General features: G+C 61.6%; 91 protein-coding genes and 1 pseudogene (2 of these 92 running past the window's edge). 41 read left to right on the top strand and 51 right to left on the bottom strand.

Features of this window, described 5'->3' with window-relative positions:
- The 3 genes from HF684_RS03240 to HF684_RS03230 form a co-directional block, all read right to left on the bottom strand.
- Positions 1-1,179 carry the 5' portion of an MFS transporter gene (locus tag HF684_RS03240; RefSeq protein ID WP_169251328.1) on the bottom strand. Its footprint begins 201 nt before the window's first position, so only the first 1,179 of its 1,380 coding nucleotides appear in the window; it begins with the start codon at positions 1,177-1,179; its stop codon lies beyond the left edge, outside the window.
- 144 nt (positions 1,180-1,323) lie between these two features.
- A complete protein-coding gene (locus HF684_RS03235) occupies positions 1,324-2,172 on the bottom strand; it encodes a CoA-transferase (protein WP_169251327.1) in 849 nt (282 codons plus the stop codon).
- Positions 2,169-3,083, bottom strand: coding sequence for a CoA transferase subunit A (locus HF684_RS03230; protein WP_169251326.1), 915 nt, complete (start codon positions 3,081-3,083; stop codon positions 2,169-2,171). Before HF684_RS03230 ends, HF684_RS03235 begins: the two co-directional genes overlap by 4 nt.
- A gap of 165 nt (positions 3,084-3,248) precedes the next feature.
- On the opposite strand from HF684_RS03230, the gene HF684_RS03225 reads away from it, so the two are divergent.
- Together HF684_RS03225 and HF684_RS03220 are read left to right on the top strand one after the other, a co-directional pair.
- On the top strand, positions 3,249-4,148 hold the full coding sequence (locus HF684_RS03225; RefSeq protein WP_169251325.1) for a LysR substrate-binding domain-containing protein: 900 nt from the start codon (positions 3,249-3,251) through the stop codon (positions 4,146-4,148).
- A 63-nt stretch (positions 4,149-4,211) separates the two neighbouring features.
- Entirely contained in the window at positions 4,212-4,865 is a 654-nt protein-coding gene (locus tag HF684_RS03220) for a histidine phosphatase family protein (protein ID WP_169251324.1), read from the top strand.
- Positions 4,866-4,977: 112 nt separating this feature from the next.
- Here HF684_RS03220 and HF684_RS03215 read toward each other — a convergent pair whose 3' ends face one another.
- From HF684_RS03215 to arsB, 3 genes are read right to left on the bottom strand one after another with little or no spacing between them, the layout of a single operon-like run.
- Entirely contained in the window at positions 4,978-6,405 is a 1,428-nt protein-coding gene (locus HF684_RS03215) for an NAD(P)-binding domain-containing protein (RefSeq protein WP_169251323.1), read from the bottom strand.
- Entirely contained in the window at positions 6,398-6,880 is a 483-nt protein-coding gene (locus HF684_RS03210; RefSeq protein WP_169251322.1) for an arsenate reductase ArsC, read from the bottom strand. The genes HF684_RS03215 and HF684_RS03210 overlap by 8 nt, the downstream gene beginning before the upstream one ends.
- On the bottom strand, positions 6,877-7,974 hold the full coding sequence (gene arsB, locus HF684_RS03205) for an ACR3 family arsenite efflux transporter (RefSeq protein WP_169251321.1): 1,098 nt from the start codon (positions 7,972-7,974) through the stop codon (positions 6,877-6,879). Before arsB ends, HF684_RS03210 begins: the two co-directional genes overlap by 4 nt.
- A 120-nt stretch (positions 7,975-8,094) precedes the next feature.
- On the opposite strand from arsB, the gene HF684_RS03200 reads away from it, so the two are divergent.
- On the top strand, positions 8,095-8,460 hold the full coding sequence (locus HF684_RS03200; protein WP_248279092.1) for a metalloregulator ArsR/SmtB family transcription factor: 366 nt from the start codon (positions 8,095-8,097) through the stop codon (positions 8,458-8,460).
- Positions 8,461-8,486: 26 nt separating this feature from the next.
- Here HF684_RS03200 and HF684_RS03195 read toward each other — a convergent pair whose 3' ends face one another.
- From HF684_RS03195 to HF684_RS03175, 5 genes are all read right to left on the bottom strand, one after another.
- Positions 8,487-10,772, bottom strand: coding sequence for a LuxR C-terminal-related transcriptional regulator (locus HF684_RS03195; protein ID WP_169251320.1), 2,286 nt, complete (start codon positions 10,770-10,772; stop codon positions 8,487-8,489).
- 171 nt (positions 10,773-10,943) lie between these two features.
- Positions 10,944-11,645 (bottom strand): response regulator, encoded by a 702-nt coding sequence (locus HF684_RS03190; protein WP_169250771.1) that lies wholly within the window; start codon positions 11,643-11,645, stop codon positions 10,944-10,946.
- Positions 11,635-13,362, bottom strand: a complete 1,728-nt coding sequence (locus HF684_RS03185; RefSeq protein ID WP_169251319.1) for a sensor histidine kinase — start codon at positions 13,360-13,362, stop codon at positions 11,635-11,637. Before HF684_RS03185 ends, HF684_RS03190 begins: the two co-directional genes overlap by 11 nt.
- Complete coding sequence (locus tag HF684_RS03180; protein ID WP_169251318.1) at positions 13,362-13,790, bottom strand: hypothetical protein; 429 nt, start codon at positions 13,788-13,790, stop codon at positions 13,362-13,364. Before HF684_RS03180 ends, HF684_RS03185 begins: the two co-directional genes overlap by 1 nt.
- A 101-nt stretch (positions 13,791-13,891) precedes the next feature.
- On the bottom strand, positions 13,892-14,548 hold the full coding sequence (locus tag HF684_RS03175; protein ID WP_025780048.1) for a TetR/AcrR family transcriptional regulator C-terminal domain-containing protein: 657 nt from the start codon (positions 14,546-14,548) through the stop codon (positions 13,892-13,894).
- Positions 14,549-14,821: 273 nt separating this feature from the next.
- Here HF684_RS03175 and HF684_RS03170 point away from each other — a divergent pair, with 273 nt between their 5' ends.
- The 10 genes from HF684_RS03170 (at position 14,822) to HF684_RS03125 (ending at position 32,490) form a co-directional block, all read left to right on the top strand.
- Complete coding sequence (locus tag HF684_RS03170) at positions 14,822-15,037, top strand: CsbD family protein (protein ID WP_152349260.1); 216 nt, start codon at positions 14,822-14,824, stop codon at positions 15,035-15,037.
- A gap of 125 nt (positions 15,038-15,162) precedes the next feature.
- Positions 15,163-16,551 carry a trehalose-6-phosphate synthase gene (locus HF684_RS03165; protein WP_169251317.1) on the top strand — a complete coding sequence of 463 codons (1,389 nt, stop codon included), beginning with the start codon at positions 15,163-15,165 and terminating at the stop codon, positions 16,549-16,551.
- 39 nt (positions 16,552-16,590) lie between these two features.
- A complete protein-coding gene (locus HF684_RS03160) occupies positions 16,591-16,896 on the top strand; it encodes a hypothetical protein (protein WP_169251316.1) in 306 nt (101 codons plus the stop codon).
- A 361-nt stretch (positions 16,897-17,257) separates the two neighbouring features.
- Positions 17,258-18,538 (top strand): cation:dicarboxylase symporter family transporter, encoded by a 1,281-nt coding sequence (locus HF684_RS03155; protein ID WP_248279192.1) that lies wholly within the window; start codon positions 17,258-17,260, stop codon positions 18,536-18,538.
- 245 nt (positions 18,539-18,783) lie between these two features.
- On the top strand, positions 18,784-18,999 hold the full coding sequence (locus HF684_RS03150; RefSeq protein WP_169251315.1) for a hypothetical protein: 216 nt from the start codon (positions 18,784-18,786) through the stop codon (positions 18,997-18,999).
- A gap of 117 nt (positions 19,000-19,116) precedes the next feature.
- Positions 19,117-29,766 (top strand): non-ribosomal peptide synthetase, encoded by a 10,650-nt coding sequence (locus tag HF684_RS03145; RefSeq protein ID WP_169251314.1) that lies wholly within the window; start codon positions 19,117-19,119, stop codon positions 29,764-29,766.
- Between the two features lie 6 nt (positions 29,767-29,772).
- Positions 29,773-29,979 (top strand): MbtH family protein, encoded by a 207-nt coding sequence (locus HF684_RS03140; RefSeq protein ID WP_135810413.1) that lies wholly within the window; start codon positions 29,773-29,775, stop codon positions 29,977-29,979.
- On the top strand, positions 29,979-30,962 hold the full coding sequence (locus HF684_RS03135) for an ATP-binding cassette domain-containing protein (RefSeq protein ID WP_169250770.1): 984 nt from the start codon (positions 29,979-29,981) through the stop codon (positions 30,960-30,962). The genes HF684_RS03140 and HF684_RS03135 overlap by 1 nt, the downstream gene beginning before the upstream one ends.
- Positions 30,959-31,759 (top strand): ABC transporter permease, encoded by an 801-nt coding sequence (locus HF684_RS03130; protein ID WP_169251313.1) that lies wholly within the window; start codon positions 30,959-30,961, stop codon positions 31,757-31,759. Before HF684_RS03135 ends, HF684_RS03130 begins: the two co-directional genes overlap by 4 nt.
- The gene (locus tag HF684_RS03125; RefSeq protein ID WP_169251312.1) at positions 31,756-32,490 is read left to right on the top strand and encodes a 4'-phosphopantetheinyl transferase superfamily protein; all 735 of its coding nucleotides are present in this window, start codon (positions 31,756-31,758) and stop codon (positions 32,488-32,490) included. The genes HF684_RS03130 and HF684_RS03125 overlap by 4 nt, the downstream gene beginning before the upstream one ends.
- A 31-nt stretch (positions 32,491-32,521) precedes the next feature.
- Here HF684_RS03125 and HF684_RS03120 read toward each other — a convergent pair whose 3' ends face one another.
- From HF684_RS03120 to HF684_RS03110, 3 genes are all read right to left on the bottom strand, one after another.
- The gene (locus tag HF684_RS03120; RefSeq protein ID WP_169251311.1) at positions 32,522-34,240 is read right to left on the bottom strand and encodes an FAD-binding oxidoreductase; all 1,719 of its coding nucleotides are present in this window, start codon (positions 34,238-34,240) and stop codon (positions 32,522-32,524) included.
- Positions 34,237-34,971 (bottom strand): lysophospholipid acyltransferase family protein, encoded by a 735-nt coding sequence (locus HF684_RS03115; protein WP_169251310.1) that lies wholly within the window; start codon positions 34,969-34,971, stop codon positions 34,237-34,239. The genes HF684_RS03120 and HF684_RS03115 overlap by 4 nt, the downstream gene beginning before the upstream one ends.
- Positions 34,972-35,116: 145 nt before the next feature.
- The gene (locus HF684_RS03110; RefSeq protein WP_169251309.1) at positions 35,117-35,899 is read right to left on the bottom strand and encodes an SDR family NAD(P)-dependent oxidoreductase; all 783 of its coding nucleotides are present in this window, start codon (positions 35,897-35,899) and stop codon (positions 35,117-35,119) included.
- Between the two features lie 104 nt (positions 35,900-36,003).
- Between HF684_RS03110 and HF684_RS03105 the strand changes: the two genes are divergently transcribed.
- The 8 genes from HF684_RS03105 (at position 36,004) to HF684_RS03070 (ending at position 43,839) form a co-directional block, all read left to right on the top strand.
- Positions 36,004-38,250 (top strand): HAD-IB family hydrolase, encoded by a 2,247-nt coding sequence (locus HF684_RS03105; protein WP_169251308.1) that lies wholly within the window; start codon positions 36,004-36,006, stop codon positions 38,248-38,250.
- Positions 38,244-39,161, top strand: coding sequence for a hypothetical protein (locus HF684_RS03100; RefSeq protein WP_169251307.1), 918 nt, complete (start codon positions 38,244-38,246; stop codon positions 39,159-39,161). Before HF684_RS03105 ends, HF684_RS03100 begins: the two co-directional genes overlap by 7 nt.
- Positions 39,151-39,936, top strand: a complete 786-nt coding sequence (locus HF684_RS03095) for a ferritin-like domain-containing protein (protein WP_169251306.1) — start codon at positions 39,151-39,153, stop codon at positions 39,934-39,936. The genes HF684_RS03100 and HF684_RS03095 overlap by 11 nt, the downstream gene beginning before the upstream one ends.
- Before the next feature lie 152 nt (positions 39,937-40,088).
- The gene (locus tag HF684_RS03090) at positions 40,089-40,781 is read left to right on the top strand and encodes a fasciclin domain-containing protein (RefSeq protein WP_169251305.1); all 693 of its coding nucleotides are present in this window, start codon (positions 40,089-40,091) and stop codon (positions 40,779-40,781) included.
- 125 nt (positions 40,782-40,906) lie between these two features.
- Entirely contained in the window at positions 40,907-41,548 is a 642-nt protein-coding gene (locus HF684_RS03085; protein ID WP_169251304.1) for a sigma-70 family RNA polymerase sigma factor, read from the top strand.
- Complete coding sequence (locus tag HF684_RS03080) at positions 41,545-42,351, top strand: anti-sigma factor (RefSeq protein ID WP_169251303.1); 807 nt, start codon at positions 41,545-41,547, stop codon at positions 42,349-42,351. Before HF684_RS03085 ends, HF684_RS03080 begins: the two co-directional genes overlap by 4 nt.
- A gap of 145 nt (positions 42,352-42,496) precedes the next feature.
- Positions 42,497-43,108, top strand: a complete 612-nt coding sequence (locus HF684_RS03075; protein WP_169251302.1) for a hypothetical protein — start codon at positions 42,497-42,499, stop codon at positions 43,106-43,108.
- 53 nt (positions 43,109-43,161) lie between these two features.
- Complete coding sequence (locus HF684_RS03070; RefSeq protein ID WP_169251301.1) at positions 43,162-43,839, top strand: RES family NAD+ phosphorylase; 678 nt, start codon at positions 43,162-43,164, stop codon at positions 43,837-43,839.
- Positions 43,840-44,101: 262 nt separating this feature from the next.
- On the opposite strand, the gene HF684_RS03065 is transcribed toward HF684_RS03070, so the two are convergent.
- The 3 genes from HF684_RS03065 to HF684_RS03055 form a co-directional block, all read right to left on the bottom strand.
- The gene (locus HF684_RS03065; RefSeq protein WP_169251300.1) at positions 44,102-44,746 is read right to left on the bottom strand and encodes an RES family NAD+ phosphorylase; all 645 of its coding nucleotides are present in this window, start codon (positions 44,744-44,746) and stop codon (positions 44,102-44,104) included.
- Positions 44,743-45,336, bottom strand: a complete 594-nt coding sequence (locus HF684_RS03060; protein WP_169251299.1) for a hypothetical protein — start codon at positions 45,334-45,336, stop codon at positions 44,743-44,745. Before HF684_RS03060 ends, HF684_RS03065 begins: the two co-directional genes overlap by 4 nt.
- Before the next feature lie 119 nt (positions 45,337-45,455).
- On the bottom strand, positions 45,456-46,244 hold the full coding sequence (locus HF684_RS03055) for a hypothetical protein (RefSeq protein WP_211168057.1): 789 nt from the start codon (positions 46,242-46,244) through the stop codon (positions 45,456-45,458).
- Between the two features lie 5 nt (positions 46,245-46,249).
- Here HF684_RS03055 and HF684_RS03050 point away from each other — a divergent pair.
- Positions 46,250-46,507, top strand: a pseudogene (locus HF684_RS03050) (C4-dicarboxylate transporter DctA); the annotation flags it as partial.
- A gap of 88 nt (positions 46,508-46,595) precedes the next feature.
- Here HF684_RS03050 and HF684_RS03045 read toward each other — a convergent pair.
- Both HF684_RS03045 and HF684_RS03040 read right to left on the bottom strand, forming a co-directional pair.
- Positions 46,596-47,804: an amidohydrolase family protein gene (locus HF684_RS03045; protein ID WP_169251298.1), complete on the bottom strand. Its 1,209-nt coding sequence runs from the start codon at positions 47,802-47,804 to the stop codon at positions 46,596-46,598.
- A gap of 66 nt (positions 47,805-47,870) precedes the next feature.
- The gene (locus tag HF684_RS03040; protein ID WP_169251297.1) at positions 47,871-49,268 is read right to left on the bottom strand and encodes a DUF3100 domain-containing protein; all 1,398 of its coding nucleotides are present in this window, start codon (positions 49,266-49,268) and stop codon (positions 47,871-47,873) included.
- A 160-nt stretch (positions 49,269-49,428) separates the two neighbouring features.
- Between HF684_RS03040 and HF684_RS03035 the strand changes: the two genes are divergently transcribed.
- From HF684_RS03035 to HF684_RS03025, 3 genes are read left to right on the top strand one after another with little or no spacing between them, the layout of a single operon-like run.
- On the top strand, positions 49,429-50,919 hold the full coding sequence (locus HF684_RS03035) for a chlorohydrolase family protein (protein WP_169251296.1): 1,491 nt from the start codon (positions 49,429-49,431) through the stop codon (positions 50,917-50,919).
- Positions 50,913-51,902, top strand: a complete 990-nt coding sequence (locus HF684_RS03030; RefSeq protein ID WP_169251295.1) for an ornithine cyclodeaminase family protein — start codon at positions 50,913-50,915, stop codon at positions 51,900-51,902. The genes HF684_RS03035 and HF684_RS03030 overlap by 7 nt, the downstream gene beginning before the upstream one ends.
- Entirely contained in the window at positions 51,895-52,548 is a 654-nt protein-coding gene (locus HF684_RS03025) for a GntR family transcriptional regulator (RefSeq protein WP_169251294.1), read from the top strand. The genes HF684_RS03030 and HF684_RS03025 overlap by 8 nt, the downstream gene beginning before the upstream one ends.
- 25 nt (positions 52,549-52,573) lie before the next feature.
- Here HF684_RS03025 and HF684_RS03020 read toward each other — a convergent pair whose 3' ends face one another.
- Positions 52,574-54,196, bottom strand: a complete 1,623-nt coding sequence (locus HF684_RS03020; protein ID WP_248279091.1) for a hypothetical protein — start codon at positions 54,194-54,196, stop codon at positions 52,574-52,576.
- 192 nt (positions 54,197-54,388) lie between these two features.
- Here HF684_RS03020 and HF684_RS03015 point away from each other — a divergent pair, with 192 nt between their 5' ends.
- On the top strand, positions 54,389-55,597 hold the full coding sequence (locus HF684_RS03015; protein WP_169251293.1) for a YbfB/YjiJ family MFS transporter: 1,209 nt from the start codon (positions 54,389-54,391) through the stop codon (positions 55,595-55,597).
- Between the two features lie 73 nt (positions 55,598-55,670).
- Here HF684_RS03015 and HF684_RS03010 read toward each other — a convergent pair whose 3' ends face one another.
- A complete protein-coding gene (locus HF684_RS03010; protein ID WP_169251292.1) occupies positions 55,671-56,408 on the bottom strand; it encodes an MBL fold metallo-hydrolase in 738 nt (245 codons plus the stop codon).
- A 341-nt stretch (positions 56,409-56,749) separates the two neighbouring features.
- On the opposite strand from HF684_RS03010, the gene HF684_RS03005 reads away from it, so the two are divergent.
- On the top strand, positions 56,750-56,893 hold the full coding sequence (locus tag HF684_RS03005; RefSeq protein WP_162835624.1) for a GPGG-motif small membrane protein: 144 nt from the start codon (positions 56,750-56,752) through the stop codon (positions 56,891-56,893).
- Positions 56,894-57,024: 131 nt separating this feature from the next.
- Here the strand turns inward: HF684_RS03005 and HF684_RS03000 are convergent, their stop codons facing one another.
- The 5 genes from HF684_RS03000 to HF684_RS02980 are packed head-to-tail and all read right to left on the bottom strand — an operon-like array spanning position 57,025 to position 62,023.
- Complete coding sequence (locus tag HF684_RS03000; RefSeq protein WP_039209172.1) at positions 57,025-57,735, bottom strand: glycosyltransferase; 711 nt, start codon at positions 57,733-57,735, stop codon at positions 57,025-57,027.
- Positions 57,732-59,144: a PIG-L family deacetylase gene (locus HF684_RS02995; RefSeq protein WP_169251291.1), complete on the bottom strand. Its 1,413-nt coding sequence runs from the start codon at positions 59,142-59,144 to the stop codon at positions 57,732-57,734. Before HF684_RS02995 ends, HF684_RS03000 begins: the two co-directional genes overlap by 4 nt.
- Entirely contained in the window at positions 59,134-60,189 is a 1,056-nt protein-coding gene (locus tag HF684_RS02990) for a hypothetical protein (protein WP_169251290.1), read from the bottom strand. Before HF684_RS02990 ends, HF684_RS02995 begins: the two co-directional genes overlap by 11 nt.
- 42 nt (positions 60,190-60,231) lie before the next feature.
- Complete coding sequence (locus tag HF684_RS02985) at positions 60,232-61,320, bottom strand: hypothetical protein (protein WP_166827719.1); 1,089 nt, start codon at positions 61,318-61,320, stop codon at positions 60,232-60,234.
- A 40-nt stretch (positions 61,321-61,360) separates the two neighbouring features.
- Positions 61,361-62,023 (bottom strand): TetR family transcriptional regulator, encoded by a 663-nt coding sequence (locus HF684_RS02980; protein WP_166827721.1) that lies wholly within the window; start codon positions 62,021-62,023, stop codon positions 61,361-61,363.
- A gap of 242 nt (positions 62,024-62,265) precedes the next feature.
- On the opposite strand from HF684_RS02980, the gene HF684_RS02975 reads away from it, so the two are divergent.
- The 5 genes from HF684_RS02975 (at position 62,266) to HF684_RS02955 (ending at position 65,315) form a co-directional block, all read left to right on the top strand.
- Positions 62,266-62,577 carry a general stress protein gene (locus HF684_RS02975; RefSeq protein WP_039209161.1) on the top strand — a complete coding sequence of 104 codons (312 nt, stop codon included), beginning with the start codon at positions 62,266-62,268 and terminating at the stop codon, positions 62,575-62,577.
- A 96-nt stretch (positions 62,578-62,673) separates the two neighbouring features.
- A complete protein-coding gene (locus HF684_RS02970) occupies positions 62,674-62,871 on the top strand; it encodes a CsbD family protein (protein WP_039209159.1) in 198 nt (65 codons plus the stop codon).
- Between the two features lie 84 nt (positions 62,872-62,955).
- Positions 62,956-64,416: a trehalose-6-phosphate synthase gene (locus HF684_RS02965; RefSeq protein WP_169251289.1), complete on the top strand. Its 1,461-nt coding sequence runs from the start codon at positions 62,956-62,958 to the stop codon at positions 64,414-64,416.
- Positions 64,379-64,813 (top strand): hypothetical protein, encoded by a 435-nt coding sequence (locus tag HF684_RS02960; RefSeq protein WP_169251288.1) that lies wholly within the window; start codon positions 64,379-64,381, stop codon positions 64,811-64,813. The genes HF684_RS02965 and HF684_RS02960 overlap by 38 nt, the downstream gene beginning before the upstream one ends.
- 10 nt (positions 64,814-64,823) lie before the next feature.
- The gene (locus HF684_RS02955; RefSeq protein ID WP_169251287.1) at positions 64,824-65,315 is read left to right on the top strand and encodes a CinA family protein; all 492 of its coding nucleotides are present in this window, start codon (positions 64,824-64,826) and stop codon (positions 65,313-65,315) included.
- Between the two features lie 98 nt (positions 65,316-65,413).
- On the opposite strand, the gene HF684_RS02950 is transcribed toward HF684_RS02955, so the two are convergent.
- Together HF684_RS02950 and HF684_RS02945 are read right to left on the bottom strand one after the other, a co-directional pair.
- The gene (locus HF684_RS02950; protein ID WP_039209154.1) at positions 65,414-65,746 is read right to left on the bottom strand and encodes a hypothetical protein; all 333 of its coding nucleotides are present in this window, start codon (positions 65,744-65,746) and stop codon (positions 65,414-65,416) included.
- A gap of 213 nt (positions 65,747-65,959) precedes the next feature.
- Positions 65,960-67,264, bottom strand: coding sequence for an NAD(P)/FAD-dependent oxidoreductase (locus HF684_RS02945; protein WP_169251286.1), 1,305 nt, complete (start codon positions 67,262-67,264; stop codon positions 65,960-65,962).
- A 389-nt stretch (positions 67,265-67,653) separates the two neighbouring features.
- Between HF684_RS02945 and HF684_RS02940 the strand changes: the two genes are divergently transcribed.
- From HF684_RS02940 to HF684_RS02915, 5 genes are all read left to right on the top strand, one after another.
- On the top strand, positions 67,654-68,346 hold the full coding sequence (locus tag HF684_RS02940; RefSeq protein WP_166827730.1) for a mismatch-specific DNA-glycosylase: 693 nt from the start codon (positions 67,654-67,656) through the stop codon (positions 68,344-68,346).
- Positions 68,347-68,964: 618 nt separating this feature from the next.
- Positions 68,965-70,287 carry an NAD(P)/FAD-dependent oxidoreductase gene (locus HF684_RS02930; protein ID WP_348981426.1) on the top strand — a complete coding sequence of 441 codons (1,323 nt, stop codon included), beginning with the start codon at positions 68,965-68,967 and terminating at the stop codon, positions 70,285-70,287.
- 82 nt (positions 70,288-70,369) lie between these two features.
- Positions 70,370-71,128, top strand: a complete 759-nt coding sequence (locus HF684_RS02925; RefSeq protein ID WP_169251284.1) for a BPL-N domain-containing protein — start codon at positions 70,370-70,372, stop codon at positions 71,126-71,128.
- Between the two features lie 241 nt (positions 71,129-71,369).
- Positions 71,370-72,134 (top strand): YceI family protein, encoded by a 765-nt coding sequence (locus HF684_RS02920; protein WP_211168055.1) that lies wholly within the window; start codon positions 71,370-71,372, stop codon positions 72,132-72,134.
- A 137-nt stretch (positions 72,135-72,271) separates the two neighbouring features.
- A complete protein-coding gene (locus HF684_RS02915; RefSeq protein WP_169251283.1) occupies positions 72,272-73,195 on the top strand; it encodes an LCP family protein in 924 nt (307 codons plus the stop codon).
- Between the two features lie 910 nt (positions 73,196-74,105).
- Here HF684_RS02915 and HF684_RS02910 read toward each other — a convergent pair.
- From HF684_RS02910 to HF684_RS02845, 14 genes are all read right to left on the bottom strand, one after another.
- Complete coding sequence (locus HF684_RS02910) at positions 74,106-75,074, bottom strand: hypothetical protein (protein ID WP_169251282.1); 969 nt, start codon at positions 75,072-75,074, stop codon at positions 74,106-74,108.
- A 320-nt stretch (positions 75,075-75,394) separates the two neighbouring features.
- On the bottom strand, positions 75,395-76,549 hold the full coding sequence (locus HF684_RS02905) for a polysaccharide pyruvyl transferase family protein (protein WP_169251281.1): 1,155 nt from the start codon (positions 76,547-76,549) through the stop codon (positions 75,395-75,397).
- A 171-nt stretch (positions 76,550-76,720) separates the two neighbouring features.
- Positions 76,721-77,344 carry a hypothetical protein gene (locus HF684_RS02900; protein WP_169251280.1) on the bottom strand — a complete coding sequence of 208 codons (624 nt, stop codon included), beginning with the start codon at positions 77,342-77,344 and terminating at the stop codon, positions 76,721-76,723.
- Positions 77,341-79,377 (bottom strand): glycosyltransferase, encoded by a 2,037-nt coding sequence (locus HF684_RS02895; protein WP_169251279.1) that lies wholly within the window; start codon positions 79,375-79,377, stop codon positions 77,341-77,343. The genes HF684_RS02900 and HF684_RS02895 overlap by 4 nt, the downstream gene beginning before the upstream one ends.
- A complete protein-coding gene (locus tag HF684_RS02890) occupies positions 79,364-79,828 on the bottom strand; it encodes a hypothetical protein (RefSeq protein WP_169251278.1) in 465 nt (154 codons plus the stop codon). The genes HF684_RS02895 and HF684_RS02890 overlap by 14 nt, the downstream gene beginning before the upstream one ends.
- 729 nt (positions 79,829-80,557) lie before the next feature.
- A complete protein-coding gene (locus tag HF684_RS02885; RefSeq protein WP_169251277.1) occupies positions 80,558-81,865 on the bottom strand; it encodes a UDP-glucose/GDP-mannose dehydrogenase family protein in 1,308 nt (435 codons plus the stop codon).
- 1,066 nt (positions 81,866-82,931) lie between these two features.
- Complete coding sequence (locus HF684_RS02880) at positions 82,932-87,494, bottom strand: glycosyltransferase (RefSeq protein ID WP_169251276.1); 4,563 nt, start codon at positions 87,492-87,494, stop codon at positions 82,932-82,934.
- 261 nt (positions 87,495-87,755) lie between these two features.
- Positions 87,756-88,631, bottom strand: a complete 876-nt coding sequence (locus HF684_RS02875) for a DUF6270 domain-containing protein (RefSeq protein WP_248279090.1) — start codon at positions 88,629-88,631, stop codon at positions 87,756-87,758.
- The gene (locus tag HF684_RS02870; RefSeq protein ID WP_169251274.1) at positions 88,628-90,007 is read right to left on the bottom strand and encodes an ABC transporter ATP-binding protein; all 1,380 of its coding nucleotides are present in this window, start codon (positions 90,005-90,007) and stop codon (positions 88,628-88,630) included. The genes HF684_RS02875 and HF684_RS02870 overlap by 4 nt, the downstream gene beginning before the upstream one ends.
- The gene (locus HF684_RS02865) at positions 89,988-90,722 is read right to left on the bottom strand and encodes an ABC transporter permease (protein ID WP_169251273.1); all 735 of its coding nucleotides are present in this window, start codon (positions 90,720-90,722) and stop codon (positions 89,988-89,990) included. Before HF684_RS02865 ends, HF684_RS02870 begins: the two co-directional genes overlap by 20 nt.
- A 146-nt stretch (positions 90,723-90,868) precedes the next feature.
- Positions 90,869-92,608 carry a glycosyltransferase family 4 protein gene (locus HF684_RS02860; protein WP_169251272.1) on the bottom strand — a complete coding sequence of 580 codons (1,740 nt, stop codon included), beginning with the start codon at positions 92,606-92,608 and terminating at the stop codon, positions 90,869-90,871.
- On the bottom strand, positions 92,605-93,864 hold the full coding sequence (locus tag HF684_RS02855) for a glycosyltransferase family 4 protein (RefSeq protein ID WP_169251271.1): 1,260 nt from the start codon (positions 93,862-93,864) through the stop codon (positions 92,605-92,607). The genes HF684_RS02860 and HF684_RS02855 overlap by 4 nt, the downstream gene beginning before the upstream one ends.
- Positions 93,861-94,898: a glycosyltransferase family 4 protein gene (locus HF684_RS02850; protein ID WP_169251270.1), complete on the bottom strand. Its 1,038-nt coding sequence runs from the start codon at positions 94,896-94,898 to the stop codon at positions 93,861-93,863. Before HF684_RS02850 ends, HF684_RS02855 begins: the two co-directional genes overlap by 4 nt.
- Entirely contained in the window at positions 94,898-96,835 is a 1,938-nt protein-coding gene (locus HF684_RS02845; RefSeq protein ID WP_169251269.1) for a nucleoside-diphosphate sugar epimerase/dehydratase, read from the bottom strand. Before HF684_RS02845 ends, HF684_RS02850 begins: the two co-directional genes overlap by 1 nt.
- Positions 96,836-97,159: 324 nt before the next feature.
- Here HF684_RS02845 and HF684_RS02840 point away from each other — a divergent pair, with 324 nt between their 5' ends.
- On the top strand, positions 97,160-99,043 hold the full coding sequence (locus tag HF684_RS02840; RefSeq protein ID WP_169251268.1) for a glycosyltransferase: 1,884 nt from the start codon (positions 97,160-97,162) through the stop codon (positions 99,041-99,043).
- 8 nt (positions 99,044-99,051) lie between these two features.
- Here the strand turns inward: HF684_RS02840 and wecB are convergent, their stop codons facing one another.
- The gene (gene wecB, locus HF684_RS02835) at positions 99,052-100,194 is read right to left on the bottom strand and encodes a UDP-N-acetylglucosamine 2-epimerase (non-hydrolyzing) (RefSeq protein WP_348981425.1); all 1,143 of its coding nucleotides are present in this window, start codon (positions 100,192-100,194) and stop codon (positions 99,052-99,054) included.
- Positions 100,195-100,543: 349 nt separating this feature from the next.
- On the opposite strand from wecB, the gene wecC reads away from it, so the two are divergent.
- From wecC to HF684_RS02820, 3 genes are all read left to right on the top strand, one after another.
- A complete protein-coding gene (gene wecC, locus HF684_RS02830) occupies positions 100,544-101,803 on the top strand; it encodes a UDP-N-acetyl-D-mannosamine dehydrogenase (protein ID WP_169251267.1) in 1,260 nt (419 codons plus the stop codon).
- 194 nt (positions 101,804-101,997) lie between these two features.
- Positions 101,998-103,983, top strand: coding sequence for an acetoacetate--CoA ligase (locus HF684_RS02825; protein ID WP_169251266.1), 1,986 nt, complete (start codon positions 101,998-102,000; stop codon positions 103,981-103,983).
- A gap of 184 nt (positions 103,984-104,167) precedes the next feature.
- Positions 104,168-106,291: an AAA family ATPase gene (locus HF684_RS02820; protein ID WP_169251265.1), complete on the top strand. Its 2,124-nt coding sequence runs from the start codon at positions 104,168-104,170 to the stop codon at positions 106,289-106,291.
- A gap of 210 nt (positions 106,292-106,501) precedes the next feature.
- Here the strand turns inward: HF684_RS02820 and HF684_RS02815 are convergent, their stop codons facing one another.
- From HF684_RS02815 to HF684_RS02780, 8 genes are all read right to left on the bottom strand, one after another.
- Positions 106,502-108,172, bottom strand: a complete 1,671-nt coding sequence (locus HF684_RS02815) for an APC family permease (protein ID WP_169251264.1) — start codon at positions 108,170-108,172, stop codon at positions 106,502-106,504.
- A 208-nt stretch (positions 108,173-108,380) separates the two neighbouring features.
- Positions 108,381-109,790 (bottom strand): FAD-dependent oxidoreductase, encoded by a 1,410-nt coding sequence (locus HF684_RS02810; RefSeq protein ID WP_211168054.1) that lies wholly within the window; start codon positions 109,788-109,790, stop codon positions 108,381-108,383.
- 82 nt (positions 109,791-109,872) lie between these two features.
- A complete protein-coding gene (gene fdxA, locus HF684_RS02805) occupies positions 109,873-110,199 on the bottom strand; it encodes a ferredoxin (RefSeq protein ID WP_025776713.1) in 327 nt (108 codons plus the stop codon).
- A complete protein-coding gene (gene cobA, locus HF684_RS02800; protein ID WP_169251263.1) occupies positions 110,196-111,005 on the bottom strand; it encodes a uroporphyrinogen-III C-methyltransferase in 810 nt (269 codons plus the stop codon). The genes fdxA and cobA overlap by 4 nt, the downstream gene beginning before the upstream one ends.
- Entirely contained in the window at positions 111,002-112,399 is a 1,398-nt protein-coding gene (locus HF684_RS02795; RefSeq protein ID WP_169251262.1) for a GTP-binding protein, read from the bottom strand. Before HF684_RS02795 ends, cobA begins: the two co-directional genes overlap by 4 nt.
- A complete protein-coding gene (cysD, locus tag HF684_RS02790) occupies positions 112,399-113,364 on the bottom strand; it encodes a sulfate adenylyltransferase subunit CysD (RefSeq protein WP_169251261.1) in 966 nt (321 codons plus the stop codon). Before cysD ends, HF684_RS02795 begins: the two co-directional genes overlap by 1 nt.
- A complete protein-coding gene (locus tag HF684_RS02785; protein ID WP_169251260.1) occupies positions 113,361-114,146 on the bottom strand; it encodes a phosphoadenylyl-sulfate reductase in 786 nt (261 codons plus the stop codon). Before HF684_RS02785 ends, cysD begins: the two co-directional genes overlap by 4 nt.
- Positions 114,143-115,343 carry the 3' portion of a nitrite/sulfite reductase gene (locus tag HF684_RS02780; RefSeq protein WP_169251259.1) on the bottom strand. Its footprint extends 527 nt past the window's final position, so the window shows 1,201 of its 1,728 coding nt (coding positions 528-1,728); the start codon falls outside the window, past its right edge; it ends in the stop codon at positions 114,143-114,145. Before HF684_RS02780 ends, HF684_RS02785 begins: the two co-directional genes overlap by 4 nt.

Genomic DNA, 115,343 nt, shown 5'->3' with positions numbered 1-115,343 from the left:
ACCGACTTCCTTGATCGTGGTCATGAACGTATACCGGTGCTTCGATCCGAACAGTTCGACCAACCAGCTCGACTCAACTCCGTACAGGTTCGGCAGGGGGCCGCCTACAAAGACCGCGAAGACAGCGGCGATGACAATCGGATTGCCGGTCTCGATGAGCAGCATGGCCGGAATCGCGAAGAGGATCTGGAAGAGTGTGAATCCCAGGAACACCGGCCGACGGCCCACCTTGTCGCTGAGCTTGCCGAAGTAAGGCACGGTCGCGAAGCCGATGACGGTTCCGATCATGATCCCGGTCGTGACCACTGCGGAATCAAGGCCGGTCGTAGTCACGACCCATCCGACCATGAAGCCTTTGACCAGGTAGACCGCAGAATTCTCGCCCATTCGGATGCCCAAGGCGAGCAGGAACGACTTCGTCGACCGGCGCGCCTCGACGAGGATGCTCGGCTGCTCCACCTTGTGCGCTGCGACCTCCGCACGGCGTTCCTTGGCTTCCTCGAATACCGGGGATTCCCTGACCTTCGTGCGAATCACCAGTGCCACGAATGTGGTGACGATGCTGAGCAGGAAGGGCACCCTCCAACCCCAGCTCAGGAAGGCATCGTCCGGCAGCAGAGTGAGCAGGGTCCACAGAACTGTGGCCAGGAAGATTCCGCTGTTGGTCCCCATCGCCACGATCGCCCCGAAGAGCCCACGGCGACGCACAGGCGACGATTCGACCAAGAGCACCGACGCTCCGGCCAATTCGGCTCCGGCCCCGAACCCCTGCACGAGTCGGAGAACGACCAGCAGAGCCGGTGCCCAGATGCCGATCTGCGCATAAGTCGGCAGAAGCCCGATGCCCATAGTCGCGATGCCCATCATGGAAAGGGTCACGATGAGGACGATCCGACGTCCGTGCTTGTCACCGACTCGGCCGAAGACGTACCCGCCGATCGGCCGGACGACGAACCCGGATCCATAGACACCGAGACTCGAGATCAACGCGACCGCAGGAGTCTCATTGGGAAAGAAGAGCGGCCCGAAAACCAAGGCTGAGGCGAGTGTGTAGAGGGTGAAGTCCATGTACTCGAGCGAACTGCCAAGCCAGGATGACCATGCGGCACGGCGCAGCTCGGGACGAGTCACGTTCGGATCAGGAGGGGAGGTGACCTGGGCTCTTGTCTTCATTGACATGATTTCAACTTTCTTCGATTCGAATTCTCGCGTGTTCGGCAGGGGACCTCAGTGGGTGGGGAGCCGCAGTGGGCAGGGGGCCTCAGTGGGTGGCTGTCGCCGATAATTGCCCGTGGACATGGGTCGGCTGGCGAGGCTTCCGGTTCAGCGCAGGTAGATGCGGGTGGGATCGAGCGTCTCTCGCAGCAGCGCCAGCTCACCCAGAGTCGGCGGCAGCGTCGTCTCCAGGTCGGGCGAGACCTGTAAGCTCCACCCGGTCTGGCGCACCACTTCGGCGGGGTCGACACCGGGGTGAACGGCCGTGAGTGTGAGTTCTTCGTCCTGGGCGAAGCGCGTCATGATTCCCATGTCAGTGATCACATGGGTCACGCCAGCGCCCGCCGGCATTGACCCGACCGCAGCCTCGGCGGCCTTCTTCGGCCCCGGGGAGGTGACGAAGTCCAAGGACTCGACGAAGGTACGCGGGGTATGTCGGCGCATGACGAGGAAGATCTCGGACGCGCCCGCCATGGCCTCGATGGCTCCGCCTGAGCCCGGAAGTCGGCTGTCGGGGTGCTCCCAGTCCTCACCGATGAGAGTGGAGTTGAGGTTCCCGTACTTGTCGACCTGGGCTGCGCCGAGGAATCCGACGTCGATGCGCTGACCTTGCAGTACGTAATTGAACAGATGAGTCATCGGCATCACCGAGGCGGCTCCCGGGACGAGAATCGAGTCCGAAATGCTGCGCGGCATGGCCGGCGGCCTGGCTCCGGTGACCCCCGACTCGTAGACGATCTCGACGTCCGGCGCCACAGTGTGCTGGGCCAGGGACACGGCCAGCGTGGGGAGACCGTGTCCGGCGAAGACTACATTGCGTCCGGCCAGCGCGCGGGCCGAATGGACCGTGAGAAGTTCGCTGCTGGTGACCTCGTCGCCAGCAACCTCGCTGGTTGTGGTCTCCCTGACTTCGTCGCGGGTCTGAATCTCAGTGATGCCGTGAGCGCTCAGCGTCATGCTCGGCCTCCGTAGTTCACAGGTGTCGAATAGGCGTCGTGGATGGCCATCTGCTCGAAGTGGTCCGATCCGAGAGCCGCAAGGAACTCGTCGTGATCGTTCGTGCCGCGAATGCTGGTCTCGAGCCAGCTCTGAACCGCCGCCGCGTCGCGGGCGAGCACCGACCACTGTCTCGAGAACTCGTCGTCGCGATCGTAATAGCCCTGGACCGAGTGAGGATGCGAGCCTCGGGGGACGGCGACGACAGCGTCGACGACGTGCGCGGGAACGATCGTGCGGTTCGGATCGGAGCGGATGACAGCCTCGTCGACGATCTCCTCGACGGTGACGATGAGTCGGCGGCCGGCGAACGCGGCCTCGGTTTGGATCCCGAGCATCCCCCAGGCCTGCACGTTTCCGTGCACGTCCGCGCGTTGGGCGTGGATGATCGTGAGGTCGGGATTGAGTGCGGGGACGACGTGGATGTCCGGTCCGCCGTAGGGGTCTGGCACGGATCTGATCCGCGGATTCTTCGCAGCCAGGTCGCTGCCCCGGTAGGAGGCGATGGGCTGGAACGGAAGCTTCGCGGCACCGGCCTGATAGCGAGCGACCATTCCGCCGTGACTGTATTCGTCGAACCACAGCGGCTCCGGGTCCGACTTCTCAATGCGCCGCCGCAATTCATGGAGAGAACCTGCCGAACTGTTGGCGATGAACGAGGAGATGAGACCGTTCAGGCAATTCGCTCCGAGCAGCTGGTCGACGATGACATCGCAGGACATACGGGCGAGGATCAGATCTGTGAAGCCCTGCCGGATGATCTCGTGCGCGGCGGCGACCGGCACGATGTGACCGAATCCCTCGAGCGCGACGGTGTCCCCATCGTTCAGATAGGTGCTGATCGCCTGGGACAAACTCATCGTCTTATCCATCGCGTTCCTCCTCGAACCTCGAATGGCTGTGACCTGAGTCATCCTTTCAAAATCATTGATACCCGTCCAATACTTATACTGAGGACTATTGATGCATAGTCTGCACGAATAACAACTGACCCCTCACGCCCAGGGCCGCGCCGAACTCATGAACGAGGCACAGATATGGACACCAAGCACATCCGCGCGTTTCTCGTCCTCGCCGAGGAGCTTCATTTCGGCCGCGCTGCGGAACGACTTCACATGACCCAGCCGCCCCTCAGCCGCCTCATCCGAACTCTGGAGTCCGATATGTCAGCTCAACTGTTCGAACGCAGCACCCGGTCGGTGCGCGTGACTCCCGCCGGGCGAGCGCTTATCGAACCTGCGCGCGACATCCTCATGAGCCACCGGCTGGCCGACTCGGCGGTGCAGGCCGCAGGGAAGGGAGAGGTCGGGCACTTGCGTGTAGCTTTCACCGGCATCGCAACCCACAAACTCATGGGAAGTCTGCTCAAGCTCGTCCGCGGCACCCACCCCGGGATCCACCTCAGCCTGCAGAGTGCCTCCTTTGCCCTGCCTGCCATCGACAGCGTCGCCGACGGTTCTGTGGATCTCGCCTTCGGGTACTGGCCGTTCATCCCCCACGCAGTCGACACGCGAGTCGTTGCGCAGGAGTCACTCGTCGTCGCCATGCACCGTGATCATCCCCTGGCAGACCGAACTTCGGTGTCGATGAGTCAACTCGAGGGAGAGGAATTCATCACGCTGCCGCCGAACCCGGGGTCGACGACGATCGAGCGACTCTATGGACTGTCGCAGGCGGCCGGGTTCAATCCCACCGTCATCCAGACGGCTCCGGACACGTGGACGATACTCTCACTTGTCGGCGCTGAGATCGGCTGTTCGGTCACCGTGTCGTCGGTGCCGCAGAATGCCTCGTTCCCCAACATCGCCTTCGTCCCCCTCGAGGACCCGCAGGGAACTTTTCCGCTGCTCATGGCATGGCGCAGAGACGGCGTCAGCCCCGCCCTCGCCGAGGTTCTTCGACTGGCCCAGCAGCTGTTCCCCACCGCTGTCCCGTAGACTGCATCAGAAAACGATCGCTCGAAAAGCAGCGTGGACTTCACGACGAGGATGTAGTGATTCATGAGTGTGCTCTATCTGGTCCGGCACGGACAGGCTTCGTTCGGCACCGATGACTATGATCGACTGTCCGACCTCGGCAAGGAGCAGAGCCGCATCACCGGTCGCTTCCTCGCCTCACAAGGATTCGAACCCGATCGAATCATCCACGGTGAGATGCTGCGACAGCGCCAGACCGCCGAAGGCCTCCTCACAGGACTCGGCCGCGATATGGACGCCCACGTCGACGCTGGCTGGAACGAATATGCCGCATGGGAACTCACCGGCGTGCTCGAAGATCTCGACCCCCGCGCTCAGCACGATTCGAAGATCTTCCAGGGCGAACTCGAACGCGGTGCCGCCCGGTGGGCCTCGGGTGAGCACGACGCGGACTACACAGAGACCTACAGCCAGTTCACGTCACGCGTTGATCGGGCCCTCGATGATGCGGTCGCAGCCATGGAGTCGGGACAGTCGACGATCGTCGTCTCAAGCGCCGGCGCCATCGCGTGGACCGCTGCCCGTCTGATCGGCGGCGGCTTCGATCAGTGGATGGCCTTCAACCGAGTGACCATCAACACCGGCATCACGAAGATCATCACCGGCCGAGGCGGAACCAGCCTCATCTCGTTCAACGACCACGGCCACCAGGACCCGAAGAACGCCACCTACCGCTGAGGCGGCGAAAGCCGACCTCGCGAGTCACCCCGCCGAAGCGGCAAAGGGCCGAGCTCGCGAGTCAGCCCGCCGAGGCGGCGAAAGCCGAGGCGGCGCAGGCCGGGCCCGCGAGTCAGTCGTTCCTGCTCTCTCCGGATCGCCCGTGTTCTGTCCCCGTGGGGATCCCGATCACTAGCGGCTCCGCAGGTCCGCAGCATCCGCCTGCGTCCGGTGCGCCTGCCGCGGGCAAGTCGACAGAACCAGGCTTGCCGGTCGGCGCGTCACACGAAGATCCGATGTCAGTCGAACACACGCCGGTCTCCGGCAGGACGAGCTCGACTCGATCCGCTGCTTCGTGGTCCCCTGCAATTGCTGCAACGACGGAGCGGACCTGCTCGTAACCGGTGTACATGAGGAACGTCGGGGCTCGCCCGTAGGACTTCATGCCCACGATGTAGAAATTCGGCTCCGGATGCCCCAACACCCGGGCGCCATGCGGAGGGACCGTTCCGCAGCTGTGATACTCGGGATCGATGAGCGGCCCCAACTGCTGCGGAGCTTCGACAACCGGGTCGAGGTTCAGCCGGATCTCGCGCAGGAATCCCAAGTCGGGACGGAAGCCGGTGGCCGGGACGACCCGATCGGCGTGGAGCGTCACCGGCTCACCGCCGGTCTCGGCCGCCACGGTGCCACCACCGTCGGCGGCGAACCCGGTGATCGTCGTAGAGGAATGCACATCGATGGCTCCATCTTCGACAAGGCGGCGGAGCCGGGCGCCCAGGGCTCCGCGAGCCGGCAGACCGTCCTGGTCCTCCCCGCCGTAGACGGATGCGGGGTCTGCGCGCCTGAGCACCCAGCCGATTCGCGTGCCCGGCACTTCCGCACGCAGCTCTGCCAGAGCCAAGAGCGTGTTCGCCGCCGAATGCCCTCCACCGACGACAAGAGTCCGCCGTCCGGCGAACTTCTCACGGTCACGGCCGGTCACATCGGGCAGAGGCGAGGTGACGAACCCGCTGCGACGTGCCTCGACTTCGCCGGGCGCTGCGAGCCCGGACTGCCCGATCGGGTTCGGGCTCTCCCATGTCCCCGAAGCGTCGATGACCGCCCTGACCTGGAAGTCCGCCGTTGCTCCATCGGAGTTCTGCGTGCGAACAAGGAAAGGAGTCGATTCACGCTGCGCGGTGCCCGTCCGGTCCATTCCGACTCGGCTCACTGCCACAACCCGGGTATCGGTGAGGATGGCGTCCCGGAGTTCATCTGTCTCGGCCAGCGGAATGAGATAGTCCCGGATGAGTTCGTCCCCTGTGGGCAGGTGCTCGCCGTCGGGTTCCTGCCAACCGGTGGGTGCCAGCAGGCTGCGGGCCGCGACGTCGATGTTGTACTTCCACGGAGAGAACAACCCGATATGACCCCACTCGGCCGCTGCCGCCGCGACGGAGGATCCCACTTCGAGGACGAGCGGTCGGGTCCCACGTCGGACCAGCTGGGCCGCGGCCGCGAGGCCGACGGGACCGGAACCGATCACGGCGACCGGCAGATCTGCGAGCGCGATATCAGTCATCGGGAGCCGCCTCGGCGATGGGGTCCGACGTGGTCGTCGGCTCTGTGGATTTCGTCCCTGCGTCGGGGGCGAGATCGACGATGAGGGCTTCGACTCGGGTCCGGATCTCATCACGGATTCGGCGCACCGATTCCAGGCCTTGACCTGCGGGATCGTCCAGAACCCAGTCTTCGTATCGTTTGCCGGGGAAGATCGGGCACGCATCGCCGCAGCCCATCGTGATCACGACGTCGGAGGTGCGCACGGTATCTGCGTCGAGCAGAGTGGGGCTGTTGCGGGTGATGTCGATGCCGAGCTCCCGCATGGCATCGATGGCGACGGGGTTGATCGTCTCGGCCGGTGCGCTGCCCGCGGACCGCACTTCGACTGATCCCCCGCCCAGTTCCCGAAGGAATCCGGCCGCCATCTGGGACCTGCCGGCGTTGTGCACACAGACGAAGAGGACACTCGGCTTTGGCGTTGGCGTGAGACTCATGCTCGATTCGCTCCTTGAACAGAGTTTGAGGGGAAGAAACGGGGTCGTGCCCAGAGCGCGACGTAGACGAGGGCGACGAGGATGGGCACCTCGATGAGCGGGCCGACGACTCCGGCGAGCGCCTGCCCCGAGGCGACGCCGTACGTCCCGATCGCCACTGCGATGGCGAGTTCGAAGTTGTTGCCGGCAGCGGTGAATGCCAGGGTCGTCGTCTTCTCATAGCCCAGGTTCAGGGCTTTGCCGATGACCATCCCGACAGCGAAGACGACGACGAAGTAGACGAGCAGAGGCAGGGCGATGCGGGCGACGTTGCCCGGGTGAGAGGTGATCTCGTCGCCCTGGAAGGCGAAGAGCACGACGATGGTGAACAGCAGTCCGTACAGCGCCCACGGCCCGACCTTCGGGAGGAAGCGATCTTCGTACCACTGACGCCCCTTCGCCTTCTCACCCACGGTACGTGTGAGGAAGCCGGCGAGAAGCGGGATTCCGAGGAAGACGAGGACGCTCGCGGTGATCGCCCAGAAGGAGAACTCGCTGCTCGTCGTCGGCAGCCCCAGCAGATTCGGCAGCCACTGCAGATAGAACCACCCGAGGAGACCGAACGCGAGAACCTGGAACACGGAGTTGATGGCCACGAGCACGACGGCGGCCTCACGGTCGCCACACGCCAGGTCGTTCCAGATGAGGACCATGGCGATGCACCTGGCCAGCCCGACGATGATCAGTCCGGTGCGGTATTCGGGCAGGTCGGGAAGGAAGAGCCAGGCGAGCGCGAACATGAACGCCGGAGCCGCCAACCAGTTGATGACCAAGGAGGTGACCATGAGCTTCTTGTCGGCCAGCACGTGCCCGGTCTCGTTGTACCGGACCTTGGCGAGCACCGGAAACATCATCACCAGGAGGCCGATGGCGATCGGCAGGGAGACGTCGGCGACCTTGACCGAGTCCAGAGCCTCGGCGAGACCGGGCACGAGCCTGCCCAACACCAGGCCCAGGGCCATGGCACCGATGATCCACAGCGGCAGGAATCGGTCCAGCGTCGACATCTTCGCCGCCACCGGCGATTCAGCGTTGGCAGTCGCCGTGGAATGCATGGTCCCCCTCGAGGTGCGAATCGTGCCGGCACCATCGTCATGTGCCGGCACATTGAAGTTCATCGATACGATAGGACCATGAGACATCGACAAATGTCAATGTATGGGCATAATGGAACAGTGACCACACAATCCGCGCCTTCTCCGACGGAGACGGACGTCTGCTGCCCGTCGCTGACCGTCTCGCCGCTGAGTCTCGATGATGCCCAGGATTTCGCGCGCATCCTCAAAGCAGTGGCCGACCCGACCCGGCTGCGCCTCGTCTCCCTCGTCGCCGCGCACGAGCAGCAGGAAGCGTGCGTCTGCGATCTCACCGAACCCGTCGGTCTCGGCCAGCCGACCGTCTCCCACCATCTGAAGATCCTCGTCGATGCCGGGGTCCTGCACCGTGAGAAGCGCGGAGTCTGGTCGTACTATTCGCTCGAGGCCACCACCTTGAACCGTCTCTCCGAATTCCTCTCCCCCGCCGAGGCGGCGCACGGGTAGGAGTCTTTCGCCGAGGCGACCTGGCCCTACCGCTGCCGGTGGACGTGCGCCACGGCTTCGGCGCGACTGCGCACACCGAGCTTGCGGTAGAGCGCGGACAACCGGTTCTTCAGCGTCCCGGACACCACTCCGAACTCGCGGGCGATCTGCGCGATCGACTTCGACGAGTCGATCGCGAACAGCAGCGACTGCTCGGCCGGGGTGAGATCGGTCTGGAAGTCCGGGGCCACAGGCGAGGTCTCCGGCAGCTCGAGCAGACGCCTGCGCAGCTCGGCCGCCGTCACCTCGCCCGGGCCGAACGACCTGGCCACCGCCTCCCACATCGGATGCTCAGCCGACTCGTGCACGAGCGCATGCCTCGCCTCTCGGGTAAGCTGTGTGATCGCCAGCACGGACGACGTGATCGAACAGTAGTCGAGCACATGGACGAACGTCTCGAGCGCTTCGTCTGCCCGGCCCTCATGGTGGAGGATGTCAGCGCGCAGCGCCATGGCCGAACTCTTCAGCCTGGGCCCCTGGTCACCGGACAGCGCCTGCCCAGTCGCGCTCCACAGTTCATCGTGCTGGCCGAACACCAGAGCCTGCCGTGCCTTGACGATGGAATATCCAGGGTTCTGCGGGTTCATGCGGTCACCCAGATTCTGCAGCGCCTTCGTCTCCCCCGCGGCAACCAACACGGAGCTGGCGATGTTGAGGATGCCCGAGAACCGCGTACTCTGTGCGTCGGCCATCGGCAGGAAACCTACTTGTGTGCTCTCCGTCAGCAGCTTCGCCGCTATCGACGCGCGCCCCTGGAAGACATAGTGCAGGCTGCGCACGACGTCGGGAATCGGCCCGAGGTGTTCGGTCGGCCGTGCTGTGTCGAGCGCGGAGACGATCTGTTCGGCGGCAGCGAGGTCGAGACGGTCGAGGCTGCGCACCAGCTCAATGCACAGGGCAGTATGCTCGCCCGGCAGCGCCTCCATCCCAAACCGGGACGCGGCCCCTCGCGCCCGATCCAGGCTGCGGTCCATCTCCGATCCGTGCCCATGGCCCATCCCGGCCAAGGCGGCCTCAACCAGTCCGGACAGCAGCGGGTGGGGAGAGTTCGGGGTGTAGATCTCGGCGAACTGGACGGTCCGCTGCAGCATCGACATCGCCTCGGGAAAGCGACCGGCCACGATGAGGTTGCGCCCGTGTTCGAGATTGAGTTCGGACTGCAGCATGAGCGTAGGCCCGGGGTGACCTTCGCCGAGGTGGCGCAGTCGATCACGTCCCGCTTTGAGGATGTCCAGCGCAAGTCGGTTCTCCCGGTTCAACCGGTGCGTCCGCGCTTCCAGCGTGGTGAGCACAGCCACCTCGTCGGCTGAGAGCGGCAATGCAGGCTCCGCCCGGAGCAGACCGTGGAGTTCGGGCACGACGATGCTGTCGAAGTCGGTGGCGGCCAGCAGCGTCGGTCCATCGTCTGTGCGAAGCCGCAACCGGGTCGAGTCGATTCGGCGGGCCGCGCTGCGGGCCAGGGTGAGGATCGGGTTCGTCGCGAGGACATCCTCGGGGACGCTGAGATAGGCCTCGACGGCGGTGGAAGCGTCGAGAAAGACGTTGACCGAGCGGCGGGCCCAGGCTCGTTCGAGGACATGCCAGTTCCGGGTCTCGACGGCGACGTCGACGACTTCAACAAGCCCGGATCGCTCATCTGCACGCATCCGACCGAAGGTGTCGGCGGCGGCCGCACCGAGCGCTTCGCGCGGGTTCTTGCCGGCGAGTCTCGGGTCGATCGCGGTGGTGCGGCGGACGAGCATCCGGATGAGGGCGGGGACAGCGAAGACCTCGTCGGGGCCGGTCGAGATCGTCAACAGGCCCTCATCGATGAGGAAGGAAGTGAGGTCCTCGGCAGTCGCGTTGGCCGTGTCGGTCACGTCGGCGGCGACGTATGCGGCGTGGACGAGATCGACCGCCGCCGAGGTGATTCGGGAAGTCCACGCGAAGAGAGTCAGCAGGAAGAGTGCCGCGGATTCCCGGGAGACACCGTCGACGACGGGTGTGAGTGCGGGCGCGAGCTGTGCATCGATACGGTCGGGGTCGGTGTCGGCAACCGGCACACCTGCGTTCAGGCGTGCCCGCAGGAGGATGTCGGCGATGCGGGTGCGACCACCGGCGCAGGTGAAGAACTGGGTGAGTTCGGACTCGGAGAGGACATCGCTGCGTTCGATCGCTGCGGCGAATTCAGCCTCCGAGTAGGCTCGTGGCCCCCATTGTGCGTCGAATGTCGAGGGCGGTGGGGTCGCCGTCTCGTGTGGGTTTACGGCTCGGTTCGTATGGTCGTCTGTCACTGTCGGGATCTTCTCTGTCGTCTCGGCGCGCGCCGAGGTGGCAGCCGGGGAGCTGCGCAGGTGGGCTGGGGATGTGCGTAACTGAGTATGACAGATCTGGTCGGGCCGACCGCGTCGTCGAACCTGACTGTTTCCTTACAGCCGCCACCTCAGCCGGACTGACTCGGCCCCTCACACCCACCGATACTCGTACTCGGGCCTCCCCGGGGTACCGTGCCGGGGCTGCTTGATCGCCTGTTTCGTCGAGACGAGATGTTCCAAATACCGGCGGACGGTCACGCGAGACAGATCAAGCCGACGCCCCACCTCGGTGGCGGAGACCGGAACCGCAGAGTCCCGGACGAACGCGGACACGGCGTCCAAGGTCTCGGCGATGAGCCCCTTGGGCAGGGTCGTTGCCGACACGGACCGCAGAGCTGAGAGCGCATTGTCCACCGAGGCCTGAGTCGCCAAGGACCCCGAGCCGGTGAGTCCGCGCCGGAACTCCCGCTGGTTCTCCAGCTTCTCCCGGAAGGCCGCGAAGGTGAAGGGTTTGATGAGGTATTGGGTGATGCCCGATGAGATCGCCGACCGGATCACTTGGAGGTGCCGCACCGCGGTGATCGCGATGATGTCGACGTCCTGACCACGCGAATTCAGGCGCCCTGCAACTTCGAGACCGTGAGAATCCGTGAGGTTCATGTCTAGGAGGACGATGTCGACCGGGGTGCCGGCCGCGGTGAGTTCGTCGAAGCGCTCGATCGCCTCGTGTCCGCCCAGACACGTTGCGACGACGTCGAAACCGGGCACCCGCGCCACGAAATCCGCGTGCGCCTGCGCCGTCATCGGATCGTCTTCGACGATGAGGACCCGCAGCGCGGCATCATCGCTCACGTGAGTCTCCTTCCGCCCGCTCCCGGCTCGAACCCTCACCGTCCGTGGTGGGTTCCCTGGCAGAATCGTAGTCGCCCGCCCCGTCCCCCAGCGGGAGCGTGATCGTGAAGATCGCGCCGCCATCGGAGTCGACATCGATATGCCCGCCGAGGCGGCTCACCGCCTGCCGGACCAAGACGAGTCCGAATCCGTGCCGTCCCACGCCTGCGACCTCGGGTTTCGCCGAAGCGCCGAGGTGGAAGAGCGCCTCGATGTCGTCGCCCGCAATCCCGGGACCGGAGTCCGCGATGGTGATGATCAGCTCCCCGTCGGCGGCGACGAAATCTGCCCACACATGCTTCTCATCCGCGTTCGCGACGGCATCGAAGGCATTGTCGAGAAGGTTGCCGGCGACGGTGACGAGGTCGCGGGCATCGAGTCGCTCGGGCGGGAGTTCCCCGGTGGCGGTGACCGTGAGTTCGATGCCGCGCTCGTGGGCCTGCGCGGCCTTGCCGATCATGAGCGCGGTGATGAATGGCTCGTCGAGGGAGGCGACGAAGGAATCCGTCAGCCGCTGCGACTCCTGCTCATCCTTGACCGCGAAGTCGAGGGCCTCCTGCACCCGGCCGAGCTCGATGAGCGTGGAGACCGTGTGCAGCCGGTTGGCATGTTCGTGCGTCTGGGCGCGCAGGGCCTCGGACAGCGTCGTCATCGTCGCGAGTTCTCCGGTGAGCTCCTGGATGTCCGTGCGATCGCGCAGGGTCGCGACGGTTCCGCCTTCATCCCTCCCGCCGCGCGGCTGCCGGGCCTGCTTCTGACTGATGACGAGGACACGATCCTCGGTGAAGTGGATTTCGTCGACCGCGACCCGACCGGTCGCAAGAAGGTCACGGACGGATTCGGGCAGGGCCACCTCGGCGAGGGAGATCGGTGTCGATTCCTCCACGGTGGGCAGGCCGAGCAGGGACGCGGCCACGTCGTTGTAGAGGACGAGTCGACCGGTTTCGTCGGCGAGGATAAGGCCCTCGCGCAGAGAATGCAGGGCCGAATCGTAGAACGCGAACAGCCGGCGCAGCTCCTCGGGACCGTAGCCGAGGGTGACTCGGCGCAGGTAGCGGGCGAGCAGCCAGGAGCCGAGCCCACCGAGGGCGAGAGCGGCGAGGCCGACGAGGATGATCTGCGGCAGGGAGGCCGCCTGCGCCACAGACAGGGTCTCCAGGGTCACGCCCACGGCGACCATCGCGGTGACCTCGCCGTCGGCGTCGGTGATCGGCACGATCGCGCGCACGGACGGGCCGAGCGTGCCCACATACTCCTCGGTCTCGGCCTGCCCCGCGCGGGCTTTCGCGGTGGACCCGAGGTACGTCTTGCCCAGCTGATCGGGATCCGGGTGGGTGTAGCGGGTGCCGTCACGGTCCATGATCGTCACGAAATCCACCTCGGCGGTGTCGATGACGGTCAGCGCGAAGGGCTGCAACCGGGCAGAGGGATCACCCTCGGTCACAGCCTCGGTGACGAAGGGGTCGTGGGCGAGGGTCTCGGCGATGGACAGCACCCGTTCTCCGGCAGCGTGCCGAATGTTGTTCAGCGTCGTCACGTAGCTCGTCACCGACAGAGCGGTGCAGACGATGACGATGAGGACGAGCTGGACGAGGAAGAGTCGCCTCGCCAGGGTCCCGCCTCGGCGAGCCCGGAATCGATCCCAGCCCCGCCGTGGTGGGGCCGGGACGGAGGTCATTACTTCGTGTCGCTCTTCTTTTTCTTCTTGCTGCCGCCGGTCAGCAGGAGGGCCAGGCCGATCGCGGCCAGCCAGGTGTCCTTGGCCACGGCGATGCCGTCCTCGGACGGGCGGATTCCGTCGTCCTTGGTCATCGAATCGATGGAGAAGTAGTTCGCGACGAGGCCTGCGGCAAACGTCGTCAGTGCGGCGCCGGCGATGCGGGTGGGCACGAACGGCAGCAGCAGTGCGGAGCCGACGGCGATCTCACCGTAGGAGAGGAACTTCCCGAACTGGGCGGGGGTCATGTTTTCGACCATGGGCACACCGTTGGCGGCCATCTGCTGGAGTCCCGCGGCGGAATCCTCGTCGAGGCCGAGCTTGCCGATGCCCGAGTTGAGGATGAACGCGCCGGGGGCTGCGCGCAGAAGTGCGGTGCTGAGTTTCATATCCTGCTCCTTCGTAATGGGATCGTCACTGAGCCAAGACTATCCGCGAGAGCGCAGGTGCGCCACAGCACAAGGACTGTCGACCCCAGCTGCCGAGACTCTCAGCCCTGCGTGCTGGTGCGGATCCGCTCGATGAGATCGTCGAGGGCGTCGTCGAACTCGCGCTGGGCGTGGTCTTCCATGAGCAGGCCCTGCAATCGGGCCACCGTGGGATACTCGCCGAGGTCGTCGCCGGCGGAGGACTCCTCCTCATCTCCGAGGACCTCCGGGGTCAGGGAGGCCGCTTGGAGCAGAAGCGCGCCGACGAGGAAGCTCGTGAAGGCCTTGTATGCCGCCACTGCCTCGGCGTCGGCAAATCCGAAGCGCTGCAGCGAGGACAGGAAGTCCTCGACCCAGCGCACGCTTCGCAGCGGCGGACGGAGCCAGGGCGCCTGAGGTGGCTGGGTGGCGATGAGAGGGAAGATCCGCGGATGCTTGAGGGCCAGATTCCGCGTGGCATTGGCGACACGCTGCAGATACTCCTCCCACGAATGGGAGTCCTCTGTCATGAGATCGTCGTCGAAGAGGCCGTCGATGAGCTCGTCGACCATGGCCTCGAGGAGGTCCCCCCGCCCCGAAACGTGCCGATACAGTGCCATCGCCTCTACGTCCAAGGCCGTTCCGAGGCGACGCATCGTGAGCTCGCTGAGACCGCAGGCATCGACGAAGGCGATCGCCGACTCGACGACCTGTGCACGATCAAGTCGCTGCTGAACCACGCGCGCCTCCCTTTCCTCGTCGGAGATGTCGCAGACCGGGCGGATTTCACCGTCAGTCTACTCGCTTGATCCGACGCGTCGAGAGATCCCCTGATAACGCGATTACACTGTAAACTCCTCATGGATGACTAAGCTATCACCCTCCATCGACCACCCGACTCGCCGGATCTATTGCGCAGCGAAAACTCGGTCTGCTAAGTTGATTACACCGTAAACATGAATATTGCTCGGCAGAGCAGGACGTCCAGACCGATCCATGCGAAAGGACGAATCATGAATTCCCACGACAAGGCCGACAAGACCTCAGACAAAGCAGAGGAGCTCAAGGGCAAGGCGAAGGCCGCTGCCGGCAAGGCCACCGATGACAAGAGCCTCGAGGCCGAGGGTAAGACCGACGCCGCCAAGGGCAAGATCAAGCAGGTCGGCGACGATGCCAAAGATTCGCTGAAGGGCGTCAGAGACTCGCTCAAGGACTCACCGGAGAACTGAGGGACGCGGCTGGAGGGCGGAGGCACTGTCCGCCTCCGCCCTTCGGCCATGCTTTCAGATCCCATGCCCCAGAAGTCGACGTGCCGGCACGATCCGGCCCGGCGGCACGAGAAGAGGAGACGATGATGGGAACTGACCGCCATGCTTTCGTCGTGGTGGCCAATCGCCTCCCCGTCGACCGCATCGACGGGACGTGGGAGGCCTCGCCCGGCGGGCTGGTCTCAGCCGTGGCTCCCGTGGTGCGTGAGCACGCCGGAGCCTGGGTCGGCTGGGCGGGCACGCACGACGACAGCTTGGAGCCCTTCGATGTCGATGGGATGAGCCTTGTCCCCGTGCCTCTCAGCCTCGACGAACATCAGCAGTACTATGAGGGATTCTGCAACGCCACCCTGTGGCCGCTGCACCACGACCTCATCGTCGCGCCGCAGTACCACCGCTCGTGGTGGCGGGCCTATCGGGCAGTCAACGCCCGATTCGCACAGGCCGCGATCGCGACAGCCGAGATCGGGGCGACGATCTGGGTACATGACTACCACCTCCAGCTCGTGCCGGCGATGCTCCGAGCCCAACGACCGGACGTCAGGATCGGATACTTCTGCCACATCCCGTTCCCTCCCGTCGAGCAGATGGCCCAGCTGCCCTGGCGCGACGAGATCCTGCGCGGCCTGCTCGGAGCCGATGTCATCGGTCTCCAGCGAGAGGCCGATGCCGCGAAAGTCCGCCAGGCCATGCAGAAGCTGTTGGGCATGGACCCCGAGGAACTTCGCGACCGCGTCTGCTCGTACCCGATCTCGATCGACGTCGAGGAGATCCGAGCCGCGGCCGAATCCCCGGCCGTACAGGAGAAGGCCCGCTGCTTCCGCCGTGATCTGGGCGATCCCGCCACCCTCATGATCGGGGTCGATCGCCTCGACTATTCGAAGGGGATCCTGCACCGGCTGTGGTCCTTCGAGGAGCTGATCGATGACGGACTGCTCGATGCGCGGGGAACCTGTCTCGCACAGATCGCAGTCCCGTCCCGCGAAGGCGTGCGCGCCTACCAAGACCTGCGCGACGAGGTCGAACATACGGTCGGGCGCATCAACGGGAGGTTCTCCACTCTCGGTCGCGATGTCATCCACTACTCCCACCACTCGTATTCGACAGAGGAAGCCGTCGCCCTGTACCTGGCCGCCGACATCCTGCTCGTCACCTCTTTGCGGGACGGGATGAACCTCGTGGCCAAGGAATTCGCCACTGCCCGCCGAGGCAGGGGCGGGGCACTCGTCCTCTCCGAGTTCGCCGGGGCCGCCGAAGAACTCGACCAAGCCATCGTCGTCAATCCCCACGACCGGGCCGCCCTGAAGGTGGCCATCCATCATGCGACCACGCTCAGCGAAGACGAGGCCCGGAGGCGCATGGATGCGATGGCCGACACCGTCGCCGCCTTCGACGTCCGCCACTGGGCGCAAGCTTTCCTCCATGGCCTGCGAGACCCAGCATCTGCGGCGGCCCTGTCGCCCAGCGACTGGTGACACCGACCATTCTGACCCACCCACCCCAAGGAGACCACTGTGTACACGATGCTCAACAACCAGGAATCCTCGAAGTACGACCTCTACCTTCCCGGCAAGCTCGTCGCCGCGCTGCATTACAAACTCGAGCCCGACGCCAATGAGGTCATGTTCATCTACTGTGAGGCGATCGAGCCCACACAGGCCGACCGCCACCGGTGGGAGCTCATGCGACGGGCCGTCGAAGACGCGAAGGGCCGACGCCTCAAGCTCACCATCACCTGTCCCATCGGCCGCAAGGCCCTCGAACGGCAGGAACCGCCTGTCGATGTCGGTCCCCGGCAGGCAGAGGGCCCACGGGCCTGACCCCGCCCGGCCGATCCTCCCGGGCCTGCTCCTCCCGGGCCTGGTCCTCCCAGGCCGACCCTCCCCGGCCGAGCCCCCGCCTCGGCGGGCGCCCAATTCCTCCTGTGAACACTATGAACGCAACCGAGACACCCGTCACACTTCGCTGGCACAGTTGTCGGGTACATCACCACCGCGGCCAATCGTCGCGTGCGATCCCACCCACCGACGGGTGAGGTCGCGAACATCATCTGGAGGAAACATGGCAACGTCGCCACAACAGCAAGGCGGATCCTTCGACAAGGAGATCGCCGCCGCAGCAAACGCTCCCGAACCGGGTGCCCCGCAGCGGAAGAAGGATCGCACGCACTGGCTCTACATCATGGTCATCGTGGCCGTGGTCGCCGGTGCCGCTCTCGGGCTCATCGCCCCGGCTGCCGGAATCGCACTCGAACCCCTCGGCAAGGCGTTCGTCGCGCTCATCAAGATGATCATCGCCCCGGTCATCTTCTGCACCATCGTCCTCGGCGTCGGCTCCGTGGCGAAGGCCGCCACCGTCGGCAAGGTCGGCGGACTCGCCCTCATCTACTTCCTCATCATGGCGACCTTCGCCCTGGTCATCGGTCTCGTCGTCGGCAACTTCATCCACCCCGGCGACGGCCTGCACCTCCAGCCGTACGAGGCGGCCGCCGGTGGTGAGGAAGGCGGAATGGTCGCCTTCCTCATGAGCCTCATCCCCGGTGACATCCCGGTGCTTCCCACCCTCGTGCTCGCCCTCCTCGTCGGCTTCGCCCTGCAGTCGATGGGCAAGGCCGGCGAGCCCGTGCTCACCGGCATCAAGCACATCCAGGCCGTCGTCTTCAAGCTCATGATGATGATCATGTGGGCCGCCCCGGTCGGCGCCTTCGGTGCGATCGCCGCAGTCGTCGGCAAGACCGGCTGGGCCGCGATCGGTGCGATGGCGACCCTCATGGGCGCCTTCTACCTCACCTGCGCCCTGTTCATCGTCGTCGTCCTCGGCGGTCTGCTCAAGATCGTCACCGGGCTCAACATCTTCCTGCTGCTGAAGTACCTGGCCCGTGAGTTCCTGCTCATCTTCTCCACCTCGTCGTCCGAGTCGGCCCTGCCGCGCCTGATCGCGAAGATGGAGCACGCCGGAGTCTCGAAGCCGGTCGTCGGCATCACCGTGCCCACCGGTTATTCGTTCAACCTCGACGGCACCGCCATCTACCTGACCATGGCGTCGCTGTTCGTGTCCTCGGCCATGGGTATGCCGATGTCGATCCCCGAGCAGATCTCGCTGCTCGTGTTCATGATCATCGCGTCCAAGGGCGCCGCCGGCGTCACCGGTGCCGGCCTGGCCACCCTGGCCGCCGGTCTGCAGTCGCACCGTCCCGAGCTGCTCGACGGCATGGGCGTCATCGTCGGCATCGACAAGTTCATGTCCGAGTGCCGTGCGCTGACGAACTTCACCGGCAACGCCGTGGCCACCCTGCTCATCGGCAAGTGGACGAACGAGATCGACCTCGACGTCGCCCGTGCCACCCTGTCGGGTGAGAACCCGTTCGACGAGCTCTCGCTCGAACCGGATGCGCACGGTGCGTCGACGGATGCCCCCGAGGCGGCTCGCCCCGCTGAAGGCGAAAAGGTCACCGTGAGCTGACCCCCGGTCGCTCCCGCTCCACAACCGCCACGGGTGCCGATGTCCTCATCGTGAGGACGTCGGCACCCGTGGTGTTTCGTCTTCCCTCGCCGAGGCGGCCCTGCCATGTCGTACCGCTGTGACGAGGGTTCGAACCATCGGATCAAGAAAACGTCCCGGCCGGCCAATCCACGTGCGCGAGCCCTCCGAACGACACATGTCCGATCCAATACGGACGACCACGAAGTCAGAAGGGGACAGAGACCATGAAGAATCTCACGCTCATCAACGCCCGCACCGTCTCCGGTGCCGCCCTCGCGAGCATCGTCATTGCCGTCGGTCTCATGGCCGCGCCCGGGGGCGCCTCCGCCGCCGAGACCTCACCGACCGATTCGACCGAGGCCTCGGGGGCGCTCATCAACGGCCCGATCATCGATCTGGGCGACCTCCTCGGCGATATCAACATCGGGCAGTTCCAGTAACGACCGATCCCCTGCTTGCTCACGTGAGCCTACAGCCGGGTTGCGCTGAGCACCCGCGCGCCTCCTTGCCGACGGAAACCTCGCCCAAGGAAACCCCCACCCAATGCGAAAGACACGATGACTGACGAGAACGCTCGAATCGACCTCACCTCAGCACAGCGCGGAATCTGGTACGCCCAGAAGATCGAACCAGACAACCCGACGTTCCAGATCGGGCTCTACGTCGATATTCGCGGGCCGCTCGATGTCGACAGAATGCGCAAGGCGGTCGCCACGACCGTAGCCGAAGCCGACTCGCTCAACGTCGTCTTCGGTGAGGACGAAAAAGGTCCCTTCCAACAGCTCGGACCGGCACGCAGCCATCTCCTGGTCCGTGACCTGCGGACGGAGTCGAGTGAGGATCCCGAAGCCTCGGCCCATGCGCTGATGCAGGAGGATCTCGAAACCGTCCACGATGTCGATGAGGGTGACCTGCTCCGGTCCCAGCTGTTCCACATCGGACCCGACCACTGGATCTTCTATCAGCGGGCCCACCACCTCCTCGTCGACGGCTATTCCGCCGTCCTCGTCCTCCGCCGCGAATCCCAGGTCTACCGGGAACTCGCCGATCAGGGAACCGCATCGGACTCGCCCTTCGGCAACCTCGACGATCTGGTGGCCGAGGAGGCTCGGTACCGTTCCTCGCAGCGCTTCACCACCGACGCCGAGTTCTGGAAGCAGGTGCGCTCCGAGTCGGAGACGGCCACCGGCCTGGCCGACCGTCCGGCATCACCGGCACGACGGCTTGTCACCTGCAATGCCGACATCCCCCAGGAGCTCTCATCACGCCTGGCCGGCTCCCGGTCGGCACCGACCCTCATCCTCAGCGCCGCAGCGGCCTACCTGCACCGCATGACCGGACGAGAGTCCATCTCGGTGGGCCTTCCGGTCACTGCTCGTCGCAGCGCCCTGTCCAAATCAGTGCCGTCCATGATGTCGAAGATCCTGCCGGTACAGGTGCAGGCGGCACCGGGGATGACGTCGGCAGATCTCGTCGCCGACGCCGGCGCCACACTGCGCGAGACGCTCACCCATCAGCGCTTCCAGTATCAGGAGCTGAGCACCGACAGCGACTACATCGGGCCTTCGGTCAACATCTTCCCGCACGTCGACGACATCGACTTCGGAATGTCGACCGCCTCGCTGCACCTGCTGTCGACCGGCCCGGTCGATGACCTCTCGATCATCGTCCACGGCATCGGAGCGGATCCCAGCTCCGATGGAGGCAGCAGGCCGGCCATCGTTCGGTTCGAGGCGAACGCCGAACTCTACGATCAGCACAGCCTCGCCGAGCACCTGCGGCAGTTCCTCTCCGTCCTGCGCCAGTTCGATCCGAGCGAAGATCAGCACCTGTCGGGGCTCGCGCTCATCGATGCCGGCGAGTCCGACGAACTCATCGCGGGCGGCCAGGGACCCGCCCAGAGCCTTCCCCGCCACACCGTGGTGGAGGAATTCTCCCGTCACGCCCGCAAGTCCCCATTCGCCACCGCGGTCGTCGCCGAGGACGGGCACATCAGCTTCTGCGAACTCGACCGCCGCTCGACTGAGCTCGCGAACCGTCTTCGGGACTGCGGTGCAGGGCCCGGGACTCGCATCGCGGCACGCTTGGGCCGGTCCACCACGCTGCCCATCGCCGTGCTCGGAATCCTCAGAACAGGTGCCGCCTACGTACCCCTCGACCCTGACTATCCGGCCGACCGCCTCGAAGCGATGATCGCCGATTCCGCGCCGGTGCTCGTCATCAATTCCTCTGCAGCGTCGGGTCCCGCCGGAGAAACGAGTGTGAGCACCGACCGACCCGTCATCGACATCGACGCGGAACCACAGTCGACAGCACCGACGACCGAGTCGACCCAGACCGGGTCAGCGCAGGCCGGATCACAGCAGACCGGATCGACGCCTGCTCCCGACGACCTCGCCTACGTCATCTTCACCTCCGGGTCGACCGGTCGGCCCAAGGGCATCGGGGTCGAGCACCGGTCGCTGCTCAATCTCTTCCACAGCCACAAGAAGACCATCTTCGATCCGGCCGCCCAACGGCTTGGACGAGGACTGCGCGTGGCGCACACGGCAGGGATCTCTTTCGACGCCTCCTGGGATCCGCTGCTGTGGCTCTTCGCCGGGCACGAACTCCACCTCATCGACTCGATCACCCGCCGTGACCCCGAAACTCTCACCGACTACTTCGCCGCCCACGGCATCGACTCGATCGAGACGACTCCTTCATTCTTCAAGGCCCTTCTCGCGCACGGCACGTTCAGCGGCACCGAGCATCCCAGCGTCGTCGCCCTGGGCGGCGAAGCGGTCGAACGCGGTCTCTGGGATCAGCTCGCGGCCCTGCCCGAGGTGGACTCCTTCAACTTGTACGGCCCGGCGGAAACGACGGTCGACAGTCTCACCGCTCCGATCGTCGCCGGTGCCTCACCCGACCTCGGCGGCTCCGTGGCGAACACCAGGCACTACGTCCTCGACTCCCGGTTGGCCCCTGTTCCGGCGCAGGCGCGTGGGGAGCTCTACATTGCGGGGCTGAATCTGGCGCGCGGCTACGTGGGCCGTCCGGCCACCACCTCAGAACGGTTCATCGCCGACCCCTTCGCCGACGACGGCTCCAGAATGTATCGCACCGGCGACATCGTCCGCAGGCCTCTGGCCGGAGGCATCGAGTTCCTGGGCCGGGCCGATGAGCAGATCAAACTGCGCGGCTATCGCGTCGAACTCTCCGAGGTCGAGCTCGCTCTCCAGTCGGAGGGCCGGATCCGGTCGGCCGCGGTCATCCTGGGACAGAATCAGGCCGGCTACAGTCAGCTTCTCGGCTACATCACCGCCGATGAGCAGATCGATACTGCCGAGGTGCGTCGGCGCATGAAGACGCGCGTACCCGACTACATGGTTCCGTCATTCATCACACAGATCGAGCGGATTCCCCTCACCGTCAACGGCAAGCTCGACCGCGCCGCGCTGCCGGAACCGCAGTCGGCGCAATCGGAATCGGCAGCACCAAGGACAGTCCAGGAGCAGGCCGTGGCCGAGGCCTTCGCCCAAGTGCTGGGGGTGGAGACCGTCGGCATCGACGATGACTTCTTCGAACTCGGCGGGCACTCCCTGCTCGCCACCCAGCTGGTGGCCTCACTGCGGGAGAGGTTCGCGTCCCCACCCGCCCTGAGCGAGATCTTCCACCATCCCACCGTCCGCGAACTCAGTGCCGGACTCGACCTCGACGACACGGCACAGGAGCCGGCAGACGAACTCGTCGCCGCAGACCGTCCCGCGACCATTCCCCTGTCCTACGCGCAGAGCCGTCTGTGGTTCCTCAACCAGTTCGACCCGGCGTCCGCGGCCTACAACATTCCGCTCACCCTGCGCATCCGCGGAGACCTGGACACCCATGCTCTGCGAGCTGCCATCAACGACGTCGTCGCTCGGCACGAGAGCCTGCGCACCGTGTTCCCGTGGACCGAGGGTCAGCCCGAACAGGTGGTCCGCGCCGCCGACGATGTGCAGATCGCCCTGCCCCTTGTGGAGATCAGCGAGGACCTCGTCGATCACACCGTCGATGCGGAGGCCACACGCGGCTTCGACGTCTCGTCGCAGCTGCCGATCCGGTGCCTGCTGATCAGGCTGGGCACCGAGGATCATCTCCTGCTCCTCACGCTCCACCACATCGCCGCCGACGGCTGGTCGCTGCGGCCCCTGGCCGGTGACCTCTCCGCTGCCTATCGCGCTCGGGCTCGCGGCACCACCCCCGCCATCCCCGAGCTGCCGGTCCAATACGCCGACTACGCACTGTGGCAGCGGAGAACGCTCGGCTCCGAGGACAACCCCGACAGCGAGATCGCCGACCAGCTGGCCTATTGGAAGGACGCGCTGACCGGGGCTCCGGTCGAACTCAGACTTCCCGTCGATCGGCCCAGGAGCGCACAGAACACCGACCGTGTCTCCCGCAGGGTCCCCGTCGACATCGACGCCGAGACCCACGCCGGTCTGCGCCGGCTCTCCGGCGAGCGCAATGCCAGTCTGTTCATGGTCCTGCAAGCCGCCTTCGCTGTGCTGCTGAGCAGACTCGGTGCCGGCAACGACATTCCCATCGGCACTCCCGTCGCCGGCAGGACGGAGACGAAACTCGACGATCTCATCGGCTTCTTCGTCAACACCATCGTTCTGCGCACCGACACCTCCGGCAACCCCAGCCTCGTCGATGTCGTCGATCGGGTCCGCGCGTCCAACCTCTCCGCCTATGCCAATCAGGATGCGCCGTTCGAACGCGTCGTCGACGAACTCGCACCCCCACGTTCGGATCAGCTCCATCCGCTGTTCCAGGTCATGCTGACCCTGCAGAACACTGCCCCCGCGGCTCTGGACATGGGTGACCTCGACGTCGAACCCGCACCCGGGCCAGAGGTGTCGGAGGCGAAGTTCGACCTCCTCCTCGACCTGGCCGAACGTGAGAACGACGGCGCGTCTCGCCCGGTCGGCGAAACAATGCCCACGGTCGATGAGGCTGCCGGCATCACCGGCTCCCTCGAGTTCGACTCCGCGCTCTTCGACGAATCCACCGCCGAAGCCATCGCCGCGCGATTCGTGCGAGTGATCGACCAGTTCGCCGCCGACCCGCACACACCGCTGCGCGAACTCGAGGTGCTGCGTCCGGACGAGCTCGCAGAGATCCGCACTCAGGGTCAGGGCCGCGCCGCGGTCGCACCCGAGTCGACGGTCCTCGACGTCCTCGATTCGACGATCAGGAGGCATCCCGACCGTCGGGCGCTCATCGCCGACGACGGTGAGCTGACCTTCGCCGGCCTCGGGGCCCGCATCGACCAGATCGCTCATGTCCTGGCCTCCCGCGGAATCACAGCGGGAGACACCGTCGCCATTGCCCTTCCCCGGTCCGCCGACGCCGTCGCGGCCCCCTTGGCCGTCCTCTCGATCGGGGCAGTCGCTGTGCCCATCGACCTCAGCTACCCCGGAGAGCGGATCCGGCTGATCCTCACCGCGAGCGCCCCCGCGGCCGTCATCACCGACGAGGCTGAACTCCCGGTCCGCCCGGGCACAGCGATCGGCACCGCCGCACTCCACACCGCCGAGGTCGGTCGACGTGCCGATGACACCGCCGACCACGGTCGCCGCTGGGCCGACCGTCCGGTTCCGAGCGACCGCGCCTATGAGATGTACACCTCGGGTTCGACCGGCACTCCGAAGGGTGTGGCCGTCCCCCACAGTGCACTGCTGAATCTGCTGGCCCATCATCGGGAGACCATCTTCGCCGAGGCGGGACTCGACGTCGGACCGGTCCAGGCGGCGCACACGGCGGGGTTGGGCTTCGACGCCGCCTGGGACCCGGTGCTCTGGCTCGTGGCAGGAGCGAGCCTGCACATCGTCGGCGACGAGATCCGCCGCGATGCCGAAGCACTCGTCCGATTCTGCCGCGAGCATGAGATCCGGGCCCTCGAGACCACTCCGTCGTTCGTCAGGCAGCTCATCATCTCGGGACTGTTCGACGACGAGACCGAGGAAGACCGCGTCCCGCTGTCGCTCGCCCTCGGCGGAGAGGCCGTACCCGAGGATCTCTGGCAGGAGCTTGCTGCGAACCCCAAGGTGCGAGCCCACAACTTCTACGGTCCCACCGAATTCACCATCGATTCCGTCACCGCCGCAGTCGCGGGAGACCGACCCACCATCGGGCACCCGATCAGGAATGTTCGAACCATGGTCCTCGATCAGAATCTGCGTGAGGTCCCTCATGGAGTCGTCGGCGATCTCTATCTCGCCGGCGCCGGAATCGCCTCCGGCTACGTCAACAGGCCCAAGGAGACGGCAACGCGATTCGTCGCCGATCCTCTCGAACCGGGCGCTCGGATGTACCGGACCGGCGACCTCGTGCGCCGACACCCCGACGGCAGCCTCGACTTCGTCTCCCGCGATGACGACCAGATCAAACTGCGCGGATACAGGGTCGAGCTCGGAGACGTCGAGAACGCCCTGGCCTCGGGCAGCGGCGTCACCCAGGCGGCGGCCATCGTCGAGAATCTCACGGACCCCGAATCGGCACGGCTCATCGGCTACTACACCGGGGACGCCGACGAGGCGGCCCTCCGAGATCACCTCGCCGCCCAGCTGCCGGCACCGATGGTCCCCCACATCCTCATCGGTCTCGACTCGATCCCGCTGACCTCACACGGCAAACTCGACCGCTCCCGGCTGCCTGCCCCCACTGCTTCGGGGACCACGGACTCCAGAGCCGCGCGCAGCGCGGACGAACACACCATGTGCCGAGTCTTCTCGTCCGTGCTCGGTGCTGATGAGATCGGCCTCGACGACGACTTCTTCGAACTCGGCGGGCACTCGCTGCTGGCGGTCTCCCTCATCGGCCGCATCCGCACTGCCTTCGACACCGAGTTGCCGCTGCGCGCAATCTTCGACTCCCCCACCCCGGCTGCGCTGCTGAATCGACTCGAGTCTCGCGGCCGCACCGAGCCGGCACCCGCCGAGGAGCCCGCGAGGACGGCAGAATCGGCCGACGGTGCGCCGCACATGAGCCTCACCGCGTGGAGTCGGTCGCACGGGCAGACCCGCCCGCAGCTGATCCCTCTGTCCTATGGGCAGGCGCGGCTGCACTTCCTCAATCAGCTCGACACCGATGCCTCGGACTACACCATCTCCTTGGCTGTCCGATTCTCCGGAGATCTCGACGCGGATTCTCTCGGCCAGGCGCTGACGGACGTGATCGCCCGACACGAGATCCTGCGCACCGTCTACCCCAGCGTCGATGACGGCCCCGTCCAGCAGATCCTGCCCCCGGACGCCGGCGAGGGTCTCATGGCACGCCGCACCACAACCTCTGGCACGCAGACCGCGGAGCGAATGCGGGACGAGGCCGCCGTCGGATTCGACCTCAGCCGCGACCTTCCCATTCGTGCGAGCCTCTTCACTGAAGGCGACGAGTGGGTCCTCCACCTGGTGATGCACCATATCGCCACCGACGGGGCCTCGCTGAGACCGCTGACGCAGGACCTGTCCACCGCCTATGCCGCACTGCGCGGCTCGGCCCATCCGATGCAGCGCACCCTCGAGGTCCAATACGCCGAGTACGCGCTCTGGCAGCGCCATGTTCTCGAGGACGAGCAAGCCCCGGCAGCGGAGGCCCCGCTCCTGGAACGAAAGGTCCGGGCGTGGCACGACCGGCTCGAGGGGATTCCCACCGACATCACCCTGCCCGCCGATCGTCCCCGTCCCACGACCGCCAGACAGTCGGGTCGTCACCATCACTTCAGCCTCGACGCCCGTACCTCTGCCCGTCTGGCAGCGGTGGCCGCGGAGAACGGGGCCAGCCTGTTCATGGCGCTGCACTCCGTGCTCGCCGGCTATCTCAGCAGGCTCGGTGCCGGTGAGGACATCGTCATCGGCTCCCCCAGCGCCGGCCGGTCGGACCCGGCGTTGGAAGACATGGTCGGACTCTTCGTCAACACCATTCCGATCCGCACCGACACCTCGGCGGGTCCCGGCCTGCGCGAGCTCCTGGCTCGCACCCGCGCCGCAGTCATCGATGCTGTGGAACTCGACGACGTGCCGTTCGAGCGTCTCGTCGAATCGGTCAATCCGCCTCGCGAACTGGGACGCCATCCCCTGTTCCAGGTCATGCTGTCCCTCGAGGAGTCGGCAGCACCGAAACTCGAGCTGCCCGGGGTGACCACGAGCATCGAACCTGAGGTCGAGACCGGTGACGCGAAGTTCGACCTCTCGTTCACGTTCCGCCGCAGCGATGCCGAGGCGGGGCTCGCGGTGGTCCTCGACTTCAACTCATCGATGTTCGACGCGGAGACCATCGCCGGCATCTGCCGACGATTCTCCCGATTCGTCGATGAGGCCGTGCAGGATCCCGAACGTCCGCTTGACGACATCGCCCTGCTCGACCCGGTCGAAACGCGGACGGCGATCGATTCGCTCACCGGCCCCGAGCCTGCAGACACGCCGCCACCGGTGCTCGACGTCTTCGCCGCCACGGCAGCCCGAATGCCCGATGCCATGGCGGTCCGGTCCGACCAGACGTCACTGTCCTACCGCGAACTCGACGCGGCTTCGTCCGAGTTGGCGCACGAGCTCATCGACCAGGGAGCAGGCGCCGGCGAAACGGTCTCCGTCCGACTGAGCCGCGGCCCCGGCGTCATCGTCGCCACGCTGGCCGTGCTCAAGTCCGGTGCGGCCTTCAACCCGATCGACATCGACTATCCCCGCGGCCGCACCACGGCGATCCTCACCGACGCCGAACCGCTCATCGTCATCACACAGCCGGGCGGCGCCTCAGAGCTCGCGCCCCTCCTCGCCGATGCCGGGATCACCCCGAGCATCGTCGAGATCTCGCCGGCCGACGGTTCGGATCGCACCTCGCCTGCTCCTCGGGGGACGCCGATCCCAAGGGGAACCGCTGCCACCACGACCGCGATGCCGCCCATGCCTCATCGTGATTCGGCGGCCTATGTGACCTTCACCTCCGGCTCGACGGGCCGACCCAAGGGCGTCGAGGTCGGCCACTCGGCCTTGGCGAACCTCCTCGCCTCCCACCGCACACGGCTCCTGCCGACCCCGAGCGATGAGGCCGATCGGATTCCGGTCGCCCACACCACCGGAATCGGCTTCGACGCCGCCTGGGATCCTCTGCTGTGGATGGTGGTCGGGCATCCGCTTCACATCGCCTCGGAGACCGTCCAACGCGATCCGCAGCAGCTGGCGGCCGATCTGCGCAGACTCGACATCGGGTTCTGGGAGACGACACCGAGCTACCTTCGCCTGCTGACCACCGAACCGGAATTCGAGCGCATGATCACCGAGGCCGCGGAAGAAGACTCTCCGATCATCCTCGCCCTCGGCGGGGAAGCGATCGATCCCGATCTCTGGCAGTGGCTGCGCGACCACCCGGGCATCATCGCCCACAACCTCTACGGGCCCACGGAGACCACGGTCGACGCATTCGCCGCGCCTGTGGGCGCCTTCCCGACGCCGATCCTCGGGGCACCGCTTGAGCGCATGCGCGGATACGTCCTCGATGAACGCCTCCATCATGTGCCGTCCGGGACGGTCGGGGAACTGTATCTGGCGGGTGAGCAGTTGGCCCACGGGTATCGGGGCCGACCGGGGCTGAGCGCAGAACGCTTCGTCGCCGACCCCCACGGGGGCTCGGGCGAGCGCATGTACCGGACCGGTGATCTCGTCGTCCGGCACAAGGGCGGAGAGCTCGTATTCATCGGTCGCAGCGATGATCAGATCCAGCTGCGCGGATACCGGGTCGAACTCGGGGAGGTCGAGCGGGCCCTGCGCCAGGCACCGGGCGTCAGGGACGCCGTCGTCCGTCCGTTCGGCACGGACCCTGCCACCATGCAGCTCGTCGGCTATATCGTCGCCGGCGCCGGCGCGAGGACGGAGACCGACGCCGAGCTCGCCGAAGACGCAACCGGGACGTCGTCTCGGGACCTCCTCGCCGATGAGGTCCGCGACCATGTGCGTTCGGTCGTTCCGTCCTACATGGCGCCCTCGCACCTCGTCGTCATCGACGAGATCCCTCTCACCGCTCACGGCAAGATCGACGAGGCGGCCCTGCCCGATCCGTCGACAGCGGCCGTCGGATCGCGGCTGATGCCGCGCACGCCGCAGGAGGAGACCGTCGCCGCGATCTTCGCGCGCGTACTGTCCCTGCCGCGTGTCGGCATCGATGAGTCGTTCTTCGAACTCGGCGGGCACTCGTTCCTCGCCCGGCCCCTCATCGCGGCCGTCAACGAGGCCTTCGGTGCCGATCTGTCGGTCCAGGCCCTGTTCCGCTCATCGACCGTCGAACAGCTCGTTCGCGAGGTCGGCCGAGGCGGTGCGGACTCCATCGCCGACAGCCTCCACCGCCTGCTTCCGCTGCGCCGCGCGGGTTCGAAGCCGCCGCTGTTCGCCGTTCACCCGGCCACGGGCATCAGTTGGGGATTCGCCGCGATGCTCCACGGCCTCGATCCGGATCGTCCGCTGATCGGCCTGCAGATGCCCGGCCTCTCACCCGGGGACTCGGCGGAGATGACTGCCCGGACGCTGACCGAACTCGCCGACGACTACATCGACCATCTGCAGACGATTCAGCCGTCGGGCCCCTACCACCTGATCGGGTGGTCTCTCGGCGGCGTCCTCGCCCACCGTCTGGCCACCCGCCTTCAGGAGCAGGGCGAGTCCGTCGCGTTCCTCGGAATTCTCGACGCCTTCCCCACCGGGCAGGAGCGCAACGCCGATGTCGGCGAAGGGTCCGAGCTGTGGGCGAACTACCTCGGCGCCAATCACCCGGCGATCACGGAGACGACGGAGGGTCTTGATGACGAACGGGCCCTGGAGATCCTGCGTGCACACGGTGATCCCCTCGGCAATGTGGCGCCGACGACCATTGCGGCGATGACCCGCGGGTTCTTCACCCTGGCCAAACTGATCCGCGAGGCCCCGGTGGAGACGTTCGACGGTGAGCTGGTGCTCTTCACCGCGACCCGGGACGTTCCCAGCGGCACCCCCGGCCCCGACTCATGGCGCCGATTCGTCACCGGCGACATCCACGTCACCGAGGTCGATGCCCGGCACTCGGACATGCTGAGTGCCGAGGCGCTCGAAGAGATTCTTCCCGTCCTGTCCATCCACTTGGACGAGGCCGCCGAATCACAGATGAGTTCCATCCACTCCTGGAACCAAACCCCGCCAAGCAACACCACTAGGAGCTGAAACCCCGTGAATAATCCCTTCGATGACACAACAGGGACCTTCCGCGTGCTGGTCAATGACCTGCAGCAGCATTCGCTGTGGCCGTCGTTCGCCGATGTGCCCGCGGGATGGGTCCTCGTGTTCGGACCGGCCAGCCGCGACGACTGCCTCGAATTCGTCGAGGAGAACTGGACGGACATCACTCCGCGCCGGCTCGCCGAGATCGCCTCATAGTGATTCGCCTGGAGAATCTGAGGAAGAACTATGGGGCCTTTCGGGCTCTCGACGGCATCAGCCTGGACATCGAGGAGGGACAGATCTTCGGTCTCCTCGGCCCCAATGGGGCCGGGAAGACGACGACCGTCAAGGTCCTGTCCACACTGATCCGCCCCGACTCCGGCACCGCCGTCGTCGCGGGACACTCGGTGACCGCCGATCCCACTGCCGTCCGCCGCAGCATCGGCCTCTCCGGCCAGTACGCGGCCGTCGATGAGAAGCTCACCGGGTACGAGAACCTCGTCATGGTCGCCCGCCTCTACGGGATGAGTCGCCGGGAATCGGCGGGCCGTGCCCGCGAGCTGCTGGCCGAATTCGGTCTCAGCGACGTCGCAGGCAAACGCGCAGGCGCCTATTCGGGAGGCATGCGGCGACGACTCGACCTGGCCTCGGCCCTGGTCGTGCGTCCACCGGTGGTCATTCTCGACGAACCGACCACCGGGCTCGATCCGCGCGCACGGCTCGACACCTGGGAGGTCATCACCACCCTGGTCAGAGGCGGCACCACCGTGCTGCTGACGACCCAGTACCTGGAGGAGGCCGACCAGCTGGCCGATCGCATCGCCGTCATCGATTCCGGACAGGTCATCGCCGAGGGAACCTCCACCGACCTCAAGGGCAAGCTCGGTGCCGAACGCATCACACTGACGCTGACCCACCGCGTCTCCCTCGACAGAACCCTGCGGATCCTCGACCGCATCTTAGGCGACTCCGCCCACCCGCAGACGGACTCGTCGGGACTGCGCGTCACCGCCTCCGCACCACTGGGACAGAGGGATCTGCTGCACGTCCTCGCCGCCTTGGAAGACGAGGGGCATTCCGTCACCGAGGCGGCCCTATGCCGTCCCACGCTCGACGACGTGTTCCTCGATCTCACCGGACAGCCCACCTCGACGAGGCCCTCACGGACACCGGCAGACACCGCCGAGGTGGGAGCATGACCGCACTCGTCTCCGCCGCTCGCGACAGCTCCGTCATCGCCTGGCGCAATCTGCTCACGGTCCGTCGGACTCCGGGAGCCCTGGTCACGGGGGTCGTCCAGCCGGTGATCTTCGTCTTCCTCCTCGCATTCGTCTTCGGCGGCAGCCTCGGCGGTGGGCCGTACCGGGAGTTCCTCATCGGCGGGATCCTGGCTCAGACGCTGACCTTCAATTCCTCCTTCACCGCCGTCTATCTCGCCAAGGACCTCCAGCTCGGACTCATCGACCGTTTCCGTTCGCTGCCGATGTCACGGGTGGCCGTGATTCTGGGCAGAACATCCTCGGACCTGGTCACCAGCCTCATCTCCGTGGCCGTGACGATGGTCTGCGGTCTGCTCATCGGGTGGCGCATCACCGAGGGATTCGGCTCGGCCCTGCTGGGCATCACGCTCCTGCTGCTCTTCAGCTTCGCCATGTCGTGGATCGGTGCGGTCATCGCACTGACGGCCAGGAGCGTCGAGGTGGCACAGAGCCTCGGCCTCATCTGGCTCTTCCCCGTCACCTTCATCTCCGGAGCCTTCGTCTCGATCGACACTCTTCCGGGCCCGCTGCAGACGATCGCCGCGTGGAATCCCATCACCGCGGTCGCCACCAGTGTCCGAGAACTCTTCGGCAACGCACCGCCGGCCGGGTTCGTCACCAGCACGGGCTGGGCGGCCGACAACGCCGTCATCTATGCGATCCTCAGCTGCGTTGCGGTCATCGCCGTCTTCTCGCCCATCGCCGTCTCCCAGTACCGTCGGATCAGTCGGAGATGACGAGAGCCGCGATCGAATACCTCATCAGCGACATAGCAGCGATCGAACGGGTGCTCGCCGATCACCCGTGGCTCGACTCACTGTTGTCACCGGACGAGGTCGCTCGCGCGGACCGTTTTCGCAGACCCGCCGATCGGGCCGCGTTCCGAGGGGCGCATCTGATCTTTCGGCTCATGGCGGCTCGCCGCCTCGGCGTCGATCTCGATGAGGCCGGCGAATTGGAGCTGACACGCCGCTGTCGCACGTGCGGCGGCCCCCATGGCAAGCCGACAGTCCCCGGGGCGGAACTCAGCCTGTCTCGGTCGAACCGGGTCGTGGCGATCGCCTCGGCGCCTGGGACCTCACCGATCGGAGTCGACATCGAACAGATCCCGACCGATGTCTTCTCCGGCTTCGACGACTACGTCCTCGGCCCCGCGGAGACTCTGACCGAGGGCGGCGATGCCGTGCGTCGGCGCATCGACGTCTGGGTGTGCAAGGAAGCCGCGGTGAAGACCACCGGGCATGGGCTGTCCGTGCCGCCCAGTGATATCGAAGTCATGGACCTGCCGTCGGGAATCGGCCCGCACGGACCATGGACAGCGACGATCGCGGCCCCTGGAAATTCCGAACTCGACGCACTGAATATCTCCCGGCTCACATGCCCTCGACCGTATGTCGCGGCGTTGTGCAGTGCCGATCGACTGCCCGTCGAGGCTGTCAGTCTGCAGCAGATTCTCGCCGGACGGTGAGGATGCATGCAGCCCAGCGAGACAAGCCTCCTCAGGACGGAGCCCGATCGCCGAGGACTTTCCCCGGGTTGAGGTTCTGCCCGGGGTCGGTGGCGCGAAATACGGCATCGACCATGAATGCCCCCGGCTCGCTGATGTCGTCGACGAGCCACGGCTGGTGTTCGGTGCCGACTCCGTGGTGGTGCGACACGCCTCCGCCGGAGTCGATGAACTCCTGCTGAATGCTGTCCTTGACGCCCTGATACTCCGCCAGCGCCGTGTCCTCATCCGTGTAGGGAATCGCGAAGGTGAAGTACAGGCAGGCGCCGCCGTGATAGCTGTGGGACAGATGGCAGAACATGAACCCCGGTCCGCCCTGCTCGCTGCGGGTCTGGCGGAATCGCTCGTGCACCCGAGCATGGACGTTCTTGAGATCTCCCCACGTCACTCCCGTTTCGCAGACATCGCCGAAGACCTTGTAGTTGAGCAGGAAGTCGCGCAGATACGGGGTGTCGAACTTCTTCTGATCGTAGACGGCGCCGGGCCCGGAGCCGAGGCTGATTCCGCCTCGGCGACCGATGAGTTCCTTCACCTCGGCCTTCTCACGTGCCACGCGCTCCTTCGACCCTTCGAAGCAGACGTATGACAGGCACATGCCTTCTGTCGTGTCCCACCCTTTGGACCGCAGGTAGGCGAACAGGGCGTCCTGACCGCGAGCCGCGATCGTTGCCTTCACACCCTTCGGCTCAGAGACCATCGCGAGACTGAACCGAGTCTCGGGCCCGTCTGAGAGACGGGTGAACGCGGGCGTGACCTCGGAACGGGCGATGTCGTGCATGGCCTCGACTCCACTCGCCCAATCGGGGAAGAGGTAGGCGATGACCTGCCGCACCTTCGGCAGCCGATGCACCTGCACCGTGCATTCCGAGATCACACCGAGACGGCCTTCGCTGCCGAGGACCATCTCATGCACCGAGGGACCCGAATCGCGGCCCGGAATGGGCTTGCTCACCATGACGCCACGAGGGTGGACGACACGAAGACCACGCACGATGTCTTCGATGTCACCGTACTTGTCCGACTGCATTCCCGATGACCGGGTCGCCGCCCATCCGCCGAGGGTCGAATAGCTGAACGAGTCGGGGAAATGACCCACCGTCCATCCGCGAAGATTGAGCTGCTCCTCGAGGTCGGGTCCATATGCTCCGGCTTCGACTCGGGCGAGGCCCGAATACTCATCGATGTCGATGACTCGACGCATCCTCCCGAGATTCAGCGAGACGATGGGACGCTCCTCATCCGGACTCGGGGTCACTGAGCCGGAGATGCATGAGCCGCCGCCGTAGGGTATGAGCACGAGATCGCGCTCGAGGACGAGAGCGAGGACAGCGGCGATCTCATCCTCGCTGCCGGGGTAGACGACGGCGTCGACGAGGCGGGTGATCGGCTCGTGGCGCACCCGGTAGAGGTCCGGCAGGGAGCGGCCGAACGAATGGATCACGCGCAGTTCGTCGTCGACGCTGACATTGTCCGACTCGACCACGGCGCCGAGCTCGTCGAGAAGCGTCGATGACATTCGAGACTCAGGTATGGTCAGATCGCTGAGCACCGGGGTGGTCGGCCGCGGAGCATTCCAGAGGTCGAGACCGACTTTGTCCTTGGCGATCGCAGCGAAGTCGGGTTTGGTCTCCCACCGGAAGTCGACTCCTTCGGCTCCCCAGCCCCACCAGCGGTGCCGCTTGACGTCCTGCATTCTCATGGGTTCACTCATTTCTTCGTCCTTTCCGGCGATTCGACGTGTTCACTGCCGACACCGATGTCATCGGCTCCCGCGGCGAAGAGTTCCGCGACGAGTTGCCGCACCCGCGCGGTGAGTTCAGACAGAGATTCCTCGTCTCGGGCGGTGACCGGTTCACCGAAAGCAACATGCACAGGTGGCCTGCCCGCCGCCGGCCAGACAGCGCCTTTGGGCATCGCTTCGAAACCACCGACGACCGCTGCCGGCACGATGGGAACCGAGGCATCGACTGCCAGCCTGATCGATCCGGCCTTGAAATCAGCGATCGTGCCTGACTTCTGCCGACTTCCCTCGGGGAACAGCAGAACCGGCACACCCGAGCGCAGCAGTGCGCGGGGCAGATTCGCGCTGCCGCGTGATCCTTCGCGATAGATCGGAAACGCGTTGAACAGCCAGCGGACGAAGAGTCGCTTGTGCCACACGGTGAAGAAGTAATCGTAGGCGACTCCGGTCGCAAGGAACCGCGACTGTCTGCGCGGCAGGCTCTGCGCGATCATCGGCGCATCGAGGTGTGAGGTGTGATTGGCAATCACGAGAAAGCCTCGGTCGAGCTGGCACACTCCTGGGGCGATACTCACCGTCGGAGTGATCGCCGAACGGACGAGGCCCCGGAAGAGGACACGCTGGAGGAGGAATCGCAACGCAGAGCGCGTGCGCGACCGGTATTTCGGCGGCGCCAGCGGAGAGAAAGTGTGATCAGACATCTCCACTGGTTCGGAGCCGGCAGCGGGATCGGATGGGCGTGAGGACGAACTTTTTCCGACATGACGGCGGATGACGCGCCGAGATGGTGCTTCCGGACGATCATCGTCCCCTGGCTGGGCCGGTCCCGGATTGAGCATCATCACCCTAGCCTTCCTGCGCCCGACGAGAGCCGAGAGCAGCGGACAGGCGGTGGATCACCGGACGCGGCAGCACCCGAAGCGTCGTCGAGATGACCTTCCACCGCAGCTGCGGCACCGAGATCCTCTTCCCACGAGCCGCGTCGCGCAGACACCCCTCCACCAGCATATCCGCGTCCATCCACAGCGGGTCGGGAATCGACGTTCCGGCGATCCCGGCTCGCGAGTGGAATTCGGTGCGCACCCAGCCCGGCACCAGGGCGGTGACGCTCACCCCTGTGCCTGCGGTCTGGACCGACAGCGACTCGGAGTAGTTCTGCGTCCACGCTTTGATCGCGGTGTAGTTGTTCTGGGTCAGTCCCGCGCTGACGGAGCAGACATTGATGATCCAGCCCCGCCCTCGATGCTTCATCGCTCTGGCGGCGGCCCCGCCGATGATCAGCACGGCGCGCTGCATCACTTCGAAGCCTCGATCATGTTCGGTGACATCCGGGCTGAGCAGACTCGCGCGGACCGAGAATCCCGCATTGTTGACCACGATGTCGATCTCGGGTTCGTCGCCTGGCTGCTCTATCCGGGTGGCCACGCGGGCCTGGGCATCCCGGTCGGAGAGGTCGGCGACGATCGTTGCGACGTCCACACCGAATTCCCCGCGGATGCGCTCCGCAGACGACTCCAAGGCGCCGGGGTCTCGAGCAACGAGGACAAGATTGACACCGCGTCTGGCGAAAGAGCGGGCGAAAGCCGCACCGATGCCCGCAGTGCCTCCGGTGATGAGGGCCACATTCATATTGCTACGATACAGGCATCCGATCGTCCGTCCGCGCCGAATCACCGGTGTTCACCACGTTCGCGTCCACTCCGAATCGCACTCTCTATCCGATAGGTCTCCGCATGCACCCCAGCCGATACCTCTTGACCGGCGCCACAGGGTTCCTTGGTCAAGCGCTGCTCCAAGCGCTGCTCGAAAGCGACCCGCACGTCGCCGTCACCGCACTCGTTCGCCCCCGCGGAACCCAGTCGGGACATAATCGTCTGCAGCGGCTGCTCGGCAAGCCGGTCTTCGCGTCCTGGATCGATCGGGTCGGCGAAGAGACTGTGCGTGAGGCCTTCGAGTCACGGGTCACGGCCCTCGAGGGAGATCTCGCCGATCTGCCGCCCTTGACCGATCGCTTCGACGTCGTCATCCACTCCGCATCGAGCGTGTCCTTCGACGCTGCTATCGATGAGGCGTTCGACACCAATGTCGGGGGCGTCGAACGACTCTATGACGCTCTGCGGGAATCGGATCAGAGCCCCCACGTCATCCATGTCTCGACAGCCTATGTCGGAGGCATCGCGAAGGGCCTCGTGCAGGAGTCCCGGCTGCCCCACACCGTCGATCATGGCGATGAGTTCCGGGCGGCCCGGCAGGCCAGGACCAGCGTCGAGTCCGAATCCAGACAGCCCGAGAATCTGAGTCGATTCATCCGCACAGCCCGCGCTCGAAGCTCTCGGATGGGCCCGAAATCGGTGGCCGCCGGGGCGGAAGCCGCCAGGGAGAGCTATGTGCGGGATCGACTCGTCGAGTTCGGACGCACCCGTGCCCAGTCCCTCGGGTGGACAGACATCTACACCTTCACCAAGGCGCTTGCCGAGCGGATCGGCGAAGAGTGGGCAGCCGAGGGGCATCAGGTCTCATTCGTTCGCCCGTCCATCATCGAATCCGCGTTCCGTCGACCGAGCCCCGGGTGGATCGACGGCTTCAAAGTCGCTGACCCCCTCATCATGGCCTACGCCAAAGGAAGCCTCTCGGAGTTCCCCGGGCACGCCGATTCGGTGCTCGACATCATTCCCGTCGACTATGTCGTCAATGTGATCCTCGCCCTTGCCGAACAGGGTCCACTCGAGCAGCAGCCGGCAGAGCACGACAGCGGCTCCGGACAGCCGGATCGAGGGCATTCGGACTACTACCAGGTCGTCTCGGGCACGAGCAATCCCCTGCCGTTCCACCAGATGGTCGGAACCGTCCGCGAGTACTTCCTCGCCCACCCCCTGCCTGACACAGAGGGGGTTCCCACGGTGGTGCCCGAATGGAGCTTCCCCAGCTCCGAACTCATCGAACAGCGCATCCGGCTGAAGGAACTGGTCACGGGCGTCGGCCGCGAAGTCGTCGAGCGGCTGCCCGCCTCGACGCGCACACGCGCTCTGACCTCACGGCTGCACAGAACCGACGCCAAACTGAAGTCACTGCGTCAGTTCGCCGACCTGTACCAGCAGTACACGAAGACAGAGATGATCTTCGATGATGCGAACACGAGACGGCTGCTTAAGCGGCTGCCGGAGGACTGCCCGACCAACCGCAGGTTCGACGTGACCGAGATCGATTGGACGGAATACTTCCAGGACGTCCACATCCCGGCGATCACAGAACTCACCCGCAGCTATTCGCGCAGACGCCGCCAGAGCGAGGCCCCGCCCACTCCGCGTCCCCTGCCGCCCACTTCCGAGGCTCTGGCCGTCTTCGACCTCGACGGGACGGTGATCTCAGCGAACATCGTGCAGCAGTTCGCGGCGGTCGTGCGCGCCACGCAGCCGATCTACAAGTGGCCGGCGATGATGGGAACGATGGCCGGAGTCGTCCCCGGACTGCTGCGCGCCGAGTACCGCGACCGTTCGGACCTCATCCGCATGGTCAATCGCCGATATCAGGGCTTCGAACTCGATGAGCTCCGAGCGGCCGTCACCGGCCGCCTCGGGCAGACGATCCGCGACTCCATCCGCCCCCAGGCCCGGCAGCTCATCGACGAGCACCGCGCGGCCGGTCACCGCACGGTCCTGCTCACGGGCGCTCTCGACGTCCTCGTCGAACCTCTGGCCGATCTCTTCGACGAGGTGGTCGCAACCCGGATGGACGTCACCGATGACGGTGTTCTCTCGGGGTTCCTCGCGAGCCCTCCGCTGGTCGATGAGGCTCGGGCGAACTGGCTGCGCAAATATGCCGACACCGTGGGTGCCGACCTGGGACGTTCGACCGGCTACGGCGACTCTCTGGGCGACGCCGCGTGGCTCGAACTCGTCGGCAGCCCCGTTGCCGTCACTCCGGATCTCGGTCTCTACGGCCTGGCACTGAAGAAGCGATGGAAAGTGATGGAATGGTGACAAACGACAGAACACTCCACGACCGCCGCGTCGAACATCCGCCCGGGCATGTCGGAGGACGACTGTTCTCCGATGCAGAGCATCCCATCGTGCTGCGCACAGCATTCGATGTCGATGACTATCTTGCTCACGCTCGAGGGCGCATCGAATTCGACTCAGAGCGCATCGAGGTGACCGGGGACGTGGCACGCGATCTCGGCTTCCTATGGCGACTGGAGAACTCAGCGCTGGCCGAGACCCGAGCGATGTTCGCCTCCTGGACGTCCAACGAAGCGCGAATCACAGCCTTCGTGACGGGATGGGGCTACGAACGGTACTGGTTGGCGCGGGCACTGCGCGACATGCTCGAAACCACCCTCAGCCCTGAGGACCTTCGCGGGGGCAGGTCACGGAGACTGCGCGGAATGTGGGTCGAACGGGGCCTGCCGATCCTCGCACCTGTCGTCGGCGGACTGGTCAAGGAACCTCTCACCGCCGGACACATGGCCAGGCTCGCGATCCAGGAGGCGGGCCTCCAGGCAGCTGAACGGGCAGTGCGGACACGACTCAGCGGTGAAGCCGCTCGCGTCCTGACCGAGATCATCGACCGGCGAGAGGCGATCGTCCGCTTCTTCCGTTCGGAGGCGGTGGCTCGGATCCGACGTTCACGGATCGAAGCCCTCACCGCCCGCGCTCATCTCATGCGGCCGTGGGCTCCCCTGCGGATCGTCGGAGTGCCCGAACCGGACGAGGCCCGCGCTCTGACGAGCATCTTCGCCTCTGCCTCCGACAGACGACGCCTGATCGACTCGGATGCCGAGATCGGACGGTTCCTGCCGGGGAACCCTCAGCCTTCGATGAACCAAGTGACGGCGGCACTGCGCTCGACGCGCAGAGCCCATGCTCAAGCAGGGAGAAACCATGGCATTTGACTTCGACAAGTACGCCGAGACGTCCGAGGCGGTGAACTGGAACGATCTGGATCTCGATGTCTTCGACGACATGCCCTTGGACAGAGACACTCTCCGGTCGGTGCGATACATGTGCGACGTCGAGTACCACACCACATGTTTCGTCAGGGAGCTGCTCGTCACTCCTTCACACAGCGAGGACGCCACGGCAGCATTCATGACGATGTGGAACCGTGAGGAGTTCTGGCACGGAGAGGCATTGGCCGCCGTGCTCGAGAAACACGGGATCCACGTCGATTACGACGAGGTCAAAGCCAAGCGGATGAGCTTGGGGTGGAAACTCGCTCTCGGGCCGGCGAAGCAGTCGGTGCTGTCGAACATGGTCGGCACGGACTTCATTGCCGTGCATATGGCCTGGGGTGCGGCCAACGAACTCTCCGCCACAGCCGGATATCGCAGGATGGCGGCGATGCAGGACCACCCGGTGCTCTCTCCGCTGCTTGAGCGCATCGCCAAACAGGAGACTCGACACGTGGCCTTCTACACGACTCAGGCACGACAGAGACTCGAGGACAACCCACGAGCTCAGAAGATCGTGCGCCTGGCGCTGGGAAAGCTGTGGAAGCCGGTGGGCTCAGGGATGATGGACGATGCCGAAGTCGAACATGTGATGAGTCATCTCTTCCAGGATCACACAGACGAACTGGACAAGCTCGACAAGAGCGTCCAGAAGCTGCCGGGTCTGGATTCGCTGACCATCTTCCGCGATGCCTTCGCCCGCTTGGGAGTCGGCTGACTGCGGCCCGCTCTGCGAAGGATTTCTCACGTTTCTTCTCCATCCGCCCATCCGGATGATCGCCCGCTGCGAATACTCAGTACACAGCGAGCAATGGAGACCACTTCACTGCTGTGGGATCATCCGCATCACTGTTTCTAAGGAGAAGAACAATGAAGACTCTGCTTCGCACACGCACCGCCACCATCCTCTCGGCCGGCGCCATCGGCCTGTTGGCCCTCAGCGGCTGCGGAATGGATTCCGGATCCGGCAGCGACGACTCCGGCTCGGATTCCGGCAGCTCCGAATCCCAACCGGCTGACTCGAGCGAGTCCGAGATGCCCGACGAGTCCGGCGACGCGTCCATGGCCGATGCCGACCTCGTCGGCAAGGGCTGCTCGGCCTACGCCGAGGCGAACCCGGATGGAGCCGGATCCGTCGAGGGCATGGGCCAGGACCCGGTGGCCACTGCCGCGTCGAACAATCCGATGCTGACGACCCTGACCAAGGCGGTCTCGGGCGAGCTCAATCCCGATGTCGACCTCGTCGACACCCTCAACGGTGACGAGTTCACGGTCATCGCCCCGGTCGACGACGCCTTCGCCGATGTGCCCAAGGACGACCTCGACGCCCTGGCCAAGGACTCGGACCAGCTGACGAAGGTCCTGACCTACCACGTCATCCCCGGACAGCTCTCCCCCGATGAGATCGCCGGTGAGCACGAGACCGTCGAAGGTTCGAAGGTGACCGTCTCCGGTGAGGGCGAGGACATGAAGTTCGACGATGCCGGACTGGTCTGCGGCGGAGTCAAGACCGCCAACGCCACGGTCTACATGGTCGACGCCGTGATGATGCCGGAGAAGTGACCGGAACCTCCACAGGGAGAGAGCATCACGATGCAGCGGCCGGGGCCGCCCCTCAGCCGCCCGCAGATCTCTCGTCCGATCGATACTCTGCGAAACGAAACCCGAGGAGATGAGAACATTGGTGGATGAGCTCAGACGATCCGACGGCGTTTCGACATGGTCCCCCGGGGTCCCCGACCCTCTCCAGACAACAGGCCGCCGGCTCGCCCGACGACAGTTCGGGCGATGCCAGCGGGCGGTTGCTGGTGAGGATCGCCGGGGGTGATGCAGTCGCCTTCGAGCAGCTCTTCACGAACCAGTCGAGCATCCTCATGGCCGTGATCGTCCGGATCGTCAAGAGCCGAACACTGGCCGAGGAGGTCCTCCAGGACTGCTTCACCGAGGTGTGGACGCGGTGTTCGGGATTCGACCCGACCCGAGGGACGGGCAGGGCATGGCTGATCACTCTGTGTCGCAGACGCGCCATCGACTGTGTGCGCAGTGTTCAGTCCCAGCAGGACCGTGACCTCGCCGACGGGCTGCGCACCTCCACCGAGGCGGTGGAAGGAGTCGAGCAGACCGTGATCGACCGGGCGGAGTCGGATCGCACGGTCTCCGCGTTGAAGATCCTCCCCGAAGATCAGAGCAGGCCGATCGTCATGGCCTTCTACCAGGGCATGACCCACACCCAGATCTCGGAGAATCTCCAGGTGCCCCTGGGTACCATCAAGTCACGGATCAGAGACGGAATGAAGAAGCTGCGAGAAGAGTTGGAGGCAAGCCGATGAGCGCAGATCGTGACTATCTGGCTGCCGGGCTGGCCCTCGGCGGGCTCAGCGACTCAGAACTCGCCGAGGCTCAGGCGCTGGCCGATGCCGACCCCGAATTCCGTGCCGAAGTCGCCGCCTATTCCGACGTCATGGCCGACGCCGCCGAATCCGATGAACCGGTCGAGGTCAGTGCGACTGCCCGCGATGCGATTCTCAGCATCCCCCGAACACATGCGCAGCAGAGGTCGACGGACGGGCTGCAGAACCCGGCGACTCATACGCAGGCGGACCCGACTGCAGCGACCGCGGTCGCCCTCGCGTCTCCGACTTCGCTTGCCGACCATCGCGAGTCACGTCGCCGCTCGTGGCTGCCGTATGCGGCCGCTGCGGCCGCTCTCGTGGTCGCGACCGGCTCCGGGGTGACTGTCTGGCAGCAAACGCAGCGTCAGAACCAGCTCGAGGAGGATCTCACCACCGCGCAGCAGCAGCTCGACGAGTCCACACGGCTGATGCAAGCCGATGATCTGCGCACGAGCACCGACGATCTTCCGGATGGAGGAACGGTCACCGTGTCATCCTCGGAGTCCGAACAGCTCATCCGGATCAGCCCCGAGGATGTCGGACGGGCTCCAGAGGGGAAATCACTGCAGATGTGGGTGATCGGCGACGAGGGGCCCGAAAGCGCCGGGCTGATGACCGGAGAATCGACGACGATCGCCGGCCACGCTTTCACCGACGGCAGCGTCTTCGGCATCACCATCGAGCCGGAGGGCGGATCGGACCAGCCGACCACGGACCCGGTCGTGGCGATCAACCTGTAAGGCCCGAAGTCAACTGCGAAGAGTTTTCCGTCCTTCGGGGAGTTGCTTCAAGGCAGGTGGGCTCGACGGCACCATGTAGCAATTGAATACTCTGCTGCCGAAAGTGCACAAGTGCTACACTTGAGAGCAGAAGTGGGAGGTTGCCATGACTGCACAGGCACATCAACCAGTCGACCCGAACGGGCAGGTAGATTTCGAAGGCCTGAGCCCCCACGAGGTTCAAGACGCCATCCGGCTCTACAAACAGCGCAAACGGCTCCGGGTGTCCGGTCGTGCCACGCTGCGAAAGCACATCGATCAGGACTATGTCGACAATGCGCAGATCGTTTCTGGAGCGACTCAGCGGCAGGCGGTCCGCAGTGGTGAGATTCGGAAGCGGCTCCTCGAGAGTGAAGGTGCAGCCACTTACTCGGCCGTGGCTGACATGCGCGGCTCCAACGAGAAAGCCGCACGTCAGTGGGTATCGCGCCAGCGCCACGAACAGAGGCTATTCACCGTCGAGGCACAAGGGCGAGTCATCGTGCCCGCCTTTCAGCTGGGCGACGATGGCGACCTCGACAAGGCGGTCAGCAGCATAATCGTCCAGCCTATGCTCAAGGCTGGCGTCCGCGCATGGGCAATCTGGGCATGGAGCACACGACCGACTGGACTCCTCAGCGGGCGGGTCCCCGCCAAGCTGGTCCACGAGAAGCCAGAGGTGGTTGAGAACGCGGTCAAGATCCACATCGATGACCTCGACTTCCCAGCCGGCGCATGAGTCCCGCGTTCAGACCCGAAGCGCTGACCTGCCCAGAGCCGTCTACGTGCACGGTGGCGATCGATACGCTGACTGACCTGGCTCGCAGAGGCCGACTGCCGTCGACGACCATCTCCGCAGACACAGCCTGGAGTCGCGTTTATGACTCCCGGTTCGGACGCACGGAGTTCAACCCCGGGTTCGGCAACGCGCGGTTCTCCCCGTTCGACTCCGAACTGGGCGAGAACCGGGTTGCCGTCATATACCTGGCAGGAACCCCAGAGGCCGCCCTCCTCGAAGGCAGTCTCCGGGATGTCGACGTGAGCGGCATTCCGGAAGCGGAGGAGGAGAGCTTCCACGGACTTCTGCACGTCGAACTGCTCGCCTCAGAAGAGATGAAGGTTGCCGACCTTCGAGATCCGCAGTTGGACGATCTTGGCCTGAAGCGGACAGCGATTTCGTCCAGCCCCAGCCAGCATTACCCCTGCACTCGCACTGTCGCCAAAGCCGTCCATGCTTCGCCTCAGAATTTCAGCGGCATCATCTGGCACTCCCGGCAAGTAGAAGTCAGCCGACTGCCACGAGTGCCCGTCATTGTTCTCTTCGAAGAGCGTCTGAGCCGAGGCCGTGACGCCTTCCGTCTCAACCCGGGACGAGACTCCATCGGCTCCCTCTACGAAGGCGAAGGGCGAGTACAACTCGATACGCTGCTCGACCGACTCGGTGTGTCCGTCGTGGACTATTGGGACTGATCACTGGCGGAGTGACCAAACTGCGCCCTCACCCCTTGGTCATCACGAACACCGTCACCGAGCTCACGGCCAAGTTGATCCGCAGCTTGCCGTCGCCGTCTCCACCACAACCACCACGGGCGCCGATGTCCTCATCGTGAGGACGTCGGCACCACACGGCCGGATCGGCCTAGTTGGGCCTTCCTTCGCCAGCACTGGACAGCGAGCTCGATTCAGCCCAATAGCCGTCGGCCCCACGCATCCTACCTCGGACTCCCAGCATTCACCTGATCGGCCAGCCCAGCCGTTTGCGGACTTTCGCCGCCATGACTCGAACATCATCGTGTTCGAGCGTGCGGGAGAAGCTCGGAGTTTCTGAAAACGCCGAGGCGGCTCGTGCGAACAGCACGACTGCCGGATCACCCACGACAGCAGACGGGACCCAGAGACCATCGATCCGATCACCCAGCTGATCATGGATGGCTGCGGCCCATGCACGACAGGTGCTCTTCGACGCCTGCGGAAGCGAGGCAGTTGCGCCATGGCGCAGCGCCCAATCCCCAGATCCTTCACCGCCGGTCAGGTTGAGCAATTCAAGCGGCCGGCTCGGGATCCATCCCGATAATGCTCTGTCTGACGTCAGTGTGATCGCCCGGGCGGCCTGGAACACCTCAGTGAAGCAGGTGATGTAGCTCGACGCAGTGTAGGACACCCCGGCAGTCGACTGAGCACCCAGCGGCCCGGGGTGCGGGTCCCAGCGCTGACTGCGAATCGGTCCTGTCCAGCGAAGATCATTCCAAGCCGCCGGATATTGCCCCGAGGTCGTATGGATTCTCCATAACGCTCCGCCATGCTGGTAAACGGTCCCCGGAGGAAGCGTCAGCGGAACTTGGGGGCTGCGAGGGTTCTTCGCCCGAGCGGGACTCACTCATACGCCAGTTCAGCAACCAACGACGCGACAGCCTCGACTGCCCCTCCGGCACTCAGCCACTCGACAGGCGACCTGCCGCCCAGCTCGTCGTTCTCCTCTGTCATGAACCGCTGAATAGTCAGCGGGTGGGCGTACCGAGGGAATTCCGGGATGATCGCTCGCAGTCCCGGAACCACCCGATTCCCGTCGAACTGCCAGTCGGGAAACAGTGTGGAGCGTCCGTTATTCGTCGGCAGAGCATACAGGTCACCTGTCAGCTTCGATCGACGGATGCTGGCTCCTTGCCGTCCCAGCAGTTCGGCGACCTCACCGGTCGTCAGCGCGGAGTCTCGAGCTTCCTTCTCCGCAAGCGTCCGATCCTCAGCGACCTGGATGCGCGCGGCCTCGTGCGACTGCGCGGACAGGTCCTCTTCAGTGAGGTCGGTGACCTCAAGCAGGAAGTCGCGTTCGCCTGCGGACAGGGGCTCCGAGGCCGGACCGCTCATCTCGCGGAGGATGTCCAAAAAGGCATCAACGCTCAGGGGATTGCCCCGACGGTTCAGGGCAGTCTCCAAACGCTCCGTGTGGTCGAATGCCTCAGTACTCATACACACCATGTTACAGCGTGACAACTGGTAACTCCATAGATTAGGGAAATTGCCTTGACACCCAACACAGTTTTGCTTCGTTTCGCTAAAAGGGCCCTCAAGGATGCCGTCCCGGCCACTCACCCCTTGGTCATCACAAACACCGTCACCGAGCTCCCGGCCAAGTCGATCCGCAGCTTCCCGTCATCGCCCATGCCGCCGCTCTGAGCGTCCGACGCCCCGGACGCATCCGGCGAACTCGATGCCGACTCCCCAGCCGACGAAGAAGCCCCACCAGAAGCCGAAGCCGCCGCCCCATCCCCACTGAAAGGAACTGAGTCAGGCAGCGGATTCGCCGGCACCACCTGAGTCGCACTCTTCACATCGTTCGACTCCCCATAAACCTGCGACGCCGACGACACATTGAACCCCGACGGCATCGCCAACGTCACCGGATTCCCGCCCACCTTGGCCGCATCGTTCGCATTGATCACCGTCGTCACCAGAGTCTTGCCGTCATTCTTCACCACGGTGTAGGCGCTCATATTCCCACCACCGGAAACCGAAGTCTTGGTGAAATGCCCACCGACACTCGGCACCAACAGCCGCAGCCCCAACATATTCGGACGCACCTGAAATGAGTTCGACCGGTCCCCGTGATCGGCCGGATCGCAGATGAGCGACATCGGCGCTCCCCCATTGCACGCACCGAGCATCGAATGCATGGCCATCCGCTCGACGCCGAGCGTGGCCGCATACAGCGTGTAATCGGCCGCCCACAGCGCCGAGGCATTCGTCAGCGACGTGTCATTCGTCCCCGGGCGGCTCGTCGGCCCCGTCTCCTCGAGCCACAGCGGCACACCGGCCGCATCGGCCTTGGACTTCCCTATGCCGAGGTTCTTCTTCGCCAGCGGGACGATTAGGTTCACCGCCTGCGGGACTGGCCACCCTGGCCGCCGGCCTGCAGTCGCATCGACTCGAGCTGCTCGACGGTACGGGCGTCATCGTCGGCATCGACAAGTTCATGTCTGAGTGCCGGGCCCTGCCGAACTTCACCGGTAACGCCGTGGCCTCTCTACCCGGTCAGAACCCGTTCGATGAGTTCTCGCTCGAACCGGATGCCCACGGTGCGCCGACGAATGCCCCCGAGGCGGCTCGCCCCACTGAAGGCGAGTGGGTCTCCGTGAACTGACCGACGGTCCCTCTTGCTCGACTTCCCCCACGGGTGCCGACGCCCTCATCGTGAGGACGTCGGCACCCGTGGCTTCTTCAGACGGTCGTTACCGCGCGCCGCCGAGCATCTCTCCGCCACTCGCGATGAGTTGTCCACCTTTGTACACGTCTCGTTCCCGTGGAGTGTCCATGATGGCCGCAGTGACACTGTCGGAATCGAGGACGATGAAGTCCGCAGGTGCACCGAGGGCCAGCCCGAATTGCGCGTCGTCGGTGAGTTCTGTTCCGTCGGGCCGCTGTCCGGCCATGACCTGTGCACCACCCCTGGAAGCGATGTCGAAGCAGTGCTCGATCGCATCGTCGCGACGGAATCCATTGGTGAATGCCAGCTGCCACGTCCGACGAAGCAGATCGCCGTCTCCGTAGGGGCTCCAGTAGTCGCGTTGTCCGTCCTCACCGAGTCCGATGGCAACTCGATGGTCACCGAGGATGCTCTGCGGCAGGCTGCCTTTCTGCGGGGCGACGGTCGTCACCGAAATCCCGGCATCGGCGATGAGTTCGACCAGCTTCCGGACTTCGGGTTCGGGATTCGTGTTCAGAGCGAAGGCATGCGAGATGGTCACTTTTCTCTCGAGACCCAGTGCCTTTGTCCTGTGTGCGATCTCTTCAAATGAGTAGATTCCAGCGGTGCCTCCTTCGTGGAGGTGGATGTCGACTCCTTTGCCGTGCTTTTCCGCGAGTTCGAAGACGATGTCGAGGTGTGTCTTGGGGTCCCTGTCGTACTGCACCGGGTCAAGTCCGCCGACCAAGTCGGCTCCTTCGGACAGTGCGGCGTTCAGCAGGCCCTTGACGCCCTTTTCTCTCACTATCCCGGCTTGAGGAAATGCGACGATCTGCGAATCGAGGACATCGTCGTATGCGGACAACGCATCACGAACTCCGCTGAAGCGTTCGAGGAGGCAATCCGAATCGATCTGAGTGTGCGAGCGGATGCGCGTTCCTCCGGAGGCAATGATGGTGGCGATGGCGAAGCTGGCCTGGTCGCGTACGCTGCGCTCCCCGTTCCGCCAGTTGGCGCGGTCGTTCATGATGTAGCCGTGCAGGGTGCCGTCGGCCGTGTGAGGCCGGAACCGTTGGCCCATGCGGTTGGAATCGAGATGGGCATGGACATCGCCGAGGCTCGGCAGCAGCAGTTTCGACGGACCGGCCTCTCCGGTCGGGGTGATCGCATTGATCCTGCCATCAGCGACCTCGATGTCGACTGCAGCGTCATCGTGGCGGCGGGCGAATATGCGGACGTTTTTCACAGTGGTCATTTGACTCCCTCGGTCGTGTGGCGGTCTTTTGGTGGTAGGTGGGCTCCAGTCGATCGAGACCTGAAGTCAGAGATGCAGCACTGTCTGAGCGAGAACGGCAGCGACGACGAACGAGCTGGTTAAGGTGATGAGAGCGATGACAACTACACGCCAGCTGAGCTGCTTGACCGCCTTCACGTCACGCCCCAGGCTCAAACCGATGAGTGCCAGTTGCAGGAGGCCGAACAACATCACGTCCATACCGTCGACCAGGCCGGTAAGAGAAGCGGAGAAGGGCACGAAGGGGGCGCTGATAATCGTCGCGAGTCCCAGAACCCAGACGCTTGCCGGAACGGCCGGAACCCATCGTGCCATTTGGAACGACATAGCTGTTAGCGCCAGCAGGAAGACCGTGCCGAGCAGCTGTCGAGGCTCGAATGCACCTGTCCCGATCGCATTGAGCAGGAGTCCGAGTCCTCCTGCGCTGGCGTAGACGAATAGCGAGACTTTCCGCCCGGTGGGTTCGGGCGGGTCCGAAGGTGCCCCTTCTGCTTTTACTGCCCCGCCATCGCCTGAGGGAACCTCAGAGACATCGCCGGCGGAGCCCCGGCGAGTATTCTCCGCCCGGGAGGCATCGCCATCGGGAACAGCTCCCCGAGCAACCAGCTTCGCTTCCTCGATCTCAACCGTGGGACGCCTCCAGATCCTGGTCCAAAACAGATACAGCTTGCGCGCCAGCGGCAGTGAGAGGAAAACGCCTGCATAGAATCCGACGATATTGGTGACGAGGTTGGACAATCCTGCCAACGCCATGATTTCAGTTGCTTGAGATGGATAGAGGACAGACAGGGCCCCGACCCCGCCCAGCATCATCGATGACGACCCGAGCCCGAGTCCCAGAGCGAGAGCCAGAGGGTGGAGAATATCGAGGCTGCCCAGCAGTCCTGCAATCAGCGAGATGTAGAGCGCACCGAAGAGTGATCCGAAGATCCACACTCCGAAGACGCCCCGATACTCCGGTGATCGAGTTCCGAACCGTTCAATGGCGAAAGCCAGAAATGACTCACGATCGACAGACCAACTCGCCCCTATCGCCGACCGCCCCATGCGCAGTCCCACTGCAATCGGCAACGCAATGATGACAGTGCCGAAGATGTGGCCGACTTCCTGCAGCAGGATCGCAGGCCCGAGGTTGGTGACCTTGCCGATAGAGGGCCCGATGCCCATGCCGAGAAGCGCAAGGAACAGAACGATTCCTATGCGAATCTGCGGCTCACCGACTGCACGGACCCGTCCAGTGATCGGCAGAATTTTCTGGAGCCCGACGATTGCGCCGATGAGAACTGCCCAGATGATAGGAAACAGCACGATTGCCGCTGGCCCGATTCTGATGGTGTGCTCACCGATGACGATCGCGACGAGGGAGATGGCGAACCCCAGTCCGACCGAGACAACCCAGTGCTTCAGCCCAGCCTTTTCGGGCATAGATCCAGCCGAGCCAGTACTCGAAACAGATGATGACGACTGTGTCATTTGTATACCAATCGATGTGAATGGAGCGAACAGTTTCCGCTTGTTCCGCATGAATCATTGCATATCTCGCATCACGTTACAATAGTCACATTCCATCTGGTATACCTAGAGTATGGATTTCTCAATTCGTGCACAGCACATCCTGGCGGGCTCCGGTGCTCATCGGCACTGGGTGAAGGATGGCTACGTTCACGTTCGCGACCAGACCATTGTCGGCATCTCACACACTCGGCCATTGACTCAAACAATCATGGACCTCGGCGAAGTGGTTATGCTTCCAGGCCTCATCGACCTCGATGCCTTAGTTGACATCGACCACCTGCTCCTCGATTCATGGCACGACCCTGAAAATTCCCTCCTTCTGTCGGGCTCCGTCGACCACTGGACTTCGCGCCCCTCGAACGTGCTCACACCTGAGGAACGCACAACTCTTCGTACATTCGGCCTCGTCCAGCTCGCTCTGCACGGGATCACCAGCTATATGCCCATCGCTTCGGAAGTCCATCTCGAATGGGATGAATCGACAGACGAACTGCGGGAACTGGCCCGCGTCTCGAAACAATTGGGACTCAGAGGGTGGCTTGGCCCGTCCTATCGATCATCGGTAGTTGCCGCAGCCGCAGATTCGAACGGACGAATCTCCCGTTCCTTGGTCGATGACGAAAACCGCGGTGAAGCCGGCTTGAGGCGAGCACTCGAGTTCGCTGACGAGATCACGGCCGCGGCAGACCCGCTCATCCACCCGGTCCTTCTGCCGTGCCGCATAGAGACGATGAGCGACGAGCTCCTCCGCGCAACCGCGGCAGAAGCAGAAAAGCGCCATCTTCTGGTGCGCCTCCACAGTTTGCAACAGGGATGGGAGCGCGAACTCATTCAGGAACGCAGCGACCTGACCCCGTTGCAGCTGATCGAGCAGGTGGGCCTGCTCAATGAGCGTCTCCTCATACCGCATGCACTGTGGACGGATCGCCACCCACGGCTGGGAGGACTCGAGACCCCCGCCAAAGAATCTGCGGATCTGCGCCGACTCGCTGCAGCCGGGGCCAGTGTGATCCACTGCCCGCTGACATCATTCCGCTACGGAGAAGTCCTCCACACGCTCAGCGACTACAACGCGGCAGGAGTCACTATGGCCATGGGCACTGACTCGTTCCCACCGGATCTCATCCGCGGCATCGATGTCGGAGTGCACGCTGCAAAGGCGCGGTTCGGATACGGGTCGGCCGATGTGTCTCAGTACATCAATGCAGCGACGAGCGGCGGCGCAGCCGCGCTGAATCGCCGGGATCTCGGAACCATCGAACCGGGCGCCACAGCCGATTTCACCGCATTCTCTCTCAGTGACTTCCGCGACGGCGTCCACGATGACCCGCTGCGCACATTAGTCCTAGCCGGTACCGGAAGAAATGCCGTGTTCTCCATGGTCGCAGGACAGACAGTCATGCGAGACGGGGTGATTCCGGGCATCGATCTCGACATGCTGAGGGCCGAGGCACAGGCGGTCTTTGAGAAATTGCGCGAAGGGTACGCCGTTCGCGATCCATTGGGGCGCTCGACCGATGAAATCTTCCCTCCGACATTTCCATTGGAGCGCTTATGCTGATCCTCACCCGTTCCGACCTCGAAGCGTTGGTCGACACCGACGCGACCATTGCTTCTCTGCGGGAGGTGCTGAGTCGACAGAGCGAGAGCGCGCTGACGGTGGCTCCCCACGCGCTGCGATTGGACGACGATTCAGCGTTCGTCCCGATGATCGGCGCTGACCTCGTGTCAGATATCGTCACGAGCAAGACCCTCATGGACAGCCCAAAGAATGCGAGACTCGGGCTACCGTCGCAACGCTCAGCGATCACCGTCATCGATCGGAACTCTGGCGAGGTGAGAGCCATCCTGCACGGTGGAGTGCCCACTCGCGTGCGCACTGCGGGAGTATCTGCCGTTGCCACCGATGCTCTTGCTCGCCCCGAAGCTTCCGTTCTTGGCCTCATTGGTGCAGGGGCGCTGGCGGTCGAACATGTCCGAGCTGTCAATCGCGTAAGACCTTTGGAGACTGTTGTCGTGTGGAGCAGAACGCGAGAGTCAATGCAGCGATTTCATACTCAACTGGAGAAAGTCTGGAATGATGGCACCATGCCCCGAGTCTCCAACGCGTCTGCACCCGAAGACGTAGTCTCTCGCAGCGAGATCATCTGCACGCTGACGCCCAGCGTGACACCCGTGGTCAAGGGTTCGTGGTTGCGGCCAGGACAGCATATCAACGTGGTCGGGGCCCGTCCGCGACCAACCGATCGAGAAGTCGACGCGGATGCCTTCGATCGCAGCCAGGTGTTCGTCGATCATCTGGACACAGTGGCTCACGAGTCCGGAGACTATCTGCTGGCCAGGGGCGAAGACGGTCGACTGCCCGAAATCGTTTCGGAACTCAGCAGGGTACTGCGCGGGGAGGTCGCTGGCCGCCGAACGTCTGAAGATATCACTCTCTACAATTCTGTCGGCGTAGGTCTCCAGGACACAGCCATCGTCAACGTCATCCTGGAAGCCGCTGCGGCGTCAAAAGCCGGGACGGTCGTGGATATCGATGCCTGAATCCCGCGCGGGAAGTCTGACCGAACAGGCCGAAATCGCCGTTCGCGAAGGCATCATTTCAGGCAGATATGAACCAGGATGCCGCCTGCGAGAACGAGAGCTCTCCGTCGAACTGGGTGTCTCGCGCGTGCCCGTACGTGAGGCACTTCGGAATCTGGAGTTTCAGGGATTTGTCACTATTCAGCCGCGGCGCGGGGCTATCGTGCGCGAGATGTCGACTCAGGACGTCGATGAGCTCTTTGATTTGAGAACCGCACTCGAACCTCTGGCTGCAGGCGCCGCCGCGCGCAGGTACCGAGCTGGGGAGCGACACGAAGGGCTCGACCACGCAATGGAAAAGGCACAGGAGGCGACCGATTCGGCTGATGCCCAGGCCATCCTGCTTGCGAACTCCGAGTTCCACACCGAGCTGGTCCTCGCCGCCCGACACCATATGCTCACCGATGCTATGGCACCGGTGCTCGCTCGCACCAGGTGGCTCTTCGCACAGACTGCCGACCGAAGCGCGGAAATCCAATCCCATGAACATCATCAGATCTACGAGTCGATTCACTCAGGTCAGGACAGGCTGGCCGCCGCCTACATGCTTGCGCATGTGGAATCGGGTCGGCAGCCGTCACTGGATGTCATCGCTGACCAGCGCTGACGGCGTGCCACAGCCTTTCCAGCGTTCACCCCTTGGTCATCACGAACACCGTCACCGAGCTCCCGGCCAAGTCGATCCGCAGCTTCCCGTCATCGCCCATGCCGCCGCTCTGAGCGTCCGACGCCCCGGACGCATCCGGCGAACTCGATGCCGACTCCCCAGCCGACGAAGAAGCCCCACCAGAAGCCGAAGCCGCCGCCCCATCCCCACTGAAAGGAACTGAGTCAGGCAGCGGATTCGCCGGCACCACCTGAGTCGCACTCTTCACATCGTTCGACTCCCCATAAACCTGCGACGCCGACGACACATTGAACCCCGACGGCATCGCCAACGTCACCGGATTCCCGCCCACCTTGGCCGCATCGTTCGCATTGATCACCGTCGTCACCAGAGTCTTGCCGTCATTCTTCACCACGGTGTAGGCGCTCATATTCCCACCACCGGAAACCGAAGTCTTGGTGAAATGCCCACCGACACTCGGCACCAACAGCCGCAGCCCCAACATATTCGGACGCACCTGAAATGAGTTCGACCGGTCCCCGTGATCGGCCGGATCGCAGATGAGCGACATCGGCGCTCCCCCATTGCACGCACCGAGCATCGAATGCATGGCCATGCGCTCGACGCCGAGCGTGGCCGCATACAGCGTGTAATCGGCCGCCCACAGCGCCGAGGCATTCGTCAGCGACGTGTCATTCGTCCCCGGGCAGCTCGTCGGCCCCGTCTCCTCGAGCCACAGCGGCACACCGGCCGCATCGGCCTTGGACTTCCCGATGCCGAGGTTCTTCTTCGCCGCCTCCTTTGCCAGCGGGACGATGAGGTTCGGCGCCTGCGGACCGCGACCCGGCACCTTCGACGAATCACAGTCGTAGAGCTGATACCAATGCTGCGCGAGCGCCGTCTTGTTCTTGACATCAGAGTCCAAGAAGGCCGTCATCCACGCCCCGTCGTAGACATCGGGACCGATGATCGGCGCCTCGGGCCGTTTCGCATGGATCGCCTTGGCATACGCCTCGAGCTGAGCCACGTACTTGTCTTCGTTCCAGCCGTCTTCCCGGACGGCACCGTCGGGTACATCGTCGACGGTATAGCCATTGGGTTCGTTCCCGATCCCCAGACCGATGAGGGAATCGCCGAGGATGTCGACCGCGTGCGCGGCCATGTCGGCTCCCCGCTGCGGATCGTAAGTGCCGAGGGGAACGCCGAGAGTGACCGTCGACCCGGTGGCATCGACGAGCTTCTTCAGCCTCTTGAGGTCATCAGGAGTGATCGTGGTCTCCTCCCCATGCTTCGGCTTCTCCCCCTTCGACGTCCAGAACGTCCTCCGGTCGAGGGCATTGCCGGCAAACCGCAGTGCCGGGGACCCGAGCGCTTTCAGCTGCTCGTCAAGATTCGACTTCGCCGGGTCGAGCCGGGGGTCGGCAAGGTCGGTGGCTTCGAAGGAGACCCCGATGTTGTCGGACCTGAAGCTCGGTCCCGTCTGTTCAGCGGTCGCGGTGATCGATGCGGCATCACCCGAGGCGCTGTCAACATTCGCCTGCTCGAATTCGGTCGGCGTGGGACTCGGCTCCGGGGACTGGTTCGAGGACGACGAACCGTCCGAATCGAACCACGAACATCCCGACAGCACGAGGGCGAGCGCCACCACGCTGCCCTGGATACTCCTTCTGAGGTTCACTCCGATAACTCTGCCCTGTCCCCGCAGAATCGACAACTTCCACAGTGCCTTCGGGAGGCCTCCCATCCGAATACCCCACCCGCCGAGGCGCCCGCCCCACGCCCATGGCATCGTAAGGGTAGAGACCACGCCACCTGAGCCCACCCAAGGAGAGGAACCGCCATGCCCGACAACGTCGCCCGGCCCTCCCTCACCCCCATCCGCGGGGCCTTGGGTATGTCGGTGGCGATGGGCATGGGCCGGTTCTTCTATACCCCGGCCCTGCCCCTCATGGTCGCAGCCCTCCACTGGAGTTCGGCTCCCGGCGCATGGATCGCGACGCTGAACTACGTCGGCTACTTCATCGGCACCCTCATCATCGCCCAAGGCTGGGTCGAACCCAACCGCTTCGTCTACCGCCTCAGCCTCATCGTCTCCACTCTGGGTCTCGCCGCGGTCGCCTTAACCCCGAACCTCATCTGGCAGGGCGGCATCCGCACGATCGCCGGCATCGCCTCGGGGCTGATCTTCGTGTGCGTGACCCAACGGATACCCGCGAACTCCCGCCGGCCCCGCGACGGCGGCATCTCCTACGGCGGAGTCGGCTTCGGCATCCTCGTCTCCGGGGCCATCGTGCTCGCCGCCGGCAACGTCGCCGATTGGCGCCAACTGTGGCTCATCTGCGCGGCCGTGTCCGCGGTCTTCTCCATCATCGCCTGGACCTGGCCGATCCCCGCCCGGATCCTGCCACACCCCAACCCCGCCGAGGCGGCCGACCCGACCACAACCGACGACCCGACCGAAACCGCCACCGACGATCCCGCCGAGGCGGCCACCCCCTTCGACGCCAACCGCCGCCGAGCCATGGCGATCCTTTCCACCGGCTACTTCTTCCAGGGCGGCGGCTACATCATCATCGGCACCTACCTCGTCGTCCTGGCCGGTCCCGTCTTCGGAGCAACCGCGGCCGCCTCGACGTGGCTCATCGCCGGAATCGCGACGGCGGCCTCTCCCCTGACGTGGTCAGCCGTCGCCGCCCGCATCGGCACGGTCAAGGCTCTGACGCTCTGCTACTGCCTCCAGGTATTCGGTGCCCTGCTCGCCGTCTTCGGCTCCTCCCCAGTCGTGCTCATCATCGCCGCAGCCCTCTTCGGCTTCACCTTCATCGGGGTGGTCATGATGACGATCGGCGTCGGCACGCAGCTGGGAGTCGCGAACGCCTCGGCGAAGCTGACGTCCTGGTACAGCATCGGTCAGATCGTCGGACCGGCCATCGTCGCAGCGGCGCTGAGCGAGCATATCGCCGCCGCCTTCGTCGCCTCGGCGATCGCTCTGGCCATCGCCATGGTCCTGACCTTGGTCGGCGTCCTCGCCGGCAATGTCGGACGGTGACGCGTGCCGGCCAACTCTGTGTCTCGGCGGTCAGCTGCCAACGGCCCTCCGCCGCGGTTGCCGGTGCGAGCGGTCAGAGAGCTATGCGCAAGTCGGGTTCGGCGGTGAGGACCTCTCCATCGAAGTGCTCGCCTGCATCTTCAGCGGACGCTGAACGGTCATTGCCTGGCCAGAAATGGGTGAGAAGCAGCCGCTTGGCACCGGCTCTCTGAGCCCACTCACCGGCTTCGGAAGCAGTCAATAGGTTGCGGCGGGTGCTGTCCTGCTCGCCGGGTCGGTCGGTGGCATCAACGATGTAGAGATCGGCTGCGCGACCGAGATCAGCGAGTCCCGGATGCGGTCCGGTGTCTCCGGTGAAGGCGACCGCTGCCGTCGCGGTCTCGAGGCGAACTCCGTAATTGGGCACGAAATGCGGCAAAGACACGGAGCTGAGCCTCAAAGGCCCGACTTCGAAGTGCCCAGGCAGCAGATGGATGTCGAATGCCGAGGTCATGTCGAGGCCTGGTTCCACAGCGCCGAGGCGGTCGATGACTCCGGCGGGGCAGTACAGCGGCAGCTTCTTCGTCGGTGTCTCGGCATACTGACGGAAACGGAACAGCGCGTGAAGATCGATGCAGTGGTCAGGGTGTTCGTGAGTGATGACAACCGCATCGATCTCAGCATCTGGCACATGACTCAACAGGCGCGGGAACGTGCCATAGCCGAGATCGAGCACAAGTCGGAACCCATCCCAGTCAAGGAAATAGCCGCTGCAAGCCTCCCCTGGGACGGGGTGGGCGGCCGAGGCTCCGAGGACCGTGAGTGTACGCATCACATCAGCCTGTCACGCCTGCCTCGTACCGTCCACATTCTTCGTCATACGGGGGTCGGGACCGATCGCCTCTCTCACTCCGCTGTGGCCGCGAAGACGACCCCTCTGTGAAGGAGGAGGTATCGTTCGCGGTGTTTACGCTGTAATCTTCTCGGCGAGTGCTGTTTGAGGTCGGCAGACTCGGAGGATGCAAAGGCACATGGAATCGCACCCTTCGGCCGGCCAAGTGAAAGGCAGCTCTCCGACGTCGCTGCGCTCAGCCTCGGCGTTGATCAGATTCCGCACCGGCCATCGATCCGGTGGTGCCACGCTCACAGCGAAACCGATAAGGAAGAGAAATTATGGCTATTGTCCTATGGATCCTCGCAGCGCTGCTCGTCGTCTCGGGCGTCTTCGCGATCTTGCGTAAGCAGATTCTTTGGGGCGTCGTCCTCATCGTCGTCGGCTGCCTCGTGGGGCCAGGAGGGGTGAGCATCTTCGCCTGATCTGCTCGCACCGTCACGTGAGGCGTCTCTCTCCGGAGGGGCGCCTGACGTGCAGGTGGAGAACGAGTCAGGACCAGAGCGCCACCGCCCCGTAAGCGCCCCGATCTTCGGGACCGGAAGGCACCACCGCTTCAGCTCAGCTGCCGCAGATAGCTGCTGAATCCGCCGCGCGTGCGACCGGACAGACGAGCAGACGTGAGCACTCTGCAGTCGTCGGTTCTGCGGATATCTCCGCCCTCCCGCAGCACCGCGTCGACGATTGCCTCGTCCTCACCGCACACCAGCGGCGGTACGCCGCCCATGGCTTCGAGCACGCCGGCGCGCAGACCCATGTTCGCTCCGAATATGTACGGGTGGTTCTCGAGCAGTTCGTGGTTGGCATGCCAAGCTGCGATCAGTTCGGTCGATGCTGTCTCCGGGCGTGGGGCCACAGTGCCCACCAGGCAATCGACACCTGTAGCGGCGAGTTCAAGATGTGTGGTGATCCAATGTTCGGGCACTCTGCTGTCGGCGTCTGTGAATGCGATCCACGCCGAGTCGGAGTCTTGCTCTGTCGTCGATTTCTCTGTTCGCATGAAGTGCCTCCATCCGAAGTCGCGGGCTCGACCCACGGACTGAAAAGAGGTCGCGAGGACGAAGACGTCGCGATGTCGGGCGGCGAAATCCTCGACGATGCCCTCCGTGGCATCGGTGCAGGCATCTGCCACGACAAGTACTCGAAACCGACAGTCGATGCCTCTCTCGACAGCGCATGAGCGCGATCGCTGCACCGACTCGAGGCACCCGAGGATGTCTTCCTCCTCATTATGAGCCGGGATGATCACACCCAAACGCGTGATCATGCGTGCCCCTCGGCCGCGGATGGGCGGAAATCCTTTTCGATCGTGATGATGTCCAGACGATAATCCCCTTCATACCGGTGTTCGACCCGATGACGAGGCCAGGCGCCTAAGCAGATGCGATGCACTTCATCGGCATCCAGTGGCCAATCGTCGATCTCTCCCCTCCAGTGGCAGAGCACGAGGACGAAACGAACCGTTGTCGAGCCATCGATCTTCTCCAAGGTGTCGAAGAGCTGGGAACGACTGAGGTAGAAGCCGGTCTCCGACAGCACGACGCAGTCGAAAGTGCCCTGGGGCCACTCGAAGGGAATGGTGGCATGGACGAAGTTGATTGCCGATGAAGGCGCAGCTCCTCGGCATCTGGCGATTCGCAACGCCTCCTCACTGGCATCGACTGCCGTCACCTGCGCGCCGATACCGGCGAGATCATGAGTCAAAGCGCCTACCGAGCAGCCGATCTCAAGGATATGAGCGTACGGAACCGCAGGCAGATGGGTGAGGAGATTCCGGCGTTTGGCGATCTCATATTCGGAACTCCACACCTGCCAGGGGTCACACCGTTGAACGTGGACTTCGTCGAAGACCGCAGAGGCCGCACTGGCGTCGTGGAGCGTCTCTGAACTGTCGCCGCCGCAGGAAACCGGAGCCGCAGCGGCGCGGAAGTCCGAGACCGCGAAGGTGTCTCCGCCACGACGGAAGTGTTCGAGATGAGCGGGGCTGACGATTGCTTCGTCTCCGGGCTGATCGGATAGCGCTGACACCTGCGAGGGATAGCAATCGAACACTGCCTGCCTGTCGAAGTTCGCTGGATCGGGCAAAAACGACCAGCTGCGCCACTCCTCGTCGAAGGGGTCTGCCCAATGCCAGTACCAGATCGGGTACTCGAGCACCGTCGTGTGGCGGTCACGCCCCAACTGCAGGGCGGCTGCTCCGATCGCCTCATGATCGCCATGTCCGTCCCGGCTGTAGGGTGAGACGAGCACCACGGGTCCCTGGTGCTGGTCCACTTCGGCCCCGATCTCGTCGACGATCCTCTGGTTGAATGCGTTCAGCTGCCCATCAGGCAACCCCACGAAACGACGGGACAGACGCTCGTGATCGAACAGATCCAGTGCCGCATTGAACTCGCGCAGACGAATCTCTCTGAGTTCCTTCGTCGAATGGGTGGGAGACGCCGGATGGGATCGCTCCCCTGCGGTGAAGAGCAGGGCGACGACTCGATGAGCGCACCGGCGCAGGCGGGCCAGCAGGCCGGCGGCTCCAAGGGCCTCATCGTCCGGATGTGCGGCAAGGATGATGAACGTGGCCTCGGCAGGCATGGCCTCGACTCCGAGCGCGGGAAGATCCTGCACGCCGGCTTCCCTCCAACAGGCTTCGGGCGTACCGGGGTCACGATGGTCAAAACCCATTGTGGTCGACCTTCGTGCGAAGTTCCGTGCCGAGAGCGGCTTCATCGCGTGGACCGTGGTGCTGACTGATGTAGACGGCGAGGTCAGCGTCGGCTTTGGCGAAGCGAGCGTCACCTGTCAGCGCCGCCGGTCCCGCAATTTCGCGACTCAGGTGCTGGATCCGGCGAACTCCTGAGTAGACGATATTGCGCACTGTCAGGGCCACGGTCCAGGCACGTGCACGGGAATACTCGTCACTCCCGTCGGCTGCGGCCGCTGCCTGCGCGAGGGCGCTGCGAATCGAGAAGATCTCAGCCTCGAGCTGACCGATCAGCATCTCACCGACTGAGGATGGGTTGGAGCGCTTGCTGTGCCGTCGCACGGCATTTCTTGCCAGTCCCACGGCGGCGCCGAACCAACATGCTGCCACTCGGATGCCTCCCCAAGCGAATGCAGTTCGATCCAGGTACCAGTTCGGCGGACCGAGGACGGTGACGGGCGTTTTCGTGAATGCGACACTTCCGCTCGGGATCTCCTGCAGCCCCACGCTCGGCCAGGCAGTCGGCTGGACCTGCGCTCGGGGGTCCCTGAGGTCCACGGCACAGGCGTATGATCCCCCGTCGCTGCCGGCGATGACGATGGCGTGCGAGAGTTCGGCGGCCAAGGAACACCAGGCTTTTTCTCCATCGATCACGGTCTGTTCGCCTTCTGCGCCGACGGTGAGGACGTGGGCTGGAGACTCGGCGGCGTAGACGCCCCAGGTCGAGCCATCGGGTGCGTCGTGTCCGGCTTCGGCAAGGATGCCCAGCGCATCCACATGGGGTTCGAGCATCCGAGCGACAGCGACATCGATGGCCGCCACCTCGAGCAGCGACTCCCACTGCCGCATGTGAGACGTCGTCCCGGTGAGTCCGAGAAATCGACTCAGGGCGCGAACCTTGTCAGCGGTCTGCGCATTGCTGGTGACCAGCTTTCGCAGATCATCCTGGCAGGCGGGTTCGTCGCGCCAGGAGCCCAGAGGCGCTGAAATCATCCCAGTGACGTCTAACCGATGCTGTGTGTTCATGTCATATCTTTCTGAAATCGCTGGGCAGGTCCTTATCAGCCATCAGGAGTTCTGGCTGACATCATCGGTGTCCGGGTGGTTGTCGGTGTAGACCCGTTGGCGCATGCGCTGTCCGTGAGTCAGTCGTTTCACATCTAAGTCGGAGTCGAAGCTTGCGCCGATACCGCCGGCGACGACGCCCATCGCTGCGCTGAGCCAGGCGATGTCGAGATAGTTGGCGACCGTCGCCTTCTGCTGGATCTGGGCCGTCATGAATTCGGGGTCGATGACTATGAGACCGCCCAGCAGAATGAGGCCGACCAGTCCCGCGTAGAGCGCGAGCACGGTGATCAGCAGGGTCAGGACGGTCGAGAGGTTGTAGTACATCACCACTGTTGCCAGGCTGTCTCTGCGCGGTTCGTCCCAGAGTTTGTGGTTGATGATCAGCCAGGTGACCATGACCAGGATGGCGGCCGCGCCGATTGACAGCAGCCGCGTGGTGGACAGATAGGTCGACATCTGCCAGATGGAACTGTAGAAGATGCCGAAAGCTCCTGTGGCCGATGCCGCGGCGAGGGCGCCTGAAAGCTTCGGGACAGTGCGCCACGGGTCGTTGGCCATCGTCATTCCCAGCACCAGACGTGGGCCTCCTGTGATGGTGTGGGCATGCAGCGACTGGTGCTGGGCGTCTTCGTTGTCGGACCAGTCGGACCAGCGGAGCAGAAACCGACGGGTCGTATCTTCGGGATCCCACGGCACCAATTTGTTGACCGAGCTCATCAGCACTTTGATGATGCGGCGCTTGGTCGACCATGCGCCCAGAGTGGGACAGGACACGATCGCCAGATTGCTGTCGGAATGCACCTCGGCGATCAACGGGTCGCCCTGAGTATGGCGGGGGATCTCGGTGAGTATCAGGACGATGTTCACGTCCGGGTAGTCGGCCCGAAGGTCTTCGACAGCGCTGAGGTCGAGTTCGCTTTCCGGTGTCAATCGGATGGTGTCAGTCGCCGTGTGCAAGGTCGTCGTGACCCCATACGCGTCTTGCAGAAGCCTTTCGAGACGTTGATGGATAGCAGCCGCCCGGCGGCTGGGCAGGCCCGGGTCGGCCACGAGAAGGACCTGGAGGGCCTCTGAAGAGGTGTCGAGCATATTGATCCTTCTCAGCTGGGTGAGCTGTTTGAGGTTGCAGCTAATTGGTTGGTGAGAGGCGGATGCGTTCGATGAGTTCGTCGAGAGCATCGTCGAACTGGCGTTGGCGATGATCTTCGCTGAGCAGGTCACTCAGCGCGTTCACGGTGGGATACTCCGATAAGTCGGAGTCGTCACCCGCCTTCTCGTGATCATCTCCGCCGGTGAGGTCGAAATTCGTGGAATGAACTTGCAGCAGCAGATCCCCGATGAGGAAGCTGGTGAACGATTTGTAAGCGCCGACCGCGGCCGCATCAGAGAACTCGAATCCCTGCAGAGTGGAGAGGAACTCTTCGACCCAGCGCAGGCTGCGCAGTGGAGGGCGCAGCCACGGGGCTTGGGACGGTTGCGTGGCGATCAGAGGAAAGATCCCGGGATGATCGCGCGCCAGTTCCTTCGTCGTATTGGCCACCCTCTGGAGATAGTCCTCCCACGACGACGGTGTCTGCCTCATCAGCCGGTTGTCGAACAGACTGTCGATGAGAGCTTCGACCATCGCTTCGAGAAGATCTTCGCGTCCGGAGACATGCCGATACAAGGCCATGGCTTCGACCCCCAGGGACTGCCCGAGTCGTCGCATGGTCAGCGCATCGAGTCCGTGTGCGTCGACGAAGGTGATCGCCGCTCGCACGATGTCGTTTCTGGTCAGACGATTCTGGGCCATGGGATCCTCCCTGCCCGAGTTGCCAAATGTTGAACCTGCTCGCTCACCTCAGATGTCACACAGCCCAAGACCTCCTTTCACCCCTGAGGCGCGATTAGCGCGTAAACACTTTTACGCTATGCCGTCCAGGCTACATCGGGTCCGCGGCGACGAGAACCCCCTGCAAAATTCGCCGTAGGCTCTTCGCGCAGACCCACAGTGTCTGTTAGCGTGATTACGTCGTAAACATGAAAGGAGTCGACATGAAACCCGCAGTCAAAGAATTCCAGGACGATACCGCACTGATGGATGAAGTGAAGCGCCAGGCGGCAGCGGGCATCGCCAAGGATGACCTCTTCGTCATCTCCCATGACGATGACCGCACCGACCGCGTCGCAGGCAGCGTCAACGCCAACGAACCCGACGATCTCAGCAATCTCGTGGGCACCCGGTACGACAAGAAGGGCGACGAGCTGCGTGCGATCTTCGAGGAGTTCGGCTTCACGTCGAACGAGTCCGACGACCTCGAAGAGAAGCTCGACCACGGCAAGATCCTGCTGCTGATCAACAGCTGAGGCACAGGTAGCCGGACACTTCTCACACAGAATCTCCCATCGCATCGGATCCCGCCTGCTTGCGCGAGACCGGTCATGCACGCGAAAGGAAGAAAGATGAACGACAGCTCCCCCGAAGTCGACAAGCTCAAGGGCTCCGCGAAATCTGCCGCAGGCAAGGCCAGCGGTGACAAAGGACTGGAGGCCGAAGGCAAAACCGACAAGATCCAGGCCGAGGGCAGACAAGCCGCAGAAGAGATCAGGGACACGGCTCGTGAAGCCGCCGAATCTCTGAGGAACGGTCCGAAGCACTGACGTTGCCCGGAGGAAGGGCGAGGACCAGGTTCTCGCCCTTCCGCTGCCCCGGCAGGAGAAGAACTCAACGAGTCTCAGCGGCAGATGAGTCAGAAGAGCGAGAAGAACATGGCAGAGACCAACCCTGAACATTCGTTCATCGTCCTGGCGAACCGCTTACCCGTCGACCGGTGCGAAGACACCTGGCAGGCCGCGCCGGGAGGCCTCGTCTCCGCACTGGCGCCGATGGTCAGAGCCGAACGTGGGGCGTGGCTCGGCTGGACTGGAGGCTTCGACGAAACGATCCCACCATTCGAATTCGACCAGATGTCACTCGGTCCTGTCCCTTTGACTGAGGCTGAACATCGAGCCTACTACGAGGGCTTCTCCAATGGCGTGCTGTGGCCGCTCTACCACGACCTCATCGTCACTCCTCAGTACCATCGCACGTGGTGGCGCGCATACGAGGCGATCAATTCCCGGTTTGCGCAGGCGGCCGTCCGATCGGCCGCCTTTGGAGCCACCATCTGGGTCCACGACTATCATCTGCAACTGGTTCCGCACATGATCAGGCTGCTCCGCCCCGACGTGCGGATCGGCTTCTTCAACCACATTCCCTTTCCCCCCGTCGAGCTGTTCGGGCAGCTGCCCTGGCGCAGAGAAGTCGTCGAAGGTCTGCTCGGAGCCGACGTCATCGGCTTCCAGCGCAACTCGGACGCGGAGAACTTCCGGGCGGCGGTGCGTAAATTTGCCGTCGATGCCGATGCCCCGCCTCCCCTGATCGAGGCTTTTCCCATTTCGGTCGATACCGAAGCGATCCGTCAGGCCGCTGACTCGGAGGCGGTGGCTCGAACGGCGACCCAGATTCGCCGCGATCTCGGCGATCCGGACATTCTGATGCTGGGCATCGATCGTCTCGACTACACCAAAGGCATCCCCCACCGCCTCCGGGCGTTCGATGAACTCCTCGATGACGACCTGCTCTCACCGCAGACGACGAACTTCCTGCAGGTGGCTGTGCCCTCTCGCGAGGGCATCGCAGCCTACCAGGACCTCCGCGACGAGGTGGAGCGACTGGTGGGACGGATCAATGGTCGTTTCGCGACGCTGGGGCGAGGCATCGTCCAATACTCACACCATTCGTATTCGTTCGAGGACACTGTGGCCCTGTACCTCGCCGCCGATGTGCTCGTGGTGTCGTCCCTTCGCGATGGGATGAATCTCGTCGCCAAGGAATTCGTCACCGCCCGCAGAAATCGAGGCGGAGCGCTTGTGCTGTCAGAGTTCGCAGGCGCCGCCGATGAACTCGAGCAGGCCACCATCGTCAACCCCCATGACATCTCAGGGCTGAAGACCGGAATGCACCAGGCCGCAAGCCTGGACACCGTCCAGGCACGAGAGCGCATCGCAGCGATGGCGGCAACGGTCGAAGACCATGATGTGCACCACTGGGCCCAAAGGTTCCTCACAGCTTTGCAACCGTCCGCGCCGCTCGGTCCCGCAATGCGGAAGTCAGCGACTGCCCATCGTGACCGAGCCGCGCAGAAGGTTACATCTTCTGATTGACGACGCAATCGACTCAACCGGCGGCGTCCCGCTCACGAGCTCACCCCGCGGCGCCCACCTCATATCCGAATACTTCACTGAGAGAGACATGAATTCCTACATCCTGCTCAACAACCGCGAAGCCTCCAAATACGATCTCTACCTCCCTGGCAGACTCGTGGCGGCTCTCCACTACAATCTCGACCCTGCCGAACACACGATGATGTTCGTCTACTGCGAAGCGATTGAGAAGACAGAGGCGAACAAACACTGCCGGGAGCTGATGCGACAGGCGACTGAGCACACCAGGAACCGCCGTCTCGAACTCACCATCCCCTGCCCCATCGCGCGCAGAGCCCTCCAAGAGGCTTTGGCAGAGGTCACGAGCACCGATGATCTCGTCCCCGCCGAACGGTGAAACTCAGGCCATGAGCAACGCCGAAGAATACGAAGATCGCGCCGCCCGTATCGCTTCCGAGCTGGGCGAACTGTGCGAGACCCACCAGATAGTCGTGGGTGTTGCCGAGTCACTGACAGGTGGCAAGATCGCCAGCCAGCTCGCCGCTGTGCCGGGTTCTGGCAATTGGTTCGCGGGTGCTGTCGTCGCCTATTTCAGCGATGTCAAACATCAGCTGCTGAGAGTCCCGCGGGGGCCAGTCATCTCGCAGACGGCTGCCGAGAGTATGGCAAGTTCTGCGTGCACCCTTCTGGGCGCCGATGCCGCCGTGGCCGCTTCCGGCGCCGGGGGCCCTTCGGGCCAGGAGGGGAACGAGCCAGGCACGACTTGGCTTGCTGTCGCTGTCGGATCCGAAGTTTATTCCCAACGACAGGTCTTCTCCGGTGAACCGATCGCGATCCTCGCTCAGACCCAGGAACGGGCGCTGGCACTATTGCGGGACGTCCTGCGCGAAGCGATCTGACTCATCAGGGGTGTGGCGGCGCGGTTTGAAGCAACAGGGGAATCGTCCTCTTCACCCGGGTATCAAGGAACCGCAGACGGTGACGACTGCTTCGACTTTCAGGCCAGCCCAGAGGCGATGTAGTCGTCAAGCTTCCCCGCCTCCCGGGCCGCTGCGACAGCCAGTGCCTCGTTGGGGTCTTCGAGATGGATCACCAACGCCGCGTCATCGTATGCTCGACCGGCGCAGATCATCTCGCCATCGTGCTCACCACCGTCGGTGATCCAGACTTTCAGATCCTGCTCTTCCAGCGCATCCCAGACATCCGCTGCTTGCTGCTCGTAAGTGGGAGAGAAACGCTCAAAGACCTTTTCGACATCGTCACCTGTGGGAGCCTGTGCCCGCCCAGGTCGGGGAAAGTCGGGTCGCGTCGTTATCTTTTCTGTGCTCATGGTCACAATCTAGCAGTCCAACGGTTCCGCGACTGCCCCTCACATCCGACCAGTTAGATAAGAGCAACCAGGCCACGCGATGCTCGATGCTCCCAATACTGACGGAGTCCAAGAAAGGAGTCACAGTCCAGGGCGGCCGTGGAGATACTCAACCAGCGCGTATTGAACCGGGCGCACCGTAGAGTGCGCCCGGTGAACAATCTCAGATTGGCCTCAGACCGTGGATGAATCGTCTGTTCGGGCATACCTGGCGATCTCATAGGCCTCCGGTCGATAGATCACGGCGTGAGGACGACTCGTCGTCAGATAGTCACGAGCCCAGGACACCACCGCTGCGGCACGTTGCTGCCAGCCTGAGAGAAGACCTGCGTGGACTGCCAGCCAGCCAAGGAACGCCGGCATTCCCTGCACTTGGTATCGGCGCGGAGTCAGCTCGGCCACCGACTGCCCTCGACCGATCATCGCCATATACCCCATATCGACGAACTTGAATTCGCGGCGAGGCCGTCCAGTCAGGTCGGCTCGAATATTCTCTGCCGCCCATCGGCCCGACTGTTTGGCGACCGAGCCCAACTGCGGCAGCTTCCGATCCTTGGCATCAACGATATTGGCGGCATCGCCTAAGACATAGACTCCCTGGCACTCCGGTGCCGTGAGGTCTTTGGCCACATCGATCCGTCCCCCACGACCGGTCGTGAGTCCGGCAGGCTCCAGTAGGTGCGAGGCTTTCAATCCGGCGGCCCAGACGACGATTTCCGCATCGATCTTCGTCCCATCAGCAAGGGAGATATCTGTATCGGAGACTTCCGAGACAGCACTTCCCAAATGCACCTTGACGCCGAGTTTCTCCAACCGGTTCCTGGTGTATTGCTGGGACGTCTGCGAGAAGGGCGGCAGCACAGTGTCGACCATGTCCACCAGGTGAACCGCGCACGACGAAGCGAAACTGTGCGAGTAGTACTTGCCGACTACGTCCCTGATGTTTTCGGCGATGGCCCCGGCAGTTTCCACACCATTGGGACCCGCGCCCACGACGGCAACCGTGAAATTCTGGTTTGTGGAGTGGTCGTGGTTCGCCGATGCTCGTTCCAAAGCTCCGAGCAGTGCTGATGACAATCGGGCGGCGTCGTCGACCGAATACAGGGGGTAGGCGTGTTCTTCCGCTCCGGGAGTATCGAAGAAGTTCGGCTCCGCACCCGAGGAGATCACCAAGATCTCCGCTCGGTAGCGCACACCGTCTGCGGTGGTGACCGTTTTCTTCGCTGCATTGAGCGCAACTACTTGCGCCGTGCGAATTGTGACATGCTTCCGCTCCCGGTGGAGGATGGAGCGCAGGGGGCGAGCCACCGTTGAAAGGGCGATCTGGGCGGTTGCCACTTGGTACAACAGGGGCTGGAACTGGTGATAGTTGTTCTGATCGAGCAAGAGCACGTCGACTCCGGCCCGCCCGAGGCGCTTGGCTGCTTCGAGGCCAGCGAATCCGGCGCCGACGATCACGACTTCGTAGGTTCGTGCCACGGAGTCCTCGCCCGCGGTCCGTTGATCGGTAGAAGTTTCGTTCATGCTGTCTGTCCTCCTATGGCATGCTGTCGAGCAACCGTGTCGCAGACGCAATCGCTGGGGCTGGTGTCGTCTCGCGTTCTGTGAACAGATGCGCCCGCAACCGGGGAAGATAGTTGAAGCTCTTGACCAAGTCTGTCAGCGATGACGTGAACGCGATAGCCCCTTCGACTCGACCGGGAATCCTCCGCTGGGAATTCCGCGCGAGCGATGAAATGAAGCTCTGCCCCCACCGAACTTCGAAACGGAAAGCGCGGCTTGGAGTGAGCCTCAAGCACTGAAGCTCCGTTCGGATCCGCATGCGACCCAGTCGGCCACACTGACAGGCCGAGAATTAGACTGAGCGCATGCACACGAGTGTTCCAGACGACTGGCAACCCTGGCGCACGCCGTCATCGCTGGAGGGACGTAGACCCGGTCGGTCCGACCTCGAACGGGCCAGTCTTTGCGGCAGGGGCCGTGAAGACGTTCTTCCCTACCCAGACGATGAACTGTGCAGGGGAAAAATACGCCTCCTCATCGTCGGGATCAATCCGAGCCCGTGGACCATTGCCGTCAACGCGCCCTTTGCCCGACCGGGGAATCGCTTCTGGCCTTCGCTCCATCGCGCCGGGGTCACTGAAACCGTGGTCGACGCATCTCGCGGGTTGAGCAGCGCAGATGAGAGGATGCTCGCGGAGCGCGGCCTCGCCATGACGAATTTGGTCTCTCGGCCCACCGCCCGAGCCGCTGAGCTCGATGATGCTGAACTTCGCCGCGGTGGCCAGAGGACGGTGAGTCGAGTGAGCACTCTGCTCCCCCTCTCCGTAGCCGTCGTCGGGATCACGGCCTTCCGGAAAGCGTTCGATCTTCCTCGTGCGGTGGTGGGCAGACAGGACACCAACCAGCTCAATGGTTGGCCTGATCAAACCTCTTTATGGGCTCTTCCCCATCCCAGCGGGCTGAATGCGCATGAGACGCTCAGCAGCCTCGCAGAGCATTGGCACAAGGTGTGGGCCGACGTCGAGGGAGGCGCCGCGAACCGGGCCAAACCGCGGTGAGAGGGCGGGTGATGCCACTCCCCTCGAACGGCACACGCAGCAAATGACCACGGGCGAGATGACCCCGTAAAGCGAGTTCGCTCAGTATGGCCGGACCAGTATCCGAGGCGACGGCGACTCGGACCGCCGCATTGCTGCTGAGCACCAGAGCTGGTTCGACTGGCACATGATCGACGAGGAGATCCCGCGCAGCCTCATACGTTCCCGACCCGGGTTCCCTCGTCACAAGCGCGGTCGCGGCCAGTTCTTGCAAATTGATCTGCCCTCTTCGTAGGGCCATTCATATCGGGGTCCGATCGCCACCAGCAATTCGTCTTAGTGGACCACATGACTGTGCAGACCCACTGGAACATGTGATTCTTCGATGAACCCCAGCTGAAGATGTCCCTGTGAGTCCCGCTCCGGAGGAAGCATTCGCTGCTGCGCAACTACTCCATCTCCGGACACTCCCGGTTCCTGCTGGAGTCGCCGCGATCCGCGGCATTCCCGTTGGCGAGATCTGCATCAGCGTCTCGGACATCTCCGCTATCTTTCGAGGTCGTCGGCACGCCCGCTGTGACCTGACTCGGCGTTCTCGGTCTCTGAGTTCCCACTGTTCTGATGACTCGATGTTTCACGGTGGCGCGACGCGTATGCTGGTGTCGAACCGAGAAGAGGGGAATCGTGGACGCCGACGTCGTAGTCGTGGGAGCAGGTCTCGCGGGCCTGCAATGTGCCAGACGGTTGCAGCGCAACGGTTTGACTGTCCAGGTCTGCGAATCGAGTGATGATGTGGGCGGCCGCGTGCGCACCGATCGAATCGACGGGTTCCTCTGTGACCGTGGGTTTCAGCTGCTCAACCCCGCGTACCCTGCAGTGCGCGCTTTCATCGACGTCGCCTCACTGGACCTGCAGACTTTCGGGGCAGGAGTGATGGTCCGCAAGGGACAGCGTCTGACCACGCTGCGCGCATCCTTGAGCCGACGTGGCACCGAGTCATCCGGTTTGAGTTCCGGACTGCTCAGACCGAAGGAGATCCGCGGACTTCTGCGATGGCTCGGTCCGACTCTGCTGCGGCCATCGTCAGCCTCGCGCGCAACGCGGGACTCAACTCTCGCCGAATCTTTGGAGGCTGCGGGAGTCACGGGAGCTTTGCGCCGAGACGTCATCGACACGTTCCTCGCCGGTGTGCTGGCCGACAGTACTGGCGCGAGCTCGGCGAACTATGCTCGACTGCTGATGAGATCATTCGTGCGCGCGATCCCCGGTCTGCCCAGGAAAGGCATGGCGGCTCTACCCGAACAGATGGCGGCTTCTCTCGAAACGCCCGTGCGCGTGAACACCGCCGTACGAGACCTTCGCGAGACCGATGATGGTGTGGAAGTCGACACCGACCAGGGACGGATACGAGCGCGTGTCGCTGTCACCGCGGTCGGTGCTGAGGATCTCGAGGAACTGACCGTCGAGAAGACTCCTCCTACACGCGGACTGACGACCTGGTGGTTCCAAGCTCCGGAGCCACCACTCGAGGATCCGCTGTTGGTGCTGGATGCCTCGGCTCCCCAAGGAGGCCCAGATGGGCCCGTCTGGCACACGGCAGTGGTCTCAAATGCAGCACCGAGCTACGCACCTGCGGGATCGGCGCTCATTGAGGCGACGACTCTGCTCGATCGGCCCGACGGTCTGGCCGACGAACGGGAGATCCGACAGCACCTCGAACGCATCTACGGCACGTCGACGCGCCGGTGGCAGGTCCTGATCAATCATCGGCTTCCGCACGCACTGCCGGCCTCGGCTCCCCCTCTGATCGACCGATCCGTGCAGCGGATCTCCGAGAGAATATTCGTCTGCGGCGACCACCGTGACACCGGCTCGATCCAAGGCGCACTGATCTCCGGTGATCGAGCCGGGCAGGGAATCGCCGGAATACTCTCAACTGCCTCTCGCCGTTCCGACAACTAACCTAGTGCGAAACGATGATCGCAACCTGCGGAACTCCCCCATCTGTGTCCGAGGAGTCCGGGTATGCCCCGGGCCTAGCGTCATGACCGCCCCCATCCGACGAGCCGGTGCAGCTCTCTTGGTCAGTCTCTTCACCGCGACCGGCTCCGTGGGCTGCGCCGCCGCAGACACTTCAAGTCCAGATTCCCCGCTCGTGGCCGTGTACCGCGGTGAGGCCGCGTGCGACGGGTGCCCCGAGACGGTCGCACAACGGCTGAGAGCCTCGTTCACCGACGCCGAGGTGGTCTTCATCGGTCGCGGTGAACGTCTGCCGCTGCAGGCCGATTCCCTTGCAGACGTGGACCTCTACGTCCAACCCGGTGGCGGGGATGACATCGACGCTGCCGCCGAAGCGCTGCCGCCTCGATTCGTCGGGGGCCTTGAACAGTATGTTGCAGACGGCGGTCGTTACCTCGGTCTGTGCATGGGAGCCTACCTGGCGGGGCCGGTCGCCTTCGGCCTCGTCGAATCGGACCTCGACGGTGAGGTCGGCCGTCCCGAATTCCCAGTCACCGACAGCAGAGAGACCGTGGTCGACGTCGCGTGGGACGGTCATCATCGCCAGACATTCTTCCAAGAGGGCGCAGTCCTTCCTCCACCCGGGGATCGCGCCGACGTGTTCGCGCGCTATGGCAACGGCGACATCGCCGCAGCACGCTACGACCACGGTGACGGTATGGCAGGTCTGGTCGGCCCTCACCCCCAGGCTGACCAGACCTGGCTGGACAAGGCGGGAATTGCCGATCCGGACGGAGACGACTGGAATTACGCCGTCCCCTTCGTCGCAGCACTGTTGGATTGACTTCTCCCCGACATCGAATGCCGGTTCTGTGACGGGAGTTTTTCTGAAATCGTCCGGCCGCCGAGTCGACGTCAGCGCGACCCCGCCGAGCTTACCGCCGGCGAGGTGGCACTCACCCGACCGCCCGTGTAAGACTACGTAGGCGATTGCTTTTTCAATGATCGCTCGATCTGCGAATTGGCACACCGACTACGACAGCCTCCCCCACAGGAGCGCGGAGGAACCGAAGGAGCTATCCCCCATGACAGAAAATCCTGGGATCACAGGTCATTGGGACATCGATCCCTCACATTCTCGACTGGGATTCTCCACACGCCACGCCATGGTCTCGCGTGTGCGTGGAGCGTTCAATGATGTCTCCGGTTCGGCCGACATCGCCGAGGATCTTGCCGACTCGACCGCCGAGGTCATCATCCAGACCGCGAGCATCGACACCCGCAGCGAGGGTCGCGACGAGCACCTGCGTTCGGCGGACTTCTTCGATGTGGAGACCTACCCGGAGATCCGTTTCGTCTCCTCCGCCATCGACGAGGTCGAGGAAGGCTCCTACATCGTCACCGGTGAGCTGACGATCCGTGACATGACGAAGACCGTGTCGGTTCCGCTCGAGCTCATCGGCGTCGAGACCGATCCCTTCGGCAACCTGCGTGCCGGCCTCGAGGGCTCGCGCCGCATCGACCGCAAGGACTGGGGCGTGACCTGGAATACGACGCTCGATTCCGGTGGCGTGCTCGTCAGTGACAAGATCACCCTCGAGTTCGAGCTCTCCCTGATCAAGAACCTCGCCGAGGCGGCCCCCGCCGATGAGGACGAGGCCGACGAGACCGCCCCTCCAGCGCCGAAGACCCCGGAGGCAGCCCCGACCGCTGAGCCCGCCGGCAAGGAGTTCCCTCCCCCGCCGCCGGTCAAGCCCGCTGACAAGCCGGCAGAGAAGACACCGGAGACCAAGCAGCCGGATGCTCAACCGTCCGGAAACGGCTTAGGAAAGCTCTTCGGCCTCCGCTGAACCAGCGCACGTCCGCTGACTTCAGCGACCCAGCACAGCAGTCCTCACCGCGGGTGAGATCGGTACACGAGCCGATCTCACCCGCGGCTACTATTGAGACCAGCACCAAATGACCGGACAGAGGAAGTAGGACTGCCATGGCCAAGCTGACGAAGATGGTTTCCGCCATCGGTTCTCTCAAGGACCTCAACTCCGCCCGCGCCGAGTTCGATGACGCATCGAAGACCATTCCCGCCGAGGCTGCCTTCCCACCCGCAGACATCCGTCCCAGCGCGGACGACTCCCGCACCCTGATGCTTCGGGTGACGAATCCCGGAAACCCCGCCGAGGCGGCTCCGCAGTCATCGAGCCAAGGTGACACTTTCGCTGTCATCCATGTTCCCGCCGCCGGTGAATTCGCTGCCGTGCTCGTGCTCAATCCCTCCACACAGATCGAAGCAGGTCAGACGTTCGGCACCATCGTCGACGAAGGTGGGTGGCCGGTCGTCGTCGCCATGGTTGAGGAGTTCCTTGGCGTCCGCATCGATCACATCGCACAGCTGGAGGCAGACGCGCTCGGACGCGTCATCGATGAAATCGGCGGCCTGCAGGTCTACAGCCGAGTTGCGTTCAGCGCCGGCGGCACCGATTTCGTCGAGGGGACGAATAACCTCGACGGAGCGACATCGGCGATCTTCACTGCGGCAGACCCGGTCGATGATGCCGGCCAGACGCGCACACGCAATCAACGTGCGGTCGTGCGTGCGCTCGTTCAAACACTCAAGTCAGGCGGGCTGGTCAAAGATCCGAACAAGGGCGCGGCCGTGCTCGGACATTTCGCGTCAGGTATTCAGCGCAACGCCGAGCTGACCACGAGTGATCTCGTCAAGATCGCCAACGGCCTCCGCACCCTGCAGAAGGACGACATCGCGGTGGTCACCGTGCCCACGAACTCACGTCGCGAGGATGACGGCACGGTCATCATCGACTTCGACCCCGAGGCAGTGCCAGCTCTCAAAAACACTCTGGCCAACAACGAACTGGCTGACTTATTCCGCTATCTAGCCTCGCTAGGATACTGACCCCGTTGGACCCCTGGCTTGCTGCACCTAGGCCGATTATTGGGTATTGATTCGGCATTAGTACTGGTGAGAGAGTTGTATTGCGTGGAATTGGGACACTGATATGTGGGCCCAATAGTCAAGAGGCAGAACGATATTTTCCCGGATCGCATGTCGTCGTACCCGGGCATGTAAGAGTACCGCCGCGGCAGGGGCCGAGGTTCAGACGCGTCGTTGTGCTAAGAAGCCGAATTCGGTAGCAGCCGTGGAGCGACATACAAAGCTCTGAGATCTGGTGTCCCCGAAGAGGTGAGATTCAGTGTCCACGATGTAGCGAGGTTACACACCGCTTCGTTACACACCTGCTACAGAACGCCACTTCTATACACACATGGCCAGACTGATATTTGAGGATTGACTACCTCATGACGATTATTCGAACCGGAGCTTCCCGTGGTCTAAAACCGAGCGTCGCTCAGCCGGCTGGCCTGGCTGCCCATAGTGTCATCCCGTACAATCAGCTGAACGTCGAGTCCGATAAAGGTAGTCTTGAGCATGTCGGGACCTCCAAGAGCTCAAATGTGGCTCCACCAGTACACACCCGAAGCCAGTGCTCCCGGTAGGAGGGTGCCTGTGGCTGGGTAACCCACGAATGCTTTGATGCACGGAGGCCCCGGCCCCACCCTTCCCTCATATTGTCTAGAGTGAAGCAACTCAGGAAAAACACTCTGGCCAGCAACGAACTGGCTGACTTCTTCCGCCATCTAGCCTCGCTAGGATACTGACCACGTTGGACCGCACAATAGTGAACCTAACCATCCACCGATCGAGAAACTCGCGAACCGACTACCGGCCGCGAAAATGCTATCTCTGTCTCAAACCAATCCTAAACACCGAACACCACCGCGATACCAACACTATCCGACAAAAGTCAATTAATATTCAGTTCATGGTACGCGGACAGCAGCTCGGTAAGAGTTCGGTACTCCAACCAGTCAAGTTCAGTAAACGGCACTATGCCAGAATCATAAAGCGTTTCCCTGAGGTGAGATCCTATCTCTTCAGGAATGCCCATGTATAAACCAGTATGATAACGCTCATAGAAGTGAAGCCTACTATTCTGAGCTAGTGAAATGACGTCATCAGGGATATCTGCCATCAATCGCCGCGATGCCTCCAGGCCACAATGCTTAATCATGTATGGAGTCAACATATCATCAGTAAGACTCTGGCCCCACTTCAATGGCGGACTATCCACGGAGGCCACCACGGGCTGAACATTCAAGTCCGCCTTTTTTTCCCGATAAAGCGATTCAACAAGCATTTGCTTCCGCAGACTCTTGCCACTGCCCGGAGCGGCTAAGCTGTCAAGCGATCGACCAATCAGGTTGGGGTAATGACGCATAGCAAGTAAAGTCGTACCGACTTCAGTTATCCCAAGAGTGGTATTAACTTGCTCAAACCCAAAACCATGCAACAAAGGAGCGGCTTTAAATGTCTGATCGATATTCTTCCGATAGTTCCAAGGAGAACTCTCTAGAATGCTTCCAGTCGTATAGCGACCAATATTCAGATGCTGCTTTAACAAAATCACACCAGCGAGCATAAAAATCCAGCTTCGACGGCCAAAACCTTCCATTCGGAAGTTCGTGCTGACAACCTGAGGACTAAACTCAACAAAAAACTCGGTCTCTCGTTTAAACCAACCACCGAAATCCATTGAAATCAGTGTCGGATCCCCGGGGAGCAGAGTCCAAGCGGCAAGCGAGTCGAAGCCCCCCGAAAACGAAACAGCATGCTCAGCGAAGCCCGTGCGCCAGTCAACACTTTCGATTGCAAGATCACAATGAACTTTGCAACCGCAAAATTCTTCAATCACGTCAACGATTGCGGGAGACACGGATAGCTCCATGTTGATACTATCCAACTCCGGACCCGCCAGGGAAGCAAAGAACCCAGCAATTAGGTCATCGTTTGGCCTCGGAGTCCCCGCTGGCAGCGATATCCATAACTCCTTAGAAAGAGAACCCAAATCCGCATCAAACGAGAGAGTAGTCCCCTCCCATCTGACTCCTGTAAAAGACGCTTCCATATCTTTACTCCCATTAGTTGATCGACTACATCGAATATGCGCGCCTCACAAGCGCCCGTCTCCACAAAGCCAAGAGCTGCTGTAGCTCCGCCAACCCTTGTAAGAACTGACCGAATATATAAATGAACTCAGATTGGCGACGCTACACCATTTAGACCATTCTCCGAAAGATAGGTGGAAAAGTTCTGAAATAACCACGGTATTTTATCGAACAACAGATCTAGATTCATCTCGCGATACAGTTCGGATTCGGAAAGTTCCGAAGCGGACTCCAAGTCGTAATTCGGGAGGCCCATGAAAGATGTCAACTCCACTGTGCGAGCATCATGGGTCAACCACAATGCCGGCCTTCCGCTTAATAGCGTCGCCATGTTTACGTGGAACCGTGAACCGTAACTCCAGCTGCAGAATTCGGAGTTGAACTCCAACCAGGGTGCTGTATGTCGGAAGTATCGATAATTCGAGCGATAGTAATACTCCACACTTTTACGGGACAAGCCATAAGACCGATCTTTCAACATAGCTTTGAAATAATATGGAAGTTCGGCATCTTCGCCTCGCTGGAGTGCGACGTGATATTCATAACCAACCCTTGAGACCGGTTCGACTAGGTAGTGATTAGACCGAATGGCCGATGCCAAGATACGACGCTCGGACTCCCGTGCCAGATTAGTGACATTGGCAGAAGCAACGCCCCGAAGCCTATCGAATCTGGTACCCCCTTCTTTGTGCATTTCCCACAAATCCCGAATCGCTGTCGGACGACTGTATAAGGAGGGACAACCAGTCACAAACGCATTCTTTACGCCGCACAATTCAACGAGTACACGCTTGGTGAACTCTCCCCGAACCCCAAGCAATGGGGCACGCGACGACAGAAACTGCATTAACTCCACAGCTTCTCGCGGTAACCAGACGTCCTCAATATTGGTAGTAGCTGACTGCATACCAAGGCCAAAAACGACAATAGGCTTGTTGTACTTTTCTAAAGCGTTCTGCAACCGAGCATAACTAGCACCATCTTCTCTGCCATTCCGTAAAATGTTCGCCAACACTATTACAAGGTGAGTTCCGCGATCATTGACAAACTGTCGAAACGTTCTGGCGCCCGACAGCTTAAACATCGGGTCTGACGAATAGACACTGCCGGAAAGAATTTCCAGAGGCGCCATCGTATGTATCATGTCGCCGGCATTACCCTCAATTTCGCCAGGATAGCTCAGAGGCATGTGCCATTTTCCGCCCATCACACCAACAGTCTGCATTTCACGCTCATCTTTCATTGAGATGCGGATTATCACTTAAAGCATACGAGTCTTTCACGGCCGTTTCAGCGATCCTACGTCATGCTTTCCCTTGCGCGCCACATCATGAACAACTTCCGACCGTTAAACCACCCACCCAACAAGCGGATGGGCCGAACTCCAGAGCCGAATCCACTGAATCCTTTGGACTCACCATCTTTCAACAAAACGCACGCCCAGACGCACCGAGAGCAACAGATTCCCCAACTTTTGCTTCTCCCGCTCTTCGATATCCGCGCTAATAACGAAAGAATCAGCGGAAAGATCGCCTGCAAACAGAACGGCAACCGCGAGCCTGGCACGTATTGACACAGAGGACGAGCTTGCAGCCGCGTCTAAGACAAACGCATTAGAAGCTATCGCCATTGACCGCAATGATCGGAGAGAACCTGACCACTCTGATGCAGGCAATATAGTCAGTGCACAATCAGCGACTGTTGGAAATTTAGTGTCGAAATTCAGTTCGACTTCTCGCAGACCGATTTCTAACGGCTTTGGATAATATTCGATGGGTCCGGGCCTAACCTGGACATGATCTAAGTCGTTTTCAATAGCCGCGGCAGTATTTGGGCCCAACCTATGTGGCAGCTGTAAATCTCCACTAACCCACCGCCCGAAGGCGAGATAGCCGGCGATAGCTTCGCGTTCAGGATTAATAGATACAGGAGCTCGGTCCATCAGCAGTGAGGACACAGGCGGAGCCGCATCGTACTCATGCAACTCGCTGTGAAAACCCACCTGAGCGTAGTTTGTCCCTTGCCACGTCAATTTCATGACCAAAACTCCTTAGCAGTTCGACCGTAAACTACCCACGGCACCGGCACTTCCACGGCATCTCCGATTTCGTGGCGGCATATATTTATAGACTCAGTAACTTCACCACTAATCATCTCGTAATTGACACCCCTATGGACTTCACCGTTGAAACTTTCGTTGTTCCTGTGTATAGAGACCGCCTCTCCTGTGGGAGTTTGCTCGAGGTAGTCCTCAAGTGCGGAGAGCACCCAGCCTGCTTGAGTCTTCGGTGATAGAGCGTCATTTTCAGATTCGACAAGTTCTGCCTCAAGGTCGCGTCCCAATGACATTAAGTAAACCAGATCAGAGTATGAGGCGTTCAATACTGTTAATCGCGCAGACAGAGTCAACCCATCGCGACTGAGTCTTTGAAAATAGGGAGAGCCATCAAAACGTGGCAAGAATTTTATATCGTCTGTAACTCGCACCGTAGCATTACGTCGCACAAGCGAATCTGGCAGATAAGACTGCACACTGCGAATATAATCCGCTTTTTCTCCGATTTGTGGATAGCTCAACTCCTTAGCCTCTTCGGCAAGCTGTTTCAAGTGCCACTTACCCAGCCCAAAATTGAAGTACTGAAGCGCTTGCTTCGCGGCATCTCCCTGATTCGAATTGTCAACTACGGACACCTGACTTTTATGGCGGCGTCTTAGTAACACAGGTTTACCACAATGTGCAATCTTATATCCAGACCTAAGCAGACGAAGGAAGAAGTTATTGTCGACACCGCTTGTTAGAGTTTCATCGTACCGAATGGACCTCATTACGTCGGTTCTTATTAGCCACGTCCCGTGCCCGGGAGCTCCGCCCTTTTCAGCGGCTTGGGCAATTGTAGGTAGCCTAGAGACGATCAGATGCAACTCGCCGGTTTCATCATCAAAGTTGACAAATGAACCAGCTGAGCCGACATGGTCAGCGGTGATAGACTCAAGTTGCCATTCAAGCCGTTGTGGCGGCATGATGTCATCATCGTCCATTACTGCTGTAAAATACCCTCGAGTTTCAGCTAGCGCGAGATTTCGTGCGACGGAAATACCCTCGGATGGCTGCTTGAAGTATCTGATTCGATTATCGTTGAAGCTTTCGACAGCCACCTGAGTCGAATCATCGTCCGATCCATCATCGACGACTATCACCTCAAAGTCCTGAACTGATTGGATCAATACAGAGCGTATAGCTTCAACGAGAAGGTCAGCGCGATTCTTAGTAGCAAAGACTATACTAACCAGCGGGGCCGCACCCTTAGGCTTCCAATTCCACGCCAATGTATTTCTCGTAAACGTTTTGTCTTTGTAGACAACCTGCTTATTGAAGGCCACCGCTTCACGGCCAGCTTCTGTTTGTTCAACTGTGCGGATAGTTGGCGGGTGCCACATGTGATACATGCGGACCTCCGGGTCATCGACCCAAACCGTACGGTATCCAGCGCGTCGAGCTCGTTGGGCAAAATCCAAATCTTCACCGCCATAGGTATGAAGACGCTCGTCGAATCCACGTATTACTTCGAATCCGCGAGCGGGGATGGCCATCATGCCGCCCATGCCCCAACGCGGACGAAGGCGACCCGCTCTTTCCAGCTGTACCCAGTCGACCGTTGGATGATTGGAAAAGAATTCATCATCCATACTTTGCGGCAAATCCCTGCATTGCAAGAATAGCGCGCAATCTTCAGCTTCTCGGGCGGTCTCAACAATTGTTCTAATTGATTTAGGGGAAAACAACATATCCGCATCGGTCGAAACAAGTAGTTCGCCCTGCGCAATTGCGAAACCGGCGTTCAAAGCTCTTGAACGTGACCAGACTGGGTCGCCAGCAGTATACACATACCTCGCGCCGATTTGATCAGCCACCTGTTTCACAGGTTCAGGATCAACGCTACCATAATCCGATATTATCAACTCGCCAGAGACGCCATTAAATGCTTGCATTATGCTGCTAGCCGACCGCCTTATGCGATCAGCACCCCAATCGCGAAACCCTATGACCACAGATACGTCAAAAGTTTCCAAAATGATCTACCTCTTCTGGCATAATGATTGCAGGACGATCGAGTATATTGGTTTCTAGAATTACTCCGGAGAATGGTGATAGCGTCGAACCAGCACTTTGTGACCACGGAAGTATTTTAATCTTGATCTTATTCGCGCCAAGCGGCGGTCGGAATTTTTTTAGATATACAATCTGATAGGACTCCGAGGGCTCAAATTCTATCTCACTAAAATACTGAAACGGAGAATTCAGCGTCTTTGACCAATAGAGACCTATCGGCGTCTCTTCCGCTGATTCAACACGAACACCTGGCCCTTCAAATGAGAAGCAGGCTATATAGCTCTTTGAACTTACACTCGCTGTAACTCTAATCCCCGGTACCACTTCCATTGCTGCAGTCGGGAGATTAAACGATAAGGTATCTTCCACACCACTGGCCCTTTCACGATGGTGCTGCGCTACTGTGCGCATGACTTTAGACTCCTGTTGATAATATCACGGTGCCTCGTGCTCTCGGCATCTCGCGACAGCCAGGATCCTCAGCGGGCTCTTCGGGTTCCAACTGTCGGCTACTGATTTGGATCTGCCTGCGCGAGCCAATCATGAGTCCATTACGTATTTATCTTGTTTCTTCATACTACTAAACCGCGGATTATCCGAAAATTGCAGTTCAAAATTGTAAGATCCAACGAGATGGTTAGTCGATACTCGTACAGACTACGGTTCTTCTTCTCGTTGTGAATATCTGAGTGTCTGCATTCGGAAAGATTTAAACTGCGTAAACTCCTTTAGCGTCCGCGCTTACCTCCAGCAGTTTCAACTCGTATTATTTTTGCTTCAGACCTCCCAACCGCCGTGCTTAAGTCCATCTGAATTGCCTTCACAGGAACCTGCGCTTGATTCAAGCAATCACCAGTTGCAAGAAATAAATCGGGCGACCTCAGGATCCGATCCCTGTCATAACTGGCGAGTTCCATCGCAGTTCTTTACGTTCGTTCAGTTCCTCCAGGGCAACAGGAGTCCACTTTCTTGCAACGGTCGGCTAGAGTACCGGCCTCTAAGCTGCTGCGCTAGACATCACGTTAAGCCCTCGCGAATTAGCGGCTTGGCAATGCGATTGATTGAGTATTTTCCATGCATTTGTTACATTCCTGAGTTGGAGTCTCTCGGTTCGAGATATACGCCGCGCCTGTTGAGCATTCACGGTCGGCCAAGAGCTCGATATGTCCAGCCCGCCTTACGCCATAGCTCAGGAGAGAGCACATTACGGCCGTCGATCAAGATCCTTCCGGCGACGAGCGAAGCTGTCTGCTTCGGGTCAAGATCTTGATACTCGCGCCATTCGGTGAGCAGAAGCACCGCATCCGCATTGAGCAACGCGTCGGAGGTGTTGATTACATAGTTGAGTTCGGGAAACGATTTCGAAGCGTTATCGATCGCTTGGGGGTCCGTCACGGTTACCACTCCACCCTGGGTGGCTATGAGGCGAGCGACTGCCAGAGCAGGGGAGTCCCGAACGTCGTCGCTATCGGGCTTGAACGCCGCACCAAGTACGGTGATCCTCTTCCCAATAAATGACCCATGCAGGGCATCACGAGCGATATCCACGATGCGAACTCGTCGACGCATATTGATCGAATCAATTTCGCGCAGAAACGCCACAGCCTGATCCGCGCCGAGCTCGCCTGCTCTCGCCATGAACGCTCGAATGTCCTTGGGCAAACAACCCCCACCGAATCCAAGTCCGGCGTTGAGGAACTTGCGTCCGATGCGGTCATCCATTCCTATAGCGTCCGCAAGCTGAGTGACGTCAGCGCCTGAAGCTTCACAAAGTTCAGACATCGCATTTATGAAAGAGATCTTCGTCGCGAGAAAGGAGTTCGCTGCGGTTTTGACCAGTTCCGCAGTAGCGAAATCCGTAATTAAACGCGGAAGACTGTCCGATAGCATCTCGGCATAAACTTCGTCGAGGTATCTGGTCGCCCGCTTCCCCGGTTCGCCATCGGCAACACCGTATACGAGGCGGTTCGGGTGTAGCGTGTCGTCGACGGCATGCCCCTCGCGCAGGAACTCTGGATTCCACATCAGGGAGGCCCCTGACTCTGAAATGGCACCAGCAAGGCGTTCAGCAGTTCCGACCGGTACCGTCGACTTCCCTACAACGATAGAGTCGGTGTCCAAATGTGGACGTAGAGATTCCACAGCCGCGTCAACGTACGTGACATCTGCAGCGAACTCGCCGGCCTTCTGCGGAGTTCCTACACAAATGAAATGAACTTTCGCGCCTGCAACCTGCGAGATATCGGTTGCGAATTTGAGGCTTCCGCGGTCCTGACCTGCGAGGAGTAGTTCACTCAAGCCTGGCTCAAAAAAGGGCGGAAGCCCCGCGGTCAGGGCATCGACCTTGACCTCGTCAACGTCGATGCCAATGACGTCGTGTCCCAGAGATGCCATTGCAGCAGCATGCACTGCACCTAGGTATCCGCATCCGATGACTGAAATCTTCAAACCGAGTACTCCTATGTGCAGACTTTGAGGCTTGGGGTGTTTATGTATCACTAGTATCTTACCTGTAGCATGCACGCGCAAAATTCGCGGTGTCGGACTAGCCCCGAATTACCATGCTCGGCTGGAGACGGTCGAGAACTAGGGAATATAATCCGATCGGCTGGAACCCTTTTTTGGCTTAACCTTGACCCACCGATGCAAGTAGCCGGATCAGGCATTGCGTGAAATGGAAATGCCCCTTTCGGACGGGGAAAATGGTGATGTTCTAAGTCTCCATTTCCCGCTCAGAAAGGGGCACCTCTCAGGTACTATTCAATCACACGCCCACGGCTGTGTCCCACTCCGTGTCAGGCCCCGATCACCCGGGGCTCGAAGAAGTTTCGACGGCGCCGCAACCGTGCATGCGATGTCGCGATCTGTCAGATCTCGAGCGAGTCCGTAGCCTGTCGGTCCGACCTCGTAAGTGACCGCAACGTCCACCCCATGAGTCTTCACTCACGAAACGACTGTGAGATTGTCGGCGTGCATCGTGGCCCGGTCGATCGCGCCAGTGTTCGCGTTCAGCGCTGCTGCAGTCACAGTCTTCGCGTGAACCGAGTCCGATAAAGGTAGTCTTGAGCAAGTCGGGACCTCCAAGAGCTCAAATGTGGCTCCACCAGTACACACCCGAAACCGGTGCTCCCGGTAGGAGGGTGTCTGTGGCTGGGTAACCCACGAATGCTTTGATGCACGGAGGCCCAGCCGCATCTTTCCCTCATATTGTCTAAAGTAAAGCAACTCAGGACAAGGCTTAAAGAACAATACGCCGTGGGTGGAGACAGGAACGGAGAGCTGACCGAACCTGCTGATCCCGTTGGCGACTACGGTTCTCGAGGCCAGCCAAGGATGCATATTGTTACACCCAGGTTCTTTCGACCCAGGCTCACGATGAATTGATCAATAGTCACATAGTGATTAACTAAATTCACATTACATTTATCAATGCATTTTGAACTTCAGGTCAAAAGTCCGCACTTTTCAGTAGATCGACACTTTGAGCCCTGAATTCCCAAATGTGAATTTATCTTTACTTCAGAGGAGAGCTTCCTCCCACAATCATGTTAAGGAGCAGCGCCGTGGATTCCTGGCCATTAAAATAAGCCGATACAAATTGTCGGTTAGCGTCTTCACTACCGGGCTGCCGCTGACTAATGGCAGAAACAATATCATCTATACTGTCGTAAACCCAATCGTCGGGATATAAGAGGTCAGCACCGGGCCACGCCAAGCAGAATGGTTCTGCGCCCGACGCAGCTCCGTCCGGGATGGTGTAGTGAAAAGATTCGAAATCACTGACCGATAAGACGGCGCCAATCTTCCTATACCACTCCGACATATCTGATGAAAACTTGTCGAAGATAACAGAGCCCGGAAATCTCCTATTGATGCTCTCTACACGAGCGTACTGAGCGTCGTAGTACTCTATCTCGTCCGGTCGATTTTTCAGCCACGGATAGTCGCCTGTCCCTTTCCCTTTGACGAACAGTCGGTATTCCGTGTCGACTTCTAGCAGCTTCTCAAGAATATCCAGAGCACGGTCCATACGTTTCGACTTCGGAACGATACCAACTAAGCCGAGATTCTTCTCAGTCTTCGAATACTTCGGTTGCTTCAATCCATCGTTGTCCACGAAGTTGGGAATCACGAACGTTTTATTTGCCGGAATATTATGTCCGCTGATAGCGGCTTGACGGGTTAGCTCTCCGACAAACACGAAGGCATCGACGTTAACCATCGTCAGTTCTTGTAAATACGGGCGTCGCAATTCTTGGGAATGGACACGTATGACTAGGCGCTGATGCGGTAATTTGTTCTTCGAATACCATACTGCGTTACCAAGTCCCCATTCGCAGAAGATCACATCCGCGCGGTCGAGCAATTGACGCGATGTAGCTTCGTCATGAGACGTATGCGATTCCCATTTGTCGATGAGTACGCGGTGGCCTGCGCTCCTCAGCTCGTCAATAATATTGTCGGCAAACTTGAGGTCATGACTGGCTACGACAACTGTAAGCTCCGTCGCTGAGTGCTCGGTGCACACCGGAGCAGCATTGCCGTCTTCCAGTCTCAGTCTTGGAACTATCCATTCGATTATCGAGCCGGTTGTTACCGAGAGTTGTGAGTATAAACTCTTAGTTAGATTCACTTCTGAGGTGCGGATCAATCCTTCCTTGCTAGTGGTCTGATTGACTCTTCGTGCGATTGTTGAGCCACGATCTGTCCAGCTAGCTTGCTTAGCAGTTATGCGAGTCCAATTGCCGAAGCGCCCCGCGTACAGCAAATCCTCAAAATGAGTACGAGGTACTGGGCCCGACAGTACACCTATCCAATCGCTGGCAGTAGCCTCAACCTTATCGAGGGTTTGTACCAGGACAGCAGTACCAGCGAAATACTCGCGAACTCGTTCCACATCTGACCCTACGAACACCGTATGGGGAAGAACTGACTGGCTAACCAGTGATTCGATCACATCATCGATTGTTTCGTCAGACTCATTTGAAATCACAATCGAGTAGGTATCAAGCGCGGGGCCCGCCACCGGAATGCCAGCGATTCGGAACATGACCGTGAGCTCGGTGTCCACAGTATGTGCCCTCATTACGGATCGGTACTGCATCCATGATTCTGCAATTCGCTCCACTGGATCCGTCGTCCACGAATGGAGTAGGGCACGCCAGTCCTGCATGTCGCTCATGGCCGGAATAGTAGTTCCAAATGTTTCAATGATGCCACGGCCCGGTCCGGAAAGTACCACACCACCGCTTGCCGGAATCTCGACTAAACGACGCGAGTACATCGAAGGCGATTCGACAACTGAATTGACGTTCAAGTGAGCAATATGGGCTTTATATGAATCGATAACTGCGTCATAGGGAAGAGCCCCTTTGACGTTCGCCTTGAACTCCCGCGGAAAACTGTATGGAGAATCCGCGAATGCCAGTTGGCGATCATAAATACTCAGCCCATAAGGCTGAGCCGCCGCCAGAATTGCGGTCAAAGTCTTCGACCGCTCTTTGTACCGATCACCGTAATACGTCCCTGCGTATGCTACCGATTCGTCATAAGGAATTTCGCCAGGTAGAGGATTGTGGATCTTCGGTTGCGCATAGAATGGTAATGAAGCGGCCACTTTGGTCCTTGCCCATTCCGTGGAAAGGTAGAGAGGCACCATATTTGCGTCCGTAGTGAATACAAAGTCAAATCGAGCGGCCGTACGACGGAATCTATTGAAATGAACCGGGTCTTCCTTATTCCAGAAAATCGTCGGAATGCTGCGGGCGACGCAATAGGAAATTAAGTCGCAAAGATCCCTATTCTCATCGTCACCGTAATAGCCGACCCCGCGATGCCATTCACCTTCGTTGCCTTCCCAAGCCGATTCGATAAATACCGCGTCGACCTTGACTTCGGAAAGTTGGTTTTTCCATGTGCGTCGACCGAGCGGCACTGCGTTGACGGACCCTGCAAGAGTCTTCCGGGTGAATTCATCGGCAATGACTCCGACCTTCAACTGATCCAGAGACCTACACTCGATATCTATCGCATTACCGTAGTGGTCACGTGCTTCGCGGTACCACTCTCGGATGTTCAGTCCTAGACTCGTCCAACTGCGACTTGATCGTACCCAGCGCCGCCCTCTCCGGCCGAGCTCCTCTGTTAGTTCATGATCGTCTATGAGCCGTTCCAGTACCGCCGCCAATGCCTCGGCGTTGCCCGCAGGAAAGAGCAACGCCCGCTCCTCGTTTTTTCCAGCCAAAATTCGATGTGGAGACACGTCTGAGAGAACTACTGCCTTACTGGAAGCGAAGGATTCAAGCGGCTTGAGTGGAGACACCATTTCTGTAACTGGCAACGATTTTCGGGGGCATGGCATGATGTCGAACAAACTGTACAATCTACGCATCTCAGCGATGGGCACTCGTCCAGTGAATGCGACGTTCCGAATTCTTTCGTCGTCGCACTTCTTGCGCAATTCAGCCTCGTAGCTGCCAGATCCGGCAATCACGATTTGGAACTCTCGATCATGCTCGTCAAGAATCTTGCCCGCTTCCAACAGGGTGTCCAAACCTTCGTACTCAACTAGACTCCCAGCGAAACCGATGGTTGGGACGTCCGTTCGAATGTTTCTCTTCTTGGCATACTCCGCGTCAACAGGAAGCGGAAGGAATGAGTTCGAATCCACTGAATTTGGAGCAATCTTGATTTTGGTCGCGGTGACGCCTCGAGCAATCAGCTCATCAGCGACTTCCTGAGTGATCGCCAAGATCGCATCAGCTTCTGTCGCCACAAGCGTCTCGAGGTTTGCCATGAGACTATATCGCTCAGTAGCATCCCAACCCTCTTTATTAGAAGCCTCAGTGACCTCCCATAGTCCCCTGACCTCATATACGAACGGAAGCCCGAGACGGCGAGCGGCGATTAGTGCCGGAAGCGCATTGCGGAAATTAGATGCTGCGTGGATAATCGATGGACGCAAAAGCTTCGCTTCGCGCACTAGCGAGTCCGCTGCCTGAATCGTATATCTGTCAAGTGGATAATTATTGAGGTTGGGTCCAGGCAGATGTACATATCGGACGTCGTCTAGTTCAGAAACATAACGAGTCTCATTTGGTACTACTGTATCTACTGCAGAGTCCCACGGGTACCCGGCGCGGGCGACCACCGTCACATCGATTCCAGCTTGCGCAAGACCGGCTACCACCCCCCTGGTCCGTGTCGAATAGCCATTCGAGTTGAACATCGGAGTCGAATGGGCGCAATACATCACGCGTTCGCGTTCGGGGGTATACACCGGACCTTTCGCTCGAGCAGGGATCAGTTCTTGAGCCTCACTCATGTTGGCAGCTCCCACTATCCGTGCAGCCAAGATACTGGTCTTCGTATCAAGAGCTTCACGGACTTTGTTGTTCCGGGCGAGCACTCGGGCGGGTTCGGACACCATGCCACATACATACCACTGGTAAGTCAAGAGCTTCGCAAGATCAATCGCGCTTCGGGTTTCGTTAAACGATTGCGCTAGCTTAGCCAGACGGCCATCCTGGTCTGTCTCTCCATTCCGCCCCACCGAAAACACAGCAGACGCGTGAGATTCGGGCATTTCTATCTCAGCAAGCGCGCGCGTTTTGCCTATATTGTCTGGCGACTTAGCCTGCGACGGTTTCGTAGACTCGGTAGGTGTTGACGTAGCTGAGCTAGGTCTATCGGGCCGCTTTTCCTCGCTTTCGAACAGCTTCTTCACCGAATGAATCGGCGAGAGAAGCGCCTTTCCAAGCGCCAAAGAGCTAGATCCGCGAACGCGTTTCAAGTCCTCTTTGAGTCGCTTGTTCTCATCCCGATATGCCTCCAACGAAGCCCTGGCACTTCCAAGGGCTTTCGTCTGCTCAGAAAGTACGCTTTTCTTTTCGAATGCAAACTGATTTACCGCTTTCAGCTCTTCTTCGAGCTTCTCAATTTTAGTTATGTATTCGCCCTCGCGAACCGCCAATTCTTCGAATTTGCGAACAAGTTCGTCAGGATCAGAAAGCAATTCAGAGGATCGTTGTTTGAATAGAATTTCAGTAGATCGGTGCTCGTCCGAATGAATAGTCATACTTCACGCCTCAACAATGGAATTTAACAATACGGGAACGATGCAACATACGCCTCCCACCACGTTCACAAATGGCCGCTGCGGACTGGATCTAAAATACATGCTATTCCAATCACCTACCGTTATTTTCGATTCAACGTGAGTCATTCAATCAATTGAAGTTTTTGAACAACCACAGTTCACAAATGTGTCCAGAAAATGTCAACCGTCAACGTTCTGTGGAGACGCTTTTTGAACACTGCCCGCCCTTTTTTATGCCTCTCACTTCCACGGAGCCCCCTGATACAGGACCAAAATACTTTCGACGACCGACTTGTAGTCGCCGTCACGATAGTGGAATGGTTGCGGCCCCCACTTATGGTCACCGTTTATCCGCAATTCCCAACTCTCCCGGGTTACTGTCGCGGCCACCATCGAACGTGCAAAATCTCTATAACGCACGTACTCGTGGTTGGCTCGAACTGCTCGATCAGCGAATTCTTCAGCATCTGTCGGCTTCAAGTTCCACAACTGCTTCCAGGCGCTCGAAACGCCGTGGCCGCTCGAAAGTTGCCGTTCAGCATTACGTATTCCCCTTTGAGCCTGTCTCCAACGACGCCCCAGCTTGGCGATAGTCTCGTTCGCGGGATATAGCGAACCGCTAAACACTCGCGCCCATTCAATATCAAGAAGTATGGTTCGATCCCACATTTGAGCATCGCGTAGCTTAGTGACCAAGAGCTCAAACCCGTGCTTCCATGCTTCGAAGTGCCGTTCTGTCGCGAACTCGATCAATTCAGCGCCCTGCCCAACCGCCCAATCCGCAGCGCCGCAGGATTCGATCTCCAAAGAATTCGTTATCGTAGTCGAGTCCGGAAAAAGCCAGAACCCTCGTCTCTCATCGACAAGATCGATCAGCACTACATCGATTTCTTTGTTATGCGAGATAACTCTATCTGCGCCGCTCCCTAGCAGATCGCTCTCAACCATTCTTGTTTGAAACGGAGACTCCAGGCCGCTAATATCCACATCGCGGTCGCCGTGAGGTGAGATAAGACTAGTCACCGACTGTCGAGCTACATACTCAAGGACATTGGCACCTGGTATAAACTCGCATGTATCTCGGCTAACGCACGAACCGAATATTGCAATATTCATTGCACAGAATCTCTTGTCGATTCTGGGGAAACGGCTGACTGTGCGGATTCCTCAGTCAAGCGTTCCGGCCTAGCCGCGCCTTCGTCATTCTTCGCGCGTGCCTGAAGCCGGTCCTGATATCTCTGTTCTGCGATCTCACGCGCCCGGGACGCAAGGCGACGCCCGGTAAGGTCTCCTTTCGCAGCAACTGAGGACGCACGATCATCAGGATTTTCAGCCCTGAGGATAATTCTCTTGCCGCTGGGTCGCAATTTTAAAGCCGGGGGCTCGTGCTGTGACCTAGAACCGACGACCTGGGAAACAGGCTTTGGAAGCACAGGAAACTTTGCCTGCTGCAGTGGCTTTTCCAATTCCACCGGCCAGACTTGGGACTCTGCAGTCGCTAACCGTGGAATCTCAGCGTCCTCTACAGGATCCATTTGTTCACGCCGTTGGACATGTCGCGCCGCCGGCGTACTTTGTTTTATCTTTCCTCGATTATTTGCCCGGCGGGCGGCATGCCGCGGTACGGGATTATTGACGAGTTCAGGTTCAAGGACATTTAACTCTTCCTTGACTGCGTTGCTGACCACGTCGTGTAGGAGCTTGTCAGAGACTTCCTGCTTACCTTGTGCGACATTCCACGCCCACCATCGATATTTCTCCGCAACTGATTCTGCCGGGCCGTCCATGATGATCTCTCCACGATGGATCCAAACTGCTCGGGTACAAAGTTCCTGAATCACCTTGGCGGCATGGTTGACCAACAGCACGGTTCCGGCCTCTGCAAGAAGCCCATCCATTGCTCGTTCGCTCCGTTCGGCAAACGTCGCGTCACCAGTAGACAACGCTTCGTCGATGAGGAGGATCTTGGGGCGGGCGGCCAACGCGATGGCAAACCTCAAGCGAGACCCCATTCCGGAAGAATAGGTCCCCATCGGCCGATGAATGGCCGGCCCTAGCGCCGAAAGGTCGACGACATAGTCGAAAGCTTCGGTGGCCTCGTCAGGTGTCAGGCCCATTGCCAGGCATCCCAATCTCACGTTTTCACTTCCAGACAGAGACGGTTGCAAAGCCGCCGAGACACCGAGGAGCAGCGGCTGGTACCGCACCAGGATCCGTCCTCGATCCGGTTGTTCAACACCCGCTACATTTCTCAGTAATGTAGATTTGCCTGAACCGTTGGCTCCGACGATTCCTACCATCTCTCCTTCGCGAGCGACGAAGTTCACGCCTCTAAGAGCGCGGACTGTCGTCCGCCCCTGACGTCCCAACGCAATATCTGCAAGGCGTTGTATACCGCGCGACCGCTGACCAGGGTCTCGAGTTCCAACGGTATATCGAACCTGTACGTTTTCGGCAACGATATTCGGAGCTTCAAGCTCGGTGGCGACCATAGCTCTCCTCCCCTCTCCAGAAATACAGGAAACCGAATAAAAGGAGTCCAAATGCCCACAATACAACTGAGGCCCACATCCATAACGGTGAGTCGACGCCATAGAGGATGCAATTGCGACTCAGCTCAAGTACCGAATACATAGGGTTCGCATGCATGACTGCCAGCAGTGTTGGTTTGTCAGCGAGTTTCTCATCAATTACGAAGAATACTCCGGACCCATACAGCCAGAATCGGCCGATGATTGACGTAATGTTACTGAGGTCGGGAATTCGGTGCCCAAACCTGGCCATGAAACATGCAAGGCCAACATTGAAGATAGTCTGCAATAAAACAAGAGGAATGATGAGTATGACACGCCAGGTGATCGTTTCCGCAGGAGGTACGACGATAAGCACGATGACCATCACAGCCAGGGTCGGAACGAAATCGAGCAGGTTCCGAACGACTATCGAAATAGGCAATGCTGCCCTGGGAAATTGAAAGGCCTTGATCATAGCGGACCCAGACCGGATTGCGCCGGCACCACCTGTCATGCATTTCAGTGTGTACTGGAAGAAGAATACGCCGATCACCAGGAAGCCGAGGAAGTTCTCCACCCCCCTGGCAGTGTTCAAAATGAAACCGAAGATGAACGAGTATGCCAGTACTGACAGCATCGGATTAAGGAATAGCCATCCATAGCCGAGGAGGTTCTTTCGCGTAGAACCGCTCATCTTCGCACGCGACTCAGCAACTATGAAATGTCTGCGATCCCATAAGCTCGCCAAATAGTGCTTCAGACTGGCTCGCTTACCAACAGGGACGAGTCCCTCGCTTGGGACCGATCGCATGGAGGTCAGCCCCAGTGGATTTGTTGTAGTCACTTCACACCGGTTTCCATTAGTTGAGAATACAGTTTCCCATATCGCATTCCGATATTTTTCCACCTTCGGGTCGCTAGTGCATGTTGGCGCCCAAAAGCCCCAAGACGTGAGCACAGGTCCTCGTCCTTGGCCAACTGCGATAGTGCACTCGCCAACGTATGCGGATCTTCGCTGGCAATTTTCAGTCCTGCTGTCGATGGCACGAGCTCACGGAGTGCCGGCAGATCAGAAATGACTACTGGTCGTGCCAACCCCATGGCTTCAATTGGCTTAATGGGCGTCACCAGTCTGCATACAGGCTGGTCTTTCCGGGGCACAACGACCGCATCCATCGCAAGCTGGTATTGAATAGCTTGCGACTGGGAGACTCTACCTGTGAAGACCGCGTGGTCGCCGAGATCAACGGCACGTTCCCGCAGCTCAGGAAGTGCAACTCCGTCACCCGCGATCAGCAATCGTATATCAACCCCTTCCGCCCTAGAGATACGAACCGCGTCAACTAAATCGTCAAGTCCTTCATAGCCGACGATTGACGCAGCGGTACCAACCCAGAAGCCTCCTGTCGGCAGCCCAAGCCCGGCCCTCACGTGAGAAGTTGGTTGGGTGGTATCAGCGTCAACGACGGCCTCTGAGATCGAGTTTGGGATGAGCATGATCGAGTCGGCGGGTACTCCCCCTGCGATGAGATGCTCGCGCATGGTCTCGCCGAGGGTGATGACGGCGTCGGCCGCCGAGGCAACCTCGATCTCCTTCGCCCGCATGAGGGCAAAACGTTGGCTCTCTCGGCGTGCTGCACGGTCAGCAGAGGTGGTGCCTGCCGCGGCCCAGGTCTCTTCGAGAACCCCTCGGACTTCGTATACCCAGGGCAGTCCGATGGCCCTGGCCGCAGCTCCGGTCGCCAATCCGTTGACGTAGTGGGTCGTGGTGTGGAGAACGTCGGCTTGGCGTGCGAGGGCGCGGTCTGCGATCCAGGCTGCCTGGTCTACTAGACGCGCAGTTGGTGTAGTGGAAGGACGAAGCGGCACATTCCGCAAATAGTCGATTCCGTCAACGACCTCAACCTTGCCGCGACTCAAGCGACCGATCGTCACGGGAAAAGATGGGCGAGTCACAGCGGCGACCTGGTGCCCTGCGTCGCTGAGAGTGGAAAGAATGAGATGACTGCGGTAGGCGTAACCTGATCGCGTATGCGGCAGCGAGTTCGTCAGAACGTGCAGTGACGCTGCGGGCCCCTCGCTCACGTGGCGGGCTGGTCGTGCGATGAGGTGAGCGGCCGTTTCCGGCCACCATCCTGGGGACATCGACCGCCGCTCTTCGCTGAGGCGTCGCCTACGGCGGCTGTCCGGAAGGACGGCGATCGCTTTGTCGAGATTGCCCTCTGTCCACAGGATACGGGAACGCAGCGAGGCCGCGGATGCAAGGGAGCCTGCGATACGTGTCGCAGTATCAAGCATTCCGAGGTTGAGCGCGATCTCTCCGAGCAGTAGGGACGGCTGCCTATCTTTGGCTACCGTGATGATTGTCCTGGCTCGCAGCTCCTGGCCCAACAACCACGCCGAGGCAGCCTCTGCGGCTACACCGGGTACGTTTCCGACCAGTCGGCCGGCCATTCTCGATGCCGATTTCGGGAGTCTGCGTGCCAACTGCATCGAGAAGAATACGCGGTCTTCATAGAGGTGGCCTGACATCGTGATAGCCCCATTGGCAATCTGCTTGGCAAGAAATGCGAGATTCATGGCCTCACCCGCTCGAGGATCCGATCGTACTCAGCACCCATGACATCGACGGACGCGTGGTTGACCACCCATTCATGCCCCACCGAATCGGGGCTTTTGACTCCTTGGACCAAGGCTTGCAGCGCCGTGACGATCGAATCCACGTCTCCTGGTCTGGCAACGACGCCAGCACGGTTCTCACTGATGATCTCGGCGGCCTCCCCCGCTACGATGCCGAGAATCGGCACTCTGCGTGCCATGAGCGAATAGAGCTTCGATGGAACTGTGAGTGCATGGGCGGGGACATCGCCGAGGCTGACGAGCCCCACATCGGCCCATTCCCAATGCTCGGCAAGCGCCTGACCTGTGGTCTGTTCGAAGAACTCAACTGGCGCGCCAAGTGTGCGGGCTAGTGTCTCTAGATTTGCTCTGTCGGCGCCGTCGCCGACGATGCGCAGCTTGATTCCGGGGACTCGAGAAGCCGCAGCGATCGCCGAGGAAAGGTCCTGTGAGCGTCCAACGGTACCGACGTAGAGCAGCTTCCTGTCGCAGTCGGCCACGGTGCACCGGTGGGGAAGCTGGTCGATCTCCGACTGTCCGACACCGCTGCGAACAACTTCAGACCTTATTCCTCTCCGTTCCAAAAGATAGCGGAAACTTTCCGTCGTCACGACCACCGCAGATGCGCGACGTTGCACTAGCGTGAGCAAGCCGGGTAGAACTTTCTCCTCAAGATAAGCAGTCGCCGCACGAGGAAGATACTTCCCGACCGCGTTCTTCACCAGCGACAGGTCGCTGATGAGGTCAGGCCAGACATCACGCACCTCGGCGATATGAGGCACACGCAGTGCTCTGGCAACGGCATCCCCCGCAAAGAGGAACGGCAGAGCAGGGGTCGTCGAGATCACGACGTCGGGTGCGTAAGGTCCGCCCATCCGGCGGATGATCGCATTGACCGCACCGGCAGAGGCGACTCCTTGGTCGAGCAGCTGCCGAGCCATCGAAGACCCACTGTGCAGGTATGGAACGCGAATGATCCTTTCCCCCAGTTCGCCGAGCTCCCATGTTCCACCGAGCTTCGCGTCCACACGAGTGCGGAAGCGGCCGACGGCGGATCCGAAGAACTCGTCCCGTCTGCTGTGCGGGTAATGCGGGTGGGGTGCTGCAACAACTACTTGGTGTCCCTGGCGAACGAAATGACTGACGAGAGTCGCCCACCGTCGTTGCGGAGCGCCGACCTCGGGCCAGTAATAGTGGCTGAGCAGAAGGATCTTCATGCGGTCGTCACCTCCTTCAGCGCCCGGCGCCGCAACCAAAGCGGCAACAGCGCATAGAGGGCGAGCAACGCGACCCAGAACACATGGGCCGGGTAGGTTGTCGCCGTATTTCCGCTGATGAGAGTCGGGACGGCCATTATGCAAGCGAGGACGCTCAATGCGGCGTGGAAGAGCGAAACGGAGCTGTGTGGCCAGCCCGCCTGCTGGATCCGCTGGTAGATATGTTCACGATGAGGCAAGAGAATATTCTCTCCCCGGAAGAGCCGTAGGACCAAAGTGAGTCCGACGTCGAAGAAGACGAAGATCATCGGTGCGATGATGACGACGATCGGGACGCCTTGGACAAACAGCCAGACCGCGAGAGCGAAGACGGCCGCTCCGATCCCGTAGCTGCCCGTGTCTCCGAGGAACGCCTTGGCCCGACCGAGGTTGAACGGGAGGAACCCGACAGCAGCGCCGGCCAGCGCCAGAGCAAGTAGTGCAATGTCGTTCTCTCCTTCCCAGGAACCGACGAAGGCGAACCATCCAGCGGTGACGATGGTCCACTCGGTGACATAGCCGTTGAGTCCGTCGACGAAGTTCACGGCGTTGACAGTGGTCACGCCGATGACCGCGAAGGCGATGACGTGAGCGATTCCCTGTGTTGAGAACATGGCGATGATCGCGCTGAACAGCAGAGCCAAGATCACCTGTCCGATCAGCCGCCCGGCGGGGCGCAGCGAGTCGAGATCGTCGCTCATCCCGATGGCCGAATAGCACCAGGTCAGGACCAGGAAACCGACCGGAAGGAGGACCCCGCCGAGGCCGAAGACACCGTCTTCGCTGACGGTCCACACCATGGCCAGAATCGTGGCCACGGTGATGCCGCAGCCGATGGCGATTCCCCCGCCGCGTACGGTCGACAGCGTATGCGAGGAGCGATGAGAGGGGACATCGACGATCCCCGCTCGACGCAGCAGCGGAAAGGCGATGAGGGCGCTGAGAACCGTGACCACCGCGGCCACTACCAGGATCACCAGCGACTGCAGAGCCATCAGAGGCCGACTCCGGTGTCATGGGGGTCTGCGCCTGGCTCGGGGGCTCTTGACGTTGTCGCTGCCGTCTCAATGGCCTCCGTCGCGTCACCGGTGGCCGGTGCCGTCTCGGAGTCGAGGAGACGCGTCAGGTGCTCTTCGAGGCCCGACCTGTGAGTGAAGACCTGTGGGTCACGTGATTCGGCGACCAGGGCACCGAGTTTCTCCAGATCGATCGGAGTGATCGGCACCTGAGTGATCAGCGGATGGGTGGGTCGGCTGTCGACCTCTCCGGGCGACAGCAGAGCCTCGGTGAGTTTCTCCCCCGGCCGCAGTCCCGTGTAGACGATCTGCGCATCACTGCGCCCCGACAGCGCGATCACTCGCTTGGCGAGGTCATCGATGCGGATCGGTTCGCCCATGTCGAGGACCAAGGTCTCTCCGGGGCCACCGATTGCTGCGGCCTGAAGGACGAGTTCACAGGCCTCATCGGCGGTCATGAAGTATCGAGTGACCTCCGGGTCGGTGACTGTGACAGGATCACCGGCCGCCACCTGAGCCACAAAGGTCTCGAGCACGGATCCTCGGGAACCGAGAACATTGCCGAATCGCACTGACATATAACGTCGGCCGGTCGCCGCGGCCACAGAGGCGATCGCCCGTTCGATGGAGAACTTCGTCCGCCCCAGCACTGAGGTCGCACCGGCGGCTTTGTCGGTGGAGATGTGGACGAAGGCATCGACGTCATGAGCCACCGCTGCATTGAGCAGGTCAAGGCTGGCACCGACATTCGTGCGCACTGCCTGTTCCGGGAAACGCTCGAGGAAGGTCAGGTGCTTGAGAGCCGCGGCGTGGAAGATGATGTCCGGCTTCGCCTCGGCGACGAGGGCATCGATGAATGCCGGATCTCGCAGGTCTCCGAGGACGAGTTCATCACTGGTCAGAAGGGCTGACCCCTCGAGACCGAGCTCAGTGGCGTGCAGGCCGGATTCGTCCCGGTCGGTCATAATGAGTCGGGCCGGATCGAACCGTGCGACCTGACGGCACAATTGTGAGCCGATGGAGCCGCCTGCACCGGTGACGAGGACTACCTTTCCGGTGATCGCCGAGGCGATGTCGTCGATATTCGTCGAGATTGGTTTGCGTCCGATGAGGTCTTCGAGGCTGACATCGCGGAAGCTGCGATGACGCAGGTCGGCGACGTCATGGGCGTCAGGCTCGGGACGTGCCAACGCGGAGTCCGAGAGTTTCGGCATGATCTTGATCTCGACTGGCCGGGATTCGAGATTCGACGCGATACGGGAGAGCTCTTCGGGCGGCAGGTCAGCGATCGCAATGATGACGGCCCCAGCTCCGGTGCGATCGACATGGGTGGCGATGTCGGCGATCGGTCCGAGCACGCGGATTCCGTTGTAGCGAAGATGCCGCTTGGCAGGGTCGTCGTCGAGGATGCCGACAGCGACGAATTCGTTGTGTGTGTCCTGAGCGATCATATCGAGAGCGAGCATGCCCTGGTTTCCCGCGCCGACGACGATCGTGGGCCGGGATGCACCGGACGTGGTGAGACTGCGTTGCCTCAAGTTGCGACGAATCCAATTCTCGAGGCTCTTGACCACGACCATGAGCGCTCCCGCCGTAATGGGGACGCTGGTCGGGATGAGCAGTCGATTGGCGAAGGTAAATTCGGCCACCCACATGATGCCGACACCCAGAGCAACCGTTCCCACGATTGCGGCGAACTGATCGGTCGAACCACGTCGGTAGCGACCGCGGTAGATTGCCAGAGGCCCGCCGATGAGAAAGACGATCAGACCAACCGCCGAACAGACGAGCATTCCCGGCACGTTGACGAGAGATGCATGGAAGTCGTACCTCACGAGTGTCATCGATACGACGAGGAACGCGAAGACGAGACCGTCGATGAGTGACAGCGCCATGGCTCTGCCGTGCCGTCTCATTGGGGTCCGTGAGGGAATGGGCCCTGTGTTGCTTCCCACTGTCCTCTTTTCCCTCGGCTTACATGGTCTGGTTCAACTCAGTCTACGATTGCGCCGTGCACATCTCGCGGCATCCGACCGAGCGTCTTGCAACCTCTTGATTGTACTATTGGGCTTGTCAGCTTCCGCACAGGAAGACTGTTGAAAGCGTTAAGAAATGGTTTCATTTAGGTTGCCCCACTGCAAGTAGAGTGGGATAAATCCCGTTATGCTCGCGCCTACTTGAACCGGGTCTCTGCGAAACAGGACTTTGCGCGATTCTGATCAGGTCGAAAGGATCCGACTGTGCCTCAAACTCCTCTTCGCACATTGCGGACCGGTCTCTGGCATCTGCGCCACGGCGGCCCAGCTCAATTCTTGAAGTGGAGGCGCCGTCGGAATCTTCACCAAGGCGTTGCCGATGGACGGACGAACGACCAGCTCACTGCGGACAATCTGTTAGAGGCGTTTCCTGCAGCTCCGAAGTCCGATCGTCGGCCTGTCTTCGACGATCTCAGAGTCGGCACCATCCTCGACGAGTTCTCAGCGGAGAGCTTCGGTTACGAATGGGCGACTGTCCCACTGAAACGCGATGGATGGACATCGCAGCTGGACTCGGTCGACTTCGTCTTTATCGAATCAGCGTGGAACGGCAACGGTGGGGACTGGAAGTTCAAGCTCACCGGCACGACAGGCCCAAGTCCCGAGGTCATCGAACTGCTGGCAGAGTGTCGTCATCGCAAAATCCCAACAGTGTTCTGGAACAAGGAAGATCCTCCCCATTTCGACGATTTCCTTCCGCTGGCCAAGCTGTTCGATGTCGTCTTCACCAGCGATGTGCGACTTGTCCATCAGTACCGGGAACATCTCGGACATGACCGCATCGCTCCCTTAGCTTTCGCCGCTCAACCCGCGATTCATTCTCCCGTCCGACCTGCGCACAATTACGCCGCACGCGATATCGCATTCGCGGGAATGTACTTCACTCATAAATTCCCCGAGCGCCGGGCTCAGATGGACCTGCTCTTGGGAGCGGCAGATAAAGTGTCCCCTCGGATGGAGCACGGGCTTGAGATCTTCTCCCGCTTCCTCGGCGACGATGAGCGCTATCAATTTCCCGGCACTCTGGCCGAAAGAGTCGTCGGGTCTCTGCCTTACCGAAACCTTCTGACGGCCTACAAGAACTACAAGGCATTCCTCAATGTGAACTCGGTAGTCGATTCGCCGAGCATGTGCGCGAGGCGCATTTTCGAGATCACTGCCGCCGGGACTCCGGTCATCTCGAGCCCCAGTGAAGCGACGAAGCGGTTCTTCCCACTTTCAGAGCTTCCTCAGCCTGAGACGCAAGAAGAGGCCGAACTTATCCTCAGGGCATATGTGAGAAGCGGCGAACTTCGAGACCGCACGGTACATCTCGCGCAACGGCGCATCTGGAACGAACACACCTACACTCATCGCGCGATGACGATCATGGACTCCGTTGGGGTCGAGTACAGCGATCCAATTCCTCGTTCCATGTCTGTCGTGGTATCGACGAATCGCCCGGAACACCTCAGCAACGTCCTTGAGACACACGCCGCACAGAATATTGAGAATCGAGAGCTCATCATCGTCCAGCATGGGTTCGTTTCATCGCCGGAGATGCTGAATTATGCAACCGAACTGGGGATCGAAAACCTGATATTGCTCGAGGCCCCGGGCTCGGATTCCCTGGGCGCGTGCCTTAACCGCGGTATCGAAGCGGCATCCGGCGACGTCATCGCCAAGATGGATGATGACGACGTCTACGGTGAGCACTATCTGACGGACCAGCTCGCAGCTCTGCGCTTTTCAAATGCGGACCTCGTCGGCAAACAGGCTCACTACCTTCACCTGCGCAACCGCGATATCGTTATGTGCCGGTTCCCCGAACGCGAGCACCGTTTCACCGATCTTGTCATGGGCCCCACCCTGATGGGGAGCAGAGAGCTGTTCCAACGGTTCCCATTCGCTGACCGCACTTTGGGCGAAGATACCGACCTGCAGCGGCGACTCGTCTCCGACGGAGCACGGATCTACTCTGCAGACCGTTTCAACTTCGTCCAAATTCGTGACTCGCATAGTCATACGTGGAATGTCGACGACGATCTGCTGTTGGCCAACAGTAACGTCCACAGCTTCGGATTCAGCCGTGGACACTACTGCTTCTGACCGAAGGCTCAGCTGTCTCCGAGAAGGTCGTTGAGAATATCGACGCTGCGACCGGCTGAATGGCCGTCACCGTAGGGATTCACAGCATTGGCCATGTCCCGGTAGGCCTTCTTGTCATCGAGGAGTCGTGAAACCTCGGAGATGATCTTCTCGGTTGCAGTACCGATCAACTTCACCGTCCCTGCATCCACAGCTTCGGGGCGTTCCGTGTTTTCTCGGAGAACCAGAACCGGCTTGCCCAGGCTGGGGGCTTCTTCCTGGATTCCTCCCGAGTCTGTAAGCACGATGTCGGAGGCGTTGATGAGGTGCGAGAACTCGCCGTACTCAACGGGCTCGATTGAGATCACATTGTCGAGGTCTTCGATCTGAGGAGCGATCGACGCGCGGACCTTGGGGTTCTTGTGCGCAGGCCAAATGATGAGCAGATCGGGATAGTTTGTGGCCAGGTTTCGCATGGCTTTGCCAATGTTCACCATGTTGTCGCCAAGGTTCTCCCGGCGGTGAGTGGTTACCAGCAGCACTCGGCGCTCATCAGACTCCAGCGCCTGAAGCTCAGGAACACTGAACTCGACCGGGCGCTCAACGGCCCACTGCAGAGCGTCGATGACCGTATTGCCGATGACGTGGATATTCTCATCAGGGACCCCGTCCGCGAGCAGATTGCTCCGAGAGACCATAGTCGGTGCGAGATGCACGCGAGCGATCTGGGAGACGATCTTCCGATTGGCCTCTTCGGGGAACGGCGAATTGATGTCTCCGCTGCGCAATCCTGCTTCGAGATGGACAACTGGAATCTCCCGGTTGAAGGCCGCGATCGCGGCACCCATCACCGTCGTCGTATCGCCTTGGACTACGACGGCGTCTGGTTCGTGGTCGGCAAGTACTTCGTCGATCTTGCTAATGACGCTGCCCGCGATGGTATTGAGAGTCTGTCCGTGAGCCATGAGATTGAGGTCCACATCGGGTTCGATTTCGAACACCTGATTGACCTGGTCGAGCATCTCACGATGCTGAGCAGTGACGACGACGATCGGTTCAAGATTCGGATCCGCTTCAAGAGCCTTAATCACCGGGGCCACCTTGATCGCCTCTGGCCTGGTTCCATACACAACCATGACCTTCGGGGGGATACCTGACTTGCCAGCGCTCAATACGGCTCCTTCGTCAATTGAAAACTTGCTCCAAATGTAAATAGCGGGCCGACCGTTGACTCATGGCCGGACCCGCCAGAATGCATGAGAAATCCTATAGTTTCCACAAGATTCAACCACATTTCGACAGTGGTTTTCCCTTAAATTATCGAAGTGCGTAGAAAATTCACTGATCCTTAATTGACCGGGTGTTCCACATCACACGCTCAGGTTATCACCGAAGATCGTTTCGCGGTCGTGTGGTTATCCAATACCATTTCATTTGTTGTGTGCCACGGAGAGTGACGGTCGCCGACACTAGATGCCCGTCGCGACCTATGGCCGACGCTACAACCCAGAGAGAAGAGCTATGACCCCTACTCCCGAGCGTAACCGGCCTTCGGTCGCCGTCATCGGACTCGGCTATATTGGACTCCCTACTGCGGCCGTGCTGGCTAGCTCTGGAGCGAACGTCGTCGGCGTCGATATCAACCAGAAAGCTGTCGATCTCATCAACCAGGGCGAAGTCCCGTTCGTCGAGCCCGATATGTCGACAACAGTGGCTGGTGTTGTCTCACAAGGATACCTGAAAGCCACGACTGAGACCCCACACGCCGACAATTACATCGTCGCCGTGCCCACGCCGTTCAAGGATGGGCACAAACCAGACCTCTCCTACATCGGGACCGCCGGTAAACAGATCGCGCCGCTGCTTGAGGGCAATGAGCTCGTCATCCTCGAGTCGACTTCGCCTCCCGGCGCAACCGAATACCTGGCCGACACGATTCTGTCGCAGCGCCCAGATCTGACGCTTGATGAAGGCACGTCCAAGACGATCTACTTCGCTCACTGCCCCGAACGCGTCCTGCCCGGCCGCATCATGATTGAGCTGCGGACGAACGACCGCATCGTCGGCACGCTCAACGGAAATGCCGGTGAGCGGGCCCGCGACCTCTACCAGCTGTTCTGTGAGGGCGAGTTCCTCATGACCGATGCGCGCACGGCCGAGCTGTCCAAGCTGACAGAGAATGCCTACCGCGACGTCAACATCGCCTTCGCCAATGAACTGTCGATGATCGCCGATGGTCTCGACATCAACGTCTGGGAACTCATCGAACTGGCCAACCACCACCCTCGTGTCAACATTCTGCAGCCGGGCCCCGGTGTCGGTGGCCATTGCATTGCCGTGGACCCGTGGTTCATTGTCGCCACTGCGCCAGAGCAGTCATCACTCATCAAGACTGCCCGCGAAGTGAACGACTCCAAGCCCGGATTCGTCTTGGACAAGCTCATCCCTCAGGCGAAGCGCATCAACGAGGCGAAGATCGCGACGCTCGGATTGGCATTCAAACCCAATATCGATGACCTGCGTGAGAGCCCCGCTCGTCAGATCGTCAACCGTCTTGCCGAAGAGCTGCCTGAAGCGACGATTCTCGCCGTCGAGCCGAACATCGACGAGCTTCCTGCAGAGTTGGAGTCTCGCGAGAATGTGACCCTGGCCGAGACCGAAACCGCGGTCGAGCAGGCCGACATCGTTCTCCTGCTGGTCGATCACAACGAGTTCATCAACTTGGATGCTTCGCTGCTCGCGCAGAAGATCGTCCACGACACACGGGGCGTGTGGGGCTGAGCCTCAACCCATCTCCCTGTCGACTGCGCCGCTGAGAATTCTCAGCGGCGCAGTTGTGTTCCAGACTGCCTGCAATGGTCGCTGGGATGGCGGCGTATGGTGGTCTCAACGTCTCCGCTGCAAAACGAGTGCGCCTCGTTTCGGCTGGTGGAGACCGCTATCGCTACCGCCCACCGCTGTGCTGAGGAGGAGAATTGACCGCTGAACCGATCTGGCTTCCCGACCCTGACCAGACCCCGCGACCGCAGATCGCCGACTTCATCGACTTCGCCAACCAACGCACCGACCAAACCATGGCAGGGTATGAGGATCTGTGGAATTGGTCGGTGAGCGACCTCGACGGGTTCTGGGGTGCTGTCTGGGACTTCTTCGACGTCATCGCCGATGAGCCCTACACCGAGGTGCTCGCCGATCGGTCCATGCCCGGCGCCACCTGGTTCCCCGGCACCCGCCTCAACTACGCCGAACATGCACTGCGGGCCGGCCTCGACGACACACTCGCCGACGAACCGGCCATCATCACTATCAAAGAATCCGGCGAGCGAACCGAAACCACTTGGCGCGAACTGCGTCGCCAGGTCGGATCCGTCGCCGCCTGGCTGCGCGGCCAAGGAGTCGGAGAAGGCGACCGCGTCGTCGGCTACCTGCCGAACACCCACCACACGCTCATCGCATTCCTCGCGACCGCCTCAATCGGCGCCATCTGGTCCGCCTGCGCCCAGGACTACGCCGCCGAAGGTGCTGCGACGAAACTCGGCCAACTTGAACCGACTGTTCTCTTCGCTGCCGACGGCTACCTGTGGAACGGTCAGGCTTTTGACCGCCGCGACCAGGTCGCGGAATTGGCCAACCGGATGCCGAGCCTGCGGGCCGTGGTCGGGGTGGGCAACCTCGGCGAGGAATTCATCGACGAACACGGCCAGATCACGAACCTTGTCACCTGGGACGATGTTGCCTCCGGGGATGTTGAACCCGAGTTCGCGCGCGTCGATTTCGATACCCCGCTGTGGGTGCTGTACTCCTCGGGCACGACGGGGATTCCCAAGGGGATCGTGCACAGCCACGGCGGGGTCGTCATCGATCACCTGCGCCTGCTGGGTCTCCACCTCGACATCCGGCCGGGTGACCGGTTCTTCTGGTACACGAACACGAACTGGATGATGTGGAACCTCGTCGCCTCGGCGCTGGTGGGCGGTGCGACCACGGTGTGCTTCGACGGCAGCCCCCTCTATCCGGGGCCGGGCCGGCTGTGGGAGATCGCCGCGGACACGAAGGCGAATGTGCTCGGGGTCAGTCCCGGGATCTTCCTGGCCGGGATGAAGGCCGGGCTTGAACCCGGCACGGAATTCGACCTCTCCGCGCTGCGGACGATCGGCGCCACCGGTGCCCCGGTGCCCGCCCACTGCTTCCCGTGGGTGCGCGATGCTGTCGGCGAACGCGTGCAGCTGGCCTCGACGAGCGGCGGCACGGATGTCGTCAGCGGCTTCGCCGGATCCGCGCCGAACGTCCCGGTCTGGGCCGGGGAGCTCTCACGGCCGGTCCTCGGTGTGGCCTTGGAGTCCTGGGACGACAACGGTCAGCCGTTGGTCGACGAGGTCGGCGAGATGGTCATCACCGCCCCGATGCCGTCGATGCCGGTGAAGTTCTGGAACGATCCCGACGGTGAGCGCTACCGCGACACGTACTTCTCGATGTTCCCCGGAGTCTGGCGCCACGGCGACTGGATCACCATCACCGACCACGGCAGCGTCATCATCTCCGGCCGCTCGGACGCCACGCTCAACCGGCAGGGCGTGCGCCTGGGCAGCGCCGACATCTACGACGTCGTCGACGGCATCCCCGAGGTGGCCGAATCCCTGGTCATCGGCGCCGAGCAGCCGGATGGTGGGTACTGGATGCCGCTGTTCGTGGTGCTGGGTTCGGGGGTTTCGTTGGATTCTGGGTTGCGGTCGCGGATCGCGGCGGAACTGCGGTCCAAGGCGTCCCCGCGGCATGTGCCCGATGACATCATTGCGGTCCCGGCCATTCCGCACACGAAGACGGGGAAGAAGCTGGAAGTGCCCGTGAAGCGGCTCATCCAGGGGCATGATCTGGATCGTGTGGCGAATGCGGATGCTGTTGATTCGTTTGAGGCGCTGGAGTACTTTGTGCGGTTCGCGGGTGGGACGTGTCCAGCATAAGTAATCGCAGCCGCCCCACTGACTCCCTAAAACATCTGAGCCGAAACGAACGGAAACGATTCGGTACCAAGCGCATCTAATCGCAGTTCGTTAACTACCCGTTACGTTTCTTTCGATCAAACGTGGAGCAACATTGGTACAGTCAGAGCGCCCACTCCTCTCGGAACCCAACCAAGGAACGACTATGCGACTCTCAAAAGTAAAAATAGAGAATTTCCGCGCTCATACGGCCACTGAAATACCCTTGGAACAGCTCGGCTGTCTCATTGGAGAGAATAATGCCGGGAAATCATCAATTTTACATGCGCTACAGTTCGCGTTCGACGAGAAGAAGATCGACGAACGAGATTTCCACGACACGGATCAACTCATAAAAGTGACGGTCCATATTGACGGCATCACAGATACCGATCTTGAACGCGTCAGCGAAAATAATCGATTAAAAGTATCTGGCATACTCAATGAAGGCAAACTAACAATTATCAGAACTCAGGCTTTAGGCTCAAAAGCAGAGGCTAAATATTTGAAGATCGTTCCGATTAATCCAAGCTGGAACTACGAACATCTCGCTGAAGCTATAAAGCGCAAGTCTGGGCCAGCACTCCGAAAAGCTGCAGTTGATATTCGTCCAGAGCTAGACCCATACCTCAGTGAAAAGCCCAAGCAGGACGAAGTGAATAGAGCCTGGCAGGTCCTAGTAGAGGGTCTGCCCGAAGATCAGCTCAAAGAGGAACCAACAGATTTTCCTACTGGAATATATGCATCAATCAAGCCGCTCCTGCCTTCGATTATCTACATTCCCGCAGTTAAGGACGCGTCCTCTGAAACCAAAGCGACAGGGACTGCCGCGTTTGCCAGACTTCTGGGAATGCTATTTGACGAAGTCCAAGACCAGTTTCAGAGCATCGAGAGCGAATTCAAAGAGGTCCACAAGAAGCTGAGCCGACACCTGAATAGCGATGGGGACATGACAGATGAGCGCCTCCCCGCCGTTCAACGAATTGAATCAGTGATTGAGGAGTATGTGGGGATGAGTTTTCCTGGCATACGAATCAATTTGAATGTCCCGGCCCCTACTTTGTCGCTGCTTCTAGATAATGCGGATCTCCAGATTGACGACGGGCACATCGGCGGGGTAGTCACGAAAGGAGATGGCTTACAAAGAACCGTCCTTTTTGCACTACTTCGAGCTTATAACGACATGAGATATCAAGGGCTCAACGAATCGCAACCATCGGACTCCTCGGTTGGTACCACAAGCAGACGATCATACTTGCTGCTTTTCGAAGAGCCCGAACTCTACCTTCACCCTCGAGCTCAGCGTCAGCTTATGAGCGCACTCGCTCAGTTCGCGAAAGATCATCAAGTCCTGGTGACGACGCACTCACCCGGATTCTTTCAACCCGGCACTACGGGATTTACTCGCCTCTATAAAACGACGCAAGGAGTCTGTGCGAGGCCAGTCGATCTAGTAGACATGTCCCTCCGCGACGCGTATCAAATCATTCGACATGAAAACAACGAAGCTGCCTTTTTTGCGAAGCTTGTTGTGCTGGTCGAGGGCGACAGCGACACGTTTGTCTACCCTCACCTAGCGAAGCTCTTTGCAAAAGAATGGGATCACATCGAGCGCGGTATAATGTTCGTGAAGATTGAAGGCAAAGGAAACATTACACGATATCGCGAGTTCTTCAAGAAGTTCGGCGTTCCAGTACACGTAATCACAGATTTGGATGCTCTATCGGATGGTTTCAATCATCTAACTTCAACTCACTCGATTAAAGAAGCTCATTCGAACCTGATGTCAAAGGTCGGCGCCCACCTAACCGATAAGGTTGACATCAGCGCCAAAAAAACCAAAAGTATCGTTAAGTCAGACAGTGCCAGAGAGCTCTGGTCGGCAGCACAAGAAAGCTTTGCAACATGGCGAGTTGAGAAATCCGAATCTTCAGCTCAAGGCGCCATTGATGCCCTTACCAAGCTCTTCCAACGTGGTCAAAGCGGCGACAAATATAGACTAATCTCCGACCCTCCAACCGCAGACATCGAGCACGCCATTGATGACGTGATCTATTTGCTTGCGCAAGAGGGTACCTACGTGCTGCGTCGAGGGGACCTCGAGGACTATTGTGGCAATTCTGTTGATAGCAAAAAGGTGAACGCGGCTATCAAATTTTGTAGCGACACGACATCACTCGAGAAGCTCAAGCAGGTTCATGGTTCTGACGCCGAAGGCGTCGTTGGAGAGCTACGGAAAATATTCTCGAGCATCTATCGCGAGGAGGAGTCAACTGTGAAGCAAAATTGAACTTTCGTTACTCCGATTCCGGATCTGAGCCGCGAATCTCTGGCCCAGCAGTATGTCGACGACATAGCCCAAGTTGCACAACCCTGACGGGCGGCTGAGTCTCCCACGTCGCACGAACTTGCCCGACCCTGTACGCCACTGTCGTGGATGTACGGGGTCGGGCCGCCTCGGCGAGGGTTTCGCTACCTCACGTCGAACGATTCGACGGGATCATTCCCCGTCGATGTGTTCGGCTGCGGTCTCCTTGGTGTTCTCGACGTTGGCGATGACCTCCTCCGACTTCAGGCGGGTCCTGATGCCGACGTAGAAGACGATGGCGGTGAAGATCGCACAGATCAGCTCGCCCCAGCCGAACGTGAGTACGCCCATGGCGCCGTCGCCGTAGTTGCTCAGCAGGCTGAGCACGGCCAGACCGCCGAGCCACAGGATCATCCACCACCCGGACTTGAACTGCAGCGGCGGGATTTTGCTGCGGTCGCTGAACGCGTAGTGCAGGCCGAGGACCACATAGCCCAGCGCCATCGCCAGGAACAACTTCCAGTTCGTGTCCCAGCCGGTCCAGAAGACGATGAGGTTCGCGGCGAGGAACCCGAGGAACGGCAGGATGTCTCCGCCGGGCAGTTTGAACGGGCGCTCCTGATCGGGCAGCTGACGTCGCAGCGCCGCCACCGTGACCGGGCCGGATCCGAAGGAGATGACGGTGCCGGAGGTGATGAACCCGACCATCTTCGCCCACGACGGGAACGGGAAGAACAGGAAACAGGCGACGATGAAGGTGATGAGCAGACCGAACCACGGGATGCCCTTCTTGTTCAGCTTCGTCATCGCGTGCGGGGCATTGCCCACGCGCGCCTGCGAGTACGACAGTCGCGGGGTGAGCGCGGTGAAGATCAGACCGGTGTCGGCGGGAGAGACGACGGCGTCGATGTAGAGGATGATCGCCAGCCACATCGCGCCGAGCATGAGCGCGATCTCGGCCCATGGTCCTGCCGAGTTCGAGAACGACAGTCCGCTCCAGCCGTCCTTGAGCAGGTCGGTGGGAATGGCGCCGATGAACGCGACCTGCAGGAGGATGTAGATGATGCCGGTGAGCACGATCGAACCGATGACAGCGAAGGGCACGTTCTTCTGCGGGTTCTTCGTCTCACCGGCGAACTCCACGCCCTGACGGAAGCCGAGGTAGGAGAAGACGATGCCCGCCGCGGGCAGGGCCGCGAAGATCGGGGCGATGCCGTTGGGGGCGAAACCGCCGAACTCGGGCATGTGGAAGTGACCGGGGTTGAACGCCAGCAGCGCCAGACCGACGAAGACGAGGACGATGACGAGCAGCTTCCACCACACGAGCACGTTGTTGAACTGGGCGAAGAACTTCACGCCGAACATGTTGATGATGCAGAAGACCGCGACCATCGCGATGCTCACGAAGATGCCCGGCACCGTGAGGACGAGCACGCCGTCCTTCGACTCCATCAGCCACGGCATATAGCTCGAGGCGTACTGGACGGCCGCGAGGACCTCGATGCCGACGGTTCCCGCCGCCGACAGCCACGTGATCCACCCGCTGGTGTAGCTGGCGAACGAACCGAAAGCATAGTGCGGGTAGCGCACGACACCGCCGGCGACGGGGAACATGACACCGAGTTCGGAGTAATTGAGTGCCACGAAGATGATGAGGATGGCACCGATGGCCCAGGACAGAATCGCGGCCGGGCCGGCCATGCTCGCGGCGTCGAAGGCACCGAAGAGCCAACCGGAGCCGATGATCGACCCGACTCCGGTGAAGAGCAGCCCGGTCTTGCCGATATCGCGTTTGAGTCCTTTGTCATGGACGACTGTCACGCTCGTCTGCGAGCCCGATGACAGGGAATTGCGTAAGGACATCAGTGCCTCCCTAGGTAGTGACGGCTGAGTTTCCGCCGCCAGCTTTCTCCTGCCGAAACGTGATGTCAATTACATAGCTGGGTTATACGGCAAGGTCACAGACTCAAACGACCCCGAACACGCCTTTTGGGTGTTCGGGGTCGAATGGCGGAACGTTGAGGGTCACTATGTGAGGATTTGGGCCTTCGGGTCTCGGCTGCTGCCCCGCTCAGCTCCCGGCGTTCGCGTCCGCGGTCAGGTGGGCGCGCGCCTCGGCGAGCATGGCGTCACGGGTCGCGATCTTCACGCGCTCACGTCCTTCGGCCTCGCCGAGGGCCTTCTCGGCGGCCTCGAGCCGGTGGTAGCCCTCCCAATCGGTGAAGTCGACGCCCTTCGACTCGAGCAGCTCGACGATCGAGGACTCCTCCGGGTACACGGGTTCGGTGAGCGCTCCGGCGGCCTGATCATCGAGGATGTGCCCGATCGTCTCGAGCGCATCGCCCTTCGTGTGACCGATGAGCCCGACGGGACCGCGCTTGATCCATCCGGTCGTGTACACGCCGGGGATGACGTCCGCCTCGGCGGCCTTGGTCTGATCCTCGGCGTCGACAACGCGCCCTTCGTGATTGGGGATGACCTTCTTGGCCTCGTCGAAGGGCAGCTGCGGCAGCTGCGTACCCGCATAGCCGACCGCCCGGTACACGGCATCGATGTCCCAGTCGTGGAAGTCCCCGGTGCCGTTGACGCCACCGATGCCGTCGAGCTCCTGACGTTCCGTGCGCAGCCCGGTCACCCGATCCTCGCCGAGGATGGCCACCGGTGCGTGCAGGAAGTGCAGGTGCAGACGCCGCTTCGCCCCGGTCTCCTCGCGCATCGCAAAGTCCGTGAGCGTCTTCGTCACCTGCTTGACCTGGTTGCTCGACTCGATGGCCTCGAGCGATCCCTGATCGAATTCGTAGTCCTCGGGATAGACGATGATGTCGACGTCTTTGACCTGACCGAGCTCGCGCAGCTCGAGAGGCGTGAATTTCGCCTGCGCGGGACCCCGGCGGCCGAACACGTGGACGTCGGTGACCTTCGAGGACTTCAGCCCCTCATAGACGTGATCGGGGATCTCCGTGGTGTGGAGGTCATCGGCCTGCTTCGCGAGCACCCGGGCCACATCGAGGGCGACATTGCCGTTGCCGAGCACGGCGACCTTCTCCGCATCCAGCGGCCAGGTCTGTGCCACATCGGGGTGTGAGTCGTACCAGTTGACGAAGTCGGCTGCCCCATAGGAACCGGGCAGGTCGATCCCGGGCAGCGACAGCGGCGCGTCGACGAAGCAGCCGGTGGAGAAGATCACTGCATCGTAGCGGTCGGTGAGCTCGCCGAGGCTGATGTCCGCACCGTATTCGACGTTGCCGAACAGACGGATGTCACCACGGTCGAGGACCTTGATGAGCGCATTGATGATGCCCTTGATCCGCGGATGATCGGGGGCGACTCCGTAGCGGACGAGCCCGAAGGGAGAGGGCAGGCGTTCGAACAGGTCGATGCTCAGTTCCAGGTCATGTTCGGCCTTGGTCAGCAGGTCAGCGGCGTAGATGCCGGCGGGACCGGCACCGATGATGGCCACTCTGAAGGGAATAGCAGGCATGGGTTTCCTTGGTCATTCGGAGGTGAGAGGAGTCGCTCGGAATGGTGGAGCGAAGTCGCTGGAATTCAGTTGTCGCTGGAGTTCAGTCGTCGGTGTTCTGCGGCGGCAGTGCGGCGATGAAGGGATGGTCTTTGTCGACGACCCCGTGGGCGGCTGCTCCGCCCGGGGAGCCGATGTCGTCGAAGAATTCGACGTTCGCCTTGTAGTAGGCCTCCCACTCATCGGGCACATCGTCTTCGTAGAAGATCGCCTCGACGGGGCACACGGGTTCGCACGCCCCGCAGTCGACGCATTCGTCGGGGTGGATGTAGAGGGAGCGGGTGCCTTCGTAGATGCAGTCGACCGGGCACTCTTCGATGCAGGCTCGGTCCTTCAGGTCCACGCACGGCTGGGCGATGATGTAGGTCATGGGTTCCTCACGAGTTCGGATGCCGATGCAGCAGGCTCGGTCGCCTGAGTGAACGCACCATCGGCGTAGGGGCTCAGGGTCACGACATCACCGGCGACGATCACGGCCGGTGACCGGACGCCTCGGCGAGCCGCACGGAAGGCGATGTCGCCGAGGGTGCCGATGGTCACCCGCTGGTTCTCACCGAATCCGTCTTCGACGATCGCGACCGGGCAGTCGTCACCGCGTCCGGTGCGGGCGAGCACCATCGCCGAGTTGATGAGTGTGCCCACTCCCATGAGCACGACGACGGTGTGGTCGCGTCCCCCGCCGATCTCGCTGAGCTGGTCGTGACCGGTCACGACTGTGTACGAGGTGGCCACACCTCGGTGGGTGAGCGGGATTCCGGCGACCGCGGGAACGGAGTTCGCGCTGGTCACCCCGGGAACGACGCGGACATCGACTCCGGCGGCCCGGCAGGCGGTGACCTCCTCTCCCCCACGTCCGAGGACGAACGGGTCCCCGCCCTTGAGGCGGACGACCCGGTGGCCCAGCTTCGCCTGTTCGACGAGGATGTCGTTGATTCCACTCTGCGGCACCGGATGGTGCCCCGGCTGCTTGCCGACGTCGATGATCTCCGCCTCCAGGGGTGCGCCGCGTTCGGTTTCGAGCTGATCGATGACCGATCGGGCGCCGAGCCGGTCGGCCACGATGACATCGGCGCGTTCCAAGGCGCGCAGACCGGTGACGGTGAGCAGTCCGAGATCGCCCGGTCCGGCACCGACGAGCAGCACCGTTCCGGGCTGCTGTGGGAGGAAGAGTGTCATGACTGGTCCTCGATGGATTCGGGGCTGGGGGCCTCGACGGCGTGGGCCGCCTCGGGAGTGTGGATTCCCGCCGCGAGGGTGTTGCCCGACTGCGGGTCGATGACGACGAAGGCTCCGGCCGTACCGTGGTCGCGGAAGTCCGGGACCGGCAGCTCGGCGGACAGCTTCACCCGGGCCAGGCCGATGTCGTTGCCGGCGAGCACCTCGGCGGGTTCGGTCTTGGAGGTCTCGAGGTTGCGTTTGGCCTCGATGGTGACGATGCCCTTCACGGTCGTCGTCCCCGTCTTGATGAGCACCCGATCCCCGGTGCGCAGGCCCTCGGCGGTGAAGGGGAAGACCTCGGCGCGCAGTTCCCGGCGCGGGGTGGGCAGGGTTCCGGCCGCGGCGATGACGCTGCCGCGCGCGGTATCGACGTCATCGGCCAGTCGCAGCGCCACCGACAGCGGCGCACTCGCGGTTTCGAGGGGACCGCTGGCGGTATCGATTCCGGTTACGGTCGTTGTCAGCCCGGCGGGGTGGATCTCGATCTCATCGCCGAGGCTGACCCGCCCGGCCGTGATCTGTCCGGCCACCGCCCGGTAGTCCCGGAATTCCTCGGGGTCGAGCCCCGGTGCCAGTCCCCCTTGCGGACGCAGCACGGTCTGCACGTCGAGGCGGAAGGCCTCGAGGGCGGCGGTGTCCTCATCCGCACTCGGCAGGGTCTCGAGGAGTTCGAGCAGTGCCGAACCCTGGTACCACGGTGTGTTGTCCGAGGTCGCAGCGATGTTGTCCCCGGCCAGTGCGGAGATCGGGATGAGGTGCGGGGTCTCGAGGCCGATCTCGTCCGCGAGGGTCTTGATGTCGTTTTCAACCGTCTCGATCGCTGCCTGGTCGTAGTCGACGAGGTCGATCTTGTTGACGGCGATGATGACGTGGCGGATGCCCAGACGGGACACGACGGTCAGATGTCGACGGGTCTGCTCGGTCGCTCCGGTGCGGGCGTCGATGAGGACGACGACAGCATCGGCGGTCGAGGCTCCCGTGACCATGTTCCGCGTGTACTGCACGTGTCCGGGGCAGTCGGCGAGGATGAACGAGCGACGGTCGGTGGCGAAGTACCGGTAGGCCACGTCGATGGTGATGCCCTGTTCCCGTTCGGCCCGCAGACCGTCGGTGAGCAGAGCGAAGTCGAACTCACCTCCCAGGAATCCGCGTTCCCGGCTGGTCGCGGTCACGGCGGCGAGCTGGTCGGCCAGTATCGCCTTCGCATCGTGGAGGAGCCGGCCGACGAGGGTGGATTTGCCGTCGTCGACGGATCCGGCGGTGGCGAAGCGCAGCAGCGTCTTCGTCGTCGTGTCCAAGGTCGGCGTCGCCACGGTGGTGGTGGCGGCGGTTGCGTCAGTGGTTGTGGTCATCAGAAGTACCCGTCCTTCTTGCGGTCTTCCATCGCCGCGGCCGAGATCCGGTCGTCGGCGCGCGTGGCTCCGCGCTCGGTCACAGTGGTGGCGGCCACCTCGGCGAGGATGGACTCGAGGTCATCGGCGCTCGATTCGACGGCTCCGGTGCAGCTCATATCCCCGACGGTGCGGTAGCGGACCTTCTTGGTCGTGACTGTCTCGTCCTCGCGCGGGGTGGAGAATTCGCCCGTGGCCCACCACATGCCGTCGCGGGCGAAGACTTCGCGGTCGTGGGCGAAGTAGAGCTCGGGCAGGTCGATGCCTTCGCGGGCGATGTAGCTCCACACGTCGAGTTCGGTGAAGTTCGAGATCGGGAACACGCGGACGTGTTCGCCGGGCAGGTGGCGGCCGTTGAAGAGGTTCCACAGTTCGGGGCGCTGGCTGCTGGGGTTCCAACTGCCGAACTCGTCGCGCAGGGACAGGATCCGCTCCTTTGCCCGAGCTTTGTCCTCGTCGCGGCGGGCACCGCCGAAGACGGCGTCGAACTTCCCGCCGGTGATCGCGTCGAGCAAAGGCTGGGTCTGCAGAGTGTTGCGGGTCCCGTCGGGGCGTTCGCGCAGGCGGCCGTCGTCGATGTAGTCCTGAACTTTCGCCACCGTGAGGTCAAGGCCGTACTTCTCCGCGGTCTCATCACGGAAGCGGATGATCTCGTCGAAATTGTGTCCGGTGTCGACGTGGAGGAGTCCGAACGGGATCTTCGCCGGCCAGAACGCCTTCGCCGCGAGGTGCAGGACCGTCACGGAGTCCTTGCCGCCGGAGAACAGCAGCACGGGGCGTTCGAACTCGGCGGCGACCTCACGGATGATGTGGATCGCTTCGGATTCGAGGACGTCGAGGGTGGACAGGCTCGCGCCCGAGTTGTGGGCGGGTGCCGCCTCGGCGGTGGTGCGGGTGTCGTGGTTGAACTGGGCGTCGATGCTCATGTGTGGAGTCCGCATTCTGTTTTGGTCGATCCGGCCCAACGGCCGGCGCGGGGGTCTTCCCCTTCGGCGACGGGGCGAGTGCAGGGCTGGCAGCCGATCGACGGGTATCCCTGGTCAAGCAGCGGGTTGACCGGGACGTCGAAGGCGCGCGAGTAGTCGAGGAGGTCATCGAAGGACCACGCGGCCAGGGGGTTGACCTTGACCAGGCCGTTCTTCTCATCGAAGGTGATCAGCGGTGTGTTCGTCCGGGTCGGGGCCTCGTCACGGCGGACTCCGGTGAACCAGAGTTCGTAGCCCTTCAGTGACTTCTTCAACGGTGCGACCTTGCGGCGGGCGCAGCACAGGCCCGGGTCGCGGGCGAAGAGGTCCTTGCCGAATTCGGCGTCCTGCTCTTCGACGGTCTGCTCCGGGAGGACGTCGACGATGTGGACATCGACCCGGCGGGCCACCTCGTTGCGGGTGTCATAGGTCTCTTTGAAGTGGTAGCCGGTGTCGAGGAAGAGGACGTCGACGCCGGGCTGGTACTGGGCGACGTAGTGCGGCAGGGCGGCGTCGGCCATCGAGCAGGCCACGGCGCAGGCCGCGGTGTCGAAGTTCCGGGACACCCAGCGGATGACGTCGGCGGGGTTGGCCTCGGGAACACCGTTCTCAGGGTCACCGGCGAGTTCACGGGCACCCGCCTCGGCGAGGGCTTTGAGCTCCTCGACCGGACGTGGTTCGGGGCGGGGCTGCGCCGGTGTCTGGGCCGTTGTTCGGTTCGCGGTTGTGTCGGTGGTGCTCATACCAGTTCCTCCTCGTCAACGCGGTGGGCCCATTCGGAGAATGTTTCGGTCTCCTCGCGCCCGGCGAGGAAGCGGCGGACGAGCTTCTCGACGTAGTCGCTGAGGTTCTCGGCGGTGACCTTGAGTCCGCGGACGGTGCGGCCGAGTCCGGCTTCGTCGCGGTCTTTCGAGGCCAGGCCTCCGCCGACGTGGACCTGGAAGCCGGGGACCTGTTCGCCGTCGTCGGTGGTGACGATCTGGCCCTTGAGCCCGATGTCGGCGGTCTGGATGCGGGCGCAGGAGTTCGGGCAGCCGTTGAGGTGGAAGCTGATCGGGTGGGGCAGCTCCTCGATGTCAGCCAGGCGCTCCTCGAGCTTGGTGATGGTGTCGGCTGCGGTCTGCTTGGTCTCGACGATGGCGAGTTTGCAGTATTCGATGCCGGTGCACGCAATCGTCGAGCGGCGGAAGAGGTCCTTGCGGCTGGACAGGCCCAAGGCGTCGAGTTCTGCGACGACGGCTTCGACGTCCTTCTCCTCGATGTCGAGCAACAGGACCTTCTGGTGCGGGGTGGTGCGCAGGCGGGTGGATCCGTACTTCTCGGCGAGGTCGACGAGTTGGCCGAGCAGGGTGCCCGAGACGCGACCGACGACGGGGCTGACGCCGATGTAGTAGCGGCCATCGGTCTGCTTGTGCACGCCGACGTGGTCGCCGGCGGTGAGCGGCTTGGCCGGTGCCGGACCGTCGGCGAGTTTGTAGCCGAGGTATTCGGTTTCGAGGATCTCGCGGAACTTCTCCGGACCCCAGTCGGCGAGCAGGAACTTCAGTCGGGCCTTGTTGCGCAGGCGGCGGAAGCCGTAGTCGCGGAAGATCTGGGTGACGCCCAGCCACGTCTCGACGACCTGGTCGGGGGCGACCCAGGTGCCGAGGCGTTCGGCGAAGCGGGGCACGACGGACAGGGCGCCGCCGACCCACAGGTCGTAGCCGATGCCGTGTTCGGGGTGGTCGACGGCGACGAAGGAGCAGTCGTTGATCTCGTGAACGACGTCCTGGCTGGGGTGGCCGGTGATCGCGGTCTTGTACTTGCGCGGCAGGTTCGACAGTGACTGGTCGCCGATGTAGCGGCGGGAGATCTCTTCGATCGCCGGTGTCGGGTCGATGAGTTCGTCGGCGGCGATGCCGGCCACGGGTGAGCCGAGGATGACGCGGGGAACGTCGCCG

The sequence above is a fragment of the Brevibacterium sp. 'Marine' genome, assembly GCF_012844365.1.
GTDB lineage: Bacteria > Actinomycetota > Actinomycetes > Actinomycetales > Brevibacteriaceae > Brevibacterium.
The sequence above is the reverse complement of the archived record's forward strand: the minus strand, read 5'-3'. Positions and strand labels throughout refer to the sequence as shown.

What these genes read in the sequence shown, in the direction of transcription:
- HF684_RS03035 (WP_169251296.1), top strand. Translation starts at nt 49,429, where the DNA reads ATGGATTTCTCAATTCGTGCACAGCACATCCTGGCGGGCTCCGGTGCT.
- HF684_RS03010 (WP_169251292.1), bottom strand. Translation starts at nt 56,408, where the DNA reads ATGCGTACACTCACGGTCCTCGGAGCCTCGGCCGCCCACCCCGTCCCA.
- HF684_RS02995 (WP_169251291.1), bottom strand. Translation starts at nt 59,144, where the DNA reads ATGGGTTTTGACCATCGTGACCCCGGTACGCCCGAAGCCTGTTGGAGG.
- HF684_RS03000 (WP_039209172.1), bottom strand. Translation starts at nt 57,735, where the DNA reads ATGATCACGCGTTTGGGTGTGATCATCCCGGCTCATAATGAGGAGGAA.
- HF684_RS02925 (WP_169251284.1), top strand. Translation starts at nt 70,370, where the DNA reads ATGACCGCCCCCATCCGACGAGCCGGTGCAGCTCTCTTGGTCAGTCTC.
- HF684_RS02855 (WP_169251271.1), bottom strand. Translation starts at nt 93,864, where the DNA reads ATGAAGATCCTTCTGCTCAGCCACTATTACTGGCCCGAGGTCGGCGCT.
- HF684_RS02985 (WP_166827719.1), bottom strand. Translation starts at nt 61,320, where the DNA reads ATGCTCGACACCTCTTCAGAGGCCCTCCAGGTCCTTCTCGTGGCCGAC.
- HF684_RS02965 (WP_169251289.1), top strand. Translation starts at nt 62,956, where the DNA reads ATGAGTCAGAAGAGCGAGAAGAACATGGCAGAGACCAACCCTGAACAT.
- HF684_RS03115 (WP_169251310.1), bottom strand. Translation starts at nt 34,971, where the DNA reads ATGTCTGATCACACTTTCTCTCCGCTGGCGCCGCCGAAATACCGGTCG.
- HF684_RS02785 (WP_169251260.1), bottom strand. Translation starts at nt 114,146, where the DNA reads ATGAGCACCACCGACACAACCGCGAACCGAACAACGGCCCAGACACCG.
- HF684_RS02795 (WP_169251262.1), bottom strand. Translation starts at nt 112,399, where the DNA reads ATGACCACAACCACTGACGCAACCGCCGCCACCACCACCGTGGCGACG.
- HF684_RS02845 (WP_169251269.1), bottom strand. Translation starts at nt 96,835, where the DNA reads ATGAGACGGCACGGCAGAGCCATGGCGCTGTCACTCATCGACGGTCTC.
- HF684_RS03210 (WP_169251322.1), bottom strand. Translation starts at nt 6,880, where the DNA reads ATGAGTCTCACGCCAACGCCAAAGCCGAGTGTCCTCTTCGTCTGTGTG.
- HF684_RS02890 (WP_169251278.1), bottom strand. Translation starts at nt 79,828, where the DNA reads ATGCGCACAGTAGCGCAGCACCATCGTGAAAGGGCCAGTGGTGTGGAA.
- HF684_RS03165 (WP_169251317.1), top strand. Translation starts at nt 15,163, where the DNA reads ATGGGAACTGACCGCCATGCTTTCGTCGTGGTGGCCAATCGCCTCCCC.
- HF684_RS02990 (WP_169251290.1), bottom strand. Translation starts at nt 60,189, where the DNA reads ATGAACACACAGCATCGGTTAGACGTCACTGGGATGATTTCAGCGCCT.
- HF684_RS03155 (WP_248279192.1), top strand. Translation starts at nt 17,258, where the DNA reads ATGGTCATCGTGGCCGTGGTCGCCGGTGCCGCTCTCGGGCTCATCGCC.
- HF684_RS03060 (WP_169251299.1), bottom strand. Translation starts at nt 45,336, where the DNA reads ATGAGTACTGAGGCATTCGACCACACGGAGCGTTTGGAGACTGCCCTG.
- HF684_RS02955 (WP_169251287.1), top strand. Translation starts at nt 64,824, where the DNA reads ATGAGCAACGCCGAAGAATACGAAGATCGCGCCGCCCGTATCGCTTCC.
- HF684_RS03220 (WP_169251324.1), top strand. Translation starts at nt 4,212, where the DNA reads ATGAGTGTGCTCTATCTGGTCCGGCACGGACAGGCTTCGTTCGGCACC.
- HF684_RS02950 (WP_039209154.1), bottom strand. Translation starts at nt 65,746, where the DNA reads ATGAGCACAGAAAAGATAACGACGCGACCCGACTTTCCCCGACCTGGG.
- HF684_RS03015 (WP_169251293.1), top strand. Translation starts at nt 54,389, where the DNA reads ATGCCCGACAACGTCGCCCGGCCCTCCCTCACCCCCATCCGCGGGGCC.
- HF684_RS02810 (WP_211168054.1), bottom strand. Translation starts at nt 109,790, where the DNA reads ATGCCTGCTATTCCCTTCAGAGTGGCCATCATCGGTGCCGGTCCCGCC.
- HF684_RS03040 (WP_169251297.1), bottom strand. Translation starts at nt 49,268, where the DNA reads ATGCCCGAAAAGGCTGGGCTGAAGCACTGGGTTGTCTCGGTCGGACTG.
- HF684_RS02975 (WP_039209161.1), top strand. Translation starts at nt 62,266, where the DNA reads ATGAAACCCGCAGTCAAAGAATTCCAGGACGATACCGCACTGATGGAT.
- HF684_RS03215 (WP_169251323.1), bottom strand. Translation starts at nt 6,405, where the DNA reads ATGACTGATATCGCGCTCGCAGATCTGCCGGTCGCCGTGATCGGTTCC.
- HF684_RS03005 (WP_162835624.1), top strand. Translation starts at nt 56,750, where the DNA reads ATGGCTATTGTCCTATGGATCCTCGCAGCGCTGCTCGTCGTCTCGGGC.
- HF684_RS03110 (WP_169251309.1), bottom strand. Translation starts at nt 35,899, where the DNA reads ATGAATGTGGCCCTCATCACCGGAGGCACTGCGGGCATCGGTGCGGCT.
- HF684_RS02940 (WP_166827730.1), top strand. Translation starts at nt 67,654, where the DNA reads ATGCACACGAGTGTTCCAGACGACTGGCAACCCTGGCGCACGCCGTCA.
- HF684_RS03180 (WP_169251318.1), bottom strand. Translation starts at nt 13,790, where the DNA reads ATGAAACTCAGCACCGCACTTCTGCGCGCAGCCCCCGGCGCGTTCATC.
- HF684_RS02815 (WP_169251264.1), bottom strand. Translation starts at nt 108,172, where the DNA reads ATGTCCTTACGCAATTCCCTGTCATCGGGCTCGCAGACGAGCGTGACA.
- HF684_RS03080 (WP_169251303.1), top strand. Translation starts at nt 41,545, where the DNA reads ATGAGCGCAGATCGTGACTATCTGGCTGCCGGGCTGGCCCTCGGCGGG.
- HF684_RS02870 (WP_169251274.1), bottom strand. Translation starts at nt 90,007, where the DNA reads ATGGTCGCCACCGAGCTTGAAGCTCCGAATATCGTTGCCGAAAACGTA.
- HF684_RS02900 (WP_169251280.1), bottom strand. Translation starts at nt 77,344, where the DNA reads ATGAAATTGACGTGGCAAGGGACAAACTACGCTCAGGTGGGTTTTCAC.
- HF684_RS02980 (WP_166827721.1), bottom strand. Translation starts at nt 62,023, where the DNA reads ATGGCCCAGAATCGTCTGACCAGAAACGACATCGTGCGAGCGGCGATC.
- HF684_RS03170 (WP_152349260.1), top strand. Translation starts at nt 14,822, where the DNA reads ATGAATTCCCACGACAAGGCCGACAAGACCTCAGACAAAGCAGAGGAG.
- cysD (WP_169251261.1), bottom strand. Translation starts at nt 113,364, where the DNA reads ATGAGCATCGACGCCCAGTTCAACCACGACACCCGCACCACCGCCGAG.
- HF684_RS03225 (WP_169251325.1), top strand. Translation starts at nt 3,249, where the DNA reads ATGGACACCAAGCACATCCGCGCGTTTCTCGTCCTCGCCGAGGAGCTT.
- HF684_RS02905 (WP_169251281.1), bottom strand. Translation starts at nt 76,549, where the DNA reads ATGAAAGATGAGCGTGAAATGCAGACTGTTGGTGTGATGGGCGGAAAA.
- arsB (WP_169251321.1), bottom strand. Translation starts at nt 7,974, where the DNA reads ATGCATTCCACGGCGACTGCCAACGCTGAATCGCCGGTGGCGGCGAAG.
- HF684_RS02915 (WP_169251283.1), top strand. Translation starts at nt 72,272, where the DNA reads ATGGCCAAGCTGACGAAGATGGTTTCCGCCATCGGTTCTCTCAAGGAC.
- cobA (WP_169251263.1), bottom strand. Translation starts at nt 111,005, where the DNA reads ATGACACTCTTCCTCCCACAGCAGCCCGGAACGGTGCTGCTCGTCGGT.
- HF684_RS03100 (WP_169251307.1), top strand. Translation starts at nt 38,244, where the DNA reads ATGGTGACAAACGACAGAACACTCCACGACCGCCGCGTCGAACATCCG.
- HF684_RS02920 (WP_211168055.1), top strand. Translation starts at nt 71,370, where the DNA reads ATGACAGAAAATCCTGGGATCACAGGTCATTGGGACATCGATCCCTCA.
- HF684_RS03090 (WP_169251305.1), top strand. Translation starts at nt 40,089, where the DNA reads ATGAAGACTCTGCTTCGCACACGCACCGCCACCATCCTCTCGGCCGGC.
- HF684_RS03150 (WP_169251315.1), top strand. Translation starts at nt 18,784, where the DNA reads ATGAAGAATCTCACGCTCATCAACGCCCGCACCGTCTCCGGTGCCGCC.
- HF684_RS02865 (WP_169251273.1), bottom strand. Translation starts at nt 90,722, where the DNA reads ATGAGCGGTTCTACGCGAAAGAACCTCCTCGGCTATGGATGGCTATTC.
- HF684_RS03120 (WP_169251311.1), bottom strand. Translation starts at nt 34,240, where the DNA reads ATGAGTGAACCCATGAGAATGCAGGACGTCAAGCGGCACCGCTGGTGG.
- HF684_RS03185 (WP_169251319.1), bottom strand. Translation starts at nt 13,362, where the DNA reads ATGACCTCCGTCCCGGCCCCACCACGGCGGGGCTGGGATCGATTCCGG.
- HF684_RS03130 (WP_169251313.1), top strand. Translation starts at nt 30,959, where the DNA reads ATGACCGCACTCGTCTCCGCCGCTCGCGACAGCTCCGTCATCGCCTGG.
- HF684_RS03230 (WP_169251326.1), bottom strand. Translation starts at nt 3,083, where the DNA reads ATGGATAAGACGATGAGTTTGTCCCAGGCGATCAGCACCTATCTGAAC.
- HF684_RS03045 (WP_169251298.1), bottom strand. Translation starts at nt 47,804, where the DNA reads ATGACCACTGTGAAAAACGTCCGCATATTCGCCCGCCGCCACGATGAC.
- HF684_RS02970 (WP_039209159.1), top strand. Translation starts at nt 62,674, where the DNA reads ATGAACGACAGCTCCCCCGAAGTCGACAAGCTCAAGGGCTCCGCGAAA.
- HF684_RS02880 (WP_169251276.1), bottom strand. Translation starts at nt 87,494, where the DNA reads ATGACTATTCATTCGGACGAGCACCGATCTACTGAAATTCTATTCAAA.
- HF684_RS02850 (WP_169251270.1), bottom strand. Translation starts at nt 94,898, where the DNA reads ATGGCTCTGCAGTCGCTGGTGATCCTGGTAGTGGCCGCGGTGGTCACG.
- wecC (WP_169251267.1), top strand. Translation starts at nt 100,544, where the DNA reads ATGACCCCTACTCCCGAGCGTAACCGGCCTTCGGTCGCCGTCATCGGA.
- fdxA (WP_025776713.1), bottom strand. Translation starts at nt 110,199, where the DNA reads ATGACCTACATCATCGCCCAGCCGTGCGTGGACCTGAAGGACCGAGCC.
- HF684_RS03145 (WP_169251314.1), top strand. Translation starts at nt 19,117, where the DNA reads ATGACTGACGAGAACGCTCGAATCGACCTCACCTCAGCACAGCGCGGA.
- HF684_RS02860 (WP_169251272.1), bottom strand. Translation starts at nt 92,608, where the DNA reads ATGAATCTCGCATTTCTTGCCAAGCAGATTGCCAATGGGGCTATCACG.
- HF684_RS03025 (WP_169251294.1), top strand. Translation starts at nt 51,895, where the DNA reads ATGCCTGAATCCCGCGCGGGAAGTCTGACCGAACAGGCCGAAATCGCC.
- HF684_RS03085 (WP_169251304.1), top strand. Translation starts at nt 40,907, where the DNA reads ATGAGCTCAGACGATCCGACGGCGTTTCGACATGGTCCCCCGGGGTCC.
- HF684_RS03235 (WP_169251327.1), bottom strand. Translation starts at nt 2,172, where the DNA reads ATGACGCTGAGCGCTCACGGCATCACTGAGATTCAGACCCGCGACGAA.
- HF684_RS02875 (WP_248279090.1), bottom strand. Translation starts at nt 88,631, where the DNA reads ATGAATATTGCAATATTCGGTTCGTGCGTTAGCCGAGATACATGCGAG.
- HF684_RS03105 (WP_169251308.1), top strand. Translation starts at nt 36,004, where the DNA reads ATGCACCCCAGCCGATACCTCTTGACCGGCGCCACAGGGTTCCTTGGT.
- HF684_RS03095 (WP_169251306.1), top strand. Translation starts at nt 39,151, where the DNA reads ATGGCATTTGACTTCGACAAGTACGCCGAGACGTCCGAGGCGGTGAAC.
- HF684_RS03075 (WP_169251302.1), top strand. Translation starts at nt 42,497, where the DNA reads ATGACTGCACAGGCACATCAACCAGTCGACCCGAACGGGCAGGTAGAT.
- HF684_RS02820 (WP_169251265.1), top strand. Translation starts at nt 104,168, where the DNA reads ATGCGACTCTCAAAAGTAAAAATAGAGAATTTCCGCGCTCATACGGCC.
- HF684_RS03030 (WP_169251295.1), top strand. Translation starts at nt 50,913, where the DNA reads ATGCTGATCCTCACCCGTTCCGACCTCGAAGCGTTGGTCGACACCGAC.
- HF684_RS03125 (WP_169251312.1), top strand. Translation starts at nt 31,756, where the DNA reads ATGACGAGAGCCGCGATCGAATACCTCATCAGCGACATAGCAGCGATC.